This is a genomic window from Acinetobacter sp. BIGb0102, from assembly GCF_003815055.1.
Lineage (GTDB): Bacteria > Pseudomonadota > Gammaproteobacteria > Pseudomonadales > Moraxellaceae > Acinetobacter > Acinetobacter vivianii.
The window spans coordinates 57,672-158,773 of record NZ_RKQE01000001.1 but is presented as its reverse complement, the minus strand read 5'-3'; the positions used below and the strand labels follow the sequence as shown (position 1 = coordinate 158,773).

The following is a 101,102-nucleotide window of genomic DNA, read 5'->3' as shown; positions in this document are numbered from 1 at the left end:
TCGTAGACCTCATCTATCGTTAAAATACAAAACGCCTAATGAAATGCATCAGGCGTTTGTTTGAAATAAGTGTCAACCTATTTCAGGACGAGACAGTTCAAAAACTCAAATTATTGAGCTTGTTGACCTGGTTGTACAAGAACAGTACGGCTACCAGTGATCGCAGCGAATACGCGACGGTTCATAGCACGACCTTCTTTAGTTTTGTTGTCAGCAACCGGTTGATCCCAAGCGAAACCTTGAGTAGACAAACGAGATGCATCAACATTGTATTCATTTACAAGTGAAGATTTAACAGAGTTAGCACGCGCTAAAGATAAACGTTCGTTTAACTTACGTGGACCAGTGTTATCTGTGTGACCTTCAATACGAGCTGTCGCATTCGGGTACTCAGCTAACTTCTCTGCAACTTTAGCAATTTCAGTTTTGTATTGTGGCTTGATGTCAGACTTGTTCGTATCGAAGAATACGCGAAGTTCCATGTTAAGGTCTTCAGTCAACTCTTGTGGTTGTGGAGCAACTGGAGTTGGCTCAACTGGAGCAACTTCTACTACTGGAGCAGCAGGTTTCAAGTGGCCACCAAGAACTACGTTTAAGCCAGCAAGCGCTGTATAGTTCCAGAATTTCTCATCAAAGTGATAAGTACCACGAGCTTCTGTACGAAGAGATAAAGCATCGTTTAAGCGCCAGAATACACCACCACCAGCATTAGCTAATGTACCTTCTTGCTTACCGCCATAGATATCATCACCTTCGTATTTGTAGTGACCAGCACCAGCTAATACGTATGGCTTGATTTTGCTATCGTAGTTTTTAGTAATCAAATCAGAAGTAACATAAGCATTACCTGCAATGTTACGACCTTTGTAATCATTATTTGTGCTTGTGTCGCCTTTAATCTGGCTATATTCAACTTCAGCACCTAACCAAGGAGTAATTTCTACACCTAGCGCAGCACCAACAAATAAATCATCTTCAAGCTCTGGGCTTGGAGTTAATTGACCTTTATGACCACGGTTGTTATGTTCTGTATCGAACATTGTATAACCAAGCATTAAAGGAGTTACTGTTACGCCCGCATTTGCAGCAGCCAAAGGAGCAGCAACAAGCATAGCAAGTGCAATACGACTCAATTTCATGGATATCCTCCAAAAACAAAAAATTGTTTGTTCTCTAAACGCTAATAGCTTTTGAATGCTGAGAAATAGTTTTGTTGTATCTTTTTCAGTCATTCACCTTATGTTAAATCATACAAATACCTGATCAATTTTCCAAGTATTTAATAACATTTTAGTCAGCAGCCACTGAAAACGATTTATTTCTCTTCAAAAAGCTTAGAAAATTCTAATTTAACAACACCTAACAAAGCTGTGAGAGCTTATCACTTTTTAATCAAAATTTTAACAAGCTATCAAAATCTTTTCAATAAAGCTAAATAATTCCTACACAACATACGAAGTTAAACCCAGCTTATTGTACTTTTAAATATGATGAGCCATTTTCTTGACCAATACGACCTCATCGTTTTATCCATAAAAAAAGCGACTCTAACGAGTCGCTTTTTTTATTCAGTTCAAAAACTCAAATTATTGAGCTTGTTGACCTGGTTGTACTAGAACAGTACGGCTACCAGAAATCGCAGCGAATACGCGACGGTTCATAGCACGACCTTCTTTAGTTTTGTTGTCAGCAATCGGTTGATCCCAAGCGAAACCTTGAGTAGACAAACGAGATGCATCAACATTGTATTCGTTTACAAGTGAAGATTTAACAGAGTTAGCACGCGCTAAAGATAAACGTTCGTTTAACTTACGTGGACCAGTGTTATCTGTGTGACCTTCAATACGAGCTGTCGCATTCGGGTACTCAGCTAACTTCTCTGCAACTTTAGCAATTTCAGACTTGTATTGTGGCTTGATGTCAGACTTGTTCGTATCGAAGAATACGCGAAGTTCCATATTAAGGTCTTCAGTCAACTCTTGTGGTTGTGGAGCAACTGGAGTTGGCTCAACTGGAGCAACTTCTACTACTGGAGCAGCAGGTTTCAAGTGACCACCAAGAACTACGTTTAAGCCAGCAAGCGCTGTATAGTTCCAGAAATCTTCATCGATGTTATAAGTACCACGAGCTTCTGTACGAAGAGACAAAGCATCGTTTAAGCGCCAGAAAGCACCAAAACCAGCATTACCTAAAGTACCTTCTTCTTTCAAACCGCGACCAGCACGACCGAATTCAGCAGCAGTAGCATCATCAAATTTATATTTGTAGTGACCAGCACCTAACAATACATATGGCTTGATTTTGCTATCGTAGTTTTTAGTGATCAAATCAGAAGTAACGTAGAAGTTACCGTTGATTTGTTGTTGTTTGTATTCAGCGTTAGCAACAGTACCGTCAACATCACCTTTAACTTGGTTATATTCAGCTTCAAAGCCTAACCAAGGTGTTAACTCGATACCTAATGCAGCACCAACGAATAAATCATCCTGAATTTCAGGACCATTTGTTAAATGCTTATCACCATTATTGTGTTTAGTGTCTTGGAATGTGTAACCAAGCATTAATGGAGTTACTGTTACGCCAGCATTAGCAGCAGCTAAAGGAGCAGCAACAAGCATAGCAAGTGCAATACGACTCAATTTCATGGATATCCTCCAGAGATAACAATTGTTTGTTGTGTAAGCTCAGCCTATGATTTTTCGTACTGAGAACATTAATGTTCTACAACATTATTTTTAAGCCATTCACTTCACTTTGAATCATACAAACACTTGATGAATTTTCCAAGTGCTTGATAACTTTAACCTCGTAAATTATTGACAAAATTGCTTACAATTTCCGTTGTAGTTCCGTAAATTTTCAATTTTCATACATCGGCGAATAGATTATTGTTTATCAATCTATGTTTAAGTAATATTTAACTTATTTGTTAGTGTTTTTTATTAAAACAAATAACGTTTATGCTTAACATATTGTTAATAAAAAAGTTAATAAAAATAGACAGGAAAAACATGTTTAGACCACATGGATTTACATTGGGTGAATTGCTTATCATTATCAGTATTCTGGCCATTCTTAGCTATATCGCCCTACCATATTTTCGCGACTTAATGGTTTCAGGTGAAGCAAATCACTTAAAAAGAAACCTCACAATTCACATACAAAAAGCAAAAACCGATGCACAGCTTTACCATAAAAATGTGATGCTGTGCCCAAGTAATGACCTGATTGACTGTAGCAAAGACTGGAATAAGGGCTTTATCGGCTTCGTTGACACCAATAAGAATAGAAAACGAGATCACAATGAACCTTTACTCTTTGCCGTATCACTTAATCTCAAATATGGTCATCTACATTATAGTGCTTTTGGTGCGACGCCCTATGCGATCATTTTTCAGGGAGAAAATGGACTCCCCTTTGCTGCAAATGGTAGCTTTACCTATTGTTCAACGTCACCTGACTATCACAGTAAAATACGCTTAAGCCGCATGGGAAATATTCGCTTTGAGAAAATATCCAGCTGTTAAAAACTCCTCAGTCTAGCTTAAAAAAAGTAAAACGCTTTATTCCAGTTCTTTTTTTAATATACTGCTTAAGTTTGGAACATTTTTTATAAATTATAAGTGTGGAGACACATAATGACTGACATCGTAATTGTTAATGGCGCTCGTACTGCAATGGGCGGCTTCCAAGGTGCACTCTCTGGCGTAACAGCGCCTGAATTAGGTGCAGTAACCATTAAAGAAGCAATTGCCCGTTCTGGCCTACAACCCACTGATGTGGAAGAAGTCATCATGGGTTGCGTATTACCTGCTGGTCTCAAACAAGGCCCAGCTCGTCAAGCAATGCGTAAGGCAGGATTACCAGATTCTACAGGTGCAGTCACCATTAATAAGCTGTGTGGTTCTGGCATGAAAGCGGTGATGCAAGCAGCAGATATGATCAAGGCTGGTAGTGCAGACATCGTCGTTGCTGGTGGTATGGAATCAATGACCAATGCACCATACGTTCTTCCCAAAGCACGTGGTGGCTACCGTATGGGCCATGGTGAAATTAAAGATCATATGTTCCTAGATGGTCTGGAAGATGCTGAAACTGGTCGCTTGATGGGTTCTTTTGCTCAGGACATGGCAAATCAACGTAGTTATACTCGCGAACAAATGGATGACTTCGCAATTCGTTCTTTACACCGCGCACAAAAAGCAATCACTGAAGGCTATTTTAAAGATGAGATCGTGCCTGTAACGGTTTCAACGCGTAAAGGCGATGTGGTTGTCGACCAAGATGAACAACCGCTTAGTGCAAAAATTGACAAGATCCCCTCACTTAAACCTGCTTTTGCAAAAGACGGTACGATTACAGCAGCAAATGCCAGCTCAATTTCAGATGGTGCATCTGCACTGGTCTTAACGTCTAGTGATGTTGCAGCGCAACGTGGCTTACAGCCTTTGGCAAAAATTATTGCAACTGCGTCAAACTCACAACACCCTTCTGAGTTTACCATTGCACCTGTGGGCGCGATTGAAAAAGTATTGAAGAAAGCGGGCTGGGATGCACAAGAGGTTGACCTTTGGGAAATCAATGAAGCATTTGCAATGGTTACCATGTGCCCAATTGATGATTTCAAATTAGATGCAGAAAAAGTGAATATCAATGGCGGTGCCTGTGCATTGGGCCACCCTGTAGGTTCTACAGGTTCTCGTATCATTCTTACTTTGATTCATGCACTTAAACGCACAGGCGGCAAAAAAGGTGTTGCAGCGTTGTGTATCGGTGGTGGTGAAGCAACAGCGGTTGCAATTGAATTGATCTAAGTATCAATTTGATAACTTAAAAATCCTGCCAAGCGCAGGATTTTTTGTTTTGAGAATTACAAAAAATAATGCACCTATAGCGCAATTCCCGATAAGTTATATTTTGTATAAAAAAACAACAGGACGTCCCCCATGCAACTCAATCATTATTTAAATTTTAAAGGACAAACCGAACAGGCATTTAATTTTTATAAATCTGTATTTGGCGGTGAGTTTGCCATGCTCAGCCGTTATGGTGATATGCCACCCACAGAAGGAATCACACTTTCTGATGCTGATAAAAACTTGATTCTACATGTTTCCCTACCCATCAATGAATTTACCGTATTGATGGCTTCGGATATCAACGATCAATTCTGTACCCCGCATAGTGTATTTACCCAAGGCAACAATCATTATATTTCTATTAATCTAGATCCTGATGAACTTGAGGATGCTCAAAGACTTTTCGATGCCTTGTCCGTCAATGGTCAAGTTGAAATGCCCTTGGAAAAAACCTTCTGGGGTGCACTCTACGGCGCTTTTACCGATCAGTTCGGGATCAAATGGATGATCAATTGTCAGCTCGATGAATAATCGACATCAAATAAAAAAGCTGAACCAAAGTTCAGCTTTTTTATTTCAGAAGGCTTAAGCCCCCGTCTGATAACTTGCTTGAGGTACGGCAGTTGACGCCTGATAAGGATTGGTAAAATCCTGAAGACCAGCAGCGGCTTCATGAATATCCTTTCCTTCTTTCACCACAAAAGTGTCAAAGCCAGAACGTTTTAAATAATTTAGAACATCCTTAAAGATATCACCGACCGCACGCAATTCACCTTGGTAGCCTTGACGACGCAATAAGGCAGCAAATGAATAACCACGACCATCATTGAAACCCGCAAATTCAATGAAGATTGCATCAAACTCATCTAGTGGAAATTGATGGGTTTCAGGTGAATCGTTTACTGTAATGTACAATGCTTTTTTGCCTTGTACCTGTGCCAATTGATCAAGTTGTGCCGTTGTTAATACAACATCACCTTGTGGAAGCGCACCATCTTCTGCAATGACTTGATAAGTATTGTCTGCAATTGTGCCATCTTTAGAAAGCACTTGTAGCGATGTATTAAGCATAAGCACGCTCCTTGAATGGTTGAATGCCAACACGGCGATAGGTATCAATAAAACGCTCACCTTCATTACGCAAGTCAAGGTAAGTATTCAAGATTTCCTCAATCACATCAGGTACGGCATCGGCAGCAAAAGATGGGCCTAAGATATCGCCTAAAGATGCATCATGATCCGCATGACCACCTAAAGTGATTTGATAGAACTCAGCACCTTTTTTATCCACACCCAGAATACCGATATTACCGACATGGTGGTGACCACAAGCATTCATACAACCTGAGATATTCAAGTCAAGCTCACCAAGATTATAGATGGTATCTAAATCTTCAAAACGACGGCTAATTGCTTCTGAAATTGGAATTGATTTCGCATTCGCCAATGAACAGAAATCACCACCTGGGCAGCAAATGATATCGGTAATAAAGCCGATATGCGCACGTGCCATGTTGTGATGTTCAAGAGTTTGCCACAATTCAAATAAATCTTTTTGTGGTACATCCACCAATGAAATGTTTTGTTCATGTGTGGTACGGAACTCACCAAAGGTGTACTTATCCGCCAAATCAGCAATTAAGTTCATTTCTTCAGAAGTCACATCACCCGGCGCAACCCCTGCACGTTTCAGGGAAATCGTAACAATACGATAGCCTTTCACTTTATGTGCGTTGGTATTGACGTTGAACCATTGCTTGAATTTAGGATATTCAGCAAATAAAGCCGTAAAATCTTGATCTTCCAGATCTTGATAATCAAATGGTGTAAATTCTTCATCCATTTTTTTCAAGATTTCAGGTTGAATTTTCAAAGCTTCACGCGTGTGTTCAAATTCAGCTTCTACTTTTTGAGCAAATACTTCTGGTGTTAATGCTTTCACCAAAATCTTGATACGTGCTTTGTATTTGTTATCACGACGACCATGCAAGTTATATACACGTAAGGTCGCTTCAAGATAAGCAATTAAATCTTCGCGTGGCAAGAACTCACGAATGACGCTACCAATGATTGGAGTACGGCCTAAGCCACCGCCAGCCATGATCTTATAGCCCATTTCACCCGCGTCATTACGAACCAGATAAACACCGATATCGTGGAATGCTGTTGCAGCACGGTCTTTCTCTTGCAATGCTGAAACTGCAATCTTGAACTTACGTGGTAAGAACGCAAATTCAGGATGGAAAGTACTCCACTGACGAATCAATTCACACGTTGGACGTGGATCAGCAATCTCGCCTGCTACAACACCCGCAAACTGGTCGGTGGTGGTATTACGGATACAGTTACCTGAAGTTTGTACCGCATGCATTTGCACTGTTGCCAGTTCAGCAAGAATATCAGGCACATTTTCTAATGCAGGCCAGTTCAACTGAATATTTTGACGCGTTGAAACGTGGGCATAACCACGGTCATATTCCGTCGCAATTTCAGCAATTTTTCTGAGTTGTTTGGTATTCATCAAGCCATACGGCACAGCAATACGGAGCATTGGCGCATAACGCTGCACGTATAAACCATTTTGCAAACGTAGTGGACGATATTCGTCTTCTGTTAATTTTCCTGCTAAATAGCGTTCTGTTTGATCACGAAACTGAGCAACACGTTGGTTAATCAGTTGTTGATCGAAATCCGTATATAAATACATGGCGTATGGCTAGTCATTCATTATAAAGGCGACTAGCATAGCGAGCTTTCATTCATCAACAAAATGCTTTTTTTGCATATTTAATAACGGTTTTATTGATAAGCCTATCTAATTGCCATAAAAAGAAAAAGCCCAGACGAATCTGAGCTTTTCTCTATCATTTTTAAATGAAATTAGTTCTTATCTGGCAAAGCATAAGCCACGAGATAATCACCCATTTTCGTACCGAATGAACCATGTCCACCCGCCATAATCACGACGTACTGTTTACCATTGGCTTCATAAGTCATTGGCGTTGCTTGTCCACCTGCTGGTAAACGCGCTTCCCATAACTTGTCGCCATTTGAAACATTGAATGCACGGATGTAGTTATCTTGAGTTGCACCAACGAACATTACGTTACCCGCAGTCGAGATTGAACCACCTAAACCTGGTACACCAATTTTCACTGGCGGTAACTGGAATAGATTTGGCAAGCTGTCACGGATGGTACCGATACGTTTTTTCCAAACTACATCATGGGTTTTCAAGTCCACACCAGCAACATAGCCCCAGCCAGGTTGTTTACATGGCAAACCGAATGGAGACAGGAACGGACTGATATCAACGCCGTATGGTGTGCCATACATCGGTTGCATACCTTGTTCTGTACCCGCACCACGCGCAACTGGCTCGCGGTTTGGATCTGCTGGAATTAAACGGCTCACGAATGGCAAACCAATCGGGTTCATGACTGCAACCTGACGATCAGCATTCACAGACATACCGCCCCACTCGAATACACCGAGGTTACCAGGGAAAACTAAGGTTCCGTTTTCTGAAGGTGGCGTATAAATACCATCATAGTTCAGACGTTTAAATTTCACACGACACATTAACTGGTCAAACATTGTGGCACCCCACATGTCTTTATCCGTTAATTTATCTTTCGGTGCTAAGTTAAAGTCAGAGAATGGTTGAGTTTTAGAATAGAACTCACCTTTGGTTTGTGGTCCCCACTTCACTGTTTGTGGCACTGGTTTTTCAGTAATCGGTACAATTGGCTGACCATTACGACGATCTAGAACAAAGGCATTACCTGTTTTAGTCAACACATAAATTGCAGGCACTGTTTGACCAGATTTATCCTGAATATCCGCCAATGAAGGTTGTGATGGTACGTCCATATCCCACAAGTCATGATGTGTGGTTTGGAAATGCCATACCAGTTTACCTGTGGTTGCATTGATCGCCAGCATTGAGTTTGCATAACGCTCTTTCAATTCTGTACGGTCACCGCCCCAGATATCTGGCGTACCTACACCTGTTGGTACATACACGATGTCCAGTTTTGCATCATAGGCAAGTGGCGCCCATGCGTTTGGTGAGTTATGCACAAATGTTGTGTCTTGACCCGGCATTGCATTTGGATCAGCAGCGCCTGTATCAAATACCCACAACAATTTACCTGTGTTCACGTCATAACCACGAATAACACCAGATGGCTCTTTATTCGAATGGTTATCTGTTACAGATCCAGCGATAACAACGGTCGTACCAGATACAACACCCGGAGATGTTGGGTTATAACCACCTGGATACGCATATGGCATGAACTCTTGTAAGTTCACTTCACCGTTTTGACCAAAGTCAGAACATGCTTTACCCGTATCTGCATTCACTGCAACCAAACGACCATCATTCACAGGAACAAAGACTTTACGTGGACACTCTGTTGAGGTCGACTTCTTCGCTTGTAAACTGGTTGCAAATTCAGTGGTATTGGCAGCATCGTAGTACATCACACCACGACAAGTTAAGTGCTGGAAGGTTTTATCCGTTTTGAGCTTAGGATCAAAACGCCATTTTTCCTTACCTGTCGCAGGATCAATCGAAATCAGATGTTGATGTGGTGTACACATAAACATGTTATTGCCAATCTTGATTGGTGTTACTTGGTTAGTGGTTTCACCTGAATCATTTTCAGTTCTGAAATCACCGGTACGTAATGTCCAAGCCACTTTAAGATCTTTGACGTTTTTATCATTGATCTGTGTCAATGGAGAATAACGTTCACCACCCTGACTACGACCATAAGCAGGCCAATCTTCAGGCGCAATGCCTTCAACCGCTTTCGCTTGTGCAGGTTGCGGCGTCTGAATCACACCATTGATTTCTTGTGGATCATTAAAGATCGAGTACACCATCACCACGATAGCAATCGCTAAAGTTGAAGATAAGGCCACTTTACTTGATGCCAGATTATCAATACCGCGTGTTACCGCAGGAACAAGTAACCAAAGACCCAAGATACCCAGAATATCTAGACGTGGTGCAAGTGCCCAGAAGTCTGTACCAACTTCCCAAACACCCCAGATCACACTGCCTAACATGAGCGCGGCATACACCCATAAAGGGCCTGATGCACGTTTATAGAGTTGTACTGCCACAATGAGCAACAGCACACCTGCAATCACATAATAAAAAGACCCGCCAATGGCAGCGAGCCAGATACCGCCAATGAGCAAGAACAGCGCAATGAGGGCGATAATAATCACCGTCAATGTTCTTAGCCCAGATTTTGAAGCAGATTGATTCATAAGATCACCTTGCATCTTTTGTATTTTTAGATCCATCCAGCGCATACATGAGCGACTGGATGGTCGAGTTCAAATCACAACAAGTATTTTGCAGATACAGTCCGTTTTTATGAACACCATCTGCAAAATTGCTCGAGTATCGAAATTAGAAAACGGTTTGGAACTTAATTCCACCAACCCATGTCTTATCGCCATTTTTCAATGCGCCAACATGGTGGACATATTGAATATTCGGACGAATCGTCAACCAGTTGGTTGCGTGAATGCCGTAATACAACTCAGTGTTATATTCCTCATCCAACAAACCATTCGCATCATCATTGGCATGAATACGTGCTACGCCCAGTGCAAGTTCATCTTGCGGACGTTGGTCAAGTAAACCTTTATAGATCAAGCCAACATTTTGCATGTCTTTGACAGAATTAGTTTTTGAATCATGTACTGTCACATTCACAAAACCAGTTAAACCACGATCAGACTGACCATCATGACGGGTTAACTGCTGCTTCACAGTGAACCAGCCCCCTTGTTTGTGTCCAGTTTTGGCAGGATTCTCAATTTCTGCTGCATCAGCCGTACTGTAGTAGTAGCCGAAACGATATTCACCCGGTAAAGACAATGCACCAAGTTTTGGTGTCCAGACCACTTCGGCTGGAATAATCGCACCATGTGAACCATCAGTACTTAAATTAAAGCCTTTACCACGTTGCAAGTTTTCAGGGTTATATTCATAAGCCCCGATTTGAGCGTATAGATCTGACTGTAAGTTGTACTTCACACGCAATGCCCACTGACTCACAGGCCAGTTGTACCATTGGTCGCCTACCCAGTTACCCACTTGCGAACCACATAAAGCCAAGTTCTGGAAATCACAGTCAAAGCTGTTGAAATCTTCACCTTCGCCAAAACGACCGACTTTAATATCCAAAGCTTGATCTAAAAATTTCTTTTTGATCCACAAGTCTGTTAGACGCCAAGTTTGACCACGCCCCCACACTTCTTGTGTAGAACTCAAATGGCCCTGTAATGCATCAGCCGTTTGCGATAAAGATTGACCATCACGATAAGTGACCGTGATCTGTGCTTCAGTATCTTGCCAACCTAAAATTTTATTTAGATCGAAATGTGCACCTAAAGCCAATTGTCCAGTAAATTCACTGCCATGGCTTGAATGCTGTTTAGAATCTAAAACCCCTGCGAATTCACCAGTGTAATCAGCAGAAAATTTGTAACCCTGTTCTTGCAACGCCGTGCGTTGACCGTTCCAATCACCAAATAGCCATTGACCATTCGGATCAAAGGCTGATGAAGCGGCTTGAGTATGTTGTGCAAAAAGACTCAATGATAGAACGGATAAACAAGAAACAATCAATGACTTCGAGATTGTCATGTTTACGTAACCTTTTATGTTATTGTGTATAAAAGGTTACTCTTATTTTTAAATTACAACTTATTCAAAATGTTAACAATCTGTACAATATTTTAACAATCAGTGATTAGTCGCACATATTTTCTACCATTTGCCTTCACCTAGCCCCTGACCGATGAATGCATACTTCATTTGAGAACGAGAAAACTTGATTGGACAGGCCAATTGCGCTTCGGTTTGATCCGAGTTTTCAGATACAGGGACATCTACAACCCAGTCGCGTTGCTGAGCGATTGGTGAATCCAAAGCTTCATCCAGACTGAGAACTGGTTCTACGCAAATATCCAGACTCTGGAACAAATGTTGCCATTCTGAAAAATTCTGGGTCTTAAACTTATCTCGTAGCGCCTGTTTTACCGCCTGACGATCTTCTGGATCAAAAGAGGCACCTTTTGCCAGTAGTAAAGGCAATTCTAAAACAGCTGCCAAACCAGCCATAAATTGTGGCTCTAAGCTTCCTACAGAGAAATAGCGGCCATCTTTGGTTTCATAATAATCATAGAAACTCGCGCCATTGAGCATGCCGGCCTCAGGCGCTTGCGGTGTCTGCCCTGCCAGACTTGCGGAAGCAGCCATACTATTGAGGCTTGCCACACAATCTGTCATGGAAATATCAATATATTGTCCCAGACCGCTGCGTTGGCGTTCAACGACAGCCGCAAGTATACCAATCACGGCATGCAGGGATCCACCAGCCACATCGGCAATCTGAATCCCTAAAGGTGGTGGCCCACCATCCTGACGGCCACTATGTCCAGAAATGCCCGCAAGTGCCAAGTAATTAATATCGTGCCCTGCCCGATCTTTATAAGCACCTGTCTGGCCATATCCTGTAATTGAACAATAGATGAGACGAGGATTAATCTCGGCTAAAGTTTCATAGTCCAGTCCTAGACGGCGCATGACATCTGGACGGAACTGTTCCAGCACAATATCAAACTCGGAAATTTTTGTTTTAATCAGTTCAATATTAGCTGCATCTTTTAGATCGAGTGCAATCGACTGCTTGTTTCGATTGAGATAACTATGTGCAGTGGCCTGTCCGTTCGCATAGGGTGGCATTATCCGTACCAAGTCAGGACGTGTTGGAGATTCAACATGGATAACTTCTGCACCCATGTCCGCAAGGTACATACTGGCAAATGGCCCAGGTAATAAAGTAGAAAAATCTAGGACTTTCAATCCCTTTAGAGCAGATGGCATGATAATTTTTACTCAATTTGTTCAAATTTTCTTTTATACTAGGTGTGAAGAAACACAAAAACAATGTCATGTTCAGCCATTTACCTTGATAGTTTCGGCAATTTAACATGTATACAATGAGCAGATATTTTTCTTGTCAATTGCTCAATTTGATATTTTAGACGGTTATTTAGGTCAATTATCGTGAATAGTAAAGAAACTGAAGGATTCAATATGAGCCGTGATACGATCAGCATCCACTTCGTGAATGCGGCTTTAACAGGTGTTAAACGCCTAGGCATGGACGTTGAAACATTACTTTCACATGTCGGTATAGAAGCAGAATTACTCCGTCAACCGAAAGCTCGAATCTCCCCAGAGCAATATACCCGCTTTATAAAAATGCTATGGATGGTCACTCAAGACGAACATGTCGGTTTTGATATCCAGCCTCGTCGCTTGGGTACATTTGCGATCATGTGCCAGTTGATTATCCATTCCAAAACATTGGGTCAGGCACTGGAACTTTCATCTCAATTCTACAAGCTGTTTGGTGATGAATGGGCGGTCAGCCTAGAACGCGACAAGCATGAAGCGCGTTTGGTTCCCCACATTCCTAAAGCTTTAGATCCCGACCATTTCATTACTGAAAGTATGCTAATGATTTGGCATGGTCTTGCTTCATGGTTAATCGAACGCCGTTTACCTTTAGAACGTGTTCATTTTGGTTATGAACGCCCAAGTCATGCCGATGAATACGATGCTTTATTCTTTGCGCCCGTGATGCAATTTGATGCGCCACGTACAGAGATTACCTTTGCTGCTGATTATCTTGACCTGCCAATCCGTCAAGATGAAAAGACTTTAGAAGAATTCCTGAAAGCAGCACCTGCACAACTATTAGTGAAATTCAAAAACACCAACTCACTTACCTCACGTATTCGTGATGTATTAAAGAGTCAGATTGGCGAAGAAATGCCAACACTCAACGATGTTGCTGCAATGTTGTATTTATCACCACAAACTTTGCGTCGTCGTTTAGCTGCCGAAGGTAAAAGCTATCAAGGTGTTAAAGATGCCTTGCGTCGTGATGCTGCGATTCACTTATTGCTCACTCCAAATCTCACCCTTGAAGATGTAGCACAACAAGTCGGCTTTAGTGAAACCAGTACGTTCCACCGTGCCTTTAAGAAATGGACAGGTGTTACCCCTGGTTTATATCGTCAGTTGCACGGACATCATAGCTAATTGTTTCCAAACGGGTGTTCAGCCTGATATGGTTGAACACTTGTTTAAAATTATGGTAATAATCAAGCCTAATTTTACGATAAGCTTGAACAACAATGATTATAAAAAAAGGTGACTTCACGCATCCCCAAGTTCAAAATTTGATCCACATCCATTTGCATGGCCTGCATCAGAACACACCTATTGAACATAGTTTTGCATTAGATCTCTCTCATCTACAAAACGATTCTATAAGCTTTTATACCCTTTGGAATAACGATTTGCTTCTTGGCTGTGGCGCGATTCAAGAACTGACACCTCAACATGCTGAACTCAAATCTATGCGGACTCATCCCAACCATTTACGTCAAGGTGTTGCAAAGCAATTGCTGGAGTATTTATTGAAAGTTGCTCAGCAACGTCAATATCAACGCGTCAGTTTAGAAACAGGCAAAGATGCTCACTTTAATGCTGCAATTAGCCTTTATAAAAAGTTTGGTTTTGTTCAAGGCGCGGCGTTTGCAGAATATGCTGAATCACCCTATAACCAGTTCTTCCACTTATCTTTATCAAATCAATCGACACCGAACTAGCTAGACTAGGATTTAAATAACCACTGCTCTATTCCTTTGGGATAAACAGGATATTGTTCCAGTTCAATCTGTTCCCGACTCAACCATTGAGCGATATAAGTAGAACCATCCGTTTCGCAACCCGATATTTCAATCGACTCATAGACTGCTGGAGCTACAAATTCAGCTTCATACACAAAAACAATTTCATGGCCTTGCTGTCCATCGAAAGTGAATAAATTCTCCAACACACCTAATAATTGGGGTTTGTAAATCTGCTGCTGAATTTCTTCCAAAACCTCTCGCGCAATTGCCTGCGTAGACGTTTCCCCAAACTCGACTCCCCCACCAATTGGCCTTAAATAAGTTTCATCTTTAGCAGGGTCATAACCATAAGACAATAACACTTTATCCTGATGCCTAAACAAGCACAGGGCTTTTGTTTTGATATGCATCACTCTGCCTTCATCTGCTTTAAAAATGCTTCCGTCTGTTTTGGTGAAGTTAAATGAATAAATTGAATATGTTGATATGCTGGATTTTGCATTAAGTCGGAATATTTCTTACGATTTTTAGGATACGATTTGATGAGCCAAATAAAAATAGATTCTTTAGACAGCATCAATTTCAAACTTTCTCGATTATTTGAATTTTCCCACAACTTCTTTCTGCTAATTACTCGCCCTAGGGTACGCTTGGTAAGACGGTATAAATTGATGTGAAAGGGATAATCGAGCCAGATCACGGTATCTACCTTTTCCATAATCATTGGAATAGTACGGGTATAAAGCCCATCAATGACCCACCCAGTCTCAGCATTTTCCATCGCGATTTTTAACTTCAAAAATAAAGCATCATTTGACGATTCTTGCCAATCATCCAGCCAGAGTAAATTATCAAGTTCGATGTTTTGTAATTTTCGTTTGGCTGCCAATTTTCGGGCAAACGTAGACTTACCCGAACCTGTGGTACCAATAATATTAATGAATTTCATGTAATCAATATATTTTATTTATGGTTGGCTAGTGTATTGATAAACCTATTTTTCAATCAAGTCGTTAGATTGGCGAAAAACATCAAACTTGCCAATGTTTATCATCATTGCGCTGACACTTAAATTGAGTACACTCGATAAACAACAATTTTAAGGTGATACAAGGAAAACCTATGAGCGAGGCCTACATTATTGATGCCATTCGCACGCCACGCGGAAAAGGAAAAAAAGATGGCTCACTGCATGAAGTCAAACCGATTACTTTACTCACATCATTGCTGAATGAATTACAACAACGCCATCAGCTCGACACGTCAAAAGTGGATGATATCGTTTTAGGTTGCGTCACCCCGATTGCTGACCAAGGTGGTGATATTGCCAAAACCGCAGCGATTGCAGCTGGCTGGAATGATGATGTTGCTGGTGTGCAAATCAACCGTTTCTGTGCATCTGGTTTAGAAGCTGTCAACTTGGCAGCACAAAAAGTCCGTTCAGGTTGGGAAGATGTCGTTGTTGCAGGTGGCGTTGAATCGATGTCACGTATTCCAATGGGTTCCGATGGTGGTCCGTGGGCACTTGATCCTGAAACCAACTTAAAATCGTCTTTTGTTCCTCAAGGGGTCGGCGCTGATCTGATTGCCACTTTAGATGGCTATAGTCGTGAAGATGTCGATGCTTTTGCGGTCGGTTCACAACAAAAAGCAGCCGCGGCTCAAGCCAACGGTTATTTCGACAAATCAGTGGTGCCTATTAAAGATCATTCTGGGGTGCTGATTTTAGAAAAAGATGAATTTATTCGAGGTACGACCACAGTTGAAGGTTTAGCAAAACTGAATGCCAGCTTCGAAATGATGGGACAAATGGGCTTTGATGCCGTCGCATTACAGAAATATCCTGAAGCGCAAAAAATTAACCATGTGCATCATGCAGGCAACTCATCAGGCATCGTTGATGGGGCTGCAGTGGTGTTATTGGCTTCTGAAAAAGCAGTCAAAGAACAAGGTTTAAAACCACGCGCCAAAGTATTGGCAACCGCATTGGTGGGTACAGATCCAACAATCATGCTGACAGGCCCTGCCCCTGCTGCGCGTAAAGCTTTAGCTAAAGCAGGTTTAACGATTGATGATATTGACCTATTTGAAGTCAATGAAGCCTTTGCCGCAGTCGTGATGCGCTTTATCAATGAGCTCAAAGTTCCTGCCGAGAAAGTCAATGTCAACGGCGGTGCAATTGCCATGGGTCATCCATTGGGTGCTACGGGTGCCATGATTTTAGGAACTTTACTTGATGAATTAGAGCGTCAAGGTAAAAAACGTGGCCTAGCCACTTTGTGTGTGGGTGGTGGAATGGGGATCGCCACTATTATTGAGTTGGTGTAAGGAGCACAACATGAGCGCTATTAAATACGAAAAAAACGCTGACAATATTGTAATTCTTACCCTTGATTCATCTGGTCAATCTGCCAATACCATGAATGCAGAATTCCGTGAGTCACTCCAAGAAGTTAGCCAAAAACTCAAAACTGAAACTGATCTGAAAGGGATTATTTTCCGTTCTGCCAAGAAAACTTTCTTTGCAGGCGGTGATCTAGATGAGTTGATTCAGGTGCAACCAGAACATGCTACTGAATTCTTTAAAATGATTGAGGAACTCAAAGGCGATTTACGTGCGATTGAAACATTAGGGGTTCCTGTTGTTGCCGCATTAAATGGTACGGCGCTCGGTGGCGGTTGGGAAATCGCTTTAGGCTGTCATTACCGTATCGCGATCAATGATCCGAAAACCAAGTTTGGTCTACCAGAAGTGACTTTAGGCTTGTTGCCTGGCGGTGGCGGTATTGTCCGTATGGTTCGCCTGCTTGGTTTACAGAATGCGTTTCCATTCTTGATGGAAGGCAAACAGTTTGGTGTGGATAAAGCAAAATCACTAGGCTTAGTTCATGACACCGCTGAAAATGAACAAGAGCTTTTAGACAAAGCAATTGCTTGGGTCAAAGCCAATCCCAAATCGCAACAACCTTTCGATGTTAAAGGCTATAAAATCCCAGGGGGTGATCCGAAAACGCCTGCTGTGGCTCAAGTACTTGCCATTGCGCCAGCTATGCTGCGCGACAAAACCAAAGGTTGCTACCCTGCGCCTGAAGCAATCATGGCTGCCGCTGTTGAAGGTGCGCAAGTCGACGTCGATACCGCTTTGCGTATCGAATCACGTTACTTCACCCAGCTTACTGTAGGTCAAGTTTCCAAGAATATGATCGGTACCTTCTGGCATGGTCTGAATGCAATCAAATCAGGTGCGAGTCGACCTGCGGATGTTGCGAAATGGCAAGCCAGCAAAGTGGGTGTATTGGGTGCAGGCATGATGGGTGCGGGTATCGCCTACTCGACAGCAATCAAAGGCATCCCTGTGGTACTCAAAGATGTATCAGTTGAGAATGCAGAGAAAGGTAAAGCCTATTCTCAAAAACTACTCGATAAACGCGTTTCTCAAGGTCGTATGACGGCAGAAAAACGTGATCAGGTTTTAGCGCTAATTACTGCAACCGCTGATGCAGCAGATCTGCAAGGCTGTGATTTGATTATTGAAGCGGTATTTGAGAATCAGGAATTAAAAGCCAAAGTGACACAAGAAGCTGAGCAATATTTAGCTGAAGGTGGGATCTTTGCATCAAATACCTCAACCTTACCAATTACGGGTTTAGCAACGGCAAGTAAAGATGCCAAGAAATTCATTGGCCTACACTTCTTTAGTCCTGTGGATAAAATGCAACTGGTCGAAATTATTAAAGGCAAAGAGACTTCTGCGGACACATTGGCAAAAGCCTATGACTTTGTCCAGCAAATTGCCAAGACACCTATCGTGGTCAATGACAGCCGAGGTTTCTTTACCAGCCGTGTGTTCGGAACCTTTATTCAGGAAGGTATGCGTTTACTTGCAGAAGGCGTTCACCCTGCCAAAATTGAAATGGCTGCACTGAAAGCAGGTATGCCAGTTGGCCCACTCGCAATTCAGGATGAAGTCTCTTTAACTTTGACTGAACATGTGGCTGGTGAAACCCGTAAAGCATTGCAAGCTGAAGGTAAAGATTTGCCAAAAACTCCTGTGGATGAAGTGGTACACACCATGATTCACGAGCTGAACCGTAAAGGTAAAGCGGCGAGTGCGGGTTTCTACGACTATCCAGAAAATGGCAAAAAGCATTTATGGGATGGACTCAGCCGCTGGCAGAAAGACAACAGTATTACTGAACAGGATATGATTGACCGCTTCCTGTTTGTACAAGCACTGGATACTTTACGCTGCTATGAAGAAGGTGTTTTAGAGTCTGTGATTGATGCTAATGTCGGTTCAATTTTTGGAATTGGTTTTGCACCTTGGACTGGTGGCGCGATTCAATTCCTGAATCAGAATGGAATTGAGCAATCATTGCAACGTGCAGAACAACTGGCAGGCCAATATGGTGAACGTTTTGTGCCACCGCAACTGTTAAAAGACTTTGCTCAGAGAAAAGAAATTATTCAATAATTTTGTTCTCTCTGCATTGCATATCAGTCCGTATGGAACTCGTTGTCTATACGGGCTTTTTCTGGTTTCAACAGGGCCGTAGCAAAACTTTCGAGCATTACATCACGATTTATGCTATAACCACCAACAGTTTTGCTTTAATTTTTTGTCCTTTGGAACTATCTTATGTCTGAGAAACTCTGTCCAGAAACCTCACCGTGGGGTTGGAAAGCATTAATTATCACCTGTATTCTAAGCTTCATTTTTATGGTGGTTTTCTATTTAGCCATGAATAATGAGCCAGACTATATGCCAATGAACAAAAATAAAGTGGCACCTCAGTCTGAAATGTCACAATCGTCAATGATGTCTGAAACCAGCACGGAAACACATCAGCACAATCACTAAAATGCTTGTCGAACATGGTAAATCCTGTTAAACAGTGATTTATCATGTTATTCGAGATATTCAATGCTTCAACAAAATCGTCAGGCACTGGTCGTTGAAGGAGGTGGAATGCGAGGTGCATTCACCAGCGGTGTCTTAGATGCATTTTTACAGCAACAGTTTAATCCCTTCGATCTCTGTGTTGGTGTTTCTTCTGGTTCAACCAATGTCGCCAACTATCTGGCCGCACAACAAGGCCGCACGCTTCAAATCTATTTAGATCATTCACTTCGCACCGAATTTATTCATTATGGCCGTTTCTTCAAAGGCGGTGATCTGCTCGATTTAAAATGGATGTGGGATATCGTGGAAAGCGAACATCCTTTGAATCAGGCACATTTATTTGCGAATCATCCTGAATTTTATATGGTACTCACTCACGCCATTACGGGTGAAGCCACTTATATCAAAGCTTCCAAAGACAATATTCTGGATGGTCTAAGAGCCTCTAGCTCAATTCCTGTCTTGACGCGCCAAGCAGTTGAGGTATTTGGGGAACCTTATTTCGATGGTGGCGTAGCAGATGCCTTGCCTGTGCTTTGGGCTGCACAACAACATGATGTATCGAAATTGATGGTGTTAAGAACCCGTCCTCAAAACTACTATAAAGCCAGTAGTAAAGGCGATCAGTTCCTTGCAAAATATTTATTCAAGCAAAATCATGGCTTTGCGCAGAGCCTATTGTCCAGAACACAGCGCTACAATGATTCGGTTCAGTTTGTGCGCACACCATCAGGACAAAAAATTCTGGAAGTTTGCCCACCTGATCTAAAAAATATGGCAGGTCGACTCACCAAGAATAAGGCCAAAATCCGCTATAGCTACGATGTCGGCTTAGACGTTGGCTTACAAGCCATCGAAGACTGGAATAAACTTTAAATCCTTGTCGAATCATCAATAATATATTGAGACAGGATAAGCCTGATCATGCTCATCCTGTCTCACATCTCCCTCGAATTTTTCTATTTTAAAAGTTTTCTCTAACCTAACATTATTATTCACATTCCTATTTTTATACTTGGCAACAGCGGCTAAAAAGGCGCAAAATCTGCTTTTATTTTTTTTATTTATTTGGGAATTTATTATGAATAAGCAACCATCCCCACAAAAAGATTCAAATGAAACCGTATTGGGATGGAAATTTGTCATCATTGTTGGGGTGCTCAGTACCATTTTTTTAAGCTTTTTCTATTTAGCAATGACCCAAGAACCAGATTACATGCCTGGGGCACAGCGTAAGGCACAACAACAAAAAGAGCTTTCTCAGGAAGCCTCTCCTGCAAGTTCAGAAGTGCCTGCACAAACTAAGCAGTAGTCAGAACAGTCGATTGATGCCAATCTTACAGGTCAAACCATTCCTGTGATTGGCATGATCATCTCAATATGTGGAATACCACACTCATCATATTCCTCCCCTTGCACTACAAAACCAAGCTGCTCATAGAATGAAATTGCATGCACTTGCGATGACAAATGAAGAAATGCGCGATGTTGCTGCCGCGCATAAGCCAGAATCTCTTGCATGATCATTTGACCAATCCCTTGTCCTCGATAGGCCTTGAGGACTGCAACCCGCCCCACACTATTATTTTGTAATAATCGTGCTGTTGCAATCGGTTGCTCCTGATGATAAATCACAAAGTGTTGTGAGATCGCATCTTGTTCATCCCATTCATCCTGTTCTGGAATGGCTTGCTCTACGATAAAAACTTGCTCTCGAATTAATTTGGCATCACGCTGTAATTGATCCCAACTTCCCTGTTGAACGCGCAGCATATTTCCCTCGAATGTCATTAACACTTACAACCTATATTCTCGACTGGCATTTGATCTTGTAATAACAATTCCAAACTGTGTTTCTCAATGCCATACATTGCTTTTAACGCTTGAATCTGCTGCATAATTTTGGCATCAGGCTGCTGAATATCTTTGCGCTTGGTCGCCAGAATCATTTTGTTTTTGCTGGTATGTTCCAAAGATACAAATTCAAAGACTTTGGTTTCATAGCCATAGGCTTTTAGTAATAAAGCACGCAAGGTATCGGTCAACATCTCTGCCTGCTGGCCTGCATGAATACCAAATTGAAGCATCGGCTGTAACACCTCTGGACTTTGTAATTGCGGACGTAGCTCTTTATGACAGCAGGGCGCACACATGATCATCGACGCATTGAGGCGAATCCCTGTATGAATGGCAAAATCTGTCGCAATATCACAAGCATGTAAAGCAATCATCACATCCAGTTTTTCTGGATGATAGGTACGAACATCGCCTTCAAAAAAGTCTAAGTGATTAAAACCGACCTGATCAGCAATATTCTGGCAGAACTCCACCAGATTCGAACGCAGCTCAACACCCGTGATTAAAGGCGTTTTCTGTTGTGCTTGCAAATAGTCATATAACGCAAAAGTTAAATAGCCTTTACCTGAACCAAAGTCGACAATATTTAATTCTTGCTGTGAAGCATCGATTTGCTCATAGGCATTGGAAAAGATTTCAATAAATTTATTAATCTGTTTCCATTTTCGCGCCATGCTTGGCACGATCTGCCCTTTTTCATCGGTAATACCAAGATGTTTTAAGAATGGGCTTTGCTGTTGCACATAACGCTGCTTTTCACGATTATGCTGCTGTTGTTCAACCTTGTCTGTTGCTGCCTGTTTTTTCTGGCTATTCAACATCGCTTTCTTTTTATTTTTCTTAAGTTGTATGTCTTGATTCAAGGTAAATAAATTTGCCTGTTTAGATTGTGCCAACAATTCAGCAATTTTTTCCAGACCTTCGGTAATCGAATAGTTTTTTGTGATGTCTTGCGTGGTGTGATGGTACAAACAGGACAATGTTGCCTGTCCCTGCAACTCGATCATACGAAAAGTCATTTTTTCTAATTGTGCCAAATCGCCTTTGTACTGACTCAATATCAGGCGATCAAAGCTTTTATTTTCAATAGATTGCTGGATATCCAAGAAAAACTGCTGTTCTTGTTCAAAAGAAAAATTCGGCGCAAACATAATGAAAACCTGACAAATAGAAACTAAATTTTAAAGCGTCTTACTTTAAAAGGGAAATTGCATTACGATACAGTTGTATTTTTATGCAACCTGATCGCTTGATGAACTCAAAAACACTACTGGACTATGACCCAAAAGAAGAACTGATTAATGCCTATAGTCATGGGCTGGGTGCTGTCCTTGCCCTAATTGCTTCAATTTTTCTTATCATTAAGGGACATTCTCTCCCCTTAGGCCAATGGATGAGTCTATGGGTCTATGGCTTTAGCCTAGTCCTCTTGCTTGCGAGTTCTATGCTGTATCACTTTGCTGTGGATGAACGTAAGCGCTATTGGTATAAAAAACTGGATCATACTGCGATTTACTATTTGATTGCAGGCACCTATACGCCATTTCTGAGTATTGCGATTCCAACCGCCAAAGCCCATTATTTACTGATTGCACTATGGGTGATTGCCCTCATCGGCACTCTTTTTAAACTGGTCTTTATCCATCGCTTTCAGAAGATTTCCTTGGCAGCTTATTTATTGATGGGCTGGTTAGCGATTTTGGTGATGGATGATATGCAACGTTATCTGAGTAAAGATGCGATACAACTTTTAGTTGCAGGCGGGTTGGCTTATACCATCGGCACATTGTTTTATGCTTTAAAAAAGGTAAGATATACCCACGCAATTTGGCATGTTTTTGTGCTACTAGGGGCAGGATTACACTTTTTAGCAATCTACTGTTATGTATTATAAGTCTATATATAGCTTTCAGTTTTTCTAAGTAAAACTGCATATTCAAAAGGAATTTTTCAAGACAGACTTCTGTTTCTTGAACGAATAACATGAAGGTCTCTTGTATGTCGTCAAGCACTACGACTGCCACCCCAGAAGTGGCCAGCAATTCAAAAGTACGGGTATTATTTGCCAGCCTTGTCGGTACTACGATTGAGTTTTTTGACTTTTATATCTATGCCACAGCAGCTGTACTCATTTTTCCACATTTATTTTTCCCAGAAAGTAGCGATGGCGCTGCGGTTCTAAAATCACTGGCAACGTTTGCCATCGCCTTTATTGCACGCCCAATCGGCGCTGCTATTTTTGGTCATCTTGGTGATCGGATCGGACGTAAAGCAACCTTGGTTGCTGCCTTGCTAACGATGGGTATTTCTACGGTTTGTATTGGTCTGTTACCAACTTATGCACAGATTGGTCTTGCAGCTCCCCTGCTTCTCGCGCTATGCCGCTTAGGTCAAGGTTTAGGTCTCGGTGGGGAATGGAGTGGCGCAGTCTTACTAGCTACGGAGAACGCCCCAGAGGGCAAACGCGCCTGGTACGGCATGTTCCCACAACTCGGTGCGCCAATCGGCTTTATTCTCGCAACAGGTTCTTTTTTACTGCTCAATGCTTTTATGTCTGAACAGGCATTTATGACTTGGGGCTGGCGTATTCCATTTATTGCCAGTGCAGTATTGGTCTTGGTCGGCTTATACATCCGTCTAAAGCTGCATGAAACACCTGCGTTCCAGAAGGTATTGAATAAGCAAAAAGAAGTGAATGTACCTTTCAAGGAAGTCATGACCAAACATTTGCCAATGTTAATCCTAGGTACCATCGCAGCAATCTGTACCTTTGTGGTGTTTTACCTTACTACGGTTTTTGCCCTGAACTGGGGAACCACAAAACTTGGTTATGCTCGCGGTGAGTTTCTGGTGTTGCAACTGGTTGCGACCTTATGTTTTGCAGCCTTTATTCCGCTCTCTGCCATTCTTGCAGAGAAGTTTGGTCGTAAGAATACATCGATTGCTGTCTGCGTCCTTTCAGCATTGTTCGGACTTTGCTTTGCACCGCTTTTAGGCTCAGGTAGTCCATTCTTGGTATTCTTGTTCCTGTGTATCGGTCTTGCGATTATGGGTTTAACCTATGGACCAATTGGGACTGTATTGTCAGAGATCTTTCCGACTTCGGTACGCTATACCGGTTCTGCACTAACTTTTAATCTGGCAGGTATTTTCGGTGCTTCTTTTGCACCTTATATTGCAACGAAGCTGGCTGAAAGTTATGGTTTAGGTGCCGTCGGTTTATATCTCAGTTGCGCATCAATCCTTTCTTTAATTGCCTTTTTACTGATTCGTGAAACAAAGCATGATGATGTAAATAATCAAATTTAAGCGCTTAATTTCAGATGATCTGTGGATAACCGATCCCGATCATCTGAAATACCATTCAATTTGTGCCTTTTTATCTTATAAAGTTGCTTTTCTGACTGCATTCTTCCAAATATTTTTTGTGCTAAAATAACCGCCTTTATTTTTTCTTAGACGATTGTGTTATGTACGCAGTGATTATCGTTGCCGTATTTTTAATCAGCTTCTTATATACCTATTTACGCGGTAAAGAGCGCTTAAAAGCATCTCGACAATTATTTGACCATTCGACATTTTTAGCGCCGATCAACATGTTTATGACGGGCTTTTCCAAATTGCCGAACCAACCTTTCTTTGATGTGGCTCAGTTCCCTGAACTGAAACCGCTACAAGATAATTGGGAAGTCATTCGCGAGGAAGCCATTCAACTACAGAATCAGATTAAAGCCTCTGAAAAAAATAATGATGCTGGCTTTAACACTTTCTTTAAACGTGGCTGGAAACGCTTTTATCTGAAATGGTATCAAGATAGTCATCCGTCAGCACAACAACTTTGTCCCAAAACCGTTGCCTTACTGGAAAGCATTCCATCAGTAAAAGCAGCGATGTTTACCGAACTTCCTTCTGGAAGTTATCTAGGTAAGCACCGTGATCCTTATGCGGGTTCTGTACGCTATCATCTTGGCTTAGTCACGCCAAATAGCGATGACTGCTTCATTGAAGTCGATCAAGAGCGTTATAGCTGGAGAGATGGTGAAGCGACTGTATTTGACGAAACCTTCGTACACTGGGCTGAGAATAAGACCGATGAAACGCGTATTATCCTGTTCTGTGATATTGAACGTCCAATGAAATGGGGCTGGGCACAAAAGTTCAACCACTGGTTCGGTCGTAATGTCATGTCAGCGGCAAGCTCACCGAATGATGATCAGGACAAAACTGGCTTTATCAATCGCATCTTCAAATATGGCTATGCGGTACATCATTACGGCCGTGGTTTAAAAGAACGTAATCGCCCACTCTACTACGCATCAAAGTGGTTATTATTTGCGATTATTATTGGCCTGATCTTGTTGCCAAGTTTTCTTTAAGGCCATTTTAGCCACAAAAAAAGAGATGCGATTGCATCTCTTTTTTATTTTAAAACGATGACTTATTGAATCGCTTGAGCTGTTTGTGCGCCGGCAGTTTGTGCAGAAGCAGCATTCGCAGCTTGAACAGCAGTCTCACCAATCAAAGCAATCTTCGCCTTCTCTTGGCTTTTTGCAGACAATGCCGGGTTTGATGCCACAATACGATTGATGTTTGCAGAGTTTGCTGGTGCAATTGCCGCAGTTTGCAATACGATTGGACGGTTCCCTGTTTCACCCAACGTATAGCGAATACCAGTACGTGGACTCACGACAGTCGTCACTTCACGTTTGACTTGTGCTTCTGCTGTGTTACTACCTTTTGCTGCCAATACTTTATCGACAGTTGTAGTTTGTGTTGCTTCAGCTGCAAATGCAAAACCTGACACTGCAGCACTTGCTAAAATTAAAAGTTGTAATGGTTTTTTCATTGTCTTCCCGCTTTTAATGCGAATTCAATCAAGATCTGTAAGTTCAATAATGAAACTACAAAGCTGTCATTGACTCAAGTTATTTATCGTAAAAAAGCAGAGTCCAATGCTCTGCTTTTTTATTTTAGTGCAATCTAAAATCCAGCTTTAGATTTTACCGTGACATTGCTTGTATTTTAAGCCTGAACCACATGGGCAAGGCGCATTACGGCTTTCTGGTACTGGGAATGGTGCATTGTCTGTAAAGCCTTCTGTTTCCTCAGAAGCCGTTACTTCACCTGTTAAGCCATCCACATCATCATGTTCAAATGAAAGACGCATTGATTCAGCCTGACGTTGTTGCTGAGCTTCGAGTTCCGCCAATTCTTCCGCAGTCGGTACATGAACACGAGATAAGTCAGTTACTACATCAGATTTGATAATACCCAACATATTTACGAATAAGTTGAATGCTTCTTTCTTGTATTCTTGCTCAGGATTTTTCTGTGCATAGCCACGTAAGTGAATCCCTTGACGCAAGTAATCCATTGCCGCCAAATGATCTTTCCAATGGCGATCCAGCGAATTCAACATGAAGTGACGTTCAAGCATTGCTGCCGATTCATCACCCATTTGTTCACGGCGCTGGCGATAACGAGCAACCACTTCATCTGAAATACGCTCAATCAAGCCTTCTTCATCTAAACGACGATCTTGATCCAGCCATTGCTGCACTGGCAATTCAATACCGAGATCAGACTGTAACGCACCTTCCAGACCTTCGATATCCCACTGGTCATGAATTGACTCTGGTGGAATAAAGTTAGCGATTAAGCCTTTTACGACTTCGTGATGCATTTCTTCGATATAGTCTTGTAGTGTACTTTCTGCCAAGACTTCATCACGTTGTGAGTAAATGATCTTACGTTGTTCGTTATTGACATCATCGTACTTCAATAGGTTCTTACGAATATCGAAGTTACGTGCTTCAACTTTACGTTGCGCATTTTCAATCGAACGGCTCACCATTTTGTGTTCAATCGCTTCGCTTTCTTGTAAGCCCATCGCACGCATCATGCCTACGACACGGTCACCCGCGAAGATACGCATCAAGTCATCTTCAAGCGATAAATAGAAACGAGAGACACCAGGGTCACCCTGACGACCTGCACGACCACGCAACTGGTTATCAATACGACGTGATTCATGACGCTCAGAACCAATGATATGCAAACCACCCGAACTTAAAACGTCTTCGTGATCTTTTTCCCATTGTGCCTGTAAACGCGCTTCATCTTCAGGTGTCGCATTTTCAATTTTGGCAAGTTTTGCTTTCCAGTTACCACCCAGCAAAATATCGGTACCACGACCCGCCATGTTAGTTGCGATCGTAACCGCATTCGGACTACCCGCTTGCGCAATGATATCCGCTTCACGCTCATGCTGTTTCGCGTTAAGGACTTCGTGATGGATACCCGCCTGTAATAACTTGGCAGATAAGATTTCACTGGCTTCAATGGTGGCTGTACCAATCAGGATCGGCGCAACACCTTGCTGACGAATCTTGGTAATTTCTTCAATAATCGCAGTGTATTTACCATTACGATTTAAATAGATTAAATCGTTATGATCGACACGTACCATTGGACGGTGGGTTGGAATAATCACCACATCCAGACCATAAATTTCTTTCATTTCCGCAGCTTCAGTATCGGCAGTACCAGTCATACCTGACAGCTTTTTATAAAGACGGAAATAGTTCTGGAAAGTTGTAGTTGCAAGTGTTTGGTTTTCTGGCTGAATTTCCATGTTTTCTTTGGCTTCAACCGCTTGATGCAGACCTTCAGACCAACGGCGACCTGGCATGGTACGACCCGTGCTCTCATCGACAATAATCACTTCTTCTTTTTGCGTTTGAGGATTAATACCAATGATGTAATGCACATTCTTTTGATACAAATAGTGTGCACGGATTGCAGCAGTAACATGATGAACCAGATTCAGGTTGGTTGCTGAATACAGACTTTCGCCTTCAGCCAACAGCCCCATTTCAATGAGTTTCTGTTCTACTGTTTCATAACCCACTTCAGTCATTTCAACTGAGCGCTGTTTTTCATCTACCCAGAAATGTCCGCCATCAGCCACTTTTTCTTCTTTCTGTGGACGTAATGTCGGAGGAATACTGTTGATGAGCTCATACAAATGAGATGAATCTTCGCTTTGACCAGAAATAATCAATGGTGTACGCGCTTCATCAATCAAGATCGAATCGACTTCATCGATAATGGCATAGCTTAGGCCACGCTGTTTTTTCTCTTGTAGAGAAAACACCATATTGTCACGAAGATAATCGAAACCAAATTCGTTGTTGGTACCGTAAGTAATATCAGAAGTATAGGCTTGTGCTTTTTCATCAGGCATTTGCATTGAGTAAATCACACCAATGCTCAAACCTAAAAATTCGAATAATGGACGGTTTAACTCGGCATCACGTTGCGCCAAGTAATCATTCACGGTAATCACGTGAACGCCCTGACCACTCAATGCATTGAGATAACAAGCCAAAGTACCCATCAAGGTTTTACCTTCACCTGTTCGCATCTCGGCAATTTTACCTTCGTGCAAGGTAATACCACCAATCAACTGCACATCGTAGTGACGCATACCCATGACACGCTTTGCCGCTTCACGACAAACAGCAAAAGCTTCTGGCAATAATTTATCTAAACTTTCGCCATTACTAAAACGTTGTTTGAATTCTGGAGTTTTTGCAGAGAGGTCTGCATCGTTAAGAGCAGATATCGTCGGTTCAAGCGCATTAATTTGTTCAACAATTTTACGCATGCGTTTGAGCTCTCGCTCATTTTTTGTACCGAAGATACCTCCGATCAGACTTGCCAACATGAATAAACTCTCTAATCCTGTTTGTTATAAGGTTCGTCAATAACAACAAACCCTAGGTCGGTTAATTTTTTCTTAGCTGTTATTATGGAGTCAGAAATAAGAACTACAAGTGCTTTGCATCCAAACAGGTAAAAAAATCTGCGAGGCGATTCTGACATCAAGCAACTAAAGAGCGTTAATGTAGCAAATTTGCATTTAACTTACATCGACTTCAATGTGAATTTCTGCTCATTTTTTAACAAGATCCATAAGCAATATCTCAAAAGTTCATAACAAAATACAAAAACAATAATTTTATTTATAAAGTGGATGCTGCATATTGAATGGAGAAACGACATAGAAAAAAGTATAGAGGACTGATCATGACATTACGTTTAGGCGACACTGCCCCAAATTTCCAGCAAGAATCAAGTGAAGGCACCATTGATTTCTATGACTTTTTAGGAGATAGCTGGGGTATTCTATTTTCCCATCCAGCGGATTATACGCCAGTCTGTACCACAGAGCTGGGTTACACAGCCAAGCTGAAAGATGAATTTAACAAGCGCGGTGTAAAAGCCATCGCCCTTTCGGTTGATGATGTGGAATCGCACAAAGGCTGGATTCAGGACATTAATGAAACCCAAAATACCACGGTTAATTTTCCAATCATTGCAGATAAAGATCGTAAAGTATCTGAACTTTATGGATTTATTCATCCCAATGCCAGTGAAACCTTAACTGTTCGTTCATTGGTCATTATTGATCCGAATAAAAAAGTGCGTTTGATCATTACCTATCCAGCGTCAACAGGGCGTAATTTTAATGAAGTGTTGCGCGTGGTCGATTCACTGCAACTCACCGATAATCACAAAGTTGCAACACCAGCAAACTGGCAACAGGGTGAAGATGTGGTGATTGTGCCGTCATTGAAAGATGAAGAAGAAATCAAACAACGCTTCCCGAAAGGCTATAAAGCAGTTAAGCCGTATCTAAGACTCACGCCCCAGCCTGAGTGAGGATCAAACGAGCAACGCTCGTTCCGAAATGCAAGGTAAACAGCTATGCTGTGAGCTAAGAGATTGAAGCCGATTAAAGGCTTCAAGCGAAGCGTAAGACAAACGTAGTGCGTAGTAATTAAAAACGAGCAACGCTCGTTCCTGAAAAGCGACTAAAGCTTCGCAAGAAGGTAAACAGCTATGCTGTGAGCTAAGACATTAAAGCGAAAGCTTCAATCGCAGTGCAAAACGATATATCAAGCCTATCTCCCCGATAGGCTTTTTTATGCCAGACTCAAATTTGTTTTGGTATTTTTTAATCAATACGTTATAAGAATAATTCGATCCGAAACACAATAAAAATCATCATGATCTATAACATTCATCATCTGCATTGTGGCAGCTTCTGCCCTGTCTGCGCACCCTTATTCGGACAAAAAGGTTGGAAAGCTCATCTGGTTTGTCATTGCCTATTGATTGAGACTGATCGTGGTCTGGTTCTGATTGATACAGGCTTGGGCTTACAAGACTATTTACATACTGAACAGCGTCTGGGCAACCTGCTGACTCAATTTGGTTCTATCGTGCCGAACCTGAAACTCAGTGCCATTCAACAGATTCAGCAACTCGGCTTTAGTCCCAACGATGTAAAACATATTTTTGTGACGCATCTGGATTTCGACCATGCGGGTGGTATCTCTGATTTTCCCCATGCAACCGTACATGTGCTGGCCTCAGAATTTAATGCGACCCAGACATTATCTGCCAAAGGGAAACTACGTTATAAAACCGAGCAGTTTAAACAGCATCGACATTGGAGCTTTGCAGAACATAACGATGGTGAAGACTGGTTCAATCTCCAGCATGTGAAAGGCCTTCCGTTCTTTCAGGATGAAATTCTCATGGTGCCGTTGCTCGGACATACACTTGGGCACGCAGGCATTGCAATTAAAAAACAGGACGGCTGGATTCTCTTTTGTGGTGATGCTTACTTTTCCCACCTAGAGCTCAACCCTAAAAATAAACTCAGAGCACTCGACCTCACCGAACGCTTATTGGCTGAAGATAACCAGCAACGTGTGCACAACCTAAAACGCTTACAATATCTGGCTCAACATGAACCCAAGATTGAGTTAATTTGTGCGCACGATCCCGTTGAATTCAGTCGCTATCAATCCATCTTATGAAAAAAACACTCATTGCCCTGACACTTATTTCCACCCTCAGCATGGGTGGTTGCATGAAACATCCAAGTCTGGATGATGAACAACGCCCTAAAAACTGGGGAACATTGATTTCCAATACACATAACTTTTATCAAATCAGCAATGATGTGTTTCGTAGCGATCAGCCGAGTAATGAATTAATTCCAAGCTTAAAACAGTACAACATTGATACTGTCATCAATCTTCGCGCTCGAAATGAAGATGCAAAAGTTCTCAAAGATCAACCCTTTAATCTGGTACACATCCCGATTTATACCTGGGCGATCAATCGTGAAGACTTATTACAAGCGATGCGTGCCATTCAAACCGCAAAACAGCACAATCAAAAAGTATTGATCCATTGCTATCATGGTTCAGACCGTACAGGTGCGACCATTGCCATGTACCGCATTATTTTTGAACACTGGTCGATTGAAGATGCAGTAAAAGAAATGAAACAAGGCGGCTATGGTTTTCATGTGATCTGGAAGAATATCGATCATTTGCTTAGCCCTGAAAATGTAAAATGGATTCAACAGCAACTGTCAAATCCATCTCGTTAAGACATTTATTTTTTTATAGACAAAATGCTTCTGATTAGATGAAAAGGTTTATTTAATCAATCGCATTTTGTCGATCTGATTAACTTAAATTCAGTGATGATAATTACCCAGCAAAGCATACTTGGCTTAATTTTGTGGTTTTTCAAAAGCAGAATGACTCAGCAATACTTTCAAAATTTCAGAATTGCCACCGTCACTGTCGGTGACCAATAAAAATACTTCACCATCAGGTCGTGACTCAAGCCACGTAATTCCTTCAACTTTAATGGGTAGCGTTTTGCCTTCTACATCCTGAATTAAATGACTCGATAAAGCTTGACCATCTGGAGAGAACAACAAAATAAAACTCCCCAAGACATCACCATCATCATAGGTATTTAATGTTTGCTCAACCGCAGCCGTGGCAACAATTAGTTTTTTATCCAATAAAAAATAGGCATCAGAAATCCCGCTTGCAGCGCCCCCAATCTCAGGCAAGTTAAGATTGAACGAATTTATAAGCGCATTTTCTAACGATTTTCCTTCTTTAATTTTGGCTAAATCAAAGACTAAAACACCATGATGGCGATTAATATTGCCTCGTTGAAAGATGTAAAGATGATGACTATCTGAACATACCGCCTCTATATTGAGATCAGCTCCACCTGTTAATTCAGCACTATGTTCTAAAAAGTGATAATCCACCGCATCTAAAAAAGTTTCGACCTGATCATTGGCAGGATTATAGAGTAAAGCTTGTTTACGATTTTCCGTAGAACCCGACCCCATAATCAATAATTGTGGCTGTCCGTTAAAGATGAGGCAAGTTAATGCTTCAAAATCAGGCTTTTTTTCTTTGCTCAGTGGGATAAGTGATATTGGCTCGGATTGTTCAAATAATGGAATTTTTTCAAAGACCGTTGCACTGACCATGCTATTGTTTCGGTTAGTTTTGAGTAAGTAACGAACATCATCACCCACAAAATAAAGATTCTCCCCCACACAAGCAACACCAGATAGTGCACTAATCGCAGAATCAGATTCAAAAATAATCCGTTCTAATATCCGAAAATCAGTATTTATGTTCATATTGTTTCCCCAATTCAAGAGAATACTCGCAGGGTAGCTAACGCCTGCGAGATTTTTCAAATTTGTCTAGGGGAAGATCAGCATTTATCGCTGGTCAAGCGGAACCCAATCAATCACCCAAGCTGATTTCATATTCAGACTATCATCAGAGGTAATTTTCTTACGGGTAGTATCTGCCGTATCACGATCTTTGGCTGGGCCAACCATGATACGAATACCTTTAGATGTCGGGCTAGTTGTCACCTTATAGCCTTTAGCACGTAATTTTGAAACGACAGCATCGGCATTGGCCTGATTTGCAGCCAGTGCCACTTGTACCATCCATTTCTTATCGCCATTTTCCATAAGATCGCGGGCTTTTTCAGCTTCTGCTTTCTTGTCTGCTTCAGCCTTACGCTTATCTTCAGCAGCTTTCTTGTCTGCATCTGCTTTGCGTTTATCTTCAGCGGCTTTCTTATCTGCCTCAGCCTTACGTTTATCTTCCGCAGCTTTCTTGTCTGCTTCTGCTTTACGTTTATCTTCAGCAGCTTTTTTATCCGCTTCTGCTTTACGCTTGTCTTCAGCAGCTTTTTTGTCTGCCTCTGCCTTACGTTTGTCTTCCGCAGCTTTGCGATCAGCTTCCGCTTTCTTTGCCGCTTCTGCTTTACGTTTATCTTCCGCCAACTTCTTATCAGCATTAGTCTTTTGCTGGTCTGCTTTTAACTGTTCCGCTCGCTTCTTTTCATCCGCTTTGCGTTTGTCTTCAGCCAGTCGTTTTGCTTTTGCTTTCTCATCTTCAACCAATTCAGGTGGAATATTGTCTGAACTTTCTTGTGCAGCAGTACGGCGTGCATTGATTGCCGCGTATTCTTCAGCCGCTTTACGAGCCGCCGCTGCTTCTGCTTGCTGCTGCATTTTTAAAAATTCAGCAGCACGCGCCTCTTGTTCAGCAACCGCTTTTTCACGAGAGCGACGTTGTTCTTCAAGCAAACGTTTTTCTGTTTCAACATCAACCGCTAAAGGTTGTAATGAAACCATTTCACTCTCTTGGGCAGGCTGAGCAGTTTTTGGCTTAGACTCTGTTTTGGGAATAGGATGAGTAACGTTAGCTTGCGTATGATCTTGCTCTATTTCTTCATTACCTTTAAGAAGTAATGCGGCCAATAAAACACCACCTCCTAATAGAACAACGCCACCCATCCAACGTTGTTTGTTATTCATCGACATTCTTCTAAATACTCCCAGACCGCTTCTAAAGTATGAAACGAACCACAGACTAAAATCAGCTGATTGTTATTACCTTGTTTCAGCACAGTTTCAAACGCTTGCTGGATACTGCCGAACTCATGGACCTGTTGCCCTTGCAATGCGTCTTGAATCTGTTGCACTGGTGCGGCTCTAGGCACATCTAAATTAGCAATAAACCAATCTTTTACTGTTGTTTTTAGTAAATCAGTGACAGATGGAATGTCTTTATCTGCCAACATTGAAAATACTGCAACAACTTCTGTGTACTGTTTATTGTATTTTAAGAATTTTCGCAACTGCTTCAATAAAAATTCGACACCATGCGCATTGTGCCCAGCATCAAAAATAACCGTTTTATCCTGAATTTGTCTGATTTCAAAACGGCCTTGTAGACGTGCCTGCTGAATACCCGTTGCAATGGCATGTTGTGATACTTCAATCCCACTCACCAGTACAGCGGCAACCGCAGTTGAAATATTATCTAAGGCAAGCTGTCCAACCGGAAGCTTTAAAGTGCTACCAGAAGATGCAAATGACCATGTTTGACCATCTTCATCTAGCTGATAGAAATAATCTTGATTGAGTGTATATAACTGCGCTTGGGTTTCAGCCACTTTATCTTGAATGGCTTTCGGGAGCTGCTGTTGTCCTGCAAAAACCACCGGAATATTCGGACGAATGATTCCCGCTTTTTCAAATGCGATTTTTTCGACAGTTTCGCCGAGCCAATCGACATGATCTAAACCGATATTGGTAATGACAGCAACATCTGGATCAATCACATTGACCACATCAAGACGACCACCAAGACCGACTTCAAGCACCCAGACATCACATTGCTGCTGTTTAAAAATCAAAAAAGCAGCCAAAGTGGTTGCTTCAAAAAAAGAAAGACTTAATCCACATTTACGGCGAGCCTGATCGACTTGTACAAAAGCATCTACCAGAGTCTGATCATCAGCCTCCATACCCGCCAGCTTCACTCGCTCATTAAAACGGTAAATATGCGGTGACTGGTAAAGTCCAACCTTATAACCTTGTGCATTTAAAATTGCAGCTAAAGTTGTCGTAGTCGAGCCTTTGCCATTAGTGCCTGCGACTGTAAATACTTTCGCCTCAGGTTGCATTACACCCAGCTTTTCAGCCACAGGAATAACGCGCTCTAAACCTAAATCAATGCCTGTAACATGAACATGGCCCCAATAATCGAGCCATGTTGTTAATGTATCCGTTGAATGTGGAGCGTGCGGTTTCAAGGTAAGTTCATCAGTTTTGCAACAAGTCTGTATACAGTATCACGTAATGCATGACGATGAACAATTTGATCGACCACACCATGATCAAGCAAATATTCTGCACGTTGGAACGGTTCTTCCAGTTTCTCACGTACCGTTTGTTCAATCACACGTTTACCCGCAAAGCCAATCATCGCCTTCGGTTCAGCGATATGTACATCACCCAGCATCGCCAATGAAGCAGTCACACCACCATACACAGGATGAGTTAACACCACCACATAAGGCACACGAGCTTCTTTCATTTTCTGGATGGCAGCCGCAGTACGCGCCATTTGCATCAAGGACAACATACCTTCCTGCATACGTGCACCGCCAGAAGCAGCAAAACAGATCATCGGTTGATGCAATGCAATTGCACGTTCAGCCGCTTGTACAAAACGGTCGCCCACAACCGTACCCATTGAACCGCCCATGAAATCAAAGTCAAAGGCACAAGCAACAAGGTCTAAACCTTTAAGCGAACCTTGCATCACCACAAGCGCTTCTGTCTCACCAGTTTTGTCTTGGGCTTCACGCATACGATCTGGATAAGGTTTGCTGTCCACAAACTTTAATGGATCTTTGGCATTAAATTCCTGACCTAATTCGCCATTCACCTGATCAAAGAACCAGTTCAGACGATCACGTGCACGCATACGTAAGTGTTCATCACATTGAGGACACACATAGGCATTAAATGACATGGCAGTACGTGTCACCAGTGCATGGCACTCAGGACATTCAATCGTAGGCTCAGTAAAGGTCGCTTTAAATGTTTGCTGTTGATCTGCAACCTGAATACCAGGGACATGACGCTCAGTCCAAGGTGTTGAAGGGTTAAGAACCTTCCCTGATGTTAACTCTTGACTCATACTAACTCATCGAGCGCAGCTCGAAGCTCCTTCACTTTATTCACCGTCTGTTGCGCAGCTTCATCGGCTGGCAATGTCGCAAAAGATTTAACGAAAGCACTTCCTACAATAACGGCATCGGCAACCTGACCCATCGCTTTTGCAGACGCTGCATCACTAATTCCAAAACCGACACCGACTGGCACATTGGTTTTAGATTTAATTTTTGCAATACGCGCTGCTGCTTCAGAAGTATCTAAAGTTGCTGCACCTGTCACACCTTTTAATGACACATAGTAAACAAAGCCGCTTGCCTGATTTACCACATGTTGAATACGCTGGTCTGTTGAGGTCGGCGCGAGCAAGAAGATCTGATCCATTCCATTTTGTTTAAGAACTTCACCTAATTGCTGAGATTCTTCAGGTGGTAAGTCCACCAAAAGCACACCATCAACACCACAGTCTTTCGCATAAGCAACAAACTTTTCATAACCAATGACTTCAACAGGATTTAAATATCCCATTAATACCACTGGTGTCGTTTGATCTTTTTCACGAAAGGCTTTCACCATATTCAATGCATCTAAAGTATTGGTTCCACCTGCCAAAGCACGTTCAGCCGCTAAAGCAATTACGGGACCATCTGCCATCGGGTCAGAGAATGGAAGACCCAGTTCAATGACATCAACGCCCGCTTCTACCATTTGATGAAGCAATGGAACAGTTACCTGTGGATGCGGATCACCTGCCATTACATAAGAAACAAGCGCTTTACGTTGCTGAGATTTAAGCTGTTCAAAACGAGTGGCAAGACGTGACATAGGATTATGCTTTCCTGATTTATATAAATTAAGGAGTTGTTTGTGGTCATTTAAAAACACTGCATTGTAACGCTATTTTTTGTTCATTGAACAGAGTTTGACGTGAATGCGACAGCGAATCCTGAGACTTACAACTCCCCTTGTACATTTATCTATATTTTGAGTTTTTTCTCAATGATCAAAGATTCCTAATTTCGGGCTTATCACGTAGCATTTTAGAAATCCGCCAAGCTCCTTTATACTACCCGCAATTTTTAAGTTTCCTTTTTATTTTTATGTCTGCCCACTCTCCGGAAAAAGTACAAAGCAATGCCCTTGCTTTGCTGCCGCTATTGGTATTTTTGATCATCTTTCTCGGGAGTGGTCTGTATCATTCAATGATCGGAACAGAATTTGCCTTCTATCAGATCAAAGCACCTGTGGCTGCAATTCCAGCGGTGATTCTTGCCCTTCTGCTATATAAACAGAAACTCAATAAAGCCATTGAAGAATTCCTGCAAGGGGCCAGTCATCCCAATCTAATCTTAATGTTTATGGTGTTTATGCTGGCAGGGGCTTTTGCCAGTGTATCCAGTGCAATTGGCAGTGTCGATGCAACCGTACAACTCGGACTCTCACTGATTTCAGTTGAATATGTGTTGCCTATGCTGTTTATCATTGCAGCGTTTATTGCGACTGCAATGGGAACCTCCATGGGCACCATTGCAGCGTGTGCACCGATTGCCTTTGGTTTCGCGCAAGCTACTGATATTGCACCGATCTATGCGATTGGTGCGGTGGTCGGCGGTGCCATGTTTGGCGATAATTTATCGATGATCTCGGACACAACCATTGCTGCAACCCGTAGCCAAAATGTTGAGTTAAGAGATAAATTTCGGGTCAATGTCTGGATCGCCCTTCCTGCTGCCATTATCACTCTATTTGTTTATATTGCACTGAGCCACGATGCAGAAGCCATTCAATCACAGCCTTATGATTTATGGCTAATTCTGCCTTATCTTGCAGTATTCTTCCTCGCTTTTACCCGTTTACACGTATTAGCCGTGCTAATGATTGGTGTGATTTTATCGGGTGTAATTGGTCTGGTTGAAAAGCCTGAGTTTGATATTTTGAAGCTCAATAGCTCAATCTATGATGGCTTTGTCAGCATGTTTGAGGTGGCATTACTTTCCATGTTGCTGGGCGGGCTATCTGCTTTAATGCAAAAAGAAGGCGGATTGCAGTGGTTAATTCAACGTATTTACGCCATTACTCGCCTGTTTAAATTTGGCCGACAACGTGCAGGTGAATTCGGCATAAGCTTTCTAGTGGTATTCTCGAATTTGTTTGTGGCCAATAATACCGTTGCGATCATTCTTTCTGGCGATATGGCACGTGAAGTGGCAAAGGAATATGGCGTAGATCCTAAACGTAGTGCAGCTTTACTGGATATTTTTTCTTGTATCATTCAAGGGATTATTCCCTACGGCGCGCAGTTACTGCTTGCTTGTTCGATTGCCAAACTCTCACCCGTTGAATTGATTGGCAATATCTACTATTGCTGGATTCTTGCGATTTGCGCAGTCCTTGCCATTGTCTTTAATTATCCACGTTTAAAAACACGTTAAAATCCTGTACGAATATGAGACTCGAAAATGTCGTTCACAACCTGAGCAAGCCAAAGCGACTGAAGCTTTGGTGAAGCGCAAGAACGAGGAAGTGAACCTTGCGGAGCTTCAATCACTCCTCATGTGAATGACAATGGTTTTGCCTACTTTTGCCAAAACACTTGCGAAGCTTTAAACGCTTCTCAGGTCGAACCTGAACAAAGTTGAAATATATTTCAACTGAAGTGCAAGACGTAGTGGTTTATCCAATAATTAGATGAGAATACAACATGACTCCGTTGAGCCTCCCCCATTTAAATAAGAATTATGCCTAGTGAAAAGATTCATTTTAAATCTACAAAGATTTTAAAAACTGCTTGGGCGTAACGCCTGTCCAACGCTTAAACGCCCTCCCAAACGCACTCTGATCCGCATAATTCAGCCGCTCCGCAATCTCTGAAAAAGACTTACCTTGTTGCAAATACAACTTACTTTGCTCCAAACGATACTGATCCAGCACATCCTGAAAATTCAATTCATACGCTTTAAGCTGACGTTGTAAAGTACGTTCTGAACAATGCAATCGCTTGGCAACATAACTCTGCAATACCTCTTCCTGCTGCAATAAACCCTGTTCAATCAGGCTATGTATTTTTTGTCTAAATTGCTGCTGCTGAATTTCAAAAGAACTGACACTGTTCAATGATTGCTGTGCCTGAGTAGATAACACCTGATTCAATTGTTGATCTGCGGCAATACTTTTTGCTTTTAAAATCTGGTTAGAAAAACGGATCGCATACTGCCCTTGCTGAATCTGAATCGGACAGCCATAAAATTTTTCAAAATGATACAGCGCAGTATGGGGCGCGTAACCAAACTGGATTGTCTGCGGCGGAATCAGGGCATCTTGGACAATGGATTGGGCAATCTTGAAGATCAGGGCCAGATTCAATTCATACATTTCCCGATAATCACGATAAGAGGCACTCCACACAATTTGAATATAGTCTGGAAACTGCTGGACATCGAGCTGTTCTAAATTGGTTTGCTTAAAGACCAGAGAATAATAACGTTGTAATAGCTGCAAGGCTTGTTGTAGATCAATACTGGTTGATGCCAGATAACCCATCAAACCTAAGTCCTGCAAATTGGCATTCTCTGCCAAAACCAAGGTAATGGGACGAGTAAAATGTGGTTGAGCAGCCTGTAATAACAAGGCATAACGCTCGACATCAAAGTCTTTTTCATCGGGATTGTCTAAACAGGCTTGAAAGGCTTGCCACAGTTCAGGTGCAACAACTTTAGATAAATCAACTTGTTCCTGTTGCAACACGCGACTAAACAAACGCAAGTATCCGATTATTATTTTAACTGACATGGGCCAATCTCATCCTGAGCTGTCGTTATTTGTATAAAAATTGGCTGTAACTGTCAAAACATTTCATCGGAGTTTTTCCATACTGGCGACATGAAGAAAAATAAGGAATTGTCAAAATGAATGCACATGTTTCCTATCAAGTTGATCCTGTGGTCAGAACCAAACTGGACTTCCATTTAGAACAAGCACCACGCTTCTGGTTCGGTGGTGACCCATTCCGTACCCGTATGTTTGATGCCCTCAGCCTGACCTTCCCCGATGGCGAGCGTTATTTTATTGAATGTGTCCGTTTATTCCGTGACAAAATTGATGATCCAGACCTACAGGAACGTGTGGCTGATTTTATTCGTCAGGAAGCACAGCATGGTATTGCGCATGACAAAATGAACCAAGTCATGAAAGATCAAGGCATGCCTGTAGACCAGTTCACGACGCGTTTAAAGAAAATTTTTCGTTTTGAGCTCAAGAATCGCTCTCCTCAGTACAACATTGCCATGACCGCAGCAGCCGAGCATTTAACTGCGCTGATGGCGGATACCTTCTATAGCAGAAAAGAGACGTTGGCCGAAGCTGATCCTTTTGTTCGCGCACTGTTTGCTTGGCATGCGATTGAAGAAATGGAACATCGAGATGTCGCATTTGATGTGATGCGAGAAGTTGGTGAAGTGCCTGAAGCAACCCGTCGCTTTGCCTTGGTCTTTACCACAGTGATGATGTTTGGTTTTACTCTCTATCGTACCGATGTGATGCTCAAAACCGATGGTTTTAACTTGAGACAACGTTTTGATATGGCACGTAAAGGTTTGCCTTGGTTCTTTGGTCGTAACGGTATTTTGACTGCAAAAAGAGCACAATATAGCGACTGGTTTAAAAAAGATTTCCATCCAAATCAACACCCAGTGATTCGCCAATACGATATCTGGATCGATACTTTAGCCAAGACCAATGATCCAATTGCTGCGGGTGAAGCTTTTTGGCAAGCGGGGCTTTAGTTCATTATTAGACATAAAAAAATCCCCTTCCAATTGAGGGGATTTTTTATTTCCATCATCACCACTTCGCATAATGCTGTTCTAACAAACCATATTCATTATCGAGTGACACCAACTCGACCTGCTCATGTGCAATGGTGCCACTGACTTTGGCTTGCCATTGATTGAACTGGCTGCCGATTAAACGCAGATTAATATTTTCAAACCGACACCAGCCTGTTTCCACCACCAAATTTAAACATCCACCCAAAGAACGAATTGACCAAGTTTTTTCATCTTTTTGCTCAAATAAAACATCCGTCAGCGGATACAAACGTCCATTGACCCACAAAGCATTTTCATTACCAAAACTTTCATTCACACCTGATGCCAGATTGATACCAATACGGCGATCTTGCGCATCACGGAACTGGCAAGACAACCAGAACCAAGCCGTTTCAGGTCGCAGAAAACCACAGGTATCATCTAAAGCAGCTAAACTCTGTGCATTAAATTCAATCCGTTGCTGAGCTGGACTAATGAAAAAGCCCTCAACTGCCAGCGTGGTCTGCTTTTGTGTATAAGTCCAACCATTAATTCCTGTTGGGCTACATAAACTGAGTGCATCCGTACCTGCACAAAAAATCCGTGCTTTTAACTGAATCTCACCATGTTTGGTGACCTGAATATAACGCACGCCATTGGCATGCTGCATATCGAATTGATAAGCTGATTTTTTAAAATGGCTTTGACTAAATAACGGTTGTTCATCGAGATGGGTTTTCAATGCCAGTGGCTGGATTGCATTCCATTCAATCACTTTTTGAGTTTGATGATCATAGACATAAAAGAAACCATGCCCTGCCCAAGATAGATCGACAATCGCCACTCCAATGCTGTAGTGCTCATGCTGAAATCCGCAGAATTTAAATTTTTTATATTTAAGTTGCTTGCGCCAGCCGGTTAAGACCTGTCCATACGGCGTTTTATAAATATAGTCATCCAGATTGATTCTCGATGGTACCTGATCAAAACGTCCATAACGTGGCTGACCATTGGTTTGTATCAAATCCATTATTTCATTCCATGATTACGGGTTTGCATCTGCCTCAATAATAAAGCTTAAGCGGACAAATTGACTCATCGTTTTGTCTGTAAAAATGATGAATACTTTGCATTTTTACCGCTAAATCCAAGTTTCTTCCGAATGATTCTAGCTCATAATTTCATCAAACATTCATACAGAAGTTTTATTTTTGAAAACAACCTTATACCACCCGATCAAAAACAATGATGACGCAACAATTATTAAAAGCTCAAGTCTGCTGCCTTATGCTGCTTGCCTTGACGGCTTGTAACGACAATGATGATCATGAATCTCCTCAGGTAGAACGAAAAAATCAGACCATCAACATTCTCGCCTTTAATGATTTTCACGGGAATCTTGAACCACCCAAACGCTTTATCGAAGCAGATGATCCGAATGATAGTAGCAAAACGGTACGTATTCCTGTCGGTGGCGTGAGTTATTTTGCTGATGCCATTAAAAAATTACGCGCTCAATATCCAAACAATGCTGTGGTTTCAGCAGGTGATCTGATTAGTGCTTCCCCCCTAACCTCATCACTGTTCCTAGATGAACCGACCATTGAAACAATGAATGACATTCAAATCGATTTCAATGCTGTGGGTAATCATGAATTTGACCGTGGAACCGATGAACTACGTCGTTTGCAAAATGGTGGCTGTCAACAATATACCAGCGCCAAACCTTGTCAAATCAATCCAAACTTTGAGGGTGCCAAATTTAATTTTCTGGCAGCCAATGTCTCGATGAAAGCAGATCCCAACAAAACATTATTTCCTGCGTATAAAGTCAAAACTTACGGCGGAATTCCTGTTGCCTTTATTGGGATGACCCTAAAAGCCACACCAAGCATTGTGTCAGCTGCGGGCATTAAAGATGTTAACTTTAATGATGAAGCCGATACGGTGAATGCTTTGATTCCTGAATTAAAGAAACAAGGAATTGAAGCAATTGTGGTGGTGGTACATGAGGGCGTTGCGCCAAGTACCAAATTTAATAAAAAAACCTGTGAGGGTTTAAGCGGCCCATTGCTAGGTATTTTAGACCGTTTGGACCCTGCGGTTGATGTGGTGGTTTCTGGTCATACTCATCAGTCTTATATTTGTGATTACTCGACCAAAAATCCACAAAAACCATTTTTACTCACTTCTGCTGGACAATACGGCACGATTATTACCAATATCCAGCTCGAACTGGATGGTAAAACGGGCGATGTCATCAAAAAAGATGCGGCTCAAGTCCCTGTTCAGAGTGAAGCCTATACTTCTGGCACAACCACAGTAAACTTGACGGATCTATACCAAAAATTTAATAAAACCCCAAGTATTGAAGCCATTCTGGATAAATATCGTCAGGCCGTGACCACTATTTCAGCCCGTGTCGTTGGTACAGCAGATGGCGTGATTAATCGTAATACCACTGAAAGCGGTGAAAGTGCTTTGGGTAATTTAATTGCCGATGCGCAACAAGCCATGGCATTAACTGCGAGCAATCAAGGTTCTGATTTCACCCTGATGAATCCAGGTGGTGTACGTGCCGATTTACAGGTCAATACCAATAATCAGATTACCTTTGGTGATGTATTTACCGTTCAGCCATTTGGTAACTCGATTGTGACGCTAAGCCTCACCGGCAAACAGATTCGTGATGTCTTAGAGCAACAATGGTCAGGTGCCAATGCAGCTACGGTACGTATTTTACAGCCATCTAAAGAGTTCAGTTATTCGTATAAGAAAGACAATTCGGCTTCACCACGTGCCAGCAATATCTTGGTAGCAGGACAAGCGCTGGATGATAGTAAGGTTTACCGTGTGACCGTAAACAGCTTCCTTGCCGATGGTGGTGATAACTTTACCGTCTTAAAAGAAGGTAAAAATCCTGTCGGTGGTGGGCAAGATATTGATGCCCTAGAAAAATATGTATCTCTGCATTCTCCACTGACAGCACCGAAAACAGATCGAATCAAAGTCATACCTTAATCACATCATAAATAAAAAGAGGGAAGCAAATGCTTCCCTCTTTCTTTTCTAAAACGATTATTAAGCTAAGGTGAGATAAGTATTTTCCCAAATCATCGGACTAAACTCACCTTGAATTAAATGGATATAACGTCCTGCGATATGATCTATTGGAATGCAGTCATCGACATCTACGACACGATCTGTATGCGGCTTATGCCAGTGTTGTTCAATGAACTGTTTACCCAACTGTTTTGCCGCCACTGCATCAGGTGCAACGACAAGATGATAGCTATGCAACTCACCAAATGCATTTGGTGTATAGCCGCCCAAATTAATCAGATACAGCTTTGCATCAGCCACTGATGGCGCAGCATCGGAGAAGTGAATCTGATAATTCACACCTTGCGACTGCACACCTGAAATCTGCGCCCAAGCATCAATATGTAAATCTTTTAATTCACCAAACCAAGCCTGTTTCAGTTGCGGCGTAAGCTCAGACAAGCTATAACCAATTGCCATGACCACATCATGCACTTCCGTATTGGCTTTCGCATGACGGCCACCCAACATTACCATAAACAGACTTGGCATAGCGGCAGCTTACATCTCGACCATTTCAACGCCATCAATACGTGCAACGGTCATCAAGTCTTTATCGCCACGGCCTGAAACTGTCGCAATAATAATTTGATCTTTCGACATAGTCGGTGCAAGTTTAGTGACATAAGCCATCGCATGTGAACTTTCAAGAGCAGGGATAATGCCTTCAATCTTGGTGAGATCACGGAAACCCTGTAAAGCTTCATCATCATTGATTGGCACATATTCCACTCGGTTCATGTCTTTCAGGAAACTATGCTCTGGGCCTACACCTGGGTAGTCCAAACCAGCTGAAATACTGTGAGTTTCAATGATCTGACCTTGCTCATCCGACATCAAATATGTACGGTTCCCATGTAACACACCCACATGACCTGCATTTAATGGTGCTGAGTGTTTACCTGTTTCAATGCCATAACCTGCGGCTTCAACACCGTACATTTTCACATCCTGATCATTCAGGAATGGATAGAACAAGCCCATCGCATTTGAACCACCGCCTACACAAGCAACTAAAGCATCTGGTAAACGCCCGGCTTGTTCTTGAATTTGACGACGTGCTTCACGACCAATAATTGACTGGAAATCACGAACAAGTTGCGGATATGGATGTGGGCCAGCCACAGTACCAATCACATAATAAGTACTGTCGACATTGGTAACCCAGTCACGCATTGCTTCGTTCATGGCATCTTTTAAAGTTTTTGAACCACTTTGTACGGGCACAACCGTCGCGCCTAACAAACGCATACGGTAAACATTCATCGCTTGACGTTTCACGTCTTCAGCGCCCATGTACACCACACATTCCATACCCAGACGTGCTGCAATAGTTGCCGTCGCCACACCGTGTTGACCAGCCCCTGTTTCCGCGATAATGCGCTTTTTACCTGAAAGCTTTGCCAATAACGCCTGACCAATCGTGTTATTGACCTTGTGTGAACCCGTATGGTTCAAGTCTTCACGTTTCAGATAAATTTGCGCACCGCCGAGGTGCTGAGACCATCGCTCAGCATGATAAAGCGGACTAGGACGACCAACATAGAACGCAAGATCACGATCAAACTCTGCCAAGAATTGAGCATCATTCTTCATACGACCATAAAGACTTTCGAGGTCTTCAAGTGCAGCCATCAGCGTTTCTGATACAAAACGTCCACCATGAATACCGAAATGCCCTTGAGCATCTGGAAACTGGGTGTAATCAATAACCTGATTTTCTTGATTAGAGTTTTGCTGATCCACGTTGGACTCCTTGCATAAATTTTTCAATGAGTTGTTGGTCTTTTATACCTTTTGCGGACTCGACGCCTCCGCTGACATCCACAGCAAATGCTGCTGTGGTATCAATAGCTTCACTGACATTTTCAGGGGTTAATCCCCCAGCCAAGATGAGTGGAATTTCAAGTTGGGGAAATTGCGTCCAGTCAAAACTGTGCCCTGTCCCACCTTTTAGCTCAGGATGCCATGCATCTAATAAGACTGCACTGGCGCCTGCTGCTTGATAGCGCTGGATTTCAGCGACAATATCCAGATCAGGTTTGACCTGAATGGCTTTATACCAGCGACGTTTGCATTGCGTTGCGATTAATTGACATTGTTCTGGCGTTTCATCGCCATGTAGTTGTAATACATCCAAAGGGACTGAATCAAGCACCGTTTGGATGTCTTCAGCAGTCGCATTTACAAATAAGCCCACCAGTTGTACATAAGGTGGCACTTGCTTTGCCAATACTTGTGCTTGTTCAATGCTAACATTTCGTGGACTTGGCGGAAAAAATACAAAGCCGATCGCATCTGCACCAGATTGTACAACGGCGTGAATGTCTTGTATTCGGGTAATTCCACAAATCTTGGCGCGAGTTCGCATTTGGCGCATGAGCTGTCCAATTTAATCTGAATATTTTTGAAGCTCTCGCATTGTAATGCAATTTGACTGACTTTGTGCAAAGTTCATTCTGAAATGCAATTGTTTAAAAAACGTTAACACTTTATACTTTGCGTAATCTTGCAACAAGTCTAAAGCAAATTCTTTTGCTTATAGGGAAGTTGGTGAAATTCCAGCACTGCCCTCGCAACGGTAACACCGAATCACTCATCTCAGCTCAACGCCAAATCACTGCATCGGTATGATGTGGGAAGATGATGAGTAATATCATTTGTTTGATGATTATAGTGAAGTCCGGAGACCTGCTTGTTGTTTATTTCCACATTATCATTCACGACGGGTGAATGTCTGGAGTGCGCATGTCTACTGCTTTTCAACCAACTCGTTTAGTTGGGGCTATCGCTATTGCGATGGGGTTTACTTCACCAGCTTTTGCTCAAGATCAATCAACAGATAAAACTGCAACGCTCGATACAATCGTTGTGACCGCATCTCGTAGTGAACAGAAAATTAGTGAAGTTCCTGCACGTATCAATATTATTGAACCTACAATTCTTGAGCAGTCTCCGATTGCCTCTTTACCGCAGCTACTCCAGACCGATGCTTCAATCAATATGGTACAAAGCGGTGGCTATGGACAAACCGCGTCTATTTTCTTACGTGGTGGTAATTCAAACCAGACATTGGTTTTAAGAGATGGTGTACGTCTGAATTCAGCGACTTCTGGCACAGCGTCTTTATCATTTATTGATACAACAGATATTAAACAGATTGAGGTATTAAAAGGCCCAGCCTCTGTTTTATATGGTACGGATGCAATCTCTGGTGTGGTTCAACTGATTTCAAAAACACCTGAAAAAACTTCAGCTTTTGTAACCGGTGAAATAGGTGAAAACAAAACCTATAAAGCGGTAGTTGGTGCAGACTTGGCTGAAAATGGTTTCTATGCACAAATTCGTGGGCAACGTCTAGAAACTGACGGCACTCCAGTAAAAGAAGTAAAAAATGCAATAGATGCCTCATATGACCAGAAAGGTTATAGTGCAAAAATTGGAGTAGATAAAGAACAGTACGCTGCTTCGGTTGATTATAGCGAGAATCAGGGTTATAGCGATTATGACAATTATGGAAGCCTTGTTTCTCAAGACTTCAAAAATGAGATCATAAATATCAAAGGTCGTTTGAATATTCTTGAGAATTTAGCCTTACATGCCCGTTTCTCTCAATTCAAAGATGAAATAGAACAAAATAATTCAACAGATTTTGTTCATAGTAAAACGCAAGAGTCTGAAATCTATGGTCAATGGGGCTTTACACCGAGTCAACAGCTATTAGTTGGTGTTACACACCGGAATATTGATGGTGATGTACTTTCATATGGTACGCCATACCAAGAAGATATTGATTCAACAGGATATTATATTCAGCACAAATATGACCAAGCTGGGTTAAATACCCAAGTCGGAGTCCGTGTTGAAGACAATGAAAAATTTGGTACCCATACCGTTGCTCAAGGCTCTGTTCGTTACCAAGTACTACCTCTAACCAGTATTTATGCAAATATTGGTTCAGCCTTTAAGGCACCAACACTCAACGATATGTACGCTTATGGCGGTAACCCTGACCTTAAACCAGAAGAAAGCTTTTCATATGAGATCGGTCTAGATCAAAAATTGGCTTACAACATTTCAACGGGTTTATCTCTTTATACAACAGAAGTAGATAATCTTATTGATTTTGATGGCGTTCTGAATCAAATGAGAAACCTTGAAAAAGCTAAAATGGAAGGTAGTGAGCTGTATGTAAAATGGCAAGGTGAAAACCTGTTTACTAATTTAAGCTATAACTATGTTCGCGCTAAAGACAAGAAAAATGATGAAGATCTAAGTCGTCGCCCTCGTCAAAATATTGCGTTGACTGCTGGTTGGACAGATGAACAATATACCTTCTCGACCACAATGCTTGCGAATGGTGATTATGACAACAGTGCGTTTGATAATGCTCAAATCCCTGGGCACTTCCGTGTAGATATGCATGGACAATACAAAGTGAATAAAAATGTAGATATCTTTGCCAATATCCAAAATGTAGGCGATTCAAAATATCGTACTGCATATGGGAGCGGTAGTTACTACATCAACGGTGGTCGCTTAGCTTCTGCGGGTGTCACATTCCGTTATTAATCGTGCGCTAAAATAATAAAAACATTTTCTTAACTCCAGTTTCGGGGTAATGTTCTGACCGACATTATCCCCTTTTTATTTTCAGGATCAGAGAAACAGAACTATGGGACATCGTTTAAGTAAAATCTATACACGTACAGGCGACTCAGGCACCACAGGTCTTGGAGATGGCTCACGTGTTACTAAAGATGATTTACGCATCGCAGCTTTGGGTGATGTCGATGAACTCAATGCAACCATTGGTGTGCTTCGCGCACAGATCAGTGCCAGCCAAGTTGAAAATAAAGCACACTGGGATAAAAGTTTAAGCCTGATTCAACATTGGTTGTTCGATCTAGGTGGCGAAGTCTGTATTCCCAATTATCATCTGCTTCAAGCTGTATGCATCGACTTTCTGGAAAAAGAAATCGACCACATGAATGAATCTTTACCGATGTTAAAAGACTTCATTTTGCCATCAGGTACTTTAGCTTGTAGCTATGCCCATCAAGCCCGCGCTGTCTGCCGTCGTGCAGAACGCGCTTTATTATCAGTACATAATCGCGACCAAAATATTCAAGCGACTGCACTACAATTATTGAATCGCTTATCCGACTGGTTATTCGTTGCCTCACGCGCTCTTCAACGCGCCGAAGGTGGTAGCGAAGTGCTATGGCAAAAGAATATTAACGACAGTATCGATCAAGCATAACTTTTCAATAAAGGCAGAGACAAATGCGAATTATTGGTCATCGTGGTGCGCGTGGTGAAGCCCCTGAAAATACGTTAGGTGGCTTTCGTTATCTGCATGATTTAGGCGTACGTGCAGTCGAGTTTGATGTGCGCCAATTGAAAGATGATCAATTGGTCGTGATCCATGATGATGACTTTGTTCGCACGGCGGGCCGCTCACAACAGGTTGAAAGCTGTAATTTATTAGAAGCGCAGCAATTCGATCATCGTCATCAATGGCAGGCATGGGCCTTTGAAGAATATACGCCCAGTCTTCCCCATGTCCTTGAGTGCTTAACGGACTTTGAGCATATTGAAGTTGAAATCAAAGCAGTTACAGACGATGCAGCGGCTGAACGCTTGGTCTATCAACTTCATCAAGATTTAAAAGATTTTGAGCAAAGCGCAACCATTACCAGTTTTGATGTCAAAATTTTAGCTGCGTTACAGCGTTATCACAGTCATTTTAAGCGTGGACTACTGGTTGAAATTCCAATTGGGGAATATGCGATTGAACTTGCCCAGCAATATGACTGTTGTCAAATTGGTTGGGGAGATGCTCTAGCAACCGATGAAATTATTCAACGGACTCAACAGGCAAATCTTGCAATCAGTGTCTGGACGGTGAATGAGGTTGAACGTGCCAAGCACCTGCAGCAGCTGGGTATTCAAGGTTTAATTACTGATGTTCCAACAACCATGTTGCAACATTTAAAATAACAAAAGGCGGAATAAATTCCGCCTTTTATTTTATTTCTTACGCTGGGCCTGAATCAAACGCTGCCCTTTTGCATCTAACAAATATAGGTTTGCGCCATCTAGCTGGAAGCGCTCAACTCGTTGAATCGCATCCATCAAATCCGCCTCTTGCGCTAAAGCGCGGTTACAGCTTTGATGCTGTGCCATCACATCAAAATCCAGTTTACGCTGGGTGAAATCATATTTATAACGACCATAAATATTGTTGCAGCCCGTATGCCCTGACACCATCTTTGAAATGGAGTTGAGCTGAAAACCCGGATACTGGTTAAAGAACAAAGCTCGCTTGCCTTGAATGGTGGTAATTTGCCAATCCACATCTTGTACACCATCGGTACTTTTACGTACTTGCATGGCAGGCGGCTGTGTCACCCGTTTCGGCTGCAAGGTATTCTTTTGCGCCGGCTGGGGTTGGCTTTGACATGCTGCAAGCATGACAGCAGCAGAGAATATTAAAGTTTTGTTAAAAAATGCCTTCAAAGAAAAAATAGGATTTTTCATGGTATTTTGCTCAGACATTGATTTATTTCACCTTTTAATTCATTGATCAAATTTACAAATGAATTCTGTTACTGTTCTTTCGATACAACTGTACAATAATACTAGTGCTAATCGATTTGGACATGCTAATATCAGTGATAAAATAGCAATATATCGTCATGATTGGTTTTGCTATCTCGTTTAGTTTTATTATCTTGTACAAACAAGGTTTTTAGGAGCGCTGACGGATATGACTTCCGCCCCACTCAAAAAAAAGGCACCCATTAACTGGACTGCTAGCATTACCTTAATTGGCACACCAATTCTTGCCGCTATTTTAATCCCTTTATACGCTTATTATTATGATTTTAGTGTAAGTGCTTGGGTGAGCATGATCTTCCTTTTGGCACTTAGTAGCCTAGGAATTACAGCAGGTTATCACCGTCTTTGGGCACATCGTGCTTATGAAGCGGCTTTACCACTTAAAATTTTATTGATGATTGGTGGTACCTTTGCTGTCCAAAACAGTATTTTATTTTGGGCTTCAGGTCACCGTACCCATCACCGCCATGTCGATGATGTGGATCAAGACCCGTATTCAATTAAACGTGGTTTCTGGTACGCACACTTAGGTTGGATGATTCGCGATCACTCGCCATCTGAACCTGACTTTAAAAATGCACCTGATTTGCTCAATGACAAATTAGTGATGTTCCAGCATAAATATTATGTGCCAATGGTCATCGCTGTTCATGTCGGTGTATTAGGCTTAATCGGTTGGGCGACTGGCGATATCTGGGGCGTGATTTTACTGGGTGGTTTATTACGTTTAATCATCAGCCATCACGTTACCTTCTTTATTAACTCGCTTTGCCACATGTGGGGCAAACGTCCTTATACCGATGAAAATACGGCACGTGACAACTTTGTCTTAGCTATTTTCACTTGGGGTGAGGGTTATCATAACTATCATCACATTTTCCAGTACGATTACCGTAATGGCGTGAAATGGTGGCAATATGATCCAACCAAATGGTTAATCTGGACCAGCTCAAAGCTTGGTTTAGCTAAAAATTTACGTCGTATTCCAAGCTTTAATATCAAAAAAGCTGAGCTTGCGATGAAGTTTAAATATGCTGAACGCGATCTTGCGATTTATGGTCATGATGTCAATACTGACATCGTGCAAATGAAGCAGCGTATTGCACAAGAATACGAAGCATTTACCCATACCTTAAATGATTGGGCAAAGCTGAAAGAACAAGAGCTTCATGCCAAGAAAGCAGCAATGGCTGAAAAAATCCATCAAATGGATCACAAGCTGAAAGTTGATTTCCAGTTACTTGAACACCGTTTAAGTCATCACCGTGAATGTTTAGAAACCTTAATGCGTAACATCAAAAAAGCGCCTGTTTCTGAATAACAGAATACCCATTAAAAATGGTCTCAAATCGAGGCCATTTTTTATATCTGCGGTTTCATCTCTGCGTTTTACCCTTCCCCATTACACCCGTTAATTTGCTATAGTCATGATTCAGCTCACCATGATGTTTCAGTTATGCAATTCAATTCTCGCTATGATTCTTTAAATCCGAAGCTTTATCATCAGCAACAGCCGAGTCCGTTGCGTGGTGCCAAAGCAGGCCATTTCAATGAAGCCTTAGCAGATGAGTTGCAGTGGAGTGAAGAAGATAAAGCCAACTGGGTTGAAATCTGTAGTGGACAAAAAACCTTTGCTGAATTTCCACCGCTTGCCATGGTCTATGCAGGCCATCAATTTGGACAATGGGCAGGACAACTCGGTGATGGTCGAGGTTTGCTCATCGGACAAATCCTGAATAAACATGGCGAAACAATTGATCTACATCTGAAAGGTGCAGGTTCTACTCCCTACTCACGTATGGGCGATGGCCGTGCTGTGCTGCGTTCGGTAATTCGTGAATATCTAGCTGGACATGCGTTAAATGCTTTGGGCGTTGCATCAAGTCATGCAGTTGGTTTTACCAGTTCAACTCAAGGCGTACAACGGGAAACCCTAGAGCTGGGTGCAATGTTATTGCGCACATCCGAATGTCATATTCGTTTGGGACATTTTGAGTGGATCAATCAATACTCGCCTGAACTCTTGGCTGAATTCACGCAAAAATGTATCGAATGGCATTATCCAGAATGTCTTGAAGCTGAAAATCCAATTCTAGCGTTTGCTGAAGCCGTGATTGAGCGCACAGCTATCATGATTGCCAAATGGCAACTGGTGGGCTTTGCGCATGGGGTGATGAATACCGATAATCTCAATATTACAGGTTCAACACTGGACTTTGGTCCTTACGGTTTTATGGAACGTTTCCGTCCAAACTGGATTAACAACCATTCCGATTATCAGGGTCGTTATACTTATCAGAACCAGCCAAGTATTGGACACTGGAATCTTTGGACATGGCTGAACAATCTGATTCCATTAGCATCGACCGAAGACAAAGAACAGTTCAAACTGGATCTAGCGACTTGCCTAGAAAAATTTGAACCAACATTTTTGCAGTATTATGGTCAGGGCTTATGTCAAAAAATGGGATTACCGCATTTTCATAAAGACAGTTTGGATTGCAGCTTTGCCTTCTTGAGAATTTTGCAAACCGAGCAACTGGATTACACTCAAAGCTTTATTCGCCTACAACAACAAGATTACAAAGCTTTAAGAGATGACTGTATTCATGTCCAGCAATTCGATGATTTCCTGACACATTACCAGAATATCCGTCAACATCAGGATACCGATGAATTAGACCAGCAGATGCAACAGGTCAACCCACAATATGTCCTGCGCAATCATATGGCGCAGAAAGCCATTGAACAGGCTGAACGTGGTGATTTTAGTGAAGTTGACCGTTTATTTAAGCTGTTGAATCAGCCCTACCAAAAACAGCCTGATCTGGAAACTGAAGCAGATACGGCACCTTTACCAAGTGATGTACCAGAGGTAATGGTGAGCTGTTCATCTTAATTTTGAGTCGTTATGATTCACTTGGGTCGCTATTGTGGCTCAAGTGAGTTACTTATTTTTAAAAGAAGAAAATAATGAAAACTGGATTGATTGCTGGATGTGTTGTTTTAATCATTTTATTGGCACTGGCTTTTTATCAGTATGGCAAGTTCATCCCAACATTTGCAGCAACACATACGCCGCTTTCAACCGAAGACATACAGCAGCTCAAACAGAATAAACCTGTCACCTCAATAGAAGTCTTTAAGAGTCAGCGTATTTTGCAATTAAAACATCAACAGGAAATCATTCGCAGCTATCCGATGCGCTTAGGCTTTGATCCGATCGGACATAAACAGTTTGAAGGTGATGGCAAAACGCCTGAGGGAACTTATTCTATTGATTGGCGCAATCCTCAAAGCGCTTATTATAAATCTTTGCACATCTCCTACCCCAATAAAACTGATACAAGCTATGCCCAACAGCACAATCGCTCTGCGGGTGGCGATGTCATGATTCATGGTACGGTTCCGACACGTGCCACCTCATTTCCTGCAAGTGCGCGCTATATGCCACGCAAAGACTGGACCTTAGGCTGTATTGCGGTGACCAACTCGGATATAGACGAAATATGGCAACTGGTTGCTGATCATACACCCATTATCATTCACCCCTAATGGGGCAGCGCTCAGGCGAGTTTGCGGATAAAGGCGGTGATCAAACCGAGCAAGGCTTATTCAGGGGATAAGTTTCTCATCCAGAAATAATCTCATTACCGCAATCTAGCTCACCACAAGTGATTGTAAAGTAATGTAATCTTATTTATAGCAGAATCCAGTGATGGTTCACTTAAAACTAGAAAAGAAGATAATTTCTACAAAACCTTTAAGAAACTATCCACATTTTCTGTGGATAACGCTGTGGTTATCCACAGGATAAAACTTTTTGCAGTGCTCTACCCTTTATCCTCATCAAAACTCATCTCATATCAGCCTCTCTATACGAAGGAAAAGAGACGAGTTTATCTATAGAAACTGGTCCACATTTTCTTGGATATGAGCCACAACAGATCAATTAAAGCTGATTACTCATCTGGATATTCAAAACGATAACCCACGCCATACACCGCTTGAATCCATTCATGACGATTACCCGTATCAGCCGCCTCTGAAATCTTACGACGCAGGTTTTTAATATGGCTATCAATCACACGGTCTGCCACATCAAAGCTATCTGGATTGATATGATCAAGCAACTGTGCACGTGAATAGACCTGTCCAAGATGTTCTAAAAACAGCTCCAATAAACGGAATTCGGTTGGTGTCAAGGTCAATGCTTTTTGTTGATACCAAATCCGTTGCTGAGCTTTATCAATACGGAATAAATCATTTTGCTCAGGCTCTGCTTTACGTTCTAAACGACGCAAAACAGCCTGAACACGGGCAACCAGTTCTTTAGGACTAAAAGGCTTACAGATATAGTCATCTGCTCCCATATTAAGACCCAGGACACGGTCAATTTCTTCAGTACGTGCCGTCACCATAATGATCGGCAGATCAGACTGCTCACGTACTTTACGGCAGATGGTTAAACCGTCCATACGCGGCACCATCAAATCCAGAATCATCAAGCTTGGTTTACGTTGCTGGAACTGGGTAAAAGCATCTTGACCATCATGGAACATACTGACTTCAAAACCAGCAGCTTCTAAATAATCACGAACCAACTGTGCCAGTTCAACCTCATCTTCAACCAACATGATATGTTTCATGGTCTTCATCCTATCCATCATCCTCAACCAGAGAGGATCTAAAAGTTACGTATTTTGTTTTGGGAAAGTCAGTACACAACGTAATCCACCTAATGGTGAATGATCGAAAGTCAGTGAACCACCTAAAGCTTGTGCCAGTTTACATGATAAAGCCAAACCTAATCCTGTACCGCCTGTACTACGTGTACGTGAATCATCGACACGGTAGAAACGTTCACCCAGACGGGCTAGCTGCTCATCATTCATCCCCAATGGGCTGTCATCTACATACAATATCCATTGTTGCTCGTTTTGTTGAGTATGAATCTGTATTTTTCCACCTTGTTCAGTATAACGAACACAGTTACCCAGCAAATTGACAATAATCTGTTTAAAACGATCACGATCTAATGAGAGTAAAGCCCCTTCACCAGACAAGCTGACGTCTAGCTGATTTTGCTCAAAGGTTGATCTGAAATTTTCGACTTCTTGCAGCACCACATCCCACGGATTAACTTCAGCAAAATAGCATTTCAACTGCTGCGCATCGGCCTGAGCAAGATCTGCCAGATCTTGAGTTAATTTCTTCAAACTGCTGACCTGACGCATCATGGCCGCAAGGTGTTCAGGTGTGGCTTTACGAATCCCATCCTGCATCGCTTCGATTTGTGCCTGCAATACAGCCAATGGTGTTTTCAGCTCATGTGAAGTATCGGATACCCATTGACGACGCGATTCTTCATGATGGTGCAAAATATCAGCCAAATGGTTGATCTGATTAGACAAATCACCTAGCTCATCATTACGTCTGATCTTAACCTGATGCTGATAGTTACCACGCGTTAATTCTAGCGTTGCTTTTAACAGGCGCTGAATCGGCTTTTTAAAATAGGTTGCCATTAGCAATGCTGCAATCAAACTAGACAGCACGGTTAAAGCATAGACTAAAAGCAAATAACGTTTTTGATTACTAAAGAAGTTAATACTGGATGCATCATCCTGATCAAGTACAGGTTTTAATCCCAGATAGCCCACCACCCGTTCATCCACAATAATCGGACGAAACGAGATTTGGTCAGTCGCAGGCTCACCAACAATAAATTGCTGATTTTCATCATATAAGGATAAACGAGAACTCAAACCTAAACGATCTGGAATTGAGACAAAACGCTTTTTACCATGCTCAACAGGCGTATTTAATTTATGCTCCTGTTTATCGTCTTTATCATCTTTCTTTAAACGGAACTGACTTGGACTGAGCGGAAAACGTAACCCTTCAAAGGGTTGATATTCGGAAGGTAAATTCTGCTTTAGAATTTTGAGTTCTTCATCATTAAAGATCTGACGATTTCTCATCTCAACATTATTTTGCGCCAAAGTCGGCGAAAGACTCAATAAAGTATGGTCATTAAAATAACGTTGCTGCAAAGCGATATCATACTGACGGCGTAACCACCATTGAGACAGCCGGTCGTAGTCATCTGGCGCTGCGGTTCCCTCGATTTGCAAGATCTGCGCCTGAATGGCATTGCCCCAGTCGTGATAAACGGTATAGACATTGCCTAAGTTGGCAATCAGCCGATCGAGTTTCTGCATTTCGACATCGGCCACATAGCGTGCAAAGTTCTTTTGCATCGTCCAGTGCAAAACACCTAAGCTGATCGTAGCGATCAGTAAGGTGGTCAGTAATACCGTTAAAAACAGGCGTAAGGCTAAAGGGACACGACGAACATTCAAAAGCTTAATCTCAATAGTGTTCTATTTATGGATTGTAACCAACATGGTTCAAAAAAACTCTCCATTGTTTCTTCATCTTTATTATCTAATCTTTAATCATCAAATCACAACTGCTTACGCTGGATAAAACAATGAACAAGACAAAAATTGTATTGATGACCACCTTACTCGGTTCTGTTTTAGGTTTGGCTGCCTGTCAGTCGACCACACCAGCAGAACAGTCAATGAATCGTGACCACCATCGTCACAATATGCAACGCGCACCGCTTACCCCTGAACAGCGTGCCGAATGGCAAGCGAAACGTGAACAGCGTTCAGAACAACGCGAACAAATGCGTCAGGAACATCAGGCACAACGCGCTCAGATCGAACAGGCATGTCAAGGTAAACGTATCGGAGAACGCGTGAACGTTCAATGGAATAAACGTGTGATTGAAGGGACCTGTGAAGTTCGTTTTACACCAGACAAATCACAATTCAAGCGTCAAGCGAATCCAACAACATAATCATCCTCTCCTCTCAGGCGCTTTCGAAGCGCCTTTTTTTTATGTGTTAAATGATTGATTTTTCATTTACACAGCTGCTTACGATTTTACATGAACAGTTTGACTCAAATGCTGGAAAACCACCTACAATCTAAGCGCTTAAGCAGGCTGACCAACAAACTTTGACTTAGCAGTCACTAAGAAATGACCTGCAAAAGCTTGTACCGAACTATAACTTGTTGCACGATTAGCGGTACAAAATGGTGCTCTTGGGCACATTTATCATTGACTAAGATTATAACTCTGGTTTAACCAGTATTGAGGAACCCGCTATGCCACAATACAAAGCACCCTTACGTGATATGCAGTTCGTATTGCACGAATTATTAAATGCTGAAGCACATTACGCAAAACTTCCTGCATTTCAAGACACTGTAAGCCGTGAATTGGTTGATCAATACTTAGAAGCAGCGGCTGATTTCTGCGAGAACGAACTTTCTCCTTTAAACCAAGTGGGCGACCGTGAAGGTTGTACTTGGAACGACGGTGTTGTTACTACCCCGACAGGCTTTAAAGAAGCGTATCAAAAATATATCGAACTTGGCTTCCCGTCTCTTTCTGCTGATGAAGAGTTTGGCGGTCAGGCATTACCAAACTCTTTAGGGATTGCAATCTCTGAAATGGTGGGTACTGCAAACTGGTCATGGGGTATGTACCCTGGCCTTTCTCATGGTGCTGTGCGTACTTTAGAACACCACGGTTCTGATGAGCAAAAAAATACTTACTTGCCAAACCTTGTTTCAGGTGTTTGGACAGGTACGATGTGCTTGACTGAATCTCATGCAGGTTCTGACTTAGGTATCATCCGTTCTAAAGCTGAACCAAATGCTGATGGCAGCTATGCAATCTCTGGCGAGAAAATCTTTATCTCTGCTGGTGAACACGACATGGCTGAAAACATCATCCATATCGTACTTGCACGTTTACCGGGCGCGCCAAAAGGTACCAAAGGGATTTCATTATTCATCGTACCTAAATTCCACGTGAATGCTGACGGTTCTGTCGGTGAGCGTAATGCCGTACGTTGTGGTTCAATCGAACACAAAATGGGTATCCATGGTAACGCGACTTGTGTCATTAACTTCGACCAAGCAAAAGGTTACTTGATTGGCCCTGAAAACCGTGGCTTAAACTGCATGTTCACTTTCATGAACACTGCGCGTATCGGTACTGCGGTTCAAGGTTTATCTGCATCTGAATCTTCTTTCCAAGGCGCTTTGGCGTATGCGAAAGACCGTTTAGCAATGCGTTCGCTTTCTGGCCCTAAAGCACCTGAAAAAGAAGCTGATCCTATTATCGTTCACCCTGCTGTCCGCAACATGCTTTTAACGCAAAAGTCATTTGCTGAAGGTGGTCGTGCGCTGGTTTACTTATTGGCTCAATATGCAGACATCGTTGAAAAAGGCGAAACTGAAGAAGAGCGTAAGTTTGCTGACAACATCTTGTCTTTGTTAACACCAATTGCAAAAGCATTCTTAACAGAAACTGGTTCTGAATCTGCGAAGCACGGTGTACAAGTCTTTGGTGGTCACGGCTTCATTTCTGAACACGGTATGGAGCAAATCGTACGTGATACACGTATCGCTTGTTTGTACGAAGGAACAACCGAGATTCAAGCGCTTGACTTGTTAGGTCGTAAAGTATTGCAAACTCAAGGTGCAATGTTGAAAGACTTCACCAAGATCATCCACAAATTTGTTGAAGCAAACAAAGACAATGCTGCGATGCAAGAATTCGTTGCGCCATTGGCTGCTGCAAACAAAGAATGGGGCGATATCACCATGCAAATTGGTATGCGTGCAATGCAAAACCCTGATGAAGTTGGTGCAGCTGCGGTTGACTACCTCTACTTCTCTGGTTATGTAACGCTTGCTTACTTATGGGCACGTATGGCACTTGTTGCGCAAGAGAAATTGGCTGAAGGTACAACTGATGTTGACTTCTACAATGCAAAAGTGACGACTGCTCGCTTCTACTTCAAGAAGATCTTGCCACGTGTTCGTTCTCATGTAGACGTACTTTCAACTGGCGTTGCGCCATTGTTTGAACTTGATGCGGAACATTTCGCTTTCTAAACATAGTTTAGAATGAGATGCAACGTTCATCACAGAAAAAGGACTGGTCAGTTTTGACCGTCCTTTTTTTGTTTAATCAATGCTAAATTTATACGATTCAATTTATTTGTTCGTTTTATTTGATCATTTTGCACATGACGCTGTGCGTAGAAAGGAACGATTATGCCAATTTACAATGCTCCTCTAGCAGACATGAAATTCATCTTAAATGATGTATTTAAAGCAGAACAATTTTGGCAGGCGAATGAAAACCTGGCTCATGTAGATGCTGCAACAGCTGAAGCAATTTTAGAAGAAATGGCGAAGTTTGCCCAAAACGTGACACATCCGTTAAACCGTACGGGTGATGAAGAAGGCGCACGTTGGGAAAATGGTGAAGTTTTCACCCCAGCAGGTTTTAAAGAAGCATTCCGTCAATACGCTGAAGGCGGCTGGATCGGCTTAGGTGCTGACGAAGAATGGGGCGGTCAGGCCATGCCAAAAATGCTGACTGTACTGTCTGATGAAATGCTGTTCGCAACCAATCCATCATTCATGCTCTACCCGCTTCTTTCTGTGGGTGCAGGTATGGCTTTAAACAGCTATGCATCACAAGAGCAAAAAGAAACGTATTTACCTAAAATCTATTCGGGTGAATGGTCAGGTACAATGTGTTTAACCGAGCCACATGCAGGTACAGATTTAGGGATTATCAAAACTAAAGCTGAACCGAATGAAGATGGTACGTATAACATTACTGGTACGAAAATCTTCATCACGGGTGGTGACAACGATCTCGCTGAAAACATCATTCATTTGGTACTTGCAAAAACCCCTAATGCACCTGCGGGTTCACGTGGTATTTCATTATTTATCGTACCGAAATTCCTGGTGAATGAAGATGGTTCTTTGGGCGAGCGTAACCCTGTTGGTCCAGGCTCAATTGAGCACAAGATGGGGATCAAGGCATCTGCGACTTGCGTGATGAACTTTGATGGTGCCAAAGGTTATCTTGTCGGTAAAGAAAACGAAGGCCTTGCTGCGATGTTCGTGATGATGAACTACGAACGTTTATCAATGGGTATCCAAGGTCTAGGTGCTTCTGAATTTGCTTATCAAAATGCTGCACAATACGCGACTGACCGTTTACAGGGTCGTAGCGCATCTGGCGTTCAATCTCCAAACAAACCAGCAGACAGCATTTTAGTGCATGGTGATGTACGTCGTATGTTGCTCAATGTACGTGCCAACAACGAAGCCTCTCGTGCATTTGCGGTGTATGTCGGTCAACAGCTCGACATTACTAAATTCTCAACTGATGCTGAAGCCGTGAAGAAAGCCAATGATCGCGTTGCACTTTTAACACCAATCGCAAAAGCTTACCTCACTGACACTGCTTTCCAAGCGACTTTAGATGCGCAAATGGTCTTCGGTGGTCACGGTTATATCCGTGAATGGGGCATGGAACAATGTATCCGTGATCTTCGTATTGCTCAAATTTACGAAGGGACCAACGGCGTTCAATCTCAAGATTTAATTGGTCGTAAAACCATTAAATGTGGTGGTGCATTCATCGCAGAATACATCACAGAGATCCGTGACTTTGCCAATGATCTAGATACGGATTTAAACTTCATTAAAGATGCAACTCTTGACGCTGCAACTGAAATTGAAGCGATCACCCAATTCATCATTGAACAAGCAGCCGAAAATGCAGAGTTCCCGAACTCAGCTGCGGTTGATTACCTACATGCTGTGGGTTTACTCAGCTTTGCTTATATGTTCGCAAAAATTGCGGCTGCTGCCAAAGACAAATCTGGTGATTTCTACCAAAACAAAATTGCATTAGCGCAATATTTTGTAGATCGTATCTTGCCTGAATTAGATGCGCGTTTAGCGAAAATCAAAGCAGGTTCAGACTTGATCATGAACTTCAGCGAAGATTACTTCACCAATCAAGCTTAAGTCGCATTCAATCATAAAAACTGCCTCAATCTAGGTTGAGGCAGTTTTTTTATGCCTATAATAAAAACAGCATAAAACTTGCATATCATTCCAATCATCATGTTGAGCATATAAATCGCCATGTCGAATTCAAAAGATAAACTTGAAGGCTTACCTCGTCTACTTGATCGCTTCGGTCACTACGCAGTTGAAGCCTTTCATTATTTAGCCCTGTTTATTATCGGCTGTATGATTGCATGGTCAGCCGTACATACCGTGATTGAGATTCTAACGGTTAAACAGTACGCCACCATTGATGATATCTTGCTGCTGTTTATCTATTTGGAACTAGGCGCCATGGTCGGGATTTATTTCAAGACCAATCATATGCCAGTGCGCTTTCTGATCTATGTCGCGATTACTGCACTGACCCGTTTGCTCATTGCTGATATTCAGCATAATCATAAAGCGTCGATGGATTTAGTCATTACCACAGGTTCGATCCTGATTTTGGCAGTTGCGATTCTGGTGGTGCGTTTTGCATCATGGAACTACCCTTCTGTGATTCGTGGCAAAGATCAGGAGCAACAATTGCCTTCCAATAAAACGCCTCGACCGCAAGATGATGAATTGGCATAAATAAAAAAAGCAGGCGGATTGCCTGCTTTTCTCATATGAGGATTATGCCACTCGGAAGATACGATATTTGGAATCAACCAGTACATATTTGCCTTGTACCTGCATCCAGTTATAGCCACGTGGTGGCTGATAAAGGCGATGGTAGCGATAATTGGATACCATATAACGATTACTACGGAATTCTGACGGTAAACGCTCACCACGTTTGAAGTTGATACGTTGACCATAATGATTACCGCGATCACCATTTGACCAGCGTGGTTGCTCACGGTGATCATGTCGGTGGTCATAACGATCATAGCGCTGATCATAACGGTCTTTATGATCATTATTCCAACGGTTTGAATCTGCCATTGCTGATGCAGATACACCGAGCATGAGTGTTGATACAAGCAATACGACGGTCTTTTTCATTGTGTGATCCTCTGTTTTTTCGATCTGAAATCAGATTAAGAAAAACTCTAGGAGAAAGCATGAATAAAACTCGCGACATTGCAAAGCTTTGTAATGAATAGCGAGAAATTGTGGAGAATACTCTCTATTCAAAATTTAAAAACAGATGTCAAATCAGCGAATAATCTCAATGGTAAAGTTATCATCGGTCACTAAAAGATAACGTCCATCGACGACTACCCAATGTCGACCGCGTGGCGGTTCACGCAAAGAATAATAATCCCAATCCCGCACCACATAACGCTCGCTACGGAACTCACCTGGTAATTCATTTCCCACCACAAAGGACTCACGGCGATAGCTGCGGTCATATTGAGTCTCTGGATAATATTCAATCCGAACGCCGGGGCGATGGTTTGAATGGGGATAATAGTTATTTTGATTCGGCTGATAATAATAGCCTTTCGGTGGCGCAGTAGGTGTCGCGCGCTGATTCGAGAACGCAAATGGGTCTTGCGCAGGCGGTTGATAGGCAGGTGTATTCTGATGATATGAACGGCGTTCTACCCCGCTATATCCACCCCATGCATTATCAGCATAGCTCATTACAGGGAGACCGCTGAGTAAGCTGACCAAGCCATAGATATAAAGTTTAGATTGCTGCATCATGATCTCCCAAAATCAGAGTATGCTTTTATTTTAGAATAAAAAATAAGCGCCACTGTTGTAATAATATTTTTTCAGACTAACTGTTTAATTCCGTGGATAAAGCGCAGCTCGCTATAGCCTCTCAGAGATATGTTAGAATCAATTTTTTGGTTTTGAGGCAACATCTGTGGCTGAAATGAATTTTGATCGTCTCTATCAATTTTTCTGTAAAGTTCCTAGCGTACAAGAATCCCGTATCGTGGCGCATGGTGCAGATGGTCAGCATGCATGGTGGTTTAAGTTCAATATTGATGTTGAACATCCATTGGCATGGCAAACAGTTCAGGAACTGGGACATGTCCTCAATTATTTATCGACGAATGAGCGTCTACCCACCCAATTTTTCCCCGTATCACCACCGCCCTATATGAACGGTGAAGCCAAAGATTTTCTGGCTTGGGTGATCCAGTGTAATCATCCAGAATTTAGCCCAGATATCGTCTGTGACTGGTTAGAAGCGCGTTTACCCAACCCTGTCGATGATGAAAATCAGTGGAAAATCAAAACCGATTTAAGTGAACTGGATCAGTTAGCAGATAAAGATCTGGATCAATTGATTCCACCGAGTCCTTAATTTTCATTGATCGTGTATTTCTTTCAACAAGCTGAATATCAAGTAAACCTCCAAATTCAGCTTCTTGAACTCTCGTTCTGAATCACGATAAGTCATAACCCAAATATTCTTGTGGTGATTCAGAATAAGGTAAAATCAGATAATTATTTTTTAAAATCAAGTCTTTCATTGCCTTTTGATGAGATAAATCTAAAGGATAAATCAAAGCGAGATCCTGAATTAAATCTTCAATTTTTTCTGCATTAAAATCTGCTGTTTTGATCCATCCTAATAATGCTGCTCCAAGCCCGATAAATTCGAAGCCATAATGCTGCATTTTCTGAATTAGCGCATAATTTTCAAAAGGATCAAAATCACAAGAAAAATAGCCATTCGGCATCATCGCCAGTTTCAATGCTTCTGTTTCAACAACGGCCACTTTAACCATGATTTCAGTATGAGTAGAGATCAATAGATGTTGATTGAAATAAACGAGCGCCTCTAGATCACTTTTATCATAGTGCTGCATTTTTCCAGCCAAGCTTTCAAAACTCCGCTGATGGTCTAGATGACTCAGCTGTTGTACATGGTGTTGAAACAACAAAGGTGTGACAATATTACTTTCAATCAGAAGACTGTCTCGACTTCCAAGATCTTCGATTCCTTCAAAATATTGACGATCGTCGAAATAAAGTTGCTCACCCAATTGAGCATGCATAGAAGTGTATTCTGCCTGTGCCCTATCATCCAGAACCAGAAACACCTTTTTAGGATAAACCTCCTGTTTAAGGGAGCGATAGCATTCCAAGAGTTCTGCCCAACTTTGAATTTCAACAATATCTGCATAATGATTGAATTGATGTACATCTAAATCAATCTGCTCATCCTGTCTGATATTGAGTTTAATTTTCGCCATTGTGTAGAACTCTATTTATGCTGAATTAAAAAGTAGATAACCCCGACCATTCCATAAAACGATAGATCCAGTATTTTACTTTTGACTCATCAGCATATTTTGCATAATCCACTGTGATTTGACGTGCATTGGCGTTGCTCCATGCTGCATCAAAGTATTGTCCGGCATCTTTAAACACTGGCGCTTGTGATGAACCAATCACACGCATATCAGTTTCAAGATTATAGTTTTTCAGATTACGTGCCGTTAAGTTGGCAGAACCCAGAATCATCTCAGCTTGCTGTGCATTGTATTTAAGCAACATCTTGCTATGGCACTGTTCACCACGAGTATCGCACCAACGAATTGGGATACCAGCAGCATTGAGCTCTGATGCAACTTGGCGATTCGGCATGCCATTCTTCTGACGGCCAAATGCATCTTTATTCGGATCGATCATGATACGGATGTTGACACCACGTTGCTGCGCTTGCTTCAGTGCTTCAATAATATTGCGTTCCGACAAATAGAACATCGCCATATCCAGATGCTCTTTACTCTTAGCAGTCTGAATCATTTTCAAGATGCCATCATAAATGGCTTTTTCAGTCAGCACTTGCACCTGCGGCAAGGTTTTGTCTTCGCTCACCCCACCCATAATCACAAAAGGACTAGCCCCCTTTGACATGTTGGCAACGGCTTGTTCAGTCTGTAAGACATCAATCGCGGTTGGCCCATCCACCACCAGTGCTACATTACTATGATGCGAACTACCATCATGCGGATTGGCAGAGGTCACCAAACTTTTCCAGCCCTGTTCAGTATCAACTACCAAGGTTTTACGATGATTGGCCTTGAAGTTGAATAACTCCAGATAACTACGCAAGGTAATTTTTTCATCACCAAATGGGCTACTTAACCAGCCACCTTCAGGATTATTACCCAAGTTCTGACAGCAGATATACCAAAAACCTGACCAAAGCGGATTAGAAGCACGCAATGGTTTTAAATCAGTTTCGATCACATCCACACCCGCTTGGCGCAACTGTAGATAATGCTTCGGTGTCATTCCACCATAAACCGAATTGATCGGATCGGTTATCACCACAACTTCAACATTTGGATGCAAACGACGCTTAACGATCAACGCATCTGTCAACTCTTGCATCAAAGGAAATTGCTTAACCTTTGACTTTCCCACTTCCTGATTAAACAGGAACATATCCAGCACAATCGTAGTCTGTGCCTGATCAATTAAATGAAAAACTTCCTTGAAAATATGCTGATCGACCTGTTGCTGGCCTTGTGCATCGATATAAGTCTGATCGGCTAAAAATTTCACATTGGCATGACGCAACTGCCCAGTAAAATCCAGCCCTTTCGGGAGTGGTTTTACTGTGTGGTAGACTGCCGAAGCAATGTACCCAATCGCAAAAATACTCAATATGACTGCCATGTAACGTCGACCTGACCAGTTTAATTTTCGATGGATTCGTTGGAAGATACGCATATAAACAAAAAAAGCCCTAGCCTAATGGTCTAAGGCTAGAGCTTATACTTTGATTTTTCAATAAGATTTAAGTGAAAAATTAGAAGTTAAAATTCACCCCAACGGTAAAGTTACGGCCCACTTGTGGAATCGTTGATAAGAACGATGCATGTTGGTAAACCTGATCATCCAACAAGTTATTGGCATTTAGATAAACACGATAATCACCGACATTGCTGTATTTACCTGAATAAGCCACACCCAGATTTAACATGTTATAGCTTTGCGTATCGGTTTCATAAGCTGCAATCTTGTCTTGCTGGAACACGTGGTAGTATTCAGCTGAACCGCTAAAGCCATCACCAAAGTCCGCATTTACTTTTGTTCCTAGACGACCTGCTGGAACACGTGGGGCATTTTCATTGTCAATCTTGCCGCGAACATAATCACCGAATACACCAACTTTATACATGTCCGAGATCTGATAACCCGCTTCTGCCTCAGCACCATAGAAACGTGCCTGATCCTGCGTATATTTGACCAAACGGAAATCTTTATAACGATCTAAGGTTTGAGCGTAGATATAATCATCAAACCAGTTGTGGTACACATGGATATGGTAGTCAAATTTGTTATTGTCATAATGGAAACCCAATTCAACATTATTTGACTTCTCTTTACTTAAACGATCATTACCCAGCTCATAAGTATTGGTCGCGAAATGCCCACCATTGGCGTACAACTCTTGCGCTAAAGGTAAACGCTCCTGATGTGAAGCAACCAACGAAAGTTTATAGTCTGGTGCAAACTCCCAGTTGGCAGCGCCTGAAACAGAAAAGGCTGAACCGTCAAAATCTTTTTTGCTTGAGTCATCAATATCAATTTTTTGTTTTTCTGCGCGTGCTGCCAGCTCAACATGGACATCATTAAATTGTGCATGCTCTAAACCAAAGATGCTCCACTTCTTGGTGGTATTCGGTGCCAAGAACGCTTCTTCACCAGTGAGTTCCAGTTTCTGTTGACCATATTGCGTTCCAATCACCCCTTCCCATGGGCCAATTGGATTATGTACCAACTCTAAACGCCCATCATAGCCCTTGTTTTTAAAGCGCGTAGCGATGGTATCTTCTTCAATTTCATCATGTTTATAATCGGTATAACTCGCTTGAGCACGTAACTTTTTAAAGCCTGCAAATGGATCATTCAGTTCTGTACGCACATCATAGCGCTCAGATTTTAAGTCAATCCAAGGCCCTGTGCCATGTTCATGGTCGTGATCCTCATGACCATGATCATCTTCACCGTCGCCATGATCATGCTCGCCGCAATGTAAATGAGGGCGTCCAGAAAGATGTGCATGACAGCTTTCATATTCATGACTATGCCCAGGTAAACCATATTGATCTTGACGGTTGCTATAAGAAATGCCCGTAAAGCCACGATCATAAATCCAGGATAAACCGACATTCACGGTTTGACCTTTAGCAAAGGTATTGTCCACACGGCGCTCTCGCTCTCCTTCATGTACATAATCTGGAGCGATATAATCATTGGCTTCACGCTTTAACCCTTCGACACGTAACGCAACCTGATCACCCAGACCAACCGTTACGCCCGCAGTTGCCAGCTTTTCATCACTTCCAGTGTTGTAACGTAAGCCAACATTACCTTCGTAACCTTTTTCAGGCATTTCTGTTGGAATCTTGCTATCGGTGACATTGACTAAACCACCAACCGTTCCAGCACCAAATAATAAAGTTGATGGGCCACGAATCACTTCAACCTGCTTTGCCAATGTAGGATCGACTGTTACCGCATGGTCAGGAGACAAGGTGGATACATCAATGTTTTCAGATGAATTTTGCAGCACCTTAACACGCGGCCCATCTTGTCCACGAATGACAGGACGGCTAGAACCAGCACCAAACTGATTTGAATAAATGCCAGGCTCGCTGCTTAGCGCTTCACCAATGGTAACAGCCCCCTGTTGTAAACGCTTTTCATCTACAACGGTATCTGCAACAGCAAAATCTTTTGAGGTTTGCTCAAGCGGATGCGCTTTAATTCGTATGGTATCTAAGGTAGTAACTTGTTCATTTTCTGCTGCAAATGTAGATACAGATACAACAGCTAAAATGGATAAGGTCAAAATATTTTGCGGAAATGACATACCGTGTCCCGAATCAGTTGATCGTTATTTTTTGTTATATTATAACATTTCATTTAATTTGCAATAAAAAACAGTGCAACAAAGGACATTTGCTACACTGCTTATCCATGATTCAATGAATGGTCGTTTTCCAACGATATGCCTTTTACACTTTCCCATGCAGTTCTCGCTCCGCCGTTATCCAAATTAAGTCAGGGTCATTTGCCTGTTGCAGCACTGGCAATTGGCTGTATGACACCTGATCTTTATCGATTATTTACGCAAGAAAATACACCTTTAACACACCAATGGGCAGGTATCTTATTTCCGAACTTGCCATTGGGCCTATGCTTTTGTTTAGTCTGGTATTTAATCTATCGACCTGTGACTTATCGTTGTCTTGAGATTCAAGATCCTTTAAATATCAAGTCACTGGATGATTTTATTTCTTTCAGCTTTTTGAATTGCATTGCACTTATTATTGGAATTAGCACACATTTGATCTGGGATGGATTAACCCATCTTGATTTTCGAACATTTGCTTTTAAAGGAATTCTGGCCCATAACGTTTCATTTTTGGGTTTTAGTTATCCATTACATTTTGTCTTACAGATTGGCTCTTCAATTATTGCCTTGCCGTTTTTGATAAAAATGTGCTGGGAGTATTATAAAACGCATAAACATCATTATCCCGTTCCCTCTAAACTCAAGGGATTTGCACTCATCAGTATGATTCTTTCCATCTTATATGGGCTGTTCTCAGTGTTTGACTATAACCGTCATATCAATACTGATCTTTGGAATACCGAACGTTATTTTTTTATTGGCAAATCGATTAATGAATTTACACAAGCTGGCTTAACTGTCTTTACCATGGCTTGTCTATTATTCTTGTTTTTGGATCGGACTAGCCGTATGAAAGCATTTTAGCAAAAAGCGTCTGTTTAAAATTCGCTTGAAAACATTAAGACTTGAGACTATACGTTCAACAAGGCATAATCTCCCCTTCATTGGTGCTGCGCTGTTTACGCATTCACCTTCTACAGCCAATATAGTTTGGATAAATAATTCAATATGATGCGCACTCATTACTGTGGCTCTTTAACTGAAGCCCAAATCGATCAAACAGTTACTTTATGCGGATGGGTTCATCGTCGCCGTGACCATGGCGGTGTGATTTTCCTTGATATGCGTGACCGTGATGGTCTTGTACAGGTTGTTATCGATCCAGATACCCCTGAAGCATTCGCAACAGCAGATAAAGCACGTTCAGAATTTGTTTTAAAAATTACAGGTCGTGTTCGTCGTCGCTATGAAGGTACTGAAAATGCCAACATGGTGAGTGGCCAGATTGAAGTTTTAGGTAAAGAGATCGAAGTTCTTGCAGCTTCTGATACTCCGCCATTCCCATTGAATGACGAAAATACCAATATTTCAGAAGAAATTCGTTTGAAATACCGTTTCTTGGACATCCGTCGTCCAGAAATGTTAGAGCGCTTACGTTTCCGTTCTAAAGTGACCAACTTGATCCGTAACTATTTTGAAGATCATGGTTTCCTTGACGTGGAAACACCAATTTTGACACGCGCAACGCCAGAAGGTGCACGTGACTATTTAGTACCAAGCCGCGTTTCAAATGGTAGCTTCTATGCGCTTCCACAATCACCACAATTGTTCAAACAGTTGTTGATGGTTGGTGGTATCGATCGTTATTACCAAATTGCTAAATGTTTCCGCGACGAAGATTTACGTGCGGATCGTCAGCCTGAATTTACCCAAATCGACGTTGAAACATCGTTCATGAGTGACGATGACATCATGGATTTAATGGAAGGCTTAACAGTTAAAATGTTCAACGAATTATTGAATGTAAAATTCGATAAGTTTGAACGTATGACTTATGCTGACGCAATGCGTGATTATGCATCTGACAAACCAGATATGCGTATTCCATTGAAACTTGTTGACGTTGCAGACTTGATGCAGGACGTTGAATTCAAAGTTTTCGCAGGCCCTGCAAAAGATCCTAAAGGCCGTATCGTTGCTTTACGCGTACCGGGTGCTGGTTCATTACCGCGTAGTGCAATTGATGAATACACCAAATTCGTAGGCATCTACGGTGCGAAAGGCTTGGCTTATATCAAAGTCAACGAACTTGAAAAAGGCATCGAAGGTCTTCAATCACCAATCGTTAAATTCATCGAGCCAATCGTACTTGATCTATTGAAACGTGTTGGTGCCGAGAATGGCGACATCGTGTTCTTTGGTGCAGATAAAGCCAAAGTTGTAAACGATGCGATGGGCGCACTTCGTGTGAAAGTCGGTCATGATCTTAACCTTGCAACTTGTGAGTGGGCGCCACTTTGGGTTGTTGATTTCCCAATGTTTGAAGAAACTGATGATGGTAAATGGACCTCTGTTCACCACCCATTCACACTTCCAAAATCAAGCGTTGAAGAAGTGAAGAACAATCCAGGTGAAGCACTTTCTGTTGCTTACGACATGGTATTGAACGGTACTGAAATCGGTGGCGGTTCACTTCGTATCTATACTTTAGAGATGCAAAAGGCAATCTTTGAAGCTTTAGGTATTGGCGAAGAAGAAGCAGAAGAGAAATTCAGCTTCTTACTGAATGCATTACGTTATGGCGCGCCTCCGCACGGTGGTTTGGCATTCGGTCTTGACCGTTTGATCATGCTCATGACAGGTGCATCTTCGATTCGTGATGTAATTGCATTCCCGAAAACCAAGACTGCTGAATGTCCATTGACTCAAGCGCCAGCACCAGTTGAAGCAAATCAATTGCGTGACTTGGGTATTCGTTTACGCGAAAAGCCAAAAGCTGAAGAAAAATAAACCTTGAGTTTATGCTTCAACAAAAACCCTGCACTCTGCAGGGTTTTTTTATAATCCCTAGTTTTGCTTTGAGATCATGTCCGCTAATGGCATAATAGACTGCTTTTTATTGAGAGGTCAGTCTTATGGCAATGCGTCGTGATGTACGTCGACATACAATTATCATTATTGTGTTTTCACTTGCTCAATGGTTCTTTATGCGTTACATCCTGGCAAATGAACTTTTCAATATGGATACCAACCAACGTATTTTATATTTCTGCGTAAGTAGTCTGGTAGGTGCTTTACTGATTTTTGTTGCACTGATTTATATGGTGCTTAAAGGCAACGCCGATAAATAAGACCCACTAGAATGTCTTTTTACCCTACTCTGCTCCGTATTCTCCCCCTTCCATTTTTGCGCAGTATCGCAAAAGTGGCAGCTTACTTTATCAATCAAAACCCGAATAAAAGTATGCTGTGGAAAACCAGAGTCAATCTTGGACTGGCTTATCCTGAACTCAGTCAAGAGCAGAAAGAACGGCTTGCACGAGAAAGCGTCACCAAACAATGTCTCAGTTATATCGAATCTGGAAAATGCTGGGCAATGCCACCCGAATGGAGCATTCAACAAATTCATACTGTGCATCATCTGGAAGTCCTGACCGATGCGCTGAGCGATCCTCGTGGTGCACTGATCATTACTCCGCATCTGGGTACATGGGAAATGATGAATGCATGGGTACATCAATATGGCATCCCGACCATCATGTATAAACCCATGAAAGATTCAGGCTTCAATACTTTTGCATTGCATGCACGTCAACGCCTCAACGCAACTTTAGTGCCGACAGATGCTTCGGGTGTCAAAGCGCTATTTAAGAATCTAAAACAAGGTGGTTTCAGTGTGATTCTGCCTGATCATGTTCCCGATCCGTCCGGCGGTGTCGTAGTTCCTTTTTTCAGAATTCCCTGCCTGACCAGTACACTGGCCAGCAAAATGGCTCAAAAAACCCAATGTCGTCTGGTGGGATTAAGCTGTTTCCGTCGTGACGATGGTGAAGGATTTGATGTGTATTGCGATGATCTGAATGATCCAGCACTTTATGATCGCAACATCGAAGTTGCAACGACTGCACTCAATCAAGCAGTTGAACAGATGATCAACCGCTTTCCTGCTGAATATATGTGGGGTTATAAACGGTTTAGGGGTGGTGATAAGACTGTCTATAAATGAATTACAGACAGCTCACGTAGATTTATATAAATCTAATTATTTAAACTTTACCGTTCGATAAGCAGAGAGCTTCGTCAACTTCAAGATTTGCGAAACTAATCTGAAAAGTTCTCTTTTAACTTTTAGAGATAGACTTAATTTCTTCTTTTGTTGCAGTCGGGCCAACTTCTCAGCTCTATGACGAACTGAACGGTCTTCTTCCAAATGACTTGGCAAATTATCATATTTATTATAAACATAGAAATCTTGAGCACAAATCGCTGGAGTGATTTGATAGGTTTCATACTTCCCATATTTAACATCACAACCAAACAGGATATGGTCTACAGGTACCAATTTTGGCATATTCGCAATGAGTGCAAGATAATGTTCAGCTGCTGCTTTTGATAAAATATAACCAGCTCCACCTAAATGCATCGCTTTAAGGTGATATAAGCTTCTACCATCTTTTGATAATTTTGGGAAAAAAGCCATATCAACTTTTTTATCGAAAGCTTCTAATTTAATGATATGGACGTCTTCAGGGATCCATGAAAAGTCACTAAAAAAATTCTGTATATTTTCACCAAGATAAATATCATCTTCGAAAATAGCCATATACTTCAGATCAAGATCAACAATCTTTTTCCAGAGCATGACATGGCTTAACAAACAGGCAACCTCCCCTTTTGTTAAGTCACCACGTCGACTTAAATCAATCCCGACACTTTTTGCAGCTTCGTCAGATGTGACTGGGGTGATTGCATCATAAAAGTTGAAATCAACTAAATATTTTTTAAATTCCGCTTCAATATGTTGTCTTCTCTCAACCGCAGAATCCAAACTAATGACAAAAATACTCACTTAGACAACCATCATGCTTGAGAATAAAAATCAGGATTATACAACTAAACAGTATAAAATGAACTACAAGGAAATATTCGCACTATGCGAAATCAAAATAAGCCCTGATTAAACCAATATAACGCTAATTTACAGCTTATTACGCTTTATAAATTTTAGCTTGGTTTTATAAGGAGACTCTTTCAACTGAGTTAAAAAGCGGTTCAGTTCGCGCAATAACTTCTTCAATCCTTTGACCTTAATTTTTTCTTTATTACGCCATTGCAGACTGGTTTTAAATTTTTGTTCTTCAGGATTTAGAATATAGTCCTGAATACATAAAGCTGGATTCAATTGATAGATTCCAAGCTCGCCTTCATGAATATATTTTCGGAAAACAATTTGGTCAACATGATCAAGTTCATTCTGGCTTTTCATATAATCTAGAAGCGCCACCGCTCCTTGATACGACAAGATATAGCCAGCAGCACCTAAATGAGGTTTTTTTAACTTCCTCAAAATGAACTCTTTATCCTTGAAAACTTGTATTTTTTCCAAGTCTAGAATCACACTTTTATATGATTTTTCCAGCTTGACAATATCACACTGCAACCAGCTTGAATCTGTTAGGAACAGCTCTGCATCATGGCTCAAATGTACATCATCTTCAAAAATTGCGATCGCAGGAATTTTTTCATCAATAACTTTTTGCCACAAAGACACATGGCTCAATAGGCATGCCAATTCATTTCGGCTGAGATCACCCTGACGAAGAATCAGTCCGATTTTTTCAGCTTGAAGATCAACCTGAGGAGGTTCAATCGCATCAAAAAAATCAAATGCAATTCCCTTATCCCCAAACTGTTCTTCAATATGCTTTCTACGATCAGAAGCCGATTTTAAGCTAATAACAAAATTTTTCACTTGAAAGTCACTCGACGAGCAAACAGAGTAATTTTCAATTGTGTCGTAATTCGAGATAATTCGACCAGAATTTTTTGTAAACCGTTGGCCTTGTTTGCGTGCATTCTTTTCTTTCTTTCAGAGGTCAACTGGCTTTTCAGTTGAATACTGGTAGAACGATAATGCAAGATGGTATCTTGAATGCATAATGCAGGCTGCATTTGATACATCATAAAATTATGATTTTTAACAGCATATTCAAACATAAAATTATCTAATGGAATAATATAATCCATTTTCTTAATTTCATTTAATAGAAATTTTGCCCCATCAAATGAAAGGATATAACCTGCCGTACCTAAGTTTTTACCTGTTAATTTATAGATCTCACGCCCTTCCTGAGGAAATTGCTTCTGCTTAGGGCCAAGTATTACTTTGGGCGTAAATGCTTCTAATTTGACTAAATGCCAATCTTTCTCAATCCAATCGGATTGATTTAGAAAGAAATCTGCTTTTTCACCCAAATGAATATCATCTTCAAAGATAGCCATGTAAGGAATATCTTCCTCAACAATTTTTTTCCATAAATGAACATGGCTCATAAAACAGGCAAGCTCTCCCCGAGCAATATGATTTTCATGCACACTGAGTTTCATTGCTTGCGCATCCGAAGCTGCAATATCAGGTGTTACAGCATCGAAAAAGCTAAATTCTATGCCCTGTCTCTCAAATTGAGCTGAAATATGCTTACGACGCTCGATTGCGCTTGAGAGACTTACAACAAACTTTTTCATATCGGGATAGTAATAATTCATACAAATTAGGCCACATGCCTGTAGGCGCTAAGAATACTTGTTTTTGATTATGATGTACATTATTTCAGATACACATCAATCGAGATGAGAGGGAATCTCATAAATACTGGATAAAAAATAGTTTTTTAGCTTTAAAGTACATTCTTCACAAACAAGAGTTACGCTTAATTTAATTAAATTCAATTACTTAAAAAACATTAAATATTAAGTTCTAATACCAAGATTACTCAACACGTCCTTTTCTAAACAAAAATACGCATTAAAACTAAAGCTTCTTTCTATAATTTGAGCCCTAAAAGCAACATACTGAAGCAGGCTTAACAAAGCCCGAGCCTAAGTAATATGCTTTTTATGATCACCTAAGCTCAATTGAAAAGAAAACCGATTAAACAGTGATAAGGTCCATAAGAAATATCGAACTTTAAGATATGGGAAAAAGTTGATTTTTATTTGCCTGGTCTGTTTCCTTTTTATTTTTATTGGCTTAAGCATATGTAAAATAAGTGATTGCAGAGGTGTTCTCCACGTTATAGTTTTTAACAGATTCAGAGTGGCTTTTGGTTTTTTTAAAAAATCTAGCCATGAAGTCTTCATCGCAAATAAAGGCACACTACGACGATGTGATACATCGACAGCCAATTTGATCTCCGCCATTTCCTTGATGTCATGACTATTAGGGTGATCACAAAACATATTCACCCAGGAAACAAGCTCCTGCCCTTCAAGATAAATAGGTGTTTGCCCAAACATAGCTTTTACATCAGCAAAGAACACCTCAGCGCCTTGCACAATCTGAGCATAATTATCTTTAATGATTCGCTCATCTGCACTTGGTTTATCCTTATAGACCGCTTGGCCTTCTCGTGTAACACCCTGAATTGAAAACTCAGGCGCACTTAAAAGTAGCTCCACAAATTTCCAGTTTTTAGTAAATACATTCGGATCGAGTATATTTAAATTATTCGGTATAAACGTCTCAAATGCATATTTCTTGGTTCGATAAGGCAAAAACGTTGACCAATAGAAGCCTTGAACTGGTCGCTGTAAAACATCTTCCAACATTTTTTGTGAAGTAAATGCGACGGTCTTACTATCAATCAGACCAACGCTTTCCTGTTTATTCACGATTGCATCGATATAGACATGATAATCTGCATACATTTCTTTGGCATAAGACTCAAACTTAAGCTTATGTACTTGAATAAATTCGTGATAATCATTTGCTTTGATCAGAGAGTTTGCATCTCTTAACTCCCGAATATCTGCATATTTCTGGCTATAGAAATCAACAATTGGTTGGGCATGCTCAATATTACGCTTGTCATAATCCAATCGATAAACCAGATTCAGTAAACGTGGTGCATAAACATAACTTGTCTTTATCTCACCACAATGGAAATGTTCAAAAGCTTTTTGTAGTAAAAATCCATCTCGAGCAACAAATAGAAGATGGTCGAGTTTTTTTTGGTGTGCTGTTGTTTCAATCCACTTGGTATAACCATAAGCCAAAGGGGCTGCATAGGCATAACCAATGTCGTCCCAATATTGACTACTGTCTTGTTGCAAAGTTTGCTTACGCCATCTCATTGCCAACATGGCCACCAGAATGCTTTTGCCTAAACTTGGGACATTCTGTTCAGCAAATCGTCTTGCTCGCTCATTTATAGCTAAAAACTGAAGTGCAACCTGTTTATATAAAATTGCCTGAATACCTAATTTTGCTGGGGTTCTAAAATCACCCTTTTTATTGTCCCCAATATGTACAATATCCTGTGGCTTCACCTGTAGATCCTGAAAGACCTGTTCAAATAAGCTCCCTTTTTTCTTGGTTTTGCCATAGCAGCTAGACACATAGAGATGCTCAAAAGCATGAAATTCATTTTTAATGAGTAATTGACTAAGGTCTTCATATGAGTGATACATGTCTGAAATGACAATCACTTTTTTGTTTAACTCAAGCGCATAATCCCAAAGTATTTTCATCTCAGGATTCGATTGAAGAACCATAAGTTCCCAATTTAATTCAATTTCTTTTGCACTTGCAAAACGTGTTTCAATTTCATTATAAATATCGTCATAACAAATCTCCTGTTTATCAGGATTTTTCTTTCGGGCACTCAGTTCTGCCTCTCTTCGGGCAAAAGCAAATCCCTCCAGACATTGATCAATCTCAATGTGTAAGAATAAATCACGAGGAGAGAGATATGGACGTAATAACAAAGTATCAAATATATCAAAAGAAACAACTTCAGCTCTGGCAATCTTTTTTTTGGCTTTTTCAATAAATGTATTTGTTATCACTACATTGCCTCACATAAACACTTTACAAACTCATCACGACCAGAGAAATATTTCAAAAATCATCACTCTTTTTAGACTATAATTATGAATACAGCCTTAAAGATGGAAGCTAGGAATGTCTAACTCCACAATTAAAATTTTTGTCGGTTGCGATCCCAATAACTGTGATCTAGAACAAATGATGGTACTGGACTATAGTGTCCGCAAGCATACCAAACATCCCGTTGAAATCATATGGATGCAACTCAGCCACGACCCAAATAGTCCATGGTATACCAATCAACAGACGGGTGAAGGCTGGCATACTGAGCATTGGGCGACTCCTTTTTCAGGTTTTAGATGGGCAATTCCAGAGTCATGTAATTTTCAGGGCCGTGCCATTTATATGGATGCGGATGTGGTCGTGTTATGCGATATTGCAGAGTTATGGGCACATCCTAAAAAAGACGATGCCATAGTGATTGCCAAAGGTGGAAAGAACGCTGCCCGATTGTGTACGTGTGTCTGGGACTGCGAAAAGGCGAAAGCATATCTACCGCCATTAAAAGAAATACAAGCAGATCCAGAAAGCCACAAAAAATTGATGCGCTTGCTAAAAGATAAACCGAAGCTGGTTCAGCCTTATCAAGATTCGTACAATAATATTGATGGAGAAGAATTAGCAATTGAACAGATCAAAATTCTTCATTATTCAGATATGGGAACTCAGTTCAGTCATAAATATTCTTTACCACGCTTAGAAGCTGCAGGCCAAAAACACTGGTTTGACGGTAAAATCATGCCTCATCCGAGAAGTGATCTGACACAGCTCTTTGATCAATATTATGAAGAAGCATTAGCAGCGGGCTATCGTCCAGAAAATTATCAGATTGAACCATTTGGTGATTTTTCTAAAGCCACTCAAATTCATTATCGTGGAAACAAAGTGACACGTCCTGAAGATAAAAACTGGTTTGCCCGTTCTCTACATAATTTAAAAGCCAAGTTTAAAAAGAAAAGTTTTTCTTTAGATGACTAACATAAATGGAACTAGGTCGTCTCCCACGGGCATCTAGTTCCATTCTTCCTGATGATATTTTATAAATGGTTTTTTTAAATGATCCACTTCTTCTCAGGTTCTATTTCCAGAAGTATTTATAAATTAATTTATAAGATTTTCTTTCCTAAAGCGGCAAAGCATAACCGCCGTTACTGGCCTCTTTATAGCGTAACAAGAGATCAACACCATCGTATTGAACAGATTTATTATAAAAAACAATTAGTTTCTGACAATCTTGCACCACAGCAGATTAATCATAAGAAATGCATGCTAGTGGCGGCTGGCCCATCTATTCAGCAACTAGATCGCGAAATTTTGCATCGAACTGACATTGATTATATTGGGGTCAACGGCGCAATCGCATTTGATTCAATCAAATTTTCCAGCTATATCATTATCGATCATAACTTTGTTGGCTGTCGCTTTGATCTTGTTCAGAAAGTCCTGAATACAGAATGTACATTTTTCACGACACCACGTTGTCTAGATATAATTCTCAGACAAGTTCCGATAGAAGATATTCGCTGTCAGATCAAGACGATTGAAACCATTACAGATAATGTCACTGAAGTTTTTTTAGATCGCGCAAAGCATTTCGATCAAAATGAAAAAGACTTTTTTATTCAGAATGGTTTTGGATTTTCACAAGATATTTTCAAAGGAACCTTCGACTACTTTACGGTAGCGTATGTGGCTCTTCAGGTGATCTACACCCTAAGTTATAAAGAAATTTATATTGCTGGTCTGGATATGAATAACTTCACACAACCGCGTTTTTACGAAAGTAGTGAACGTCAACAACCAACCACCTTAAACCGCCATGTTAACGAGGTATTTCAAGCCTTCGATGTTGCTGCAACGCTGTTTCAAGAAAAAGAGATTAAAGTTTTTAATCTATCTCAAACCAGCGCCGTACATGCCTTTGAGAAGATTGATCCAAAAAACTTGCTTTAAACTATGACAGATCTTGTTTTAGATATCGAGTAATGAACCTTCCAGATACATCCCTTTTTCATAATAATGACTGAGGGTTTTTCTTTCCTTGCCTGCAAGCTTGATCAGTTTTGGCATTTCAGCAGGTGGATAGTGAATTGCCATATCAATAAGCACTTTTTCTTTAACCCATTGGTGCTTGACCTGAAAATACAGCGCATTCTTATCGCAGTTAATTAAGCACATACTTGGTAAATGATTACGCATCACTTTCTGACAGGCAACATACGCCACCAGATATTCCAGCCGACCAATATGCTGAATCAAGTCCTGATAATCAGGTTCAGTTTCTTTCAATTTTTGCAGATAAGCTTTGGGCGTTAATTCAATCGCCGTAACCAGTTCATCAAACCAGTACTTAAAAAATGGATTTTTTGCAGCACTTGCCAACAACCAGTTTTCTAAAACAGGAGAAGTTTTGATGGTCGTGTTCTTGGCACGATAATAAGCAAAACTATTGGTCTGGGTCTTTTTAACCAAATCCTGAATCCAGTCTAAAGACTCATAGACAATCGTACTGGCATCTAACCAAATACCACCATATTGATAAATCAATTCAAAACGGAGTAAATCGGCCTTTTGTTGTGGTGTTGCCTTGGGGAAGCGACCAAAATCAATATCACAAAAGCTTTTCACTGTATCTGGTGTGAGAAAATGAACCTCATAATCAGGATTAGTTTTTTTAACCTGTTCAACACATTTTTCCACAAATCCAGCCAGTGGCCCTTCCCAATACATCCAGATTTTCTTTGGAATGACTGCATCAACACTTGTTGGATTAAGGACAATCAGATCAGCTTCATTGTCTATGGCTTCATTCACCCCTCTCTTTTTATTCGAATACATCGTATAGAACTTCAAGAGATAGAATATTTTTTTAAATATTTTCATACAGGTCACTCAGCCATATTTTTAAATCACTTCAGTTCATCTTTGCGCTGAAGTGATTTGCCTCGACAATGTTAATTAAAAGTAAAGATGCTTGAATGCGTAAAAACGATCACGCCACATACGTTTCTGTTTTTTTAAGCCATGCGAGGCATCACGTTTTTCCAGATCTTTACGCTGAATTCCTTGTGTTGCAACCGTGCCCAGAATATCACTGTCCAGACCAGCAGGTTTCACGAACGGCTGCCAGACCCCGAGTCCTTTTCCATTTTTACTGAGCCAACCTTGGAAGAAGATATCAACAGGAACATGAATCTCTTTCCCGAGTCTGACAAACTCCTCAGCGCCTTTTCTTGACCAGACCAGTCCCACACCACGGATCGGGAAATAGTAAGCATGCCACAAGTTATAATGCTCCATCTGAACAATATCCTTGGCAAGTTTCTTCTTTTTCGCCGCCAGATTCACGACATACCAGTCCAGCGCTTTATGCTGATCCAGATAGTCTAGAAGTGATTGCAGATTATTTTTAAAGTTCGGTAGAACATATATATCATCCTCCAAAACCACCAGATAATCGGCGTCTGTTTCGAGGAATTTTTCGACACAACCATAATGGCTCAAATAGCAACCCAGCTCTGAGTTGATTAGGCTACGGCCCAAAATTCGTTGCGCCTCGGCATCATCATATTGTTTAAACTCAGAGAGCGCTTTGCCACGACCATCGTAGGCAGAAAAACGAATAAATGGCCAATCTTGTTGCTGTAACTGTGCTGTTGCACTCGCCAGACGTTGATCACTACCATCCAGATTAATCAGATAAGTTACGACTTTCATTATTTATCCTTCGGCTGTTTGAGCCAATAAAACGTGTGGTAAGTAGCCCGCCAATTTCTGATTTAAAGCATGATAAATCTGCTGGGCTGCTGTATCACTCAACTGATCCAGACTTTGCATACAACCATATTTAATCTGTTCATTGCTCAAGCTTTGCAAGAAACTGTTTAAACTGCTTTCATTTTTCAAATAAGCAATTTCAAGATCAGGTTTTAACACGGCCTCATTAGACTTAATTTTTAAGTGATTCATCAATGAAATCGGGTTAATTTGCTCTACACTGCGGAATTTATACTGAATCTGTTTTTCTAGAAACTCAGGATGAGCAAGCAAATAGTCTTGCAGAATTTTACGATCTACTGCATGTGGATAATGGTGAATTTCAAAAAACTTTTTAAATCCAAGTCTATCCGCCCCTAACATTTGCGCAATCATATGCTTGGGTTGAATCGGCTTGGCAAAATACTGGTTTAACAATTGGCGATACCAGAGCTTGGCCTTAAGCATAAAACTGCTTTGCCAATGTCCGTAAATCACCATTTTCTGATCGATAACAATATCTTCTAGTTGCGCAGGCGCATTAAAGAAAAAGTCATCATTTAAATAGAAAAAGTAATCCGATAAGCCCTGAATATTCCATAACATGGTTTCAATGGAACGGGTATTAAAGGTCGGAAGATATTGTTCATAACCAGCAAAAATTTCACGATGGTCAACAATACGAATCTTGCCTGCCTCACAAATGCCATCTGTTACGAAGTCATCAATCCATTGTGGTTGCTGGGCATCTGTCACAATGTAAATATGACGGCAAAATGGAACATACTTTAAAATCGATGCAACGTTATAATAAATTTCATGGTTACTGGCAAAGCGGGTATCACTCACTGCATCAGAAGCTTGTTTTTTACCCTGATACTGGAGGCGTTTTTGCTTTAACTTTGGATCATTACCGTCTACCCAGGCAATCACCACATCAACCGGTTGCATCATTTCACTCATCAATTCACTCTTAAACAATTAGAAAGCCCGAAAATACGGCTAAAGATGTTTAATCTAATGACCTATGATAACACCACTGATCTATTTACCGTCAGCCTCTTTTCGTAATAGCTTCCAGAGCGAACAAGTCAATCATTTCATATAAATCAATATATTATATTTATTCAGTATTTTACTGTCTTAGATGAAGCATACCATCTATCTTCTTATCGTATTTTTCCTGTACATGAACATCAGCTTAAAACTCACAATCTTTAACAAAATCAAACCTTTTGGAATCAGTTAGTAAAAAAATATATTACTTTTTAATTAGACGAATTTAAGCATTTTTACTATAATTATCGACTACTTTTATGGGATTAAACCTTTTTTAAAATGATTAACTATGACTATTTTGAATATCAAGCAAAAGTAATTAGAACTAAATTTGTCTCAGATAAAAAGTATCTCACCAAACGTTTTATGTGTAAGTTGGGTTACACACCCGACTTTGGCGCGCCCAAAAGCTTTAATGAAAAAGTCACGGCGCGCATGATCTACGAAAGAAGTCCGTTATTGACTAAACTGGCGGATAAATGTGCCGTCAGAGATTTAATTTCAGCAAAAGTCGGAAATGACTATTTGGTTCCTCTGGTTGGCGTCTATGGCTGTGCTGATGAAATCGATTTTGAGCAGCTACCTAACCAGTTTGTGCTGAAATGTACCCATGACAGTGGTAGTGCCAAGATTTGCCGTGATAAAAGCAAACTTGATGTCACCACGGTCAAGGCGAAAATCAAAGATCACTTGAAAAAGAACATGTATTTCAGAAAACGCGAATGGCACTACAAAGACATTTGCCCCAAAATTCTGATTGAACAATATGTTGATTTATATGTCGATCCAGCAACCCAGTCAGTCATTACCACCTGTCGTGTTCACTGTTTTGAAGGGCGTCCAGAATATCTGGAAATTGATGTACAAGATACCCAAGGTAATGACTATTCAAACATGTATGATACTGAATGGAACTTACAACCATTTCGTGTCGACCTGAAAGATAACTCACCAGATGCTTTAGCCAAGCCACCACAATTGAAAAATATTATCGAATTGTCAGAAAAACTCTGTTTTGCGTATGGTTATAGTCGAGTAGATTTCTTATTATCTCAGGATCACGTTTACTTTAGTGAAATTACGCTCACCCCAAATGCAGGACGAATGGTGATCACACCAGTAGAATGGGATTTAAAACTCGGCTCACTCTGGCTATCCTATTAACCGTCCATCATGTATTTCGAATCTGTTAGGTACTTATGAAAATAGCTATTGCTGGAACTGGATATGTGGGATTGTCAAATGCGATGCTATTTGCACAACACCATGAGACCATTGCACTTGATATCTTAGAAAGCAAGGTAGAACTACTAAACAATAAAGTATCACCGATTCAAGATCATGATATTTCGCTATTTTTAAAAGAAAAAAACTTAAATTTTACAGCAACAACCGACAAGCAATACGCTTTTCAAAATGCTGATTTTATTATTATTGCAACACCCACCGATTACGATCCACAGACCAATTACTTTAATACGCAAAGCGTCGAAAGTGTGATTCAGGATGTGCTTGCGATTAATCCTGCCGCAACCATGATTGTTAAATCAACCGTTCCTGTGGGTTTTACCGAGCACGTTAAAAACAAATACCAGACTGAAAATATTATTTTTTCGCCTGAGTTTTTACGTGAAGGCAAAGCGCTGCACGATAACCTCTACCCATCCCGCATCATTGTTGGAGAGCAATCTGAACGTGCCCAGCAATTTGCAGATTTACTGGTAGAGGGCGCAATCAAACAGGATATTCCTGTACTTTTGACTCATTCAACCGAAGCTGAAGCGATTAAGCTGTTCGCCAATACCTATCTGGCCATGCGTGTTGCTTTCTTCAATGAGCTGGACACCTACGCGCAAAGTTTCGGTTTAGACACCAAGCAAGTGATTGATGGGGTTTGTCTAGATCCACGTATTGGCAGTCATTATAACAATCCATCGTTTGGCTACGGCGGCTATTGCCTGCCAAAAGACACCAAGCAGTTGCTCGCAAACTATAACAATGTTCCAAGTAACCTGATTAAAGCAATTGTCGATGCCAACCGTACCCGTAAAGATTTTATTGCCGATTCAATTATCGCAAGGAATCCAAGTACCGTCGGTATTTATCGCCTAGTGATGAAAAGCGGTTCTGACAATTACCGTGCCTCTGCAATTCAAGGCGTGATGAAACGCCTGAAAGCCAAAGGTATTGAAATCATTATTTACGAGCCAACCTTTCACGAAGATAGCTTCTTTAAATCGAAAGTTACGCAGGATCTAAACGAATTCAAGCAATCATGTGATGTGATTATTGCCAATCGCGTCTCCAATGAATTGCTAGATGTACAAGATAAAGTTTATACACGAGATATTTTTGGAGGCGATGAATGAAAGTTCTAGTCACAGGCGCTGCTGGATTCATCGGCTTTAGTGTTGCACAAAAACTGCTTGAACGCGGTGATGATGTGGTCGGTTTTGATAATTTTAATGATTATTATGATCCAAGCCTTAAAGAAGCTCGTGTCAAACAATTACAACAAGTGGCCGAAAAGAGTGAGACAGGCAACTTCACACTGATCAGAGAAAACCTGGCCAATAAAGCAGTGGTTGACCAGTGTTTTAAAGAACATGCTTTTGATCGTGTTATCCATTTAGCCGCACAGGCAGGCGTGCGTTACTCGCTTGAGAATCCGCATAGCTATGTGGAAAGTAACCTGATTGCCTTTACCAATATCTTGGAAGCATGCCGCTACGCAGAAACACCTCACCTGACCTATGCAAGCACCAGTAGCGTGTATGGGGCCAATACCACCATGCCATTTAGCGAACAGCATGGCGTTGACCATCCTCTACAATTCTATGCAGCGACCAAACGTGCCAATGAATTGATGGCGCATAGCTACAGCCATTTATTTAAACTCCCAACGACAGGTCTACGTTTCTTTACCGTATACGGGCCGTGGACACGTCCAGATATGGCACTCTTTAAGTTCACCAAGCATATTTTTGAAGGTAAGCCGATTCCAGTATTTAATCATGGCAACCATACCCGTGATTTCACCTATATCGATGATATTGTGGAAGGGATTATCCGTACCAGCGACAAAATTGCGACACCTGATGAAAACTGGGACAGCAATCATCCAAACCCTGCAACCAGCAATGCGCCATTTAGAATTTTCAACATTGGCAACAATCGCACAGTGAAGTTGATTGAATATATTCAGGCGATTGAAAAAGCTGCTGGTAAAGAAGCGATTTTAGACCTGCTTCCGCTTCAGCCTGGTGATGTCCCTGATACCTTTGCGGATAGTTCGGCACTGGAAGACTATGTTAATTATAAGCCCGCTACCTCGGTTGTGGACGGCGTGAAAAACTTTGTGGATTGGTATCGTCAGTATCACAACATTTAAGTAAGCACCCTAAATGCAAAAAAATCAGGCAAAGCGCCTGATTTTTTTATTGCTATCATCACTAATTTTAGCAATGACACCTATTTAGCTTACTGCCAAGATTCTTTGATCCAATCCGATGGCAAGACATAACGATACCATTTACCGCCTCCACCACTGATCGCATCAGGTGGATTGATCTCGCCATGGAAAATAATAATTTTTGCGCCTTTAGGCTTAACGGGCGGCTGGAAGTAAGCAAAAGGAACTTTTCTTAAACAATGGTATTTATAACTCTTACACCAGTCTTTATCCCAATAGCTGAGCTTGCCTTCTTTGTGCATAAACCAAGACAGATATTCTTGCTCGTTACGGAACTTCTCGCGGATTTCATTAAAGTTCTCACGGAAATATGGCAGAACGTCAGGGAAAGCACCTAGTTTAAAACGATACACTGAACTATTGCCAGTAATTCGCCATGGACGTTTCCAGTCATGAATCACCAGAAACTCACCTTCGGCCTGAAAGAAGCAATCAATATTATCAACAATCACCACGTCCAGATCGATAAACAATGCATTACCTTTTAAACCATATAAATCAGGTTCAAAGGTCGAAAGCTTGTTCCAGCCCCGTTCAGGGCTACCCGCAGGCAGATCCAGTGATGGAATCGGAAAACATTGAATATTGGGATCAATCCCTTCAGTACGGTCAGTTAAACAAACCATTTTAAATGGCAAAGTCAGATGACGTTTGACCATGTTATAGAGACGGTTAACGTACTCGGCACCATATTTGGTTCCCCATTTCATACACAAAATGACATTGTCTTCAGGAGTTGCCGAATCTTGTTGAATATCTACCATCTGATAACCTTAATTGCTTGAGATATGCTGTCCCGCTTTAGATAAAACTTAAAAACGTTCAGACATATGCACTGAATATATTGCCATCTTAGCATAGAGCCTAGGCTTTTTTTTACTATTAATTCGTCAATAAAAAAGCGAAGCCTAAGCTCCGCCTTTGCGCTGATTTGAACTTATTTGATATAAGTTAACCAGTGTGCATATTTCTCATTACGGCCTTGAACCGCATCAAAGAAAGTCTTCTGGATTTCAGTGGTAATCGGACCACGTGAACCACAACCGATTTCACGGTCATCGTATTCACGAATTGGCGTGACTTCAGCCGCAGTACCAGTAAAGAATGCTTCATCTGCAATGTAGAATTCATCACGCGTGATACGGCGCTCAACCACTTCATAACCCAAATCTTTGGCAATGGTAATAACTGTTTGACGGGTAATCCCTTCAAGCGCACCACCAGCCAGATCAGGTGTATGTAGTACGCCATCTTTGATCAGGAATACGTTCTCGCCCGCACCTTGGCAAACAAAGCCTTGTGGGTCAAGCAACATTGCTTCGTCATAACCTGAACGTGCAACTTCCTGATGTGCCAGAATTGATACCGTATAGTTACCACATGCTTTTGCTTTACACATGGTCACGTTAGGGTGATGGTGCGTGAATGAAGAGGTTTTTACACGAATACCACGTGCCATTGCCTCTTCACCTAAATATGCACCCCAACCCCATGCCGCAACTGCTGCATGAATGGTGTTTTCTGTCGCTGCAATGCCAAGCTTTTCAGAACCAATCCAGATCAATGGACGTAAGTAGCAAGAAGCCAGTTTATTTTCACGCACAACATCAATTTGTGCTTGTTCTAATGTCGCTTGATCAAATGGAACATTCATTTGATAAATTTTTGCTGAATTTAATAAGCGCTTAGTGTGATCTTGCAAACGGAAGATTGCAGTACCATTCGGTGTTTCATAAGCTCTGACGCCTTCGAAGACACCCATACTGTAGTGTAATGTGTGAGTCAGGACGTGAATTTTTGCATCACGCCAATCAACCAATTTTCCATCTTGCCAAATAAAACCATCACGATCAGCCAAACTCATCGCACATACTCCATTTTCTTTTTTACACAATTATTCACTTTCCAATGCTATCGCAGTTGGATCAATTAATCTTTGCCATAACTTGCAAACGATCTCGCGGGTATCGTGCCAATCCGCAGCATTAACTTGCATAGATTGGTTTGCAAGTGCTAAACGGTGGCTCTCAGCTCGTTCACGGAGATAAGCGTGTATTAATGCTGTGGCATCTTCACTGGATAAGCAGCCTGCTTTAGCAGCATCTTCTAGAATTCTTACATTATCGGAAAAATGGGCGAGATCTGTATTCGTCCCACTCCATGCAAGTACAGCATACTGTGCCATAAATTCGATATCAACGATACCACCTGAGTCCTGTTTTAAATGAAAAATACCATGTTTTTTTTGCTCAGAAGATGATCCCAAATGATCTTTCATCTTTTGACGCATTTTTAACACTTCTTCACGCACTTCATTTTCATCACGAACTTGCGTCAGGATCTGGCAGCGAATCTGCTCAAATTGCTGGCATAAACCTTGATCACCCGCAATCGAACGGGCACGGACTAAAGCCTGATGTTCCCATAACCATGCGTTTTTCTGTTGATACTGTTCATAGGCTTTTAAACTGGTGACCAACATACCTGCTTCACCCGAAGGTCGCAGGCGCGTATCAATTTCATAGACACGTCCATCAAGAGTTTGCGTGGTCATCAGCGACATAAACTTCTGTGCCACCCGAATGGCAAACTCAGCCCCACTAATGCCTTTGCGACCATCGGTTTCACTTTGCTCTTCAAGCGCATGAATAAATACCAGATCCAGATCTGAGCCATAACCCAGCTCAATGCCGCCTAATTTCCCATACGCAATCACCGCGAAGCCTTTACGGTCCAGACCACAACGTTGCCCGTCATTACCCAAAGGATAACCATGCCGCGCAGCGACAGCTTCATAGGCCAAACGTAAGGTTGCCTGTACGCTGACTTCGGCAATATCGGTAAGTGCATCCGACACTTTCATTAAAGGGCTTTCTGCCAACACGTCACTGGCAGCGACCGTCAATACATTGCTCTTTTTAAATAAGCGCAATACCCGCATCTGATCTTCGACTTGGTCAATCTCAATCCGAAGCAATTGCTGACGCAGAGAATCTTCCAGATCCTGTCGCTGCGGCAGACCAAAATCCATAGACAGGAATTCATCTAAAAGCACTGGATATTGCGCCAGTTCTTCACAAATCCACGGACTGACGGTCGACATTTTTACCAGTCGCTGTAATGCACCACGGCTTTCCATCAGCATCACCAGATACACGGTACGGCGTAATACAGATTCAACCAAAGGCATTAAACGTAATAAAGCCACTTGCGGCTGATCAGACTGTAAAATCGCTTCAATCAAATGTGGCCAAAATTTCTTTAAGCGCTCTAAGGCACTGGCAGGAATTTTACGTAAGGCTTGTCCATGCCAGAAGTTTTGAATCAGATTCTTGGCATTGTCATCAAGTACTGCATTGAGTTTTTGCTCAAGCTGAACGAAATCATCTACAGGTTCAGAAAATTCTTTTTCTTGAATCAACTGTTTAAACTGGACTTTGACCTTGTCACGCTTCTTATTCAATAGCTCTAGGAATGCAGGCCAATCTGCAAAGCCTAATGTATCCAGCATCCGTTGTCTCAGTTCAGGTTCCGTTGGTAAGGACTGGGTTTGCTGATCATTCAAGGCCTGAATTGCATGCTCCACCCGTCTTAAAAATAGATAAGCATCTTCCAGATCAATCACCGCCTGCTGATCCAGCAACTCCGCTTCACCTAAATGATGCAAATTGACCAGACATTGACGATCTTGCAGTTCACGCTTCGATCCACCGTAGATCAGCTGGAACACCTGCACAATAAATTCGATTTCACGAATCCCGCCTGCGCCAAGCTTAATATCCTCTTCGATATTACGGCGCATGACTTCACGCTCAATCATCGCCTTCATTTCACGCATGGCCGCGAAAGCAGAATAATCAACATAACGGCGGAATACGAACGGACGCGACATCTCCAGTAACTCTGCACCCGCTTTGCCGCCCGTAATCACGCGTGCCTTAATCCATGCATAGCGTTCCCATTCACGCCCATGCTGGCTCAGATATTTTTCCAAACCACTATGGCTAATCGCCAAAGCCGAGCCATCGCCCCACGGACGCAAGCGCATATCGACACGGAATACAAAACCATCGGCAGTAATGTGATCCAGTAGGTAAATTAATTTCTGTCCCCACAAAATGCAGAACTGCTGCACATCAATACATTTACGCCCATTGGTTTCGCCCTGTTCATCAAAGGCAAATATCAAATCGATATCACTAGACAGATTCAGTTCTTGAGCGCCCAGCTTACCCATGCCAATGACAATCAGATCCTGCAACTGGCCTGAATAACCGATCGGTTCACCATGCTTGGCGAGTAAAGGTGGTAATGCAAAATCTTTGGCGGCACAAATACTGGCATCAGCAAAATCAGATAGTTCGCGCGTTAGTGTGACCACATTGGTTAATTGATTGGCATCTTGCCAAATCCAGCGAAACATCAACTTGGCACGTAAAATACGTAAAGCCTTCATCCATGCTTGTTCATTACTGCATTCAGCCACAGCCTGCTGAACTTTTTGATAGATGGTTTCAGTCGACAATGCATCAAGAAAATGATCTTGGTTATAATCTTGTTCTAATTCTGCTTGGTATAAATTTAAAACTTGTTCAGCGTATTGGCTTGCGACCAAGGTTTTTTGTAGCTGTTCCGCATTCATATAAAAAGGCTCGACTGATGTCATCTCATCTTGGTTAGTTATATCAGTTACAAGCTTATCTTTAAAATCTCTTTAGACTAATTTTGCTTTGGTTTTTGCCTGACTTGTACATAAATCAACCTGCTCACGTTCTATCGGAAGCAGCACTGTAAATACTGTGCCTTCCTCTTCATTGGAAGTCACATTGATTTCACCCAGATTCATTTCCACAAAGCGCTTGCATAAACTTAAACCGAGTCCAGCACCCTTTTCTCCTGCGGTACCTTTATAGCTCATGGTAATACGTGGCTGAAATAAATCTTTAATTTGTTCTTGGGTCATACCTAAGCCTGTGTCTTTGACATAAATTTCGACATAGGTACCTTTATGTTGCGCCTGAATATAAACTTTGCCAGAACCATCGACATCGGTAAATTTCAGTGCATTGGAAACCAGATTCTGAATCACCGAAGTAATCATATTCATATCGGCATAGACTTTCAGGTTTTCATCGACTTCGTTAATCAGTTGAATATTCTTTTTAATCGCCAAAGTTTTCAGGATATCGGTCACAATATTGGTGATCTGACGTAACTTGAAGTTAATGGGATGATAGACAAAGCGCCCACCCTCTGCCATTGCCCAATTCAGTAAGCTTTCCAATAAGTTATAAGTCGACTGCGAGGTATCATAAAGATAATCGGCAATATTCTGAATACTCGACTCATCCAAGGTATCACGTTCTTTCGCGAGTATTTCCGAGAAGCCTAACAAGCCATGAAATGGTGCACGTAAGTCATGGGAAATAATGGAAAAGAATTTGGTTTTACTAAAATTCAGTGCAGCCTCTTGTTCGTATAATTCTTTAAGTTCATCATGGTTAAATTTTAATTCCAGCTGTTGCATGAAATTGACACTATGCTCTTGCAACAGTTGTTTTTGTAATTCACTAAAGCCTTGTGCAGCCTCATCAAACAGGATGATATAACCGAGTGATGTCTGGTCTGGATGCCTGAGGTGTAAGGCAATCGCTGACTGGACTTTCTTTTTAATCGGATGTAAAAATGCCAATAGGGTTTGATATTGCGGATGGTCACAGTCGACCAAATCGCCATTCACAAATAGGGTATTTAAGCTTTTGGTAATCTTGGAAGCATCAATCGCTTGTAACTTTTCAGGACAACGATGCCAAAGGTACGGTTCCTGATGAAAAGCGAGTAGTGCAGTACTGGCTTGCATCAATTTACGGTTAAACTGTAAAAATTGCTCAAGCAGGTTCTGCTCTGAGTTTAGCCCCAAAGAAAGAGAGATTTTACAAGCACTTAACTTTTCGGCTTGCTGTAGTTCTAATAATTGAATCGCCATTCCCGCCTCTCGAATATTATCGTTATACGGTTCTTTACGTTTTATAGAAAAAATGTGAAAACTATCACTTAGTATTAACAAACTTTAACAGAAAAGGCAATTGTTGATTCAATCAATTCGCAACAAAACGTGAAATTTCATTGAATTTTAACTTGGGGTAATTCCAACATTAACTATGTTTAAGAAAATACCTTTTTTGTGAATTTACATGATTAGAGAAACCAGAAGTCTGCCACACCAATATTAAAGCAGACTTCGAAAGAAATATTGAGAAAGGAGCATTTACATAAAACACTAGACGATTAGAATTAAATCTTACAATTATAGGATTAATTAGTATTAGACCTATCTGTAGCAGACTCTACATCTTTCTTAGTAGTTTTAGAGGCATCTAAAACTACTGAAGTTTGTTCAACAACTTTACCTAACAGTTGTGTAATATTATTAGGCAAGTCTTTCAATTTTTGATTTAAATTCTGTTCTTGTTCATCCTTACCAAAGTAAACATCTACGAGTTTTTCATGTATTTCTTCTTTCTTAGCTTCTGACATATCTGCAATAAATGATTTAAGAGCAGTTAAACGTAAAAAAACTCCTTCGTTCTTTTTCCAATATATATAACTTTTCGATGCTAGCCTTGATGTGAATGCTATAGTAGAAAAAATTAGAATTGAAAATATAAGTCTTAATCCAAGATAAGCTAAATCAAGCGAAGTATAATAACCGATATGGTTAGTAGCAAAGTCACTTAAACTTGAATAAGAAAAATATATAGCAAAACTTATAATTGCAAGACTCAAAAAATTAAAAAAATAGTAGGAAGTCATTTCAAAATTAGCTTTACTTTTATAGTCATCTGTTAATTTAATTGAAGTCTCATCACTAATAAAATCTTTAAAACCTCTTGAAGTTTTTTTAATTGAATTTACCTCTTGCGTAATTAGTGATTCAGTTTCATCTAAATCCTTGACAAAATCTTTCAATACAGCAACTGTATTATCATTTATTTTCTTCTCAACACGATCTGCTCTAACCTTCAACTCTGTATCAAACTCGCTAATTTTTTTATTAAGCTCATCATTCAAATTAAAAATATTTGCATTAATATCAGTCAACTGACTATATATACCTTTTACTTTCTCACTAATATCCAAATATGATTTATTTAAATCATTTAGATCATCATTAGTTACATTATATTTTGAAACCACAGATTTAATTTTATTTTCAAATGAAATAAAATTTACTTCAATCTCTTTTTTCTTTTCATTCGTATAGTTATAAAAGTCATTTTCTATCTTTAGCATACCTTCAGAAGAGGATTTGTATTTAGATTTAATCTCTCTGTAAAATTTTAAAAAATCCAACCTCAATCTATTCACACTTTCAAAAGAATCTATAATCATCTTATAAAACTGAATATCATCCTCAAAATAACCTTGTTTCATATAATTTAAATCTATTGATTTCATTCTTTCTTTTAAATTTGAATTATATTGTTGAATTATATTTGCATCCAATCTATCAACAAAATCATTATTTAAAAACCCCTCTTTATCACCAACTCTACTTGAGATATCTTTCAAAAAATTATCAAAAATATTACTTATATTATTATCAAAAAGAAGAAGCTCTTTTTTTATTTTTTCCACAGCCTCCATATAAACTTCTCGGACTCCCTTTTTATTTAATAGACCCAGATAATCCTCCACAAGCACTAAAGATTTAGATACTTTTTCTCTTGAAATTTCCAACTCTTCAAACATACCCACAATATCTTTATCAGTTTATTATCATGCATTTTACACAATTCAAAAAAATTTAACACTATGAATTAGCGCACCACAACTCTATTTATAGACTCAAATTAACCATAGCATTTTATCAAAATAGCATCTTCTTATCTTATATAAATAAAATAAGAATTAAAGTTATATAAGATAATAAAACTAAAATTTTTTGACTAAAAAAATTAAATTATATCACAGCAGAATTTGTGACAGACATAGGAATCTGAAACTATTTTTCGCATGAGATGAAAAGACAATCCTAGACTTTCTTGCATAAAATATTTTCATGCAAAATAAAAATTTCAATCATTTTTTATAAAAATAATTCAACCAGCGAGTTAATCACTATTTATTACCCTATTTATAATCTTTTATTTTCCCATTAAAAAACCCCAAGCCTTTAATACCAGCTTGGGGTCTTTGAATCTTGGTCCCGAGGGTCGGACTCGAACCGACACGTCATCTCTGACAGCGGATTTTGAGTCCGCCGCGTCTACCAATTTCACCACCTCGGGAAGAGTGCGATGCTTTGTGTTGCGTATAATAACCTGTTTGATTTTATTGTCAAACACTAACTCACGCTTATTGCTCACTTTTAAATCACTCAGATATTTTTCTGCTTATAAACACACGAACTCAGCGAGAAAACACAAAAAAGACTATACTACGCCCAATTTTTGCAATGTTTCCGATGTATGCAACTCTCCGACTTTTCGTTTGATCTCCCCGATGAACTTATTGCTCGCTATCCGTTAGACAGCCGTAGCGCATCTCGCCTGCTCCATATCGATAGCCAAGGTCAATACCATGACCATGCGTTTACCGATATTCTCGATCTACTTGAAGATGGTGATTTGCTGGTACTGAATGACACCAAAGTCATGAAAGCACGCTTAAAAGGAAAACGTGCTACAGGCGGCGCAATCGAAGTGCTGGTTGAACGTATGTTGGATACCCACACTGCCCATTGCCATATCAAATCAAGTAACTCACCAAAAGCAGGCGCAGAACTGTATATCGGTGAAGATGCTGTACCTGTCACCGTACAAGGTCGCCATGAAAATCTGTTTGTGGTGAGGTTTTCACAACCGATTTTGTCGATACTGGATCAATACGGTCAGCTCCCGATTCCACCTTATTTCAATCGTGAAGCCGAAGAGATTGATACTGAACGTTATCAAACCGTGTTCCATGATCCTGAAAAAATTGCCAGTGTTGCTGCACCAACAGCTAGTTTGCATTTCGACCAAGGCTTATTAGAAAAATTAGAAGCAAAAGGTGTGCAAAAAACCTTTGTCACTTTACATGTCGGTGCAGGAACATTTATGCCTGTACGCACTACAGACATTACCAATCACATTATGCACAGTGAATGGTGTGATGTTCCACAAGCCACGATTGACCTGATTTTGGCAACCAAAGCACGCGGTAATAAAGTGATTGCGGTAGGCACTACGGCGACCCGTGCGCTGGAAAGTGCAGCGCAAGCCAATCAAGGCAAAATTGCAGCGTGGACAGGCGATACGCAGATCTTTATTTATCCAGGTTATCAGTTCTGTATCGTGGATCGTTTGATTACCAACTTCCATTTACCAGAATCGACCTTATTAATGCTAGTTTCAGCTTTGTCGAATCGGGATAATATCTTGGCTGCTTATAAACATGCAGTGGAACAACGTTATCGCTTCTTTAGTTATGGCGATGCGATGTTGGTGGACAAGCTCGATGCTTAAAACAGATCAATAGGCTAAATTCAGGTTTAGCCTATTTTTTTTCAGAATAGATTAAACAGGCCACTGTTTATTAAAATAAAAAATACCGCCCAATTCAGATTATACCCTTCTTAGTTTCTGAAATTTAAAGCATAATTCAGTTCATACAAAGCAATTATAATGAAATAAAACCTCCATGCCGATCGATACAGTACAACAAGCTCTCCATATCCGACGTAAAAAAAATGCGCAGGTGTTCCGAAATATCGCCCGTTTGTGGGAGGCTGGACAAAAATCGCATAGCGATCAGGATTTGTTAGATGCGCTGCATCCTTGGCGTGAAGACCATAATCTTTGTTTCTTTAATGCCCTTCCCTACCTGCTGGGCATCATCAGTATCGGAACGCTGGTCTTCGGCTATTTTCTCCATCCGCATATTCAATACATCTGGAGTCTGCTCGGGGCATTTCTGACCGGTTTTCTCGCTTATCTATTGTATGAACCGCAAGAACCACTGACTCGTGTGATTCGTTATTTAGAAGAACGCATCACGGTATTGCGTTATGGTTTACAGTTCCAGCAACTGCCTGCTTATTTACCCATTCAGGCGCAACCACTACTGGTGATGAGTAAATTAAAGCAACATTTTCCCTTATTTAATCGTGGCAGTGAATCCAACGACATCACGCACTATGCATCAACGACGTGGAATGATGGCACGACCACGCATCAAGTGCTGCTTTTTCAATATCACTACGTCAATGAAATGCCAATTTTGCAAGATCAAGGCAATGATAAGAAAATCGTCAAAGAAATTCATAAAGATTTGTGGGGTGCCTTTATTTTTCAAATGCCCAACTTAGGGATTGCTGTCAGTAATCAGCGTTCCCGTTTTTTTGAACCCTACACCAGTTCATGGCAAAGCAGCGATATTTTGATTAATCAGGAATTGAATATTTTTGGACTGAATCAACATCAGTTAGCCAAGGAAATCAGCCCGAGTTTAACCTTAAAATTACATGATTTTTTTCAACATTTTACAGGTGATTTAATTTATCATCATCAAGAGCAAATCCTGTGTTACGTGGGCGAACAAAATCTTTTCCAAACCGCCAGTAAACGCAGTGAAATTCATGATATTCCAGCATTACGCGGACACTTGCGCACTATGACCATGCCGCAATATCAGAAATTTCAACAGTTGATGCTAAATGTAATTCAATAATTCTCCCAAGCTCTCTTTTAATAAAGCGAGAATTTAAGGGAAATAACAATAAGGGGAATGTGATGACAGGTTTACTGATCTTCTTGGGGATTTTTGTAGTACTAATCGTATGGGGCGTTTCTATTCGCAACAACATCGTACGATATTTTAATGCCACCAAACGTGCGTGGTCAGAAGTGGCTAACTTCGAGCGTCAAAAAGTAAAGACATTGGAAGCTCTCGAAGCGACGCTGGATCAATATACCCAGTTTGAAAAATCAACTTTGGAAAAAGTCACTGAGTTACGTCAGCAGATTCTGAATCTTAATGTCAATGACACGGATATTTCACAGTTACAACAGATTGAGAAAATGAGCAAAGAGCTGATCCGTAGCTTGAATGTGGTGGTCGAAAATTATCCTGAACTGAAAGCGGATGCGCTGTATAGCAAAATGATGGATGACATTCAGGAACAAAATGAAAATGTTGGTGCTGCTATCACCATCTTTAACCGTAACGTGGAATTGTTTAATAACCAGATCGAAGTGTTTCCAAACAACTTGATCAATACCCTGACTTTATCCAAGAAGACGATTCGTCCTTTTAAGGATAATCTCGCGACTGAAAATTTTGACTATAAGCCGAATTTTTAGTGCGGTAGTTAAACATATTAGCGTCTTATAGTTATCTCACTCATTTCAGTAAAAACCTTCGGTTGGAGTTACTTTTGTTTTGGCAAAAGTAACCAAAACCCTTGCACAGCTTTAATCGCTGTTCATAGACTGACGGTACAGGTACATCCCTGCTACCGCAGTCTAACGCGGCGGCATCCATGCCGCCATCTCGATAGCAAATTTCCTCACAAATGTCGCATTACAAAATGCAAAAACCTTATTCACGTAAATCAGTATTTGCTCATCAACATTCGAGCAAATATCACCAAAAACTTATCAAACTAAATCTATTTTATCTCTCGCTACATTTAGTAGTAGAACTGGACGCCATAATCAAGGAAAATAGCCGCTTTTGATCAGCGAACTGTTTTTTCGCCTTGATGGATAGTGTATGAAATTTGAAAAATTAGGCCAGTCGGGGCGCGCCCGTCGTGGTCGACTCACTTTAGAGCATGGTGTGGTTGAAACACCTGTATTTATGCCGGTCGGTACTTACGGTACTGTGAAAGGCATGTTGCCACGCGATATTGAAGACATTCAGGCACAAATTATTCTGGGTAATACCTTCCATCTTTACTTACGCCCTGGCTTGGAAGTCATTAAAGAGCACGGTGGTCTGCACGAGTTTATCAAATGGGATAAACCGATTTTGACCGACTCTGGCGGTTTCCAAGTCTTTAGCTTGGGCGCAATGCGTAAGATCAAAGAAGAAGGTGTCACCTTCCGTTCGCCAATCGATGGTTCAAAAGTATTCCTGTCTCCAGAAATTTCGATGGAGATTCAACAGGTACTCAATTCAGACATCGTGATGATTTTTGATGAATGTACCCCTTACCCTGCGACACATGAAGAAGCGCAAAAATCATTGCAGCTTTCTTTACGCTGGGCAAAACGTTGTAAAACCCACCACCATGATGAGCTTAAGAATAAAAATGCTTTATTCGGCATCATTCAAGGTGGCATGTACGAAGACCTGCGTGATGAGTCACTGAAAGGCTTGTTAGAAGTTGGTTTTGATGGTTATGCGATTGGTGGCTTGTCGGTAGGTGAACCGAAAGAAGAAATGATCAAGGTACTTGATTATTTACCAAACAAAATGCCACAAGACAAACCACGTTACTTGATGGGTGTAGGTAAACCAGAAGATATCGTGGAAGCGGTACGCCGTGGTGTAGATATGTTTGACTGCGTGATGCCAACCCGTAATGCACGTAATGGTCATTATTTTGTGACCGATGGTTTGGTTAGAATCCGTAACAGCAAATATCGTCATGATAAAGGGCCATTAGACCCACATTGCGATTGCTACACTTGTAAAAACTTTACGCGCGCCTATTTATATCATTTAGAGAAGTGCGGTGAAATGCTGGCGTCAATGCTCGGCACAATCCATAACTTGCGTTACTACCAACGCCTTACGCAAGGTATGCGTGATGCACTGGATAACGGCACATTTGATGAATACGTTCAGGACTTTTATGCACGTCGTGGATTAGACGTTCCACCTTGCCCTGAAGATTAATTCATCAAGATTTGCGCCTGATCGCAAGACAAGGTACATTGCAAAACGAATTGGAATTTATTGTTAATTTTTTGGCTTTTTAATTTTAGGAAAACGAAATGAGTCTTTTCATCTCTACTGCTCACGCTGCCCCTGCTGCGACACAAGGTCCAAGCTTGATGGCTAACTTGTTGATGATCGCGGTATTTATCGCAATTTTCTACTTCTTGATCTGGAGACCACAAGCGAAACGTGCCAAAGAACATCGTTCTTTGATCGAGAGCTTGGGTGTAGGCAGCGAAATCGTGTTTGCTGGTGGTTTAATGGGGAAAATTATCAAACTCGAAGGTGACTTTGCAGTTGTTGAACTCACTCGTGGTGTTGAAGTAAAAATCCAGCGTGCGAGTGTCATTTCAGTATTACCTGAAGGCACATTAAATAACCTTTAATCATAAAATAGTCGTGCCTCAGCACGACTTTTTCATTTAAGAAGAAAGCGAATGCGTTACCCTGCATGGAAATATTTACTGATCCTGGTTGTCCTTGTGATCAGTACGTTATATGCACTTCCAAGTCTGTATCCAGATGAACCTGCTGTCCAGATTTCTGGGGCCAAAGCAGGCACCAAGATTGATCAGACCATCGTGCAAAAAGCTGAGCAGATTTTAAAAACTGCCGATATTAGCAGTCACGACAATAGCTTCACCAACAACGCGGCATTATTACGTTTAAATTCTTCTGAAGCGCAGTTAAAAGCGAAAGAAGTCCTTCGTCGTGATCTCGGTGATGACTATGTAGTTGCACTCAACCTTGCACCAACCACACCTGAGTGGTTGCAAAAGATTGGTGCGAAACCGATGAAACTCGGTTTGGACTTACGTGGCGGTGTACACTTCTTGCTCGAAGTCGACATGGATAAAGCAATTAGTCAGCGTATGGAAACATCTGCGACTGATTTGCGTCGTCAATTCCGTGATAACAAAATCAAATTTAACAATCTGGCGTTAAACAACAACACCATTACTGTCCAGTTTGCAAATAATGCAGACCGTGATGCAGCGACTGATTTCTTGCGTCGCAATGGGAATGAGTTTACACAACAGGCTGTTGCGACTTCATCTGGTGCAACCTTAAGACTGAATTATACCGATACACGTCGTCAGGAAATTCAATCTTATGCAGTCAACCAAAACTTAACCACCTTACGTAACCGTATTAACGAACTAGGTGTGGCAGAAGCTTTGGTACAAACACAAGGTAGCAACCGTATTGTGGTTGAATTACCCGGTGTCCAAGATACAGCGGAAGCAAAACGTGTCTTGGGTCGTACAGCAAACTTAGAATTCCGTCTGGTTGCGGATAGTAATGATCAATATATCGATCCATATACGGGTAAATATAACGGTCAGCCACTTCCTCCAGGCACTGAAGTGTTCGCTTACCAATCACTTGATAGCGGTCGTCAGTTGCTGTTGCAACGTAACCGTATCTTGACGGGTGAACGTGTTCAGAATGCAAGCTCTGGCTTTAGTCAGGACTCAGGCGGCGCCGAAGTAAACATCACGCTAGACACTGCGGGCGGTAAGCTCATGTCAGATGCAACGCGTGGTGCTGTCGGCAAACGTATGGCGGTACTGTTTATTGAAAATAAACAAAAAATCTCTTACGTTGCAGACCCGAATACTGGCGTTCAAACCGAAGTTCGTACCCCATATACTGAATCTGTCGTGATCAATGCTGCAACCATTCAGGCGGTGCTTGGTTCACAATTCCGTATTACCGGTCTAGATTCACCACAAGAAGCGGCTGAACTTGCCTTGATGCTTCGTGCAGGTGCACTTGCTGCGCCGATGTACTTCGTAGAAGAACGTGTAGTTGGTCCAAGCTTAGGTCAGGAAAACATTGACAAAGGTGTGTTATCGACTCAGATCGGCTTCTTACTGGTTGCGATCTGGATGGTTGTATTCTTCCGTTTATTCGGTTTAATCGCAAACTTTGCCTTGGTTTTTAACCTTGCCATGATCTTAACCGTGATGTCTTGGATTGGAGCTTCCCTCACCTTGCCAGGTATTGCGGGTATCGTCATTACCATCGGTATGGCGGTCGATGCCAACGTCCTGATCTGTGAACGAATACGGGAAGAAATGCTCTGGGGCGCCTCGCCAAAACAGGCGATTGTGGCGGGTTATGATCGAGCCTATAACACCATTCTTGACTCGAACTTAACCACATTCCTCGTTGCGTTTATCTTATTCGCTATTGGTACAGGCCCGATTAAAGGCTTCGCTGTGACCTTGATGATTGGTATTGTGTGTTCGATGTTTACTGCAATTACCGTAACTCGTGCCATCGTACAGCTCATTTATGGCAAACGCCGTAATTTGAAAAAGTTGAGTATTTAAGGAGATTCACATGACTGATCTGACTCAACAAGACTCAAAACAATACGGTCGCCCGGATAACCTGAAAATTATCCC

89 protein-coding genes, 1 tRNA gene and 1 riboswitch (1 of these 91 only partly in view) are annotated in these 101,102 nt (G+C 41.3%); of the genes, 46 read left to right on the top strand and 44 right to left on the bottom strand.

Going from position 1 to position 101,102, the window contains the following annotated elements:
• Positions 1-110 precede the first annotated feature (110 nt).
• Entirely contained in the window at positions 111-1,139 is a 1,029-nt protein-coding gene (gene omp38 / locus EC846_RS00760; RefSeq protein WP_047429445.1) for an outer membrane protein Omp38, read from the bottom strand.
• A gap of 447 nt (positions 1,140-1,586) precedes the next feature.
• On the bottom strand, positions 1,587-2,645 hold the full coding sequence (gene omp38 / locus EC846_RS00755) for an outer membrane protein Omp38 (protein ID WP_005288871.1): 1,059 nt from the start codon (positions 2,643-2,645) through the stop codon (positions 1,587-1,589).
• Positions 2,646-3,011: 366 nt separating this feature from the next.
• On the opposite strand from omp38 (EC846_RS00755), the gene EC846_RS00750 reads away from it, so the two are divergent.
• From EC846_RS00750 to EC846_RS00740, 3 genes are all read left to right on the top strand, one after another.
• Positions 3,012-3,527 carry a GspH/FimT family protein gene (locus tag EC846_RS00750; protein ID WP_123773786.1) on the top strand — a complete coding sequence of 172 codons (516 nt, stop codon included), beginning with the start codon at positions 3,012-3,014 and terminating at the stop codon, positions 3,525-3,527.
• 111 nt (positions 3,528-3,638) lie between these two features.
• Positions 3,639-4,814: a thiolase family protein gene (locus EC846_RS00745; RefSeq protein WP_004775399.1), complete on the top strand. Its 1,176-nt coding sequence runs from the start codon at positions 3,639-3,641 to the stop codon at positions 4,812-4,814.
• Positions 4,815-4,946: 132 nt separating this feature from the next.
• Positions 4,947-5,390 (top strand): VOC family protein, encoded by a 444-nt coding sequence (locus EC846_RS00740; RefSeq protein WP_123773785.1) that lies wholly within the window; start codon positions 4,947-4,949, stop codon positions 5,388-5,390.
• A 54-nt stretch (positions 5,391-5,444) separates the two neighbouring features.
• Here the strand turns inward: EC846_RS00740 and EC846_RS00735 are convergent, their stop codons facing one another.
• The 5 genes from EC846_RS00735 to EC846_RS00715 all read right to left on the bottom strand — a co-directional run bounded on the left by EC846_RS00735 (position 5,445) and on the right by EC846_RS00715 (position 12,777).
• Positions 5,445-5,930, bottom strand: a complete 486-nt coding sequence (locus EC846_RS00735) for a DUF934 domain-containing protein (RefSeq protein WP_062846111.1) — start codon at positions 5,928-5,930, stop codon at positions 5,445-5,447.
• On the bottom strand, positions 5,923-7,566 hold the full coding sequence (locus tag EC846_RS00730) for a nitrite/sulfite reductase (RefSeq protein WP_004775404.1): 1,644 nt from the start codon (positions 7,564-7,566) through the stop codon (positions 5,923-5,925). Before EC846_RS00730 ends, EC846_RS00735 begins: the two co-directional genes overlap by 8 nt.
• A gap of 173 nt (positions 7,567-7,739) precedes the next feature.
• Complete coding sequence (locus EC846_RS00725) at positions 7,740-10,145, bottom strand: glucose/quinate/shikimate family membrane-bound PQQ-dependent dehydrogenase (protein WP_004775406.1); 2,406 nt, start codon at positions 10,143-10,145, stop codon at positions 7,740-7,742.
• Positions 10,146-10,290: 145 nt separating this feature from the next.
• Positions 10,291-11,514 carry a carbohydrate porin gene (locus tag EC846_RS00720; protein WP_171409958.1) on the bottom strand — a complete coding sequence of 408 codons (1,224 nt, stop codon included), beginning with the start codon at positions 11,512-11,514 and terminating at the stop codon, positions 10,291-10,293.
• A gap of 144 nt (positions 11,515-11,658) precedes the next feature.
• Entirely contained in the window at positions 11,659-12,777 is a 1,119-nt protein-coding gene (locus EC846_RS00715; RefSeq protein WP_123773783.1) for a CaiB/BaiF CoA transferase family protein, read from the bottom strand.
• A gap of 213 nt (positions 12,778-12,990) precedes the next feature.
• Between EC846_RS00715 and EC846_RS00710 the strand changes: the two genes are divergently transcribed.
• Both EC846_RS00710 and EC846_RS00705 read left to right on the top strand, forming a co-directional pair.
• Positions 12,991-14,004 carry an AraC family transcriptional regulator gene (locus EC846_RS00710; RefSeq protein WP_004775409.1) on the top strand — a complete coding sequence of 338 codons (1,014 nt, stop codon included), beginning with the start codon at positions 12,991-12,993 and terminating at the stop codon, positions 14,002-14,004.
• Between the two features lie 95 nt (positions 14,005-14,099).
• Positions 14,100-14,576: a GNAT family N-acetyltransferase gene (locus EC846_RS00705; RefSeq protein WP_123773782.1), complete on the top strand. Its 477-nt coding sequence runs from the start codon at positions 14,100-14,102 to the stop codon at positions 14,574-14,576.
• Positions 14,577-14,581: 5 nt separating this feature from the next.
• On the opposite strand, the gene EC846_RS00700 is transcribed toward EC846_RS00705, so the two are convergent.
• Together EC846_RS00700 and EC846_RS00695 are read right to left on the bottom strand one after the other, a co-directional pair.
• Positions 14,582-15,013 (bottom strand): NUDIX hydrolase, encoded by a 432-nt coding sequence (locus tag EC846_RS00700; protein WP_123773781.1) that lies wholly within the window; start codon positions 15,011-15,013, stop codon positions 14,582-14,584.
• Entirely contained in the window at positions 15,010-15,549 is a 540-nt protein-coding gene (locus EC846_RS00695; RefSeq protein ID WP_123773780.1) for an AAA family ATPase, read from the bottom strand. Before EC846_RS00695 ends, EC846_RS00700 begins: the two co-directional genes overlap by 4 nt.
• A 173-nt stretch (positions 15,550-15,722) precedes the next feature.
• On the opposite strand from EC846_RS00695, the gene EC846_RS00690 reads away from it, so the two are divergent.
• The 5 genes from EC846_RS00690 to EC846_RS00670 all read left to right on the top strand — a co-directional run bounded on the left by EC846_RS00690 (position 15,723) and on the right by EC846_RS00670 (position 20,815).
• Positions 15,723-16,928 (top strand): acetyl-CoA C-acetyltransferase, encoded by a 1,206-nt coding sequence (locus EC846_RS00690; protein WP_123773779.1) that lies wholly within the window; start codon positions 15,723-15,725, stop codon positions 16,926-16,928.
• Positions 16,929-16,938: 10 nt separating this feature from the next.
• The gene (locus EC846_RS00685) at positions 16,939-19,074 is read left to right on the top strand and encodes a 3-hydroxyacyl-CoA dehydrogenase NAD-binding domain-containing protein (protein WP_123773778.1); all 2,136 of its coding nucleotides are present in this window, start codon (positions 16,939-16,941) and stop codon (positions 19,072-19,074) included.
• 165 nt (positions 19,075-19,239) lie between these two features.
• Positions 19,240-19,461 carry a hypothetical protein gene (locus EC846_RS00680; RefSeq protein WP_047429412.1) on the top strand — a complete coding sequence of 74 codons (222 nt, stop codon included), beginning with the start codon at positions 19,240-19,242 and terminating at the stop codon, positions 19,459-19,461.
• Between the two features lie 63 nt (positions 19,462-19,524).
• A complete protein-coding gene (locus EC846_RS00675; RefSeq protein ID WP_005259431.1) occupies positions 19,525-20,379 on the top strand; it encodes a patatin-like phospholipase family protein in 855 nt (284 codons plus the stop codon).
• Positions 20,380-20,584: 205 nt separating this feature from the next.
• Positions 20,585-20,815: a hypothetical protein gene (locus tag EC846_RS00670; protein WP_047429407.1), complete on the top strand. Its 231-nt coding sequence runs from the start codon at positions 20,585-20,587 to the stop codon at positions 20,813-20,815.
• Positions 20,816-20,847: 32 nt separating this feature from the next.
• On the opposite strand, the gene EC846_RS00665 is transcribed toward EC846_RS00670, so the two are convergent.
• Entirely contained in the window at positions 20,848-21,276 is a 429-nt protein-coding gene (locus EC846_RS00665) for a GNAT family N-acetyltransferase (protein WP_123773777.1), read from the bottom strand.
• Positions 21,277-21,293: 17 nt separating this feature from the next.
• Positions 21,294-22,511: a class I SAM-dependent methyltransferase gene (locus tag EC846_RS00660; protein WP_069579591.1), complete on the bottom strand. Its 1,218-nt coding sequence runs from the start codon at positions 22,509-22,511 to the stop codon at positions 21,294-21,296.
• 101 nt (positions 22,512-22,612) lie between these two features.
• Between EC846_RS00660 and trhA the strand changes: the two genes are divergently transcribed.
• The 3 genes from trhA to lpxO all read left to right on the top strand — a co-directional run bounded on the left by trhA (position 22,613) and on the right by lpxO (position 25,736).
• The gene (trhA, locus tag EC846_RS00655; RefSeq protein WP_032811078.1) at positions 22,613-23,254 is read left to right on the top strand and encodes a PAQR family membrane homeostasis protein TrhA; all 642 of its coding nucleotides are present in this window, start codon (positions 22,613-22,615) and stop codon (positions 23,252-23,254) included.
• A 104-nt stretch (positions 23,255-23,358) separates the two neighbouring features.
• Positions 23,359-24,669 carry an MFS transporter gene (locus EC846_RS00650; RefSeq protein ID WP_004775433.1) on the top strand — a complete coding sequence of 437 codons (1,311 nt, stop codon included), beginning with the start codon at positions 23,359-23,361 and terminating at the stop codon, positions 24,667-24,669.
• 161 nt (positions 24,670-24,830) lie between these two features.
• A complete protein-coding gene (gene lpxO, locus EC846_RS00645) occupies positions 24,831-25,736 on the top strand; it encodes a lipid A hydroxylase LpxO (RefSeq protein WP_004775434.1) in 906 nt (301 codons plus the stop codon).
• Positions 25,737-25,798: 62 nt separating this feature from the next.
• Here the strand turns inward: lpxO and EC846_RS00640 are convergent, their stop codons facing one another.
• Together EC846_RS00640 and secA are read right to left on the bottom strand one after the other, a co-directional pair.
• Entirely contained in the window at positions 25,799-26,206 is a 408-nt protein-coding gene (locus EC846_RS00640; protein WP_123773776.1) for a hypothetical protein, read from the bottom strand.
• Positions 26,207-26,353: 147 nt separating this feature from the next.
• Positions 26,354-29,089: a preprotein translocase subunit SecA gene (gene secA, locus EC846_RS00635; RefSeq protein ID WP_004775436.1), complete on the bottom strand. Its 2,736-nt coding sequence runs from the start codon at positions 29,087-29,089 to the stop codon at positions 26,354-26,356.
• Between the two features lie 362 nt (positions 29,090-29,451).
• Here secA and EC846_RS00630 point away from each other — a divergent pair, with 362 nt between their 5' ends.
• From EC846_RS00630 to EC846_RS00620, 3 genes are all read left to right on the top strand, one after another.
• Positions 29,452-30,087, top strand: a complete 636-nt coding sequence (locus EC846_RS00630) for a peroxiredoxin (protein WP_047429396.1) — start codon at positions 29,452-29,454, stop codon at positions 30,085-30,087.
• 347 nt (positions 30,088-30,434) lie between these two features.
• On the top strand, positions 30,435-31,253 hold the full coding sequence (locus EC846_RS00625) for an MBL fold metallo-hydrolase (RefSeq protein WP_123773775.1): 819 nt from the start codon (positions 30,435-30,437) through the stop codon (positions 31,251-31,253).
• Complete coding sequence (locus EC846_RS00620) at positions 31,250-31,834, top strand: dual specificity protein phosphatase family protein (RefSeq protein WP_047429391.1); 585 nt, start codon at positions 31,250-31,252, stop codon at positions 31,832-31,834. The genes EC846_RS00625 and EC846_RS00620 overlap by 4 nt, the downstream gene beginning before the upstream one ends.
• Before the next feature lie 126 nt (positions 31,835-31,960).
• Here the strand turns inward: EC846_RS00620 and EC846_RS00615 are convergent, their stop codons facing one another.
• The 5 genes from EC846_RS00615 to trpA all read right to left on the bottom strand — a co-directional run bounded on the left by EC846_RS00615 (position 31,961) and on the right by trpA (position 37,078).
• Positions 31,961-32,902 carry a DUF6929 family protein gene (locus tag EC846_RS00615; RefSeq protein WP_416332303.1) on the bottom strand — a complete coding sequence of 314 codons (942 nt, stop codon included), beginning with the start codon at positions 32,900-32,902 and terminating at the stop codon, positions 31,961-31,963.
• Positions 32,903-32,986: 84 nt separating this feature from the next.
• Positions 32,987-34,108, bottom strand: a complete 1,122-nt coding sequence (locus EC846_RS00610) for an SPOR domain-containing protein (RefSeq protein ID WP_123773774.1) — start codon at positions 34,106-34,108, stop codon at positions 32,987-32,989.
• On the bottom strand, positions 34,099-35,385 hold the full coding sequence (gene folC, locus EC846_RS00605; protein ID WP_123773773.1) for a bifunctional tetrahydrofolate synthase/dihydrofolate synthase: 1,287 nt from the start codon (positions 35,383-35,385) through the stop codon (positions 34,099-34,101). Before folC ends, EC846_RS00610 begins: the two co-directional genes overlap by 10 nt.
• On the bottom strand, positions 35,382-36,278 hold the full coding sequence (accD, locus tag EC846_RS00600; protein WP_004775442.1) for an acetyl-CoA carboxylase, carboxyltransferase subunit beta: 897 nt from the start codon (positions 36,276-36,278) through the stop codon (positions 35,382-35,384). Before accD ends, folC begins: the two co-directional genes overlap by 4 nt.
• On the bottom strand, positions 36,275-37,078 hold the full coding sequence (gene trpA, locus EC846_RS00595; RefSeq protein ID WP_005259451.1) for a tryptophan synthase subunit alpha: 804 nt from the start codon (positions 37,076-37,078) through the stop codon (positions 36,275-36,277). Before trpA ends, accD begins: the two co-directional genes overlap by 4 nt.
• Positions 37,079-37,353: 275 nt before the next feature.
• Between trpA and EC846_RS00590 the strand changes: the two genes are divergently transcribed.
• Entirely contained in the window at positions 37,354-38,685 is a 1,332-nt protein-coding gene (locus EC846_RS00590) for a Na+/H+ antiporter NhaC family protein (protein WP_123773772.1), read from the top strand.
• Between the two features lie 334 nt (positions 38,686-39,019).
• Here the strand turns inward: EC846_RS00590 and EC846_RS00585 are convergent, their stop codons facing one another.
• Positions 39,020-40,042 (bottom strand): AraC family transcriptional regulator, encoded by a 1,023-nt coding sequence (locus EC846_RS00585; RefSeq protein ID WP_123773771.1) that lies wholly within the window; start codon positions 40,040-40,042, stop codon positions 39,020-39,022.
• Positions 40,043-40,158: 116 nt separating this feature from the next.
• Here EC846_RS00585 and EC846_RS00580 point away from each other — a divergent pair, with 116 nt between their 5' ends.
• The gene (locus EC846_RS00580; RefSeq protein WP_123773770.1) at positions 40,159-41,034 is read left to right on the top strand and encodes a metal-dependent hydrolase; all 876 of its coding nucleotides are present in this window, start codon (positions 40,159-40,161) and stop codon (positions 41,032-41,034) included.
• Positions 41,035-41,092: 58 nt separating this feature from the next.
• Here EC846_RS00580 and EC846_RS00575 read toward each other — a convergent pair whose 3' ends face one another.
• Positions 41,093-42,088, bottom strand: a complete 996-nt coding sequence (locus EC846_RS00575) for a DUF2804 domain-containing protein (RefSeq protein WP_123773769.1) — start codon at positions 42,086-42,088, stop codon at positions 41,093-41,095.
• 215 nt (positions 42,089-42,303) lie between these two features.
• Between EC846_RS00575 and EC846_RS00570 the strand changes: the two genes are divergently transcribed.
• The gene (locus EC846_RS00570; protein WP_123773768.1) at positions 42,304-44,079 is read left to right on the top strand and encodes a bifunctional metallophosphatase/5'-nucleotidase; all 1,776 of its coding nucleotides are present in this window, start codon (positions 42,304-42,306) and stop codon (positions 44,077-44,079) included.
• Positions 44,080-44,139: 60 nt separating this feature from the next.
• On the opposite strand, the gene EC846_RS00565 is transcribed toward EC846_RS00570, so the two are convergent.
• From EC846_RS00565 to EC846_RS00555, 3 genes are read right to left on the bottom strand one after another with little or no spacing between them, the layout of a single operon-like run.
• The gene (locus tag EC846_RS00565) at positions 44,140-44,652 is read right to left on the bottom strand and encodes a DUF1543 domain-containing protein (protein WP_123773767.1); all 513 of its coding nucleotides are present in this window, start codon (positions 44,650-44,652) and stop codon (positions 44,140-44,142) included.
• Positions 44,653-44,661: 9 nt separating this feature from the next.
• Positions 44,662-45,906: a tryptophan synthase subunit beta gene (gene trpB / locus EC846_RS00560; protein ID WP_004775454.1), complete on the bottom strand. Its 1,245-nt coding sequence runs from the start codon at positions 45,904-45,906 to the stop codon at positions 44,662-44,664.
• Positions 45,887-46,540, bottom strand: coding sequence for a phosphoribosylanthranilate isomerase (locus EC846_RS00555; protein WP_123773766.1), 654 nt, complete (start codon positions 46,538-46,540; stop codon positions 45,887-45,889). The genes trpB and EC846_RS00555 overlap by 20 nt, the downstream gene beginning before the upstream one ends.
• Positions 46,541-46,659: 119 nt before the next feature.
• A riboswitch (cobalamin riboswitch) is annotated at positions 46,660-46,874 on the top strand.
• A gap of 34 nt (positions 46,875-46,908) precedes the next feature.
• On the opposite strand from EC846_RS00555, the gene EC846_RS00550 reads away from it, so the two are divergent.
• The 3 genes from EC846_RS00550 (at position 46,909) to EC846_RS00540 (ending at position 50,163) form a co-directional block, all read left to right on the top strand.
• Positions 46,909-48,732, top strand: a complete 1,824-nt coding sequence (locus EC846_RS00550) for a TonB-dependent receptor plug domain-containing protein (protein ID WP_123773765.1) — start codon at positions 46,909-46,911, stop codon at positions 48,730-48,732.
• 103 nt (positions 48,733-48,835) lie between these two features.
• Positions 48,836-49,423 (top strand): cob(I)yrinic acid a,c-diamide adenosyltransferase, encoded by a 588-nt coding sequence (locus EC846_RS00545; protein WP_123773764.1) that lies wholly within the window; start codon positions 48,836-48,838, stop codon positions 49,421-49,423.
• 23 nt (positions 49,424-49,446) lie between these two features.
• Positions 49,447-50,163, top strand: coding sequence for a glycerophosphodiester phosphodiesterase (locus EC846_RS00540; RefSeq protein ID WP_123773763.1), 717 nt, complete (start codon positions 49,447-49,449; stop codon positions 50,161-50,163).
• Positions 50,164-50,193: 30 nt separating this feature from the next.
• Here EC846_RS00540 and EC846_RS00535 read toward each other — a convergent pair whose 3' ends face one another.
• The gene (locus tag EC846_RS00535; protein ID WP_062846127.1) at positions 50,194-50,721 is read right to left on the bottom strand and encodes an META domain-containing protein; all 528 of its coding nucleotides are present in this window, start codon (positions 50,719-50,721) and stop codon (positions 50,194-50,196) included.
• Between the two features lie 211 nt (positions 50,722-50,932).
• Between EC846_RS00535 and EC846_RS00530 the strand changes: the two genes are divergently transcribed.
• The 3 genes from EC846_RS00530 to EC846_RS00520 all read left to right on the top strand — a co-directional run bounded on the left by EC846_RS00530 (position 50,933) and on the right by EC846_RS00520 (position 54,339).
• Entirely contained in the window at positions 50,933-52,105 is a 1,173-nt protein-coding gene (locus EC846_RS00530) for an acyl-CoA desaturase (protein ID WP_004775465.1), read from the top strand.
• Positions 52,106-52,240: 135 nt separating this feature from the next.
• A complete protein-coding gene (locus EC846_RS00525; protein ID WP_069576257.1) occupies positions 52,241-53,683 on the top strand; it encodes a protein adenylyltransferase SelO in 1,443 nt (480 codons plus the stop codon).
• A 74-nt stretch (positions 53,684-53,757) separates the two neighbouring features.
• Positions 53,758-54,339, top strand: coding sequence for a L,D-transpeptidase family protein (locus EC846_RS00520; protein ID WP_123773762.1), 582 nt, complete (start codon positions 53,758-53,760; stop codon positions 54,337-54,339).
• 407 nt (positions 54,340-54,746) lie between these two features.
• Here the strand turns inward: EC846_RS00520 and EC846_RS00515 are convergent, their stop codons facing one another.
• Both EC846_RS00515 and baeS read right to left on the bottom strand, forming a co-directional pair.
• On the bottom strand, positions 54,747-55,433 hold the full coding sequence (locus EC846_RS00515; RefSeq protein WP_004775485.1) for a response regulator: 687 nt from the start codon (positions 55,431-55,433) through the stop codon (positions 54,747-54,749).
• Positions 55,434-55,478: 45 nt separating this feature from the next.
• Entirely contained in the window at positions 55,479-57,149 is a 1,671-nt protein-coding gene (baeS, locus tag EC846_RS00510; RefSeq protein ID WP_004775486.1) for a sensor histidine kinase efflux regulator BaeS, read from the bottom strand.
• A gap of 131 nt (positions 57,150-57,280) precedes the next feature.
• Here baeS and EC846_RS00505 point away from each other — a divergent pair, with 131 nt between their 5' ends.
• The 4 genes from EC846_RS00505 to EC846_RS00490 all read left to right on the top strand — a co-directional run bounded on the left by EC846_RS00505 (position 57,281) and on the right by EC846_RS00490 (position 62,331).
• Entirely contained in the window at positions 57,281-57,655 is a 375-nt protein-coding gene (locus tag EC846_RS00505; protein ID WP_005259465.1) for a hypothetical protein, read from the top strand.
• Positions 57,656-57,966: 311 nt separating this feature from the next.
• Positions 57,967-59,769: an acyl-CoA dehydrogenase C-terminal domain-containing protein gene (locus tag EC846_RS00500; RefSeq protein WP_004775488.1), complete on the top strand. Its 1,803-nt coding sequence runs from the start codon at positions 57,967-57,969 to the stop codon at positions 59,767-59,769.
• A gap of 162 nt (positions 59,770-59,931) precedes the next feature.
• Entirely contained in the window at positions 59,932-61,713 is a 1,782-nt protein-coding gene (locus tag EC846_RS00495) for an acyl-CoA dehydrogenase C-terminal domain-containing protein (protein ID WP_004775489.1), read from the top strand.
• 120 nt (positions 61,714-61,833) lie between these two features.
• Positions 61,834-62,331, top strand: a complete 498-nt coding sequence (locus tag EC846_RS00490; RefSeq protein WP_004775490.1) for a phosphate-starvation-inducible protein PsiE — start codon at positions 61,834-61,836, stop codon at positions 62,329-62,331.
• A gap of 42 nt (positions 62,332-62,373) precedes the next feature.
• On the opposite strand, the gene EC846_RS00485 is transcribed toward EC846_RS00490, so the two are convergent.
• The gene (locus EC846_RS00485) at positions 62,374-62,745 is read right to left on the bottom strand and encodes an RcnB family protein (protein ID WP_004775491.1); all 372 of its coding nucleotides are present in this window, start codon (positions 62,743-62,745) and stop codon (positions 62,374-62,376) included.
• A 153-nt stretch (positions 62,746-62,898) separates the two neighbouring features.
• Positions 62,899-63,390 (bottom strand): RcnB family protein, encoded by a 492-nt coding sequence (locus EC846_RS00480; protein WP_123773788.1) that lies wholly within the window; start codon positions 63,388-63,390, stop codon positions 62,899-62,901.
• A gap of 178 nt (positions 63,391-63,568) precedes the next feature.
• Here EC846_RS00480 and EC846_RS00475 point away from each other — a divergent pair, with 178 nt between their 5' ends.
• Positions 63,569-64,006 carry a hypothetical protein gene (locus EC846_RS00475; protein WP_047429501.1) on the top strand — a complete coding sequence of 146 codons (438 nt, stop codon included), beginning with the start codon at positions 63,569-63,571 and terminating at the stop codon, positions 64,004-64,006.
• Positions 64,007-64,088: 82 nt separating this feature from the next.
• Here the strand turns inward: EC846_RS00475 and EC846_RS00470 are convergent, their stop codons facing one another.
• The 3 genes from EC846_RS00470 to znuD form a co-directional block, all read right to left on the bottom strand.
• Positions 64,089-64,901: a hypothetical protein gene (locus EC846_RS00470; RefSeq protein WP_123773761.1), complete on the bottom strand. Its 813-nt coding sequence runs from the start codon at positions 64,899-64,901 to the stop codon at positions 64,089-64,091.
• 25 nt (positions 64,902-64,926) lie between these two features.
• Positions 64,927-66,390 carry a phospholipase D family protein gene (locus EC846_RS00465; protein ID WP_123773760.1) on the bottom strand — a complete coding sequence of 488 codons (1,464 nt, stop codon included), beginning with the start codon at positions 66,388-66,390 and terminating at the stop codon, positions 64,927-64,929.
• A gap of 79 nt (positions 66,391-66,469) precedes the next feature.
• Complete coding sequence (znuD, locus tag EC846_RS00460; protein ID WP_123773759.1) at positions 66,470-68,539, bottom strand: zinc piracy TonB-dependent receptor ZnuD; 2,070 nt, start codon at positions 68,537-68,539, stop codon at positions 66,470-66,472.
• Positions 68,540-68,677: 138 nt separating this feature from the next.
• On the opposite strand from znuD, the gene EC846_RS00455 reads away from it, so the two are divergent.
• The 4 genes from EC846_RS00455 to EC846_RS00440 all read left to right on the top strand — a co-directional run bounded on the left by EC846_RS00455 (position 68,678) and on the right by EC846_RS00440 (position 72,590).
• Positions 68,678-69,448 carry a DUF4184 family protein gene (locus EC846_RS00455; protein WP_123773758.1) on the top strand — a complete coding sequence of 257 codons (771 nt, stop codon included), beginning with the start codon at positions 68,678-68,680 and terminating at the stop codon, positions 69,446-69,448.
• A 144-nt stretch (positions 69,449-69,592) separates the two neighbouring features.
• Positions 69,593-71,374, top strand: coding sequence for an aspartate--tRNA ligase (gene aspS / locus EC846_RS00450; RefSeq protein WP_123773757.1), 1,782 nt, complete (start codon positions 69,593-69,595; stop codon positions 71,372-71,374).
• A gap of 125 nt (positions 71,375-71,499) precedes the next feature.
• Positions 71,500-71,715: a hypothetical protein gene (locus EC846_RS00445; RefSeq protein WP_004775503.1), complete on the top strand. Its 216-nt coding sequence runs from the start codon at positions 71,500-71,502 to the stop codon at positions 71,713-71,715.
• 11 nt (positions 71,716-71,726) lie between these two features.
• Positions 71,727-72,590: a lysophospholipid acyltransferase family protein gene (locus EC846_RS00440; RefSeq protein ID WP_123773756.1), complete on the top strand. Its 864-nt coding sequence runs from the start codon at positions 71,727-71,729 to the stop codon at positions 72,588-72,590.
• A gap of 36 nt (positions 72,591-72,626) precedes the next feature.
• On the opposite strand, the gene EC846_RS00435 is transcribed toward EC846_RS00440, so the two are convergent.
• From EC846_RS00435 to EC846_RS00420, 4 genes are all read right to left on the bottom strand, one after another.
• Positions 72,627-73,433 carry a glycosyltransferase family 25 protein gene (locus EC846_RS00435; RefSeq protein WP_123773755.1) on the bottom strand — a complete coding sequence of 269 codons (807 nt, stop codon included), beginning with the start codon at positions 73,431-73,433 and terminating at the stop codon, positions 72,627-72,629.
• A 129-nt stretch (positions 73,434-73,562) separates the two neighbouring features.
• The gene (locus EC846_RS00430) at positions 73,563-74,336 is read right to left on the bottom strand and encodes a glycosyltransferase family 25 protein (protein ID WP_123773754.1); all 774 of its coding nucleotides are present in this window, start codon (positions 74,334-74,336) and stop codon (positions 73,563-73,565) included.
• Entirely contained in the window at positions 74,333-75,130 is a 798-nt protein-coding gene (locus tag EC846_RS00425) for a glycosyltransferase family 25 protein (protein WP_081410352.1), read from the bottom strand. Before EC846_RS00425 ends, EC846_RS00430 begins: the two co-directional genes overlap by 4 nt.
• 333 nt (positions 75,131-75,463) lie before the next feature.
• Positions 75,464-77,431 carry an HAD-IA family hydrolase gene (locus EC846_RS00420; protein ID WP_123773753.1) on the bottom strand — a complete coding sequence of 656 codons (1,968 nt, stop codon included), beginning with the start codon at positions 77,429-77,431 and terminating at the stop codon, positions 75,464-75,466.
• A gap of 115 nt (positions 77,432-77,546) precedes the next feature.
• Here EC846_RS00420 and EC846_RS00415 point away from each other — a divergent pair, with 115 nt between their 5' ends.
• The gene (locus tag EC846_RS00415) at positions 77,547-78,449 is read left to right on the top strand and encodes a glycosyl transferase (protein ID WP_123773752.1); all 903 of its coding nucleotides are present in this window, start codon (positions 77,547-77,549) and stop codon (positions 78,447-78,449) included.
• A gap of 78 nt (positions 78,450-78,527) precedes the next feature.
• A complete protein-coding gene (locus EC846_RS00410) occupies positions 78,528-79,424 on the top strand; it encodes a lipopolysaccharide biosynthesis protein (RefSeq protein WP_123773751.1) in 897 nt (298 codons plus the stop codon).
• Between the two features lie 18 nt (positions 79,425-79,442).
• Here EC846_RS00410 and EC846_RS00405 read toward each other — a convergent pair whose 3' ends face one another.
• The 3 genes from EC846_RS00405 to EC846_RS00395 form a co-directional block, all read right to left on the bottom strand.
• The gene (locus tag EC846_RS00405; RefSeq protein WP_123773750.1) at positions 79,443-80,354 is read right to left on the bottom strand and encodes a glycosyltransferase family 32 protein; all 912 of its coding nucleotides are present in this window, start codon (positions 80,352-80,354) and stop codon (positions 79,443-79,445) included.
• Between the two features lie 75 nt (positions 80,355-80,429).
• Positions 80,430-81,188, bottom strand: coding sequence for a glycosyltransferase family 25 protein (locus tag EC846_RS00400; protein WP_123773749.1), 759 nt, complete (start codon positions 81,186-81,188; stop codon positions 80,430-80,432).
• A gap of 3 nt (positions 81,189-81,191) precedes the next feature.
• Positions 81,192-82,190, bottom strand: coding sequence for a Stealth CR1 domain-containing protein (locus EC846_RS00395; protein ID WP_123773748.1), 999 nt, complete (start codon positions 82,188-82,190; stop codon positions 81,192-81,194).
• Between the two features lie 375 nt (positions 82,191-82,565).
• Here EC846_RS00395 and EC846_RS00390 point away from each other — a divergent pair, with 375 nt between their 5' ends.
• From EC846_RS00390 to EC846_RS00380, 3 genes are read left to right on the top strand one after another with little or no spacing between them, the layout of a single operon-like run.
• Positions 82,566-83,450: an ATP-grasp fold amidoligase family protein gene (locus tag EC846_RS00390; RefSeq protein ID WP_005259575.1), complete on the top strand. Its 885-nt coding sequence runs from the start codon at positions 82,566-82,568 to the stop codon at positions 83,448-83,450.
• A 35-nt stretch (positions 83,451-83,485) separates the two neighbouring features.
• Positions 83,486-84,655, top strand: coding sequence for a nucleotide sugar dehydrogenase (locus EC846_RS00385; RefSeq protein WP_123773747.1), 1,170 nt, complete (start codon positions 83,486-83,488; stop codon positions 84,653-84,655).
• On the top strand, positions 84,652-85,677 hold the full coding sequence (locus EC846_RS00380) for an NAD-dependent epimerase (RefSeq protein ID WP_004775533.1): 1,026 nt from the start codon (positions 84,652-84,654) through the stop codon (positions 85,675-85,677). The genes EC846_RS00385 and EC846_RS00380 overlap by 4 nt, the downstream gene beginning before the upstream one ends.
• A gap of 89 nt (positions 85,678-85,766) precedes the next feature.
• Here the strand turns inward: EC846_RS00380 and EC846_RS00375 are convergent, their stop codons facing one another.
• The 6 genes from EC846_RS00375 to EC846_RS00350 all read right to left on the bottom strand — a co-directional run bounded on the left by EC846_RS00375 (position 85,767) and on the right by EC846_RS00350 (position 94,049).
• Positions 85,767-86,522 (bottom strand): hypothetical protein, encoded by a 756-nt coding sequence (locus tag EC846_RS00375; protein ID WP_004775535.1) that lies wholly within the window; start codon positions 86,520-86,522, stop codon positions 85,767-85,769.
• A 173-nt stretch (positions 86,523-86,695) separates the two neighbouring features.
• The gene (locus tag EC846_RS00370) at positions 86,696-87,622 is read right to left on the bottom strand and encodes a branched-chain amino acid transaminase (protein WP_004775537.1); all 927 of its coding nucleotides are present in this window, start codon (positions 87,620-87,622) and stop codon (positions 86,696-86,698) included.
• A 30-nt stretch (positions 87,623-87,652) separates the two neighbouring features.
• On the bottom strand, positions 87,653-90,400 hold the full coding sequence (gene glnE / locus EC846_RS00365; protein WP_123773746.1) for a bifunctional [glutamate--ammonia ligase]-adenylyl-L-tyrosine phosphorylase/[glutamate--ammonia-ligase] adenylyltransferase: 2,748 nt from the start codon (positions 90,398-90,400) through the stop codon (positions 87,653-87,655).
• Positions 90,401-90,472: 72 nt separating this feature from the next.
• Entirely contained in the window at positions 90,473-91,744 is a 1,272-nt protein-coding gene (locus EC846_RS00360; RefSeq protein WP_123773745.1) for a sensor histidine kinase, read from the bottom strand.
• Between the two features lie 329 nt (positions 91,745-92,073).
• Positions 92,074-93,510 carry a hypothetical protein gene (locus EC846_RS00355; protein ID WP_123773744.1) on the bottom strand — a complete coding sequence of 479 codons (1,437 nt, stop codon included), beginning with the start codon at positions 93,508-93,510 and terminating at the stop codon, positions 92,074-92,076.
• Positions 93,511-93,962: 452 nt separating this feature from the next.
• A tRNA-Leu gene (locus tag EC846_RS00350) sits at positions 93,963-94,049 on the bottom strand.
• A 180-nt stretch (positions 94,050-94,229) separates the two neighbouring features.
• On the opposite strand from EC846_RS00350, the gene queA reads away from it, so the two are divergent.
• From queA to secF, 7 genes are all read left to right on the top strand, one after another.
• On the top strand, positions 94,230-95,267 hold the full coding sequence (queA, locus tag EC846_RS00345; RefSeq protein WP_123773743.1) for a tRNA preQ1(34) S-adenosylmethionine ribosyltransferase-isomerase QueA: 1,038 nt from the start codon (positions 94,230-94,232) through the stop codon (positions 95,265-95,267).
• 175 nt (positions 95,268-95,442) lie between these two features.
• Positions 95,443-96,471 (top strand): hypothetical protein, encoded by a 1,029-nt coding sequence (locus tag EC846_RS00340; RefSeq protein ID WP_123773742.1) that lies wholly within the window; start codon positions 95,443-95,445, stop codon positions 96,469-96,471.
• Positions 96,472-96,533: 62 nt separating this feature from the next.
• Complete coding sequence (locus tag EC846_RS00335) at positions 96,534-97,103, top strand: LemA family protein (protein WP_004775583.1); 570 nt, start codon at positions 96,534-96,536, stop codon at positions 97,101-97,103.
• Positions 97,104-97,515: 412 nt separating this feature from the next.
• Positions 97,516-98,646 carry a tRNA guanosine(34) transglycosylase Tgt gene (gene tgt / locus EC846_RS00330; RefSeq protein WP_005289237.1) on the top strand — a complete coding sequence of 377 codons (1,131 nt, stop codon included), beginning with the start codon at positions 97,516-97,518 and terminating at the stop codon, positions 98,644-98,646.
• A 98-nt stretch (positions 98,647-98,744) separates the two neighbouring features.
• The gene (gene yajC, locus EC846_RS00325) at positions 98,745-99,074 is read left to right on the top strand and encodes a preprotein translocase subunit YajC (RefSeq protein WP_004775585.1); all 330 of its coding nucleotides are present in this window, start codon (positions 98,745-98,747) and stop codon (positions 99,072-99,074) included.
• A 51-nt stretch (positions 99,075-99,125) separates the two neighbouring features.
• Positions 99,126-101,027: a protein translocase subunit SecD gene (gene secD / locus EC846_RS00320; protein WP_123773741.1), complete on the top strand. Its 1,902-nt coding sequence runs from the start codon at positions 99,126-99,128 to the stop codon at positions 101,025-101,027.
• 10 nt (positions 101,028-101,037) lie between these two features.
• A protein-coding gene (secF, locus tag EC846_RS00315; protein WP_047429292.1) for a protein translocase subunit SecF crosses the window boundary here: on the top strand, positions 101,038-101,102 show its beginning. Its footprint extends 904 nt past the window's final position; the window shows 65 of its 969 coding nt (coding positions 1-65); it begins with the start codon at positions 101,038-101,040; its stop codon lies off the right edge, out of view.

Bases quoted from the DNA above. Each gene is read 5' to 3' on its own strand.
- EC846_RS00465 (WP_123773760.1), bottom strand. From the start codon at position 66,390: ATGCGTATCTTCCAACGAATCCATCGAAAATTAAACTGGTCAGGTCGA.
- EC846_RS00380 (WP_004775533.1), top strand. From the start codon at position 84,652: ATGAAAGTTCTAGTCACAGGCGCTGCTGGATTCATCGGCTTTAGTGTT.
- EC846_RS00415 (WP_123773752.1), top strand. From the start codon at position 77,547: ATGTCTAACTCCACAATTAAAATTTTTGTCGGTTGCGATCCCAATAAC.
- EC846_RS00520 (WP_123773762.1), top strand. From the start codon at position 53,758: ATGAAAACTGGATTGATTGCTGGATGTGTTGTTTTAATCATTTTATTG.
- omp38 (WP_005288871.1), bottom strand. From the start codon at position 2,645: ATGAAATTGAGTCGTATTGCACTTGCTATGCTTGTTGCTGCTCCTTTA.
- lpxO (WP_004775434.1), top strand. From the start codon at position 24,831: ATGTACGCAGTGATTATCGTTGCCGTATTTTTAATCAGCTTCTTATAT.
- secA (WP_004775436.1), bottom strand. From the start codon at position 29,089: ATGTTGGCAAGTCTGATCGGAGGTATCTTCGGTACAAAAAATGAGCGA.
- EC846_RS00710 (WP_004775409.1), top strand. From the start codon at position 12,991: ATGAGCCGTGATACGATCAGCATCCACTTCGTGAATGCGGCTTTAACA.
- EC846_RS00425 (WP_081410352.1), bottom strand. From the start codon at position 75,130: ATGAATTATTACTATCCCGATATGAAAAAGTTTGTTGTAAGTCTCTCA.
- EC846_RS00395 (WP_123773748.1), bottom strand. From the start codon at position 82,190: ATGAGTGAAATGATGCAACCGGTTGATGTGGTGATTGCCTGGGTAGAC.
- EC846_RS00360 (WP_123773745.1), bottom strand. From the start codon at position 91,744: ATGGCGATTCAATTATTAGAACTACAGCAAGCCGAAAAGTTAAGTGCT.
- EC846_RS00385 (WP_123773747.1), top strand. From the start codon at position 83,486: ATGAAAATAGCTATTGCTGGAACTGGATATGTGGGATTGTCAAATGCG.
- EC846_RS00625 (WP_123773775.1), top strand. From the start codon at position 30,435: ATGATCTATAACATTCATCATCTGCATTGTGGCAGCTTCTGCCCTGTC.
- EC846_RS00490 (WP_004775490.1), top strand. From the start codon at position 61,834: ATGTCGAATTCAAAAGATAAACTTGAAGGCTTACCTCGTCTACTTGAT.
- EC846_RS00530 (WP_004775465.1), top strand. From the start codon at position 50,933: ATGACTTCCGCCCCACTCAAAAAAAAGGCACCCATTAACTGGACTGCT.
- EC846_RS00565 (WP_123773767.1), bottom strand. From the start codon at position 44,652: ATGCCAAGTCTGTTTATGGTAATGTTGGGTGGCCGTCATGCGAAAGCC.
- EC846_RS00685 (WP_123773778.1), top strand. From the start codon at position 16,939: ATGAGCGCTATTAAATACGAAAAAAACGCTGACAATATTGTAATTCTT.
- EC846_RS00615 (WP_416332303.1), bottom strand. From the start codon at position 32,902: ATGAACATAAATACTGATTTTCGGATATTAGAACGGATTATTTTTGAA.
- EC846_RS00400 (WP_123773749.1), bottom strand. From the start codon at position 81,188: ATGAAAGTCGTAACTTATCTGATTAATCTGGATGGTAGTGATCAACGT.
- EC846_RS00525 (WP_069576257.1), top strand. From the start codon at position 52,241: ATGCAATTCAATTCTCGCTATGATTCTTTAAATCCGAAGCTTTATCAT.
- EC846_RS00475 (WP_047429501.1), top strand. From the start codon at position 63,569: ATGAATTTTGATCGTCTCTATCAATTTTTCTGTAAAGTTCCTAGCGTA.
- EC846_RS00355 (WP_123773744.1), bottom strand. From the start codon at position 93,510: ATGTTTGAAGAGTTGGAAATTTCAAGAGAAAAAGTATCTAAATCTTTA.
- EC846_RS00750 (WP_123773786.1), top strand. From the start codon at position 3,012: ATGTTTAGACCACATGGATTTACATTGGGTGAATTGCTTATCATTATC.
- EC846_RS00540 (WP_123773763.1), top strand. From the start codon at position 49,447: ATGCGAATTATTGGTCATCGTGGTGCGCGTGGTGAAGCCCCTGAAAAT.
- EC846_RS00630 (WP_047429396.1), top strand. From the start codon at position 29,452: ATGACATTACGTTTAGGCGACACTGCCCCAAATTTCCAGCAAGAATCA.
- znuD (WP_123773759.1), bottom strand. From the start codon at position 68,539: ATGTCATTTCCGCAAAATATTTTGACCTTATCCATTTTAGCTGTTGTA.
- EC846_RS00545 (WP_123773764.1), top strand. From the start codon at position 48,836: ATGGGACATCGTTTAAGTAAAATCTATACACGTACAGGCGACTCAGGC.
- EC846_RS00660 (WP_069579591.1), bottom strand. From the start codon at position 22,511: ATGTTTGCGCCGAATTTTTCTTTTGAACAAGAACAGCAGTTTTTCTTG.
- EC846_RS00405 (WP_123773750.1), bottom strand. From the start codon at position 80,354: ATGAAAATATTTAAAAAAATATTCTATCTCTTGAAGTTCTATACGATG.
- EC846_RS00675 (WP_005259431.1), top strand. From the start codon at position 19,525: ATGCTTCAACAAAATCGTCAGGCACTGGTCGTTGAAGGAGGTGGAATG.
- EC846_RS00680 (WP_047429412.1), top strand. From the start codon at position 19,240: ATGTCTGAGAAACTCTGTCCAGAAACCTCACCGTGGGGTTGGAAAGCA.
- EC846_RS00640 (WP_123773776.1), bottom strand. From the start codon at position 26,206: ATGAAAAAACCATTACAACTTTTAATTTTAGCAAGTGCTGCAGTGTCA.
- tgt (WP_005289237.1), top strand. From the start codon at position 97,516: ATGAAATTTGAAAAATTAGGCCAGTCGGGGCGCGCCCGTCGTGGTCGA.
- EC846_RS00705 (WP_123773782.1), top strand. From the start codon at position 14,100: ATGATTATAAAAAAAGGTGACTTCACGCATCCCCAAGTTCAAAATTTG.
- EC846_RS00745 (WP_004775399.1), top strand. From the start codon at position 3,639: ATGACTGACATCGTAATTGTTAATGGCGCTCGTACTGCAATGGGCGGC.
- EC846_RS00505 (WP_005259465.1), top strand. From the start codon at position 57,281: ATGAACAAGACAAAAATTGTATTGATGACCACCTTACTCGGTTCTGTT.
- EC846_RS00610 (WP_123773774.1), bottom strand. From the start codon at position 34,108: ATGTCGATGAATAACAAACAACGTTGGATGGGTGGCGTTGTTCTATTA.
- EC846_RS00410 (WP_123773751.1), top strand. From the start codon at position 78,528: ATGATCCACTTCTTCTCAGGTTCTATTTCCAGAAGTATTTATAAATTA.
- EC846_RS00480 (WP_123773788.1), bottom strand. From the start codon at position 63,390: ATGCAGCAATCTAAACTTTATATCTATGGCTTGGTCAGCTTACTCAGC.
- aspS (WP_123773757.1), top strand. From the start codon at position 69,593: ATGATGCGCACTCATTACTGTGGCTCTTTAACTGAAGCCCAAATCGAT.
- EC846_RS00585 (WP_123773771.1), bottom strand. From the start codon at position 40,042: ATGTCAGTTAAAATAATAATCGGATACTTGCGTTTGTTTAGTCGCGTG.
- EC846_RS00500 (WP_004775488.1), top strand. From the start codon at position 57,967: ATGCCACAATACAAAGCACCCTTACGTGATATGCAGTTCGTATTGCAC.
- accD (WP_004775442.1), bottom strand. From the start codon at position 36,278: ATGAGTCAAGAGTTAACATCAGGGAAGGTTCTTAACCCTTCAACACCT.
- EC846_RS00730 (WP_004775404.1), bottom strand. From the start codon at position 7,566: ATGTATTTATATACGGATTTCGATCAACAACTGATTAACCAACGTGTT.
- EC846_RS00485 (WP_004775491.1), bottom strand. From the start codon at position 62,745: ATGAAAAAGACCGTCGTATTGCTTGTATCAACACTCATGCTCGGTGTA.
- secD (WP_123773741.1), top strand. From the start codon at position 99,126: ATGCGTTACCCTGCATGGAAATATTTACTGATCCTGGTTGTCCTTGTG.
- EC846_RS00470 (WP_123773761.1), bottom strand. From the start codon at position 64,901: ATGGCGAAAATTAAACTCAATATCAGACAGGATGAGCAGATTGATTTA.
- EC846_RS00570 (WP_123773768.1), top strand. From the start codon at position 42,304: ATGATGACGCAACAATTATTAAAAGCTCAAGTCTGCTGCCTTATGCTG.
- EC846_RS00515 (WP_004775485.1), bottom strand. From the start codon at position 55,433: ATGAAACATATCATGTTGGTTGAAGATGAGGTTGAACTGGCACAGTTG.
- EC846_RS00375 (WP_004775535.1), bottom strand. From the start codon at position 86,522: ATGGTAGATATTCAACAAGATTCGGCAACTCCTGAAGACAATGTCATT.
- queA (WP_123773743.1), top strand. From the start codon at position 94,230: ATGCAACTCTCCGACTTTTCGTTTGATCTCCCCGATGAACTTATTGCT.
- EC846_RS00335 (WP_004775583.1), top strand. From the start codon at position 96,534: ATGACAGGTTTACTGATCTTCTTGGGGATTTTTGTAGTACTAATCGTA.
- EC846_RS00535 (WP_062846127.1), bottom strand. From the start codon at position 50,721: ATGTCTGAGCAAAATACCATGAAAAATCCTATTTTTTCTTTGAAGGCA.
- EC846_RS00690 (WP_123773779.1), top strand. From the start codon at position 15,723: ATGAGCGAGGCCTACATTATTGATGCCATTCGCACGCCACGCGGAAAA.
- EC846_RS00650 (WP_004775433.1), top strand. From the start codon at position 23,359: ATGTCGTCAAGCACTACGACTGCCACCCCAGAAGTGGCCAGCAATTCA.
- EC846_RS00715 (WP_123773783.1), bottom strand. From the start codon at position 12,777: ATGCCATCTGCTCTAAAGGGATTGAAAGTCCTAGATTTTTCTACTTTA.
- EC846_RS00555 (WP_123773766.1), bottom strand. From the start codon at position 46,540: ATGCGCCAAATGCGAACTCGCGCCAAGATTTGTGGAATTACCCGAATA.
- trhA (WP_032811078.1), top strand. From the start codon at position 22,613: ATGAACTCAAAAACACTACTGGACTATGACCCAAAAGAAGAACTGATT.
- EC846_RS00670 (WP_047429407.1), top strand. From the start codon at position 20,585: ATGAATAAGCAACCATCCCCACAAAAAGATTCAAATGAAACCGTATTG.
- trpA (WP_005259451.1), bottom strand. From the start codon at position 37,078: ATGTCACGTCTTGCCACTCGTTTTGAACAGCTTAAATCTCAGCAACGT.
- EC846_RS00370 (WP_004775537.1), bottom strand. From the start codon at position 87,622: ATGAGTTTGGCTGATCGTGATGGTTTTATTTGGCAAGATGGAAAATTG.
- omp38 (WP_047429445.1), bottom strand. From the start codon at position 1,139: ATGAAATTGAGTCGTATTGCACTTGCTATGCTTGTTGCTGCTCCTTTG.
- EC846_RS00390 (WP_005259575.1), top strand. From the start codon at position 82,566: ATGATTAACTATGACTATTTTGAATATCAAGCAAAAGTAATTAGAACT.
- EC846_RS00440 (WP_123773756.1), top strand. From the start codon at position 71,727: ATGTCTTTTTACCCTACTCTGCTCCGTATTCTCCCCCTTCCATTTTTG.
- EC846_RS00580 (WP_123773770.1), top strand. From the start codon at position 40,159: ATGAATGCACATGTTTCCTATCAAGTTGATCCTGTGGTCAGAACCAAA.
- EC846_RS00340 (WP_123773742.1), top strand. From the start codon at position 95,443: ATGCCGATCGATACAGTACAACAAGCTCTCCATATCCGACGTAAAAAA.
- glnE (WP_123773746.1), bottom strand. From the start codon at position 90,400: ATGAATGCGGAACAGCTACAAAAAACCTTGGTCGCAAGCCAATACGCT.
- EC846_RS00575 (WP_123773769.1), bottom strand. From the start codon at position 42,088: ATGGATTTGATACAAACCAATGGTCAGCCACGTTATGGACGTTTTGAT.
- EC846_RS00445 (WP_004775503.1), top strand. From the start codon at position 71,500: ATGGCAATGCGTCGTGATGTACGTCGACATACAATTATCATTATTGTG.
- EC846_RS00590 (WP_123773772.1), top strand. From the start codon at position 37,354: ATGTCTGCCCACTCTCCGGAAAAAGTACAAAGCAATGCCCTTGCTTTG.
- EC846_RS00550 (WP_123773765.1), top strand. From the start codon at position 46,909: ATGTCTACTGCTTTTCAACCAACTCGTTTAGTTGGGGCTATCGCTATT.
- EC846_RS00725 (WP_004775406.1), bottom strand. From the start codon at position 10,145: ATGAATCAATCTGCTTCAAAATCTGGGCTAAGAACATTGACGGTGATT.
- EC846_RS00620 (WP_047429391.1), top strand. From the start codon at position 31,250: ATGAAAAAAACACTCATTGCCCTGACACTTATTTCCACCCTCAGCATG.
- EC846_RS00735 (WP_062846111.1), bottom strand. From the start codon at position 5,930: ATGCTTAATACATCGCTACAAGTGCTTTCTAAAGATGGCACAATTGCA.
- EC846_RS00695 (WP_123773780.1), bottom strand. From the start codon at position 15,549: ATGAAATTCATTAATATTATTGGTACCACAGGTTCGGGTAAGTCTACG.
- EC846_RS00495 (WP_004775489.1), top strand. From the start codon at position 59,932: ATGCCAATTTACAATGCTCCTCTAGCAGACATGAAATTCATCTTAAAT.
- EC846_RS00665 (WP_123773777.1), bottom strand. From the start codon at position 21,276: ATGCTGCGCGTTCAACAGGGAAGTTGGGATCAATTACAGCGTGATGCC.
- yajC (WP_004775585.1), top strand. From the start codon at position 98,745: ATGAGTCTTTTCATCTCTACTGCTCACGCTGCCCCTGCTGCGACACAA.
- EC846_RS00740 (WP_123773785.1), top strand. From the start codon at position 4,947: ATGCAACTCAATCATTATTTAAATTTTAAAGGACAAACCGAACAGGCA.
- EC846_RS00455 (WP_123773758.1), top strand. From the start codon at position 68,678: ATGCCTTTTACACTTTCCCATGCAGTTCTCGCTCCGCCGTTATCCAAA.